At 42.6% G+C, this 96830-nt stretch carries 124 protein-coding genes and 1 pseudogene; 77 read left to right on the forward strand and 48 right to left on the reverse strand.

Annotated elements, in window-relative coordinates; translation table 11 throughout:
* Positions 1 to 40 precede the first annotated feature (40 nt).
* The 10 genes from EP181_RS11245 to EP181_RS11290 all read left to right on the forward strand — a co-directional run bounded on the left by EP181_RS11245 (position 41) and on the right by EP181_RS11290 (position 7147).
* Positions 41 to 1267: a replication initiation protein gene (locus EP181_RS11245; protein ID WP_127471921.1), complete on the forward strand. Its 1227-nt coding sequence runs from the start codon at positions 41 to 43 to the stop codon at positions 1265 to 1267.
* Positions 1268 to 1368: 101 nt separating this feature from the next.
* Entirely contained in the window at positions 1369 to 1905 is a 537-nt protein-coding gene (locus EP181_RS11250) for a hypothetical protein (RefSeq protein WP_127471922.1), read from the forward strand.
* A gap of 34 nt (positions 1906 to 1939) precedes the next feature.
* Positions 1940 to 2893, forward strand: a complete 954-nt coding sequence (locus EP181_RS11255; RefSeq protein WP_127471923.1) for a hypothetical protein — start codon at positions 1940 to 1942, stop codon at positions 2891 to 2893.
* 180 nt (positions 2894 to 3073) lie between these two features.
* Positions 3074 to 3334, forward strand: coding sequence for a DUF4160 domain-containing protein (locus tag EP181_RS11260; RefSeq protein WP_127471924.1), 261 nt, complete (start codon positions 3074 to 3076; stop codon positions 3332 to 3334).
* Positions 3335 to 3337: 3 nt separating this feature from the next.
* Positions 3338 to 3592, forward strand: coding sequence for a DUF2442 domain-containing protein (locus EP181_RS11265; protein ID WP_127471925.1), 255 nt, complete (start codon positions 3338 to 3340; stop codon positions 3590 to 3592).
* A gap of 168 nt (positions 3593 to 3760) precedes the next feature.
* Complete coding sequence (locus tag EP181_RS11270; RefSeq protein ID WP_127471926.1) at positions 3761 to 4771, forward strand: RecT family recombinase; 1011 nt, start codon at positions 3761 to 3763, stop codon at positions 4769 to 4771.
* 13 nt (positions 4772 to 4784) lie between these two features.
* Entirely contained in the window at positions 4785 to 5918 is a 1134-nt protein-coding gene (locus EP181_RS11275; protein ID WP_127471927.1) for a YqaJ viral recombinase family protein, read from the forward strand.
* A gap of 28 nt (positions 5919 to 5946) precedes the next feature.
* Complete coding sequence (locus EP181_RS11280) at positions 5947 to 6402, forward strand: hypothetical protein (protein WP_127471928.1); 456 nt, start codon at positions 5947 to 5949, stop codon at positions 6400 to 6402.
* A 127-nt stretch (positions 6403 to 6529) separates the two neighbouring features.
* A complete protein-coding gene (locus EP181_RS11285; RefSeq protein ID WP_127471929.1) occupies positions 6530 to 6805 on the forward strand; it encodes a hypothetical protein in 276 nt (91 codons plus the stop codon).
* Between the two features lie 75 nt (positions 6806 to 6880).
* Positions 6881 to 7147, forward strand: a complete 267-nt coding sequence (locus EP181_RS11290; RefSeq protein WP_127471930.1) for a hypothetical protein — start codon at positions 6881 to 6883, stop codon at positions 7145 to 7147.
* A gap of 191 nt (positions 7148 to 7338) precedes the next feature.
* Here EP181_RS11290 and EP181_RS11295 read toward each other — a convergent pair whose 3' ends face one another.
* From EP181_RS11295 to EP181_RS11340, 11 genes and pseudogenes are all read right to left on the reverse strand, one after another.
* Positions 7339 to 7947, reverse strand: coding sequence for a hypothetical protein (locus EP181_RS11295; protein ID WP_127471931.1), 609 nt, complete (start codon positions 7945 to 7947; stop codon positions 7339 to 7341).
* A 16-nt stretch (positions 7948 to 7963) separates the two neighbouring features.
* The gene (locus EP181_RS11300; protein WP_127471932.1) at positions 7964 to 9649 is read right to left on the reverse strand and encodes a methyl-accepting chemotaxis protein; all 1686 of its coding nucleotides are present in this window, start codon (positions 9647 to 9649) and stop codon (positions 7964 to 7966) included.
* 279 nt (positions 9650 to 9928) lie between these two features.
* Positions 9929 to 10366 carry a hypothetical protein gene (locus EP181_RS11305; protein ID WP_127471933.1) on the reverse strand — a complete coding sequence of 146 codons (438 nt, stop codon included), beginning with the start codon at positions 10364 to 10366 and terminating at the stop codon, positions 9929 to 9931.
* Between the two features lie 56 nt (positions 10367 to 10422).
* Positions 10423 to 10836, reverse strand: coding sequence for a PAS domain S-box protein (locus EP181_RS11310; RefSeq protein WP_127471934.1), 414 nt, complete (start codon positions 10834 to 10836; stop codon positions 10423 to 10425).
* 85 nt (positions 10837 to 10921) lie between these two features.
* A complete protein-coding gene (locus EP181_RS11315) occupies positions 10922 to 11407 on the reverse strand; it encodes a lytic transglycosylase domain-containing protein (protein WP_127471935.1) in 486 nt (161 codons plus the stop codon).
* Positions 11408 to 11502: 95 nt separating this feature from the next.
* On the reverse strand, positions 11503 to 13647 hold the full coding sequence (gene traN, locus EP181_RS11320; protein WP_172959771.1) for a conjugal transfer protein TraN: 2145 nt from the start codon (positions 13645 to 13647) through the stop codon (positions 11503 to 11505).
* Between the two features lie 1272 nt (positions 13648 to 14919).
* Entirely contained in the window at positions 14920 to 16020 is a 1101-nt protein-coding gene (locus EP181_RS11325; protein ID WP_127471937.1) for an HNH endonuclease family protein, read from the reverse strand.
* A gap of 9 nt (positions 16021 to 16029) precedes the next feature.
* A pseudogene (locus EP181_RS11330) lies at positions 16030 to 16965 on the reverse strand (adenine-specific methyltransferase EcoRI family protein); the annotation flags it as partial.
* A gap of 87 nt (positions 16966 to 17052) precedes the next feature.
* Complete coding sequence (locus EP181_RS11335; RefSeq protein ID WP_127471938.1) at positions 17053 to 17703, reverse strand: nuclease-related domain-containing protein; 651 nt, start codon at positions 17701 to 17703, stop codon at positions 17053 to 17055.
* Between the two features lie 40 nt (positions 17704 to 17743).
* Positions 17744 to 17914 carry a hypothetical protein gene (locus EP181_RS11925; RefSeq protein WP_172959772.1) on the reverse strand — a complete coding sequence of 57 codons (171 nt, stop codon included), beginning with the start codon at positions 17912 to 17914 and terminating at the stop codon, positions 17744 to 17746.
* Entirely contained in the window at positions 17907 to 19499 is a 1593-nt protein-coding gene (locus EP181_RS11340; protein ID WP_172959773.1) for a ParB/RepB/Spo0J family partition protein, read from the reverse strand. Before EP181_RS11340 ends, EP181_RS11925 begins: the two co-directional genes overlap by 8 nt.
* Positions 19500 to 19681: 182 nt before the next feature.
* On the opposite strand from EP181_RS11340, the gene EP181_RS11345 reads away from it, so the two are divergent.
* Entirely contained in the window at positions 19682 to 19921 is a 240-nt protein-coding gene (locus EP181_RS11345) for a hypothetical protein (protein WP_127471940.1), read from the forward strand.
* Here the strand turns inward: EP181_RS11345 and EP181_RS11350 are convergent.
* From EP181_RS11350 to EP181_RS11400, 11 genes are all read right to left on the reverse strand, one after another.
* The gene (locus EP181_RS11350) at positions 19902 to 20420 is read right to left on the reverse strand and encodes a hypothetical protein (protein ID WP_127471941.1); all 519 of its coding nucleotides are present in this window, start codon (positions 20418 to 20420) and stop codon (positions 19902 to 19904) included. The two genes, EP181_RS11345 and EP181_RS11350, sit on opposite strands and share 20 nt — an antisense overlap.
* Positions 20421 to 20569: 149 nt before the next feature.
* A complete protein-coding gene (locus EP181_RS11355; protein ID WP_127471942.1) occupies positions 20570 to 21787 on the reverse strand; it encodes a type II secretion system F family protein in 1218 nt (405 codons plus the stop codon).
* Between the two features lie 129 nt (positions 21788 to 21916).
* On the reverse strand, positions 21917 to 23902 hold the full coding sequence (locus tag EP181_RS11360; RefSeq protein ID WP_232023596.1) for a BspA family leucine-rich repeat surface protein: 1986 nt from the start codon (positions 23900 to 23902) through the stop codon (positions 21917 to 21919).
* Positions 23903 to 23984: 82 nt separating this feature from the next.
* The gene (locus EP181_RS11365; protein WP_127471943.1) at positions 23985 to 25451 is read right to left on the reverse strand and encodes a BspA family leucine-rich repeat surface protein; all 1467 of its coding nucleotides are present in this window, start codon (positions 25449 to 25451) and stop codon (positions 23985 to 23987) included.
* Between the two features lie 20 nt (positions 25452 to 25471).
* Positions 25472 to 27079 (reverse strand): hypothetical protein, encoded by a 1608-nt coding sequence (locus EP181_RS11370; RefSeq protein WP_127471944.1) that lies wholly within the window; start codon positions 27077 to 27079, stop codon positions 25472 to 25474.
* On the reverse strand, positions 27080 to 28294 hold the full coding sequence (locus EP181_RS11375) for a hypothetical protein (protein ID WP_127471945.1): 1215 nt from the start codon (positions 28292 to 28294) through the stop codon (positions 27080 to 27082). It lies immediately after the preceding gene.
* On the reverse strand, positions 28287 to 29726 hold the full coding sequence (locus EP181_RS11380) for a GspE/PulE family protein (RefSeq protein ID WP_127471946.1): 1440 nt from the start codon (positions 29724 to 29726) through the stop codon (positions 28287 to 28289). Before EP181_RS11380 ends, EP181_RS11375 begins: the two co-directional genes overlap by 8 nt.
* 1 nt (position 29727) lies before the next feature.
* Positions 29728 to 30168, reverse strand: coding sequence for a hypothetical protein (locus tag EP181_RS11385; RefSeq protein WP_127471947.1), 441 nt, complete (start codon positions 30166 to 30168; stop codon positions 29728 to 29730).
* Between the two features lie 72 nt (positions 30169 to 30240).
* Positions 30241 to 30984, reverse strand: a complete 744-nt coding sequence (locus EP181_RS11390; RefSeq protein WP_127471948.1) for a hypothetical protein — start codon at positions 30982 to 30984, stop codon at positions 30241 to 30243.
* Between the two features lie 29 nt (positions 30985 to 31013).
* Entirely contained in the window at positions 31014 to 31688 is a 675-nt protein-coding gene (locus tag EP181_RS11395; protein WP_127471949.1) for a hypothetical protein, read from the reverse strand.
* A gap of 30 nt (positions 31689 to 31718) precedes the next feature.
* Positions 31719 to 32468, reverse strand: coding sequence for a hypothetical protein (locus EP181_RS11400; RefSeq protein WP_127471950.1), 750 nt, complete (start codon positions 32466 to 32468; stop codon positions 31719 to 31721).
* Between the two features lie 690 nt (positions 32469 to 33158).
* Here EP181_RS11400 and EP181_RS11405 point away from each other — a divergent pair.
* The 26 genes from EP181_RS11405 to EP181_RS11495 all read left to right on the forward strand — a co-directional run bounded on the left by EP181_RS11405 (position 33159) and on the right by EP181_RS11495 (position 47352).
* Complete coding sequence (locus EP181_RS11405; RefSeq protein WP_127471951.1) at positions 33159 to 33539, forward strand: single-stranded DNA-binding protein; 381 nt, start codon at positions 33159 to 33161, stop codon at positions 33537 to 33539.
* A gap of 143 nt (positions 33540 to 33682) precedes the next feature.
* The gene (locus EP181_RS11930; protein ID WP_172959774.1) at positions 33683 to 33835 is read left to right on the forward strand and encodes a hypothetical protein; all 153 of its coding nucleotides are present in this window, start codon (positions 33683 to 33685) and stop codon (positions 33833 to 33835) included.
* Positions 33835 to 34911, forward strand: a complete 1077-nt coding sequence (locus EP181_RS11410; protein ID WP_127471952.1) for a DUF7146 domain-containing protein — start codon at positions 33835 to 33837, stop codon at positions 34909 to 34911. Before EP181_RS11930 ends, EP181_RS11410 begins: the two co-directional genes overlap by 1 nt.
* 292 nt (positions 34912 to 35203) lie before the next feature.
* On the forward strand, positions 35204 to 35770 hold the full coding sequence (locus EP181_RS11415; protein WP_127471953.1) for a 3'-5' exonuclease: 567 nt from the start codon (positions 35204 to 35206) through the stop codon (positions 35768 to 35770).
* Between the two features lie 145 nt (positions 35771 to 35915).
* Complete coding sequence (locus tag EP181_RS11420; RefSeq protein ID WP_172959775.1) at positions 35916 to 36869, forward strand: AAA family ATPase; 954 nt, start codon at positions 35916 to 35918, stop codon at positions 36867 to 36869.
* Positions 36870 to 36981: 112 nt separating this feature from the next.
* On the forward strand, positions 36982 to 38085 hold the full coding sequence (locus tag EP181_RS11425) for a DUF3150 domain-containing protein (RefSeq protein WP_172959776.1): 1104 nt from the start codon (positions 36982 to 36984) through the stop codon (positions 38083 to 38085).
* Positions 38086 to 38094: 9 nt separating this feature from the next.
* Positions 38095 to 38415 carry a hypothetical protein gene (locus EP181_RS11430; protein ID WP_127471956.1) on the forward strand — a complete coding sequence of 107 codons (321 nt, stop codon included), beginning with the start codon at positions 38095 to 38097 and terminating at the stop codon, positions 38413 to 38415.
* Between the two features lie 80 nt (positions 38416 to 38495).
* A complete protein-coding gene (locus EP181_RS11435; protein ID WP_127471957.1) occupies positions 38496 to 38825 on the forward strand; it encodes a hypothetical protein in 330 nt (109 codons plus the stop codon).
* 3 nt (positions 38826 to 38828) lie between these two features.
* Positions 38829 to 38972, forward strand: coding sequence for a hypothetical protein (locus EP181_RS11935; RefSeq protein ID WP_172959777.1), 144 nt, complete (start codon positions 38829 to 38831; stop codon positions 38970 to 38972).
* 106 nt (positions 38973 to 39078) lie between these two features.
* A complete protein-coding gene (locus EP181_RS11440; RefSeq protein ID WP_172959778.1) occupies positions 39079 to 40818 on the forward strand; it encodes a protein kinase family protein in 1740 nt (579 codons plus the stop codon).
* An 8-nt stretch (positions 40819 to 40826) separates the two neighbouring features.
* Positions 40827 to 41159 (forward strand): hypothetical protein, encoded by a 333-nt coding sequence (locus EP181_RS11445; protein WP_127471959.1) that lies wholly within the window; start codon positions 40827 to 40829, stop codon positions 41157 to 41159.
* A gap of 83 nt (positions 41160 to 41242) precedes the next feature.
* Positions 41243 to 41668, forward strand: a complete 426-nt coding sequence (locus tag EP181_RS11450; RefSeq protein ID WP_127471960.1) for a transglutaminase-like cysteine peptidase — start codon at positions 41243 to 41245, stop codon at positions 41666 to 41668.
* 54 nt (positions 41669 to 41722) lie between these two features.
* Positions 41723 to 42088 carry a hypothetical protein gene (locus EP181_RS11455; protein WP_127471961.1) on the forward strand — a complete coding sequence of 122 codons (366 nt, stop codon included), beginning with the start codon at positions 41723 to 41725 and terminating at the stop codon, positions 42086 to 42088.
* 12 nt (positions 42089 to 42100) lie between these two features.
* Positions 42101 to 42541 (forward strand): hypothetical protein, encoded by a 441-nt coding sequence (locus EP181_RS11460; protein WP_127471962.1) that lies wholly within the window; start codon positions 42101 to 42103, stop codon positions 42539 to 42541.
* Between the two features lie 9 nt (positions 42542 to 42550).
* Positions 42551 to 42844 carry a hypothetical protein gene (locus EP181_RS11465; RefSeq protein ID WP_127471963.1) on the forward strand — a complete coding sequence of 98 codons (294 nt, stop codon included), beginning with the start codon at positions 42551 to 42553 and terminating at the stop codon, positions 42842 to 42844.
* Between the two features lie 88 nt (positions 42845 to 42932).
* The gene (locus tag EP181_RS11940; RefSeq protein WP_172959779.1) at positions 42933 to 43106 is read left to right on the forward strand and encodes a hypothetical protein; all 174 of its coding nucleotides are present in this window, start codon (positions 42933 to 42935) and stop codon (positions 43104 to 43106) included.
* An 18-nt stretch (positions 43107 to 43124) separates the two neighbouring features.
* On the forward strand, positions 43125 to 43262 hold the full coding sequence (locus EP181_RS11945; RefSeq protein WP_172959780.1) for a hypothetical protein: 138 nt from the start codon (positions 43125 to 43127) through the stop codon (positions 43260 to 43262).
* Between the two features lie 87 nt (positions 43263 to 43349).
* Positions 43350 to 43550, forward strand: coding sequence for a hypothetical protein (locus EP181_RS11470; RefSeq protein ID WP_127471964.1), 201 nt, complete (start codon positions 43350 to 43352; stop codon positions 43548 to 43550).
* Positions 43551 to 43686: 136 nt separating this feature from the next.
* Positions 43687 to 43980, forward strand: a complete 294-nt coding sequence (locus EP181_RS11475; protein ID WP_127471965.1) for a hypothetical protein — start codon at positions 43687 to 43689, stop codon at positions 43978 to 43980.
* 13 nt (positions 43981 to 43993) lie between these two features.
* Positions 43994 to 44134: a hypothetical protein gene (locus EP181_RS11950; RefSeq protein ID WP_172959781.1), complete on the forward strand. Its 141-nt coding sequence runs from the start codon at positions 43994 to 43996 to the stop codon at positions 44132 to 44134.
* A 229-nt stretch (positions 44135 to 44363) separates the two neighbouring features.
* Positions 44364 to 44504, forward strand: coding sequence for a hypothetical protein (locus EP181_RS11955; RefSeq protein WP_172959782.1), 141 nt, complete (start codon positions 44364 to 44366; stop codon positions 44502 to 44504).
* Between the two features lie 730 nt (positions 44505 to 45234).
* The gene (locus tag EP181_RS11480; RefSeq protein WP_127471966.1) at positions 45235 to 45423 is read left to right on the forward strand and encodes a hypothetical protein; all 189 of its coding nucleotides are present in this window, start codon (positions 45235 to 45237) and stop codon (positions 45421 to 45423) included.
* Positions 45424 to 45534: 111 nt separating this feature from the next.
* On the forward strand, positions 45535 to 46266 hold the full coding sequence (locus EP181_RS11485) for a hypothetical protein (RefSeq protein ID WP_127471967.1): 732 nt from the start codon (positions 45535 to 45537) through the stop codon (positions 46264 to 46266).
* A gap of 24 nt (positions 46267 to 46290) precedes the next feature.
* Positions 46291 to 46539 (forward strand): hypothetical protein, encoded by a 249-nt coding sequence (locus EP181_RS11490; protein WP_127471968.1) that lies wholly within the window; start codon positions 46291 to 46293, stop codon positions 46537 to 46539.
* Positions 46536 to 46706, forward strand: coding sequence for a hypothetical protein (locus EP181_RS11960; protein WP_172959783.1), 171 nt, complete (start codon positions 46536 to 46538; stop codon positions 46704 to 46706). Before EP181_RS11490 ends, EP181_RS11960 begins: the two co-directional genes overlap by 4 nt.
* A 112-nt stretch (positions 46707 to 46818) precedes the next feature.
* Positions 46819 to 47352, forward strand: coding sequence for a hypothetical protein (locus EP181_RS11495; RefSeq protein WP_127471969.1), 534 nt, complete (start codon positions 46819 to 46821; stop codon positions 47350 to 47352).
* Here the strand turns inward: EP181_RS11495 and EP181_RS11500 are convergent.
* Entirely contained in the window at positions 47349 to 48353 is a 1005-nt protein-coding gene (locus tag EP181_RS11500) for a tyrosine-type recombinase/integrase (RefSeq protein ID WP_127471970.1), read from the reverse strand. The genes EP181_RS11495 and EP181_RS11500 overlap by 4 nt on opposite strands.
* Entirely contained in the window at positions 48350 to 48862 is a 513-nt protein-coding gene (locus tag EP181_RS11505) for a hypothetical protein (RefSeq protein ID WP_127471971.1), read from the reverse strand. Before EP181_RS11505 ends, EP181_RS11500 begins: the two co-directional genes overlap by 4 nt.
* A 410-nt stretch (positions 48863 to 49272) precedes the next feature.
* Here EP181_RS11505 and EP181_RS11510 point away from each other — a divergent pair, with 410 nt between their 5' ends.
* The 3 genes from EP181_RS11510 to EP181_RS11520 all read left to right on the forward strand — a co-directional run bounded on the left by EP181_RS11510 (position 49273) and on the right by EP181_RS11520 (position 51337).
* A complete protein-coding gene (locus EP181_RS11510; RefSeq protein WP_127471972.1) occupies positions 49273 to 50238 on the forward strand; it encodes a hypothetical protein in 966 nt (321 codons plus the stop codon).
* Between the two features lie 125 nt (positions 50239 to 50363).
* Positions 50364 to 50909 (forward strand): hypothetical protein, encoded by a 546-nt coding sequence (locus EP181_RS11515; RefSeq protein WP_127471973.1) that lies wholly within the window; start codon positions 50364 to 50366, stop codon positions 50907 to 50909.
* Positions 50910 to 50914: 5 nt separating this feature from the next.
* On the forward strand, positions 50915 to 51337 hold the full coding sequence (locus EP181_RS11520; protein WP_127471974.1) for a hypothetical protein: 423 nt from the start codon (positions 50915 to 50917) through the stop codon (positions 51335 to 51337).
* A gap of 64 nt (positions 51338 to 51401) precedes the next feature.
* Here the strand turns inward: EP181_RS11520 and EP181_RS11525 are convergent, their stop codons facing one another.
* The 16 genes from EP181_RS11525 to EP181_RS11600 form a co-directional block, all read right to left on the reverse strand.
* Positions 51402 to 54803 (reverse strand): conjugal transfer protein TraG N-terminal domain-containing protein, encoded by a 3402-nt coding sequence (locus tag EP181_RS11525; protein WP_127471975.1) that lies wholly within the window; start codon positions 54801 to 54803, stop codon positions 51402 to 51404.
* A gap of 9 nt (positions 54804 to 54812) precedes the next feature.
* On the reverse strand, positions 54813 to 56255 hold the full coding sequence (locus tag EP181_RS11530) for a conjugal transfer protein TraH (RefSeq protein ID WP_127471976.1): 1443 nt from the start codon (positions 56253 to 56255) through the stop codon (positions 54813 to 54815).
* Positions 56255 to 57076, reverse strand: a complete 822-nt coding sequence (locus EP181_RS11535) for a conjugal transfer protein TraF (protein WP_127471977.1) — start codon at positions 57074 to 57076, stop codon at positions 56255 to 56257. The genes EP181_RS11530 and EP181_RS11535 overlap by 1 nt, the downstream gene beginning before the upstream one ends.
* Before the next feature lie 29 nt (positions 57077 to 57105).
* Complete coding sequence (locus tag EP181_RS11540; RefSeq protein ID WP_127471978.1) at positions 57106 to 57471, reverse strand: hypothetical protein; 366 nt, start codon at positions 57469 to 57471, stop codon at positions 57106 to 57108.
* Positions 57472 to 57476: 5 nt separating this feature from the next.
* Positions 57477 to 58640 (reverse strand): TraG/VirB4 family ATPase, encoded by a 1164-nt coding sequence (locus EP181_RS12565; protein WP_232023598.1) that lies wholly within the window; start codon positions 58638 to 58640, stop codon positions 57477 to 57479.
* Positions 58553 to 60115 carry a TraC family protein gene (locus tag EP181_RS11550; protein WP_127471980.1) on the reverse strand — a complete coding sequence of 521 codons (1563 nt, stop codon included), beginning with the start codon at positions 60113 to 60115 and terminating at the stop codon, positions 58553 to 58555. Before EP181_RS11550 ends, EP181_RS12565 begins: the two co-directional genes overlap by 88 nt.
* A gap of 17 nt (positions 60116 to 60132) precedes the next feature.
* Positions 60133 to 60600 carry a TraV family lipoprotein gene (locus EP181_RS11555; protein ID WP_127471981.1) on the reverse strand — a complete coding sequence of 156 codons (468 nt, stop codon included), beginning with the start codon at positions 60598 to 60600 and terminating at the stop codon, positions 60133 to 60135.
* Positions 60601 to 60610: 10 nt separating this feature from the next.
* Positions 60611 to 61321: a DsbC family protein gene (locus tag EP181_RS11560; protein ID WP_127471982.1), complete on the reverse strand. Its 711-nt coding sequence runs from the start codon at positions 61319 to 61321 to the stop codon at positions 60611 to 60613.
* 15 nt (positions 61322 to 61336) lie between these two features.
* The gene (locus EP181_RS11565) at positions 61337 to 62875 is read right to left on the reverse strand and encodes a TraB/TrbI/VirB10 family type IV secretion system protein (RefSeq protein ID WP_127471983.1); all 1539 of its coding nucleotides are present in this window, start codon (positions 62873 to 62875) and stop codon (positions 61337 to 61339) included.
* Between the two features lie 4 nt (positions 62876 to 62879).
* On the reverse strand, positions 62880 to 63632 hold the full coding sequence (locus EP181_RS11570; RefSeq protein WP_127471984.1) for a TraK domain-containing protein: 753 nt from the start codon (positions 63630 to 63632) through the stop codon (positions 62880 to 62882).
* Positions 63629 to 64228 (reverse strand): TraE/TraK family type IV conjugative transfer system protein, encoded by a 600-nt coding sequence (locus EP181_RS11575; protein ID WP_127471985.1) that lies wholly within the window; start codon positions 64226 to 64228, stop codon positions 63629 to 63631. Before EP181_RS11575 ends, EP181_RS11570 begins: the two co-directional genes overlap by 4 nt.
* Before the next feature lie 4 nt (positions 64229 to 64232).
* Complete coding sequence (gene traL / locus EP181_RS11580; RefSeq protein ID WP_172959784.1) at positions 64233 to 64520, reverse strand: type IV conjugative transfer system protein TraL; 288 nt, start codon at positions 64518 to 64520, stop codon at positions 64233 to 64235.
* Between the two features lie 12 nt (positions 64521 to 64532).
* Positions 64533 to 64823, reverse strand: coding sequence for a TraA family conjugative transfer protein (gene traA, locus EP181_RS11585; protein WP_127471987.1), 291 nt, complete (start codon positions 64821 to 64823; stop codon positions 64533 to 64535).
* On the reverse strand, positions 64813 to 65031 hold the full coding sequence (locus EP181_RS11590; RefSeq protein ID WP_127471988.1) for a hypothetical protein: 219 nt from the start codon (positions 65029 to 65031) through the stop codon (positions 64813 to 64815). The genes traA and EP181_RS11590 overlap by 11 nt, the downstream gene beginning before the upstream one ends.
* A gap of 155 nt (positions 65032 to 65186) precedes the next feature.
* Complete coding sequence (locus tag EP181_RS11595) at positions 65187 to 65696, reverse strand: FlhC family transcriptional regulator (RefSeq protein ID WP_172959785.1); 510 nt, start codon at positions 65694 to 65696, stop codon at positions 65187 to 65189.
* A gap of 11 nt (positions 65697 to 65707) precedes the next feature.
* Positions 65708 to 66004 (reverse strand): hypothetical protein, encoded by a 297-nt coding sequence (locus EP181_RS11600; protein WP_127471990.1) that lies wholly within the window; start codon positions 66002 to 66004, stop codon positions 65708 to 65710.
* Positions 66005 to 66083: 79 nt separating this feature from the next.
* Between EP181_RS11600 and mobH the strand changes: the two genes are divergently transcribed.
* The 9 genes from mobH to EP181_RS11645 all read left to right on the forward strand — a co-directional run bounded on the left by mobH (position 66084) and on the right by EP181_RS11645 (position 75133).
* Positions 66084 to 68645, forward strand: a complete 2562-nt coding sequence (gene mobH, locus EP181_RS11605; protein ID WP_127471991.1) for a MobH family relaxase — start codon at positions 66084 to 66086, stop codon at positions 68643 to 68645.
* A 7-nt stretch (positions 68646 to 68652) separates the two neighbouring features.
* Entirely contained in the window at positions 68653 to 69753 is a 1101-nt protein-coding gene (locus EP181_RS11610) for a helicase HerA domain-containing protein (RefSeq protein ID WP_127471992.1), read from the forward strand.
* 68 nt (positions 69754 to 69821) lie between these two features.
* Positions 69822 to 70523 (forward strand): TraM recognition domain-containing protein, encoded by a 702-nt coding sequence (locus tag EP181_RS11615; RefSeq protein ID WP_127471993.1) that lies wholly within the window; start codon positions 69822 to 69824, stop codon positions 70521 to 70523.
* 490 nt (positions 70524 to 71013) lie between these two features.
* Positions 71014 to 71250 carry a hypothetical protein gene (locus EP181_RS11620; protein ID WP_420824421.1) on the forward strand — a complete coding sequence of 79 codons (237 nt, stop codon included), beginning with the start codon at positions 71014 to 71016 and terminating at the stop codon, positions 71248 to 71250.
* Between the two features lie 55 nt (positions 71251 to 71305).
* Positions 71306 to 71932 carry a DUF4400 domain-containing protein gene (locus EP181_RS11625; RefSeq protein WP_127471994.1) on the forward strand — a complete coding sequence of 209 codons (627 nt, stop codon included), beginning with the start codon at positions 71306 to 71308 and terminating at the stop codon, positions 71930 to 71932.
* Between the two features lie 14 nt (positions 71933 to 71946).
* Positions 71947 to 72579: an OmpA family protein gene (locus tag EP181_RS11630; protein ID WP_127471995.1), complete on the forward strand. Its 633-nt coding sequence runs from the start codon at positions 71947 to 71949 to the stop codon at positions 72577 to 72579.
* A gap of 13 nt (positions 72580 to 72592) precedes the next feature.
* Positions 72593 to 73717 carry a GGDEF domain-containing protein gene (locus EP181_RS11635; RefSeq protein WP_127471996.1) on the forward strand — a complete coding sequence of 375 codons (1125 nt, stop codon included), beginning with the start codon at positions 72593 to 72595 and terminating at the stop codon, positions 73715 to 73717.
* Positions 73714 to 74385 (forward strand): EAL domain-containing protein, encoded by a 672-nt coding sequence (locus EP181_RS11640; protein ID WP_172959786.1) that lies wholly within the window; start codon positions 73714 to 73716, stop codon positions 74383 to 74385. The genes EP181_RS11635 and EP181_RS11640 overlap by 4 nt, the downstream gene beginning before the upstream one ends.
* A 100-nt stretch (positions 74386 to 74485) precedes the next feature.
* Positions 74486 to 75133: a hypothetical protein gene (locus tag EP181_RS11645; RefSeq protein ID WP_127471998.1), complete on the forward strand. Its 648-nt coding sequence runs from the start codon at positions 74486 to 74488 to the stop codon at positions 75131 to 75133.
* Between the two features lie 90 nt (positions 75134 to 75223).
* On the opposite strand, the gene trbC is transcribed toward EP181_RS11645, so the two are convergent.
* From trbC to lepB, 6 genes are all read right to left on the reverse strand, one after another.
* Complete coding sequence (gene trbC, locus EP181_RS11650) at positions 75224 to 75817, reverse strand: type-F conjugative transfer system pilin assembly protein TrbC (protein ID WP_127471999.1); 594 nt, start codon at positions 75815 to 75817, stop codon at positions 75224 to 75226.
* Positions 75814 to 75945 (reverse strand): hypothetical protein, encoded by a 132-nt coding sequence (locus EP181_RS12765; protein ID WP_269471173.1) that lies wholly within the window; start codon positions 75943 to 75945, stop codon positions 75814 to 75816. Before EP181_RS12765 ends, trbC begins: the two co-directional genes overlap by 4 nt.
* Before the next feature lie 9 nt (positions 75946 to 75954).
* Complete coding sequence (locus EP181_RS11655) at positions 75955 to 76995, reverse strand: TraU family protein (RefSeq protein WP_127472000.1); 1041 nt, start codon at positions 76993 to 76995, stop codon at positions 75955 to 75957.
* Positions 76992 to 77165, reverse strand: a complete 174-nt coding sequence (locus EP181_RS11965; RefSeq protein WP_172959788.1) for a hypothetical protein — start codon at positions 77163 to 77165, stop codon at positions 76992 to 76994. Before EP181_RS11965 ends, EP181_RS11655 begins: the two co-directional genes overlap by 4 nt.
* Positions 77166 to 77179: 14 nt before the next feature.
* Complete coding sequence (locus EP181_RS11660; protein ID WP_127472001.1) at positions 77180 to 77575, reverse strand: hypothetical protein; 396 nt, start codon at positions 77573 to 77575, stop codon at positions 77180 to 77182.
* 67 nt (positions 77576 to 77642) lie between these two features.
* Positions 77643 to 78134: a signal peptidase I gene (gene lepB, locus EP181_RS11665; protein WP_127472002.1), complete on the reverse strand. Its 492-nt coding sequence runs from the start codon at positions 78132 to 78134 to the stop codon at positions 77643 to 77645.
* Between the two features lie 578 nt (positions 78135 to 78712).
* On the opposite strand from lepB, the gene mobI reads away from it, so the two are divergent.
* From mobI to EP181_RS11690, 5 genes are read left to right on the forward strand one after another with little or no spacing between them, the layout of a single operon-like run.
* Positions 78713 to 79258: a conjugative transfer protein MobI(A/C) gene (gene mobI / locus EP181_RS11670; protein WP_127472003.1), complete on the forward strand. Its 546-nt coding sequence runs from the start codon at positions 78713 to 78715 to the stop codon at positions 79256 to 79258.
* Entirely contained in the window at positions 79248 to 79559 is a 312-nt protein-coding gene (locus EP181_RS11675; protein WP_127472004.1) for a hypothetical protein, read from the forward strand. The genes mobI and EP181_RS11675 overlap by 11 nt, the downstream gene beginning before the upstream one ends.
* Complete coding sequence (locus tag EP181_RS11680; RefSeq protein ID WP_127472005.1) at positions 79525 to 80331, forward strand: hypothetical protein; 807 nt, start codon at positions 79525 to 79527, stop codon at positions 80329 to 80331. The genes EP181_RS11675 and EP181_RS11680 overlap by 35 nt, the downstream gene beginning before the upstream one ends.
* A gap of 9 nt (positions 80332 to 80340) precedes the next feature.
* Positions 80341 to 80577 carry a hypothetical protein gene (locus EP181_RS11685; protein WP_127472006.1) on the forward strand — a complete coding sequence of 79 codons (237 nt, stop codon included), beginning with the start codon at positions 80341 to 80343 and terminating at the stop codon, positions 80575 to 80577.
* A gap of 1 nt (position 80578) precedes the next feature.
* Positions 80579 to 80926 carry a hypothetical protein gene (locus tag EP181_RS11690; RefSeq protein WP_127472007.1) on the forward strand — a complete coding sequence of 116 codons (348 nt, stop codon included), beginning with the start codon at positions 80579 to 80581 and terminating at the stop codon, positions 80924 to 80926.
* A gap of 59 nt (positions 80927 to 80985) precedes the next feature.
* On the opposite strand, the gene EP181_RS12940 is transcribed toward EP181_RS11690, so the two are convergent.
* Positions 80986 to 81318, reverse strand: a complete 333-nt coding sequence (locus tag EP181_RS12940) for a 3'-5' exonuclease (RefSeq protein WP_476718461.1) — start codon at positions 81316 to 81318, stop codon at positions 80986 to 80988.
* Positions 81319 to 81350: 32 nt separating this feature from the next.
* Positions 81351 to 82844: a UvrD-helicase domain-containing protein gene (locus EP181_RS11700; RefSeq protein ID WP_127472009.1), complete on the reverse strand. Its 1494-nt coding sequence runs from the start codon at positions 82842 to 82844 to the stop codon at positions 81351 to 81353.
* Positions 82845 to 82998: 154 nt separating this feature from the next.
* Here EP181_RS11700 and EP181_RS11705 point away from each other — a divergent pair, with 154 nt between their 5' ends.
* From EP181_RS11705 to EP181_RS11820, 23 genes are all read left to right on the forward strand, one after another.
* Entirely contained in the window at positions 82999 to 83553 is a 555-nt protein-coding gene (locus EP181_RS11705) for a hypothetical protein (protein ID WP_127472010.1), read from the forward strand.
* Between the two features lie 75 nt (positions 83554 to 83628).
* Positions 83629 to 84114 carry an RDD family protein gene (locus EP181_RS11710; RefSeq protein WP_127472011.1) on the forward strand — a complete coding sequence of 162 codons (486 nt, stop codon included), beginning with the start codon at positions 83629 to 83631 and terminating at the stop codon, positions 84112 to 84114.
* On the forward strand, positions 84107 to 84559 hold the full coding sequence (locus EP181_RS11715; RefSeq protein WP_127472012.1) for a hypothetical protein: 453 nt from the start codon (positions 84107 to 84109) through the stop codon (positions 84557 to 84559). Before EP181_RS11710 ends, EP181_RS11715 begins: the two co-directional genes overlap by 8 nt.
* Before the next feature lie 33 nt (positions 84560 to 84592).
* Entirely contained in the window at positions 84593 to 84832 is a 240-nt protein-coding gene (locus EP181_RS11720) for a hypothetical protein (RefSeq protein WP_127472013.1), read from the forward strand.
* Positions 84833 to 84857: 25 nt separating this feature from the next.
* Positions 84858 to 85520 (forward strand): DNA/RNA non-specific endonuclease, encoded by a 663-nt coding sequence (locus EP181_RS11725; RefSeq protein ID WP_127472014.1) that lies wholly within the window; start codon positions 84858 to 84860, stop codon positions 85518 to 85520.
* Between the two features lie 119 nt (positions 85521 to 85639).
* Positions 85640 to 86446, forward strand: a complete 807-nt coding sequence (locus EP181_RS11730) for an HDOD domain-containing protein (protein ID WP_172959789.1) — start codon at positions 85640 to 85642, stop codon at positions 86444 to 86446.
* 115 nt (positions 86447 to 86561) lie between these two features.
* A complete protein-coding gene (locus EP181_RS11735) occupies positions 86562 to 86927 on the forward strand; it encodes a hypothetical protein (RefSeq protein WP_127472016.1) in 366 nt (121 codons plus the stop codon).
* Positions 86928 to 86942: 15 nt separating this feature from the next.
* The gene (locus tag EP181_RS11740; RefSeq protein WP_127472017.1) at positions 86943 to 87194 is read left to right on the forward strand and encodes a hypothetical protein; all 252 of its coding nucleotides are present in this window, start codon (positions 86943 to 86945) and stop codon (positions 87192 to 87194) included.
* 9 nt (positions 87195 to 87203) lie between these two features.
* Positions 87204 to 87614 carry a hypothetical protein gene (locus tag EP181_RS11745; RefSeq protein WP_127472018.1) on the forward strand — a complete coding sequence of 137 codons (411 nt, stop codon included), beginning with the start codon at positions 87204 to 87206 and terminating at the stop codon, positions 87612 to 87614.
* Positions 87615 to 88028 carry a hypothetical protein gene (locus tag EP181_RS11750; RefSeq protein ID WP_127472019.1) on the forward strand — a complete coding sequence of 138 codons (414 nt, stop codon included), beginning with the start codon at positions 87615 to 87617 and terminating at the stop codon, positions 88026 to 88028.
* Between the two features lie 105 nt (positions 88029 to 88133).
* On the forward strand, positions 88134 to 88388 hold the full coding sequence (locus EP181_RS11755) for a DUF1737 domain-containing protein (protein ID WP_127472020.1): 255 nt from the start codon (positions 88134 to 88136) through the stop codon (positions 88386 to 88388).
* Positions 88389 to 88448: 60 nt separating this feature from the next.
* Positions 88449 to 88697: a hypothetical protein gene (locus tag EP181_RS11760; RefSeq protein WP_127472021.1), complete on the forward strand. Its 249-nt coding sequence runs from the start codon at positions 88449 to 88451 to the stop codon at positions 88695 to 88697.
* Positions 88698 to 88756: 59 nt separating this feature from the next.
* Positions 88757 to 90079, forward strand: coding sequence for a hypothetical protein (locus EP181_RS11765; protein ID WP_127472022.1), 1323 nt, complete (start codon positions 88757 to 88759; stop codon positions 90077 to 90079).
* A 352-nt stretch (positions 90080 to 90431) separates the two neighbouring features.
* Positions 90432 to 90806, forward strand: coding sequence for a hypothetical protein (locus EP181_RS11770; protein WP_127472023.1), 375 nt, complete (start codon positions 90432 to 90434; stop codon positions 90804 to 90806).
* A gap of 42 nt (positions 90807 to 90848) precedes the next feature.
* Positions 90849 to 91217, forward strand: coding sequence for a hypothetical protein (locus EP181_RS11775; RefSeq protein ID WP_127472024.1), 369 nt, complete (start codon positions 90849 to 90851; stop codon positions 91215 to 91217).
* Entirely contained in the window at positions 91217 to 91642 is a 426-nt protein-coding gene (locus EP181_RS11780) for a hypothetical protein (RefSeq protein WP_127472025.1), read from the forward strand. Before EP181_RS11775 ends, EP181_RS11780 begins: the two co-directional genes overlap by 1 nt.
* Before the next feature lie 221 nt (positions 91643 to 91863).
* Complete coding sequence (locus EP181_RS11785; protein WP_420824421.1) at positions 91864 to 92100, forward strand: hypothetical protein; 237 nt, start codon at positions 91864 to 91866, stop codon at positions 92098 to 92100.
* A 76-nt stretch (positions 92101 to 92176) separates the two neighbouring features.
* Positions 92177 to 92374: a hypothetical protein gene (locus EP181_RS11790; protein WP_127472026.1), complete on the forward strand. Its 198-nt coding sequence runs from the start codon at positions 92177 to 92179 to the stop codon at positions 92372 to 92374.
* A 218-nt stretch (positions 92375 to 92592) separates the two neighbouring features.
* Positions 92593 to 92868 carry a hypothetical protein gene (locus EP181_RS11795; protein WP_127472027.1) on the forward strand — a complete coding sequence of 92 codons (276 nt, stop codon included), beginning with the start codon at positions 92593 to 92595 and terminating at the stop codon, positions 92866 to 92868.
* A gap of 344 nt (positions 92869 to 93212) precedes the next feature.
* A complete protein-coding gene (locus EP181_RS11805) occupies positions 93213 to 93491 on the forward strand; it encodes a hypothetical protein (RefSeq protein WP_127472028.1) in 279 nt (92 codons plus the stop codon).
* A gap of 6 nt (positions 93492 to 93497) precedes the next feature.
* Complete coding sequence (locus tag EP181_RS11810; protein ID WP_127472029.1) at positions 93498 to 93731, forward strand: hypothetical protein; 234 nt, start codon at positions 93498 to 93500, stop codon at positions 93729 to 93731.
* 2 nt (positions 93732 to 93733) lie between these two features.
* Positions 93734 to 95683 carry a DEAD/DEAH box helicase gene (locus EP181_RS11815; protein ID WP_127472030.1) on the forward strand — a complete coding sequence of 650 codons (1950 nt, stop codon included), beginning with the start codon at positions 93734 to 93736 and terminating at the stop codon, positions 95681 to 95683.
* 53 nt (positions 95684 to 95736) lie between these two features.
* Complete coding sequence (locus EP181_RS11820) at positions 95737 to 96054, forward strand: hypothetical protein (protein ID WP_127472031.1); 318 nt, start codon at positions 95737 to 95739, stop codon at positions 96052 to 96054.
* Positions 96055 to 96830 lie beyond the last annotated feature (776 nt).

Genomic DNA, 96830 nt, shown 5'->3' on the forward strand with positions numbered 1-96830 from the left:
GTTTGGTATATTCATTTCTCTAAAAAAAGTTGAGCCTTAAATGTCTAAAATACAAATTCAACCGGGGCAACCACAAGATTATGGTCGTTCGGTTAAATCCCATAAGTTGGCCAAAGCTTACTACACTCTCAATAAGAGTGAGAAACGAGTAATGGAGGCGGCTATCTCTTTGCTAGTAAGTGGGAATCGTAAGGTTGTCATCACAGCAGACTATTATTCTACCGTTTATGGTGTAGACGCAAGTTACTCTTATAAGACCTTGCAAGCCGCCGGCAGTGGGCTTGTTCGTAAAATCTTAAGGATTAAAAATGACGACGAATCCATTAAAGAAGTAACCTTGTTATCTTCTCAAGAGTATTTCAAAAAAAATGGGGCTTTGGTTCTGGAGTTTAACGAATCAATACTTCCTCTTCTTCAATCTTTAAAAGAAGATGACAGAACCTTCTTACACCTCAAAGAAACTGCGAATTTTACGAGCATTTACACGTTGCGCTTGTATGATGTTGCAAAAAGCTGGTGTGACCAATGTGTGAAAACATTTCCTGTTGAGATTGATGAAGTGAAAGCTCAGTTGTCTATCCCTCAGAGCTACAATTACGCGCAAGTTAAAAGCGTAATTTACGCAGGAATGCAACAAATAAACGCATTTACGTCCGTATTTTTGTCCTTTGAGGAAGAGAAAAGAGCCGGTGGAAAAAGAGTTACACACTTGTTGTTTACGGTTGAAAAAAGAAAGTCAAAAGTTGAACTGGGTGACATTATAGAAGGCGAAATCGTTGAAGCCGTTGAGAAGAAGCCTAGAGCGACCGTTCAGAAAAAACCAATTGAGCCACAAGATTTAAAGAACGGGTATCTCTCTAAAGGCTTTACCGATGAAATGTTCGATAATTTAGTCTCCCACAGGTTGTCACTTAAGCACCAGGATTCTCAGCAATCTATTAATTCGGTTATTAAAGAGTTAATAAAGGCATCTGGTCTTACAAGCTTGCCGATAAAGGATGTGCTGCACAAATACTACGCCTCTGGGTGGAAGCGATTTGAAGCAGAGTGGTTTATGTCAAAAAATCCCGCAAGCAATCAGTCGTCAATAGATTTCTCAAAAACCTCAGACCCGGTTGTTTCGTCGCCGGCTCCAAGGCCTCCTGAAAAACCGTCATTACCCAAAAAAGCAGAACCGCCGCCGCCGCCAAATCAAGAAGACGAATACCCTTTGCCAGAAGGCATTCGTTCCCCAAAAGATTTACTAAAAACATTTAACAGGATGTGATTATGGATTTTAAAATGCTTTTTCTTGTTGTGAAATTGACTTATAATTAAATATGGATAATAATGACTTAATACGGTCAAGAAATTCTTAACGGGAGCGACGTGAATCAGTTAGAAGCGTTTTTATTGGCTGCCGTGGTGCTCGCGTTTTTTGGCGCATTCTTGATGAGAAAAATTAAGAACCCATATCTGTACGCGGTAGTCGCGTTGCCAGGGGTGATTCTCCACGAAGCAGCTCACCTGGTTATGGCTTATGTCACTTTTGCCAACCCGGTAAGAGTAAGTTTAATTCCCAGTAAGAATTCAGACGGTAGTTGGACGCTCGGTTCGGTAACGTGCGCCAACATCCGTTGGTACAACGCATTCCCGGTGGCGGTGGCACCTTTGATACTGTTCATGTCACCGTATTTAAGTTTTCATTTACTAATGGATTCTGAATTGGATTACCTTCATGTAGGCGCCGTTTTGATTTTAAACATGATAATCACCCATGCAGCCTTCCCGTCTGGCCAGGATTACAAGATAGCCAGCAGTAAGCTTCTAGGCTCTTTCATTTGGCTAGTGAGCTTGGCCTATATTGGTCTGTCCACTTACCAGATAGAGGGATTATCGCTCGCACTGCCTGGATTAACGGATTGAGCCGGTCGTAATTAGTATTAATAAGAGAGGCTTCATGCACGCAGAAAAAACAATTAATTACATTTTAAGTGAAGGCACCGCAGTTTATGAATGTGGCCTGTCCAGTTATAGCCGGGTTCAATTGGGTAGATTGCTTGGCTTGTCTCAACCAAAGCAGTTTGATAGATTGCTTGTCCAGTTCAAGCTAGGTTGTTGGATGCTGGGCTTGTTAAATGAAAAGGCGTTGGAGAGTCATAGCAAGTTTATCAACCAACACGTTCTTGTTGAGAGTAAAGAAGAGGGTGGGCAGTTACGAACTCAACCGTTGTTTGATGTCCATGCGATTATTAAAAAACTGGAACCTCGTCTCAAAATCGTATCACCGGAGTTTTTCATTCAGCTTTTGAATGAAGCCTCTCTTGATAGGATGGAAAACATGCTAAAAAACGAAGCCACTTTGTTTCCCAGCGAATTAGCTAACCTCAATTTGATGACGTTGATACCCCTTGAGAGTTTTCGCTCCTTTGAAGCTGCGGTGGCTGAAATGCTGCAAACCATTGAACGGTTTCGATTTGAGTACAATGTCCTGATTAAGAGTTTATCAAGTTTGTTTGTGGATGATGACCATACTGAGAAGTCCTTATTTTGGCTAAAGTTCTTTGACCACGACTCGCGTTCAAGAGCGCCTACCTTAAGCGAACTCATTATGGTCTATGAGCGAGTAAAAGTTCTCAACGAGATGTCGTCGGACGCCATTAGAGAATTGCTTAAAAGCAAGCGCCCAGAGATGCAAAGAGTACGCGTATTTGAAGTTGGCAAAATAAAACGATTAATGGACAAAGAAGGTATTAATTTAGTGGACGTGCATCACCGACTAGGAATGCATTGTGATATTGCACAGCTTTACCGGGTTTATCAGAAGTGGGTTAAAGAGGGTGTGTATGTAGAATACTGGAAGCGACGTAATCCCGCCTTACCAGGCCTGGTTAGTTCTCTCGCTGAGAGTTAATGTTTCGTCGTATAGACTTCTCAAAAAAGGGAAAAATTAATAACCATCTTTCGTTATGTGAACTACTCCCCCCAAGTTAGCAAGCTAACGCCTGGACACTATCCATCTCCACCCAAATTAAAAATTCTGAGTGGAGAAAAATATGTAGCTGTATTTGTTTAAATTAAAAAAGGTTTCAAAATGCCAACAATCAGTTCGTTCTACGGTATCATTATTCAAATGTTTTATGGTGACCACGCCCCACCACACATTCATGTTAAATACAGCGGGAATAATGCGGTGGTTGATTTTCAAAAAATGGAAATAATTAAAGGTTTTTTGCCGCGTCGAGCTGCAAACTTGGTATTAGACTGGGTAGAGTTGCATCAACCTGAACTAATGGAGGATTGGGAGCTTTGCTCGAACCACCAAGAGCCAAACCCAATTGCACCCTTGGAGTAAGCTATGGAATGGGACGTAACAGAAGTTAGTGTAAAGGCAGACAATACCCTTTTTGTTTGCTTTAAGGATGGCGTTCAAGGAACTGTCGAATTTACCAACTCTTTTTTTTATGGTGTTTTTGAACGACTAAGAGACCCCCAAGAGTTCCGTCAAGTAAGCGTTGTTGAAGGTGTTGTTACATGGCCAGGTGAATTGGATTTGGCTCCTGATGCGATGCACGAAGAGATTAAAAAAAATGGCAATTGGGTGTTAAATTAGCAGCAAAGTCACCGCCAAAACTCTCATCAAGAATAAAAATCCATTGACCTAATCCTAAAATTAGAAATGGATTTTTTTTGGTTTTTATATTGACTTAAATATGAAAATGAATAATAATAAACTCAGTCAAAAGGGGAACAGTTCCTCTCTCAAATACTGGAGAAAATCATGTCAAATCAAGTCACCGTTATCAACCAAGTTTTAAGTAACTCAAAGCAAGACTTAGTTAATCTGTTGCCGGCTCATATTAAAGTAGAAAACTTCATGCAGATTTGCCAAACAGCGGCAATGGTCAATCCAGACTTGCAAACATGTACAGCCAGCTCATTAGCCCAGGCATTCATTCAGTGCGCCAAAGACGGCCTAGTTCCAGACGGCAAAGAAGCGGCCATCGTCATCTACAACAAAAAACAAGGTTCAAATTGGGTGGCTAATGCCCAGTACCAACCGATGATTGACGGCATTTTAAAACGCTTGAGACAGTCGGGTGAAGTGCCTTACATTTCTGCAAAAGTCGTCTACACCGAAGACCAATTTGATACTGGGATGGACATTAATGGCGAGTATTTGTCTTTCAAGCCTAATTACAATTCAAAAAACCGGACAAACAACGACATCAAATTAGTGTTCGCTATGGCCAAGCTAAAAAATGGCGAAGCCATTATTGAAGTGATGACGCTCGAAGACGTACAGCGGATTATGATGCTGTCCAAATCAGCTATTGATACCAAGACAGGCAAGTTGAACGAGTGGTCGGTGTGGGGTAAGTTCTTTGACCGTATGGCCTTAAAAACCGTTCTTCACCGTTTGGCCAAAAGATTGCCAAACTCCTCAGAAGTGATGGAAATGCTAGAGCGCGAAATCCAAGTTCGTGAAATTAAAAACGGACGTTTTGAGGAAATCACCCCAGTACAGACCGCACCTTCAGTTTCAGTTGAGAAAATTGAAGAGTTGAAAAAAATGGTGGCATCGAGCCGAAGCAACGAAGCCCAAATGTTCGCATTCATCTCCTCCGTTTCTCAGCGTACTGTGAATTCCTACCAAGATTTAGACGCTGTGCAATACGAAAATTTGGTCTCTATGATTGAGAAAAAAATCCAAAAAAACGTCCAGCAGCAACGCGAAGCTGATATGCAAGGCAACGTTTTGAACGGTGAATTTGTTCAAGCCACCGCTTGATAGGGGATTTGTGATGCAAACTGAATTTGTTACTGAATTTGTAAACCTGGTTCAAGGGTCTCTTGAATGGCTAGAGTTCCGCAAGAACCATTACCCTGCGTCTGAAGCGCCTTCAATGATGGGTGAAAGCAAGTTCGAGCCGCTCAAGCCCGAAGACCTTGCTTTAATCCGACTAGGATTGAAAGCGGTGGTCGTCAGCGATTATCAGCAAACTATTTTCGACAATGGCCATGAGACCGAAGAGTGCGCTCGCCCGCTGGTCGCGATGCTTATTAACGAACCGCTGGCCAATACGACGTGTCGAATGAACGTGCCGTCTTTGTCCATGATGCTGTCTGCCAGTCTTGATGGGATTACGTTTGATGGCGACACTTTGTTTGAACACAAACAATGGAACGAGTCATTGGCAGAAGATGTTCGCAACAAGAGTTTAACGCCTGCGTATACCTGGCAGCTTGAGCAGCAATTGTTGGTTTCTGGCGCTAAAAAAGTCATTTTCGTTACTTCAGATGCCTTCAAGCTACCGGCGGAAGACCTTGAACAGTTTCGAGATTCACTGGTTACGTTCAGCGAAGAGCAAATCGACGAAGCCGGCGTAAGATTCCATTACGCGGCCAACCACTTTGAATACATGGAATACACGCCTCAACCGGGTAAAGCGCAAGAGCTAATTAAAGGCTGGGAAAACTTTGAACAGACCGTTGCGGAAGTTTTGGTCGATAACGACGTTTGGGCAAGCCTGGCGGACGAATATCTTGCCGCGAAAAAAGAGCTTGATGTATTGATGGCTCAAAAAGACGCGATTGAAAGTCGCATGGAGCCGTTCAAAAAAGCGTTGATTAACAGCGCCAAGAGCGCCGGCTCTATCAAAATGATTGGCAGTGGGGTAGAGGTTTCAAGAATGACCCGTAAAGGTGGCTTGGATGAAAAAAGCTTGCTCCAGTTCATGTCCGCCGAAGAGTTGGATTCGTGCCGTAAAGCCGAATCTTCTTCTTGGCAAGTAAAAGCCGCCAAAAACAAACCCACGCCTGAGCAAATTAAAAACGCAAAAGCGATACAAGCCAAGCACGGCAACAAACAAAGCAATCAAGTCCCAGCGGTCATGCCTAATAGAAATGTCATGGAAGCCGGCTTGTTCAACTTCTAATTGAATTATGGGCATCCCACTGTCGCAAGTGAAACAAATTCTCGGCGAGAGAGCGTTTGAGCAGATTAAAAGACGCTTAAAGCCAGCGCCAACAAAAACAAAGTCGGCAGGCGCTTCTCCTAACAAGAGAAAAGCAATTAATCCAGCAGAAGAGGCGCTTTTTGTACTATTAAATGACGTGTTTGAGCCAGAACATCCAGTTCAGCGTGAAGTATGCTTGTGCCTGGATATTGGTCGCAAATGGCGCTCTGATTTTGTCATAGAGAGTTTAAAGGTGACTTTTGAAATGGATGGTTGGGAGTCACATGGAAAATATCTGGAATCGTTTAAAAACGAGCGAGAAAAGAGTTTTGAGGTGTTTATGCACGGTTATAGCACGATTCGCATCTACGCATCTGAAGTGCTTACCAGGCCTGGTATTGTTAAAGACAAATTAATTAGGGCAAAAGCCTTGTTGCAAGAAAAAAAAGGGGGGGTTAGGTGAATATTGAACGAAAGATAATTCTTGCTGAGATTGTGTTAGTTTCAGGGTTTTTAACGGTAATGATTGGCCTACTTGTATTTTTCTCGCAAGGAGAAATAACCCAAATATTCCACGGTGGAAATTAATTGTGGCAGGAGTCGTCACCAAAGAGCTTCAGCTAATACGGCAGGCGCTATCAAAAACAACCAAAGAAGAACGGCTCGCTATTCTTGGTGAGAATGAGGCTTTAAAAGCTAGATTTGCGTCCATCTGGGGAAGCGGCGCTGTTTGTGCAAGGTGTCAATTTTTTCAAGCCTTGGGTGGGTTTGGCTCGGGGTTAAATGGTGCTTGCTCAAAAGTGGCAAAAGCCGACTACACCAGGCCTGAAGAGTCGTGCGGGCAGTTTGAGAAGAAAACACTTTAATTGCTCATGGGCACTCGCAATTACGCTAATGGGCGTGTACAGAATAATTTTTGACACTTAGATAGGATTACTAAAGTGGTAGCGCCATACAAAAATATTTATTTCAGAAAGCGCGGTACAGGGTTCATCATCTTTAAGACCTTTGACAAAAATGGTAAAGAATTATGGTACGAGACATCCACTCTTGACAAGAAATTGAGAAGACTCGGTAAAGATACCGCAACGGGCGCGTTAAAAAGATGGTGGTACAGTTACGAGGGATTAGAAGAGCTTGACCGTAAGTCCGTAGACTTAGATTTCAAAGCTGGCTTTTTGAATCACATCATCAAAAAGCAAAGTTAAAAAGCCCCCTTAACCGGTTAAAATTAAGGAGGCTTGGCTACCTGTTCGGTAGTGAACAACTAACACATATAATTTACTAAGCTGCTTGTTCAGCAGTTGTTTAATAATAAAGGTTCCTCACTAAATGTCAAACAAGAATGGCTATGCTGGAAATAAAAATGCAAGAAAAGAGAAAACCAATAGCGAATCCATCAGTTTTCGCATGACGAAAGAAGAGAAATCTTCATGGGAAGAAGCAGCACTTCCGGGCAAGTTATCCGACTGGATAAGAAACACGTTAAATGCTGCGGCAAGAGATAACAGCCAGAAATAAGACTTTCCTGGCTGTGTTTTAAGTGCGGTCTAAAAAAGAGCCGGCGGGTTTTAGGGTTAAATTCTTTAACAATCGTTAAATTTTTCATTGCATTTGAAGCCCAAGATGATGGAACGAAAATAGATTCGTTTATCTCTTTAATTTGCTCGGGATTATTACAAACAATATCTATCCTTAGCCTATAGTCTTTTTCGCCCATTGTATGTCCTCTATGAGCGATTTCCAGTACAACCTCAGCTTGCACCAACGATTGGTGAATTTCTTCCCTCGTTTCTTCATTAATAAACGTGTAATTTCCAAATTTAGATAAAAGAAAAAATGAGCGTGGCTTAAATTTAAACTGATTTAGTTGAGGGCTGGCAATAAAATCAGGTAAATATCGGTTAATGCCTTTTTCTAGTGTATCCAAGGTTCTAAAGTTAATTGGAGAATTGAAAACCTTGAACCGGTCTTCGTAATGGTCGTACACACTTAACACTCTTAGCATGATTAGTACCTTTTTGCTAAATTTTAAAACGATTAATTGTTTGAATGAGAGATTCCGCATCACCCGTTACCGTTTCAACGGTGGCATAGGTCTCTTCCGCCAAAGCCGCATTCTGCTGCGTAACAGAATCAATACTGGCAATGGCATGATTGACTTCATTTATCCCAATAAATTGCTCGTTAGATGAAACCTCTAAGCTGGCGGCCACACCTTTCATTCGGTTAGTCTGTGTTGTGATTTCTTTAACCAACTCACTGACCTCGTTTACCTTGCTCGCACCCGAATCAACCGATTTAGAGGTCTCACCAATCAGCTTATTTATCTCTTTTGCCGCGTCCGCCGATTTCCCAGCAAGATTACGAACCTCGCCCGCAACCACCGCAAACCCACGACCGTGTTCACCGGCACGCGCCGCTTCAACCGCCGCATTTAACGCCAGCAAATTGGTTTGGAACGCGATTGAGTCAATTAGTGATGTGATGCTTTGTATGCGGTCACTGGCCTCCTTAATAGAGTGCATAGAGTCTTGCGTTTCGGACATTACGCTGTTCATGTTCGTTAAGATAAGAGTTTGTCCGTTCGCAATTTGAGTCGCTTCTTTTGTAAGCTCAAGATTGTTTTTTACCTGAGCTGAAGTTTGCTCCATTGCGGCGGATGTTTCTTCCAATGAAGCCGCTTGTTCTTGCGTTCTCTCGTTGAGACTTTCAGTGCCAGTGGCTACCGATTGCATGGAACCCTGGATGCTATAAGCCGCTTTTTGGATGCCGTAAACCATTTCCCTTAAGTCGCGAACAGCGGTGTTAATCGCCTGTTTAGCGTCGTCGATTTTGTACTCGTAACTGCCCGTGATTTCGGTTGTAAAGTCGCCTTGTGCTAGGCGTTGTGACGCATTTACCACGTCATCAAAGCCACGCTCAAGGTTGACCAATGAGCCGTTGATTATTTCAGACAGCTTTTTGATGTCGCCTTTCGTTGTTGATTTAATTCTCAGTGAGAAGTCACCTTTAGACACTTGCAACATAACGTCGTCAATCTCTTTGAAAACGTTGGACAGGTCGTGCATCGTGTTTTTAGCGGATTCAACAATGTCAAAGTATTGCCCGTCTAAGTCGTTAGAATGTGAGTTGCCAAATTGCCCATTGCGTAAATCAGTTAGCACTTCGTTAATGCGTTTAAAGGTATTTTGCAGACCGTCTACGGTGCTGTTAAGTTGGTTTTGAATGACTTTAAAATCGGCTTTGTATTCTTGGTCTAGTCGAGTGGTTAACTCGCCTTTTAAAATATTGCTAAGCGACAAAGACACGTCATTAAACGCTTGTTGAAACTTGCTTACCTGGTCGTTATAGGCAAGCGCAAGCGCAGCCATTTCATTGTTGCCTACGCTTTCAACGCGAGCAAATAAATCGCTAGAATCTACCGCCGCTTGAATCTGTTTTTCCATGCGAGCAATAGGGCGAATCAATAGAAGCCAGGTTAAGAACAGTAACGACAACGACGTAATCAATGTTGATGTAATAACGCTGTAAAAGGTGTTTTTCACCACCGCTAAATTACCATCCAAATACGTTTGATAAGTCGATGCATCAATGCTGGTTAAGGAGTAGCCAATAATCTCACCCTTAATGTCCTTTATTTCGGAAGTGGTGTGAATATAATCGCCTTGATGAATGGTTTTTGCCTCGGTAACGGCGGAAATGTCCACGTCAGCTAGGATTTTTAAGTGATTTTCCGTTATTTTGCAGTGTCTTGCCTCGTCACTTGAGCAAATTCGGAACTTGCCATCTTTACCGATGGGTTGATTGTCTTTGTTCGCGTCAAGAACCGCAGAGGGTGCTTTTGAATATACTCATCTTTAATCGCAATTAAGAAATGATGACCGCTCTTAGCTTCAAGCTCTTTTTGACCGATTGAAAACGTTGTGTCATCTCGCCAATACCGATAACGTCACCATTATCTAAAATAGGCACGAGGGACTTAATGCTTAATCCGTTTTCATCAAAAACAAAATACGAGTTTTTAGTTTTGTTTTTAAGCATATCTTTGATGTAGCCGCGACCAGACGGCGCAATTGTTTGCTCGCTGTTTTTGACCCATGAGCGGTAAATAGAGTTCCCCTTGCGGTCGTACATTTGCAGGACAATGTTTTTAAATCACTGCTTTCTTTGTAGTGCGCTGGCACATGACCTAGCTCCTCAATCAATGCAGAGGTATCTAATTCTTTGATGGCATTCTTTAACTCAGTGGATTTCGTGATGCCTACTAAGTTGGTCTCACCAATCACTTCTTTTTGAGAAATAATTCCGTCAATTTCAACGCTTACCGCATTTGAATAAGTGGTCAAAGACGCATTTTTAACGAACTGTATTTGATTTTGCTCATACAAATAAGCGCCGGCGACAATTACCCCTGTGGTAAACATGGCCACGCCTATCATCATGGGAAGGCTTTTTAGCTTAAACACGTTGCCGAAGGTTCTCATGTAAAGCTTGTTTTAATTACGCCGTTATTAATAACGGAATGACCCTTGGCCAAAGAATCCATTCTGGCTTTAATTTGTGAAATCTCGATAGGAGAAAGCGCACGCTTGATAGCGGTATAGCCTTTGTAAATCGACTGCCCTAAAGGGATGAGTGTCATGGCAAGGTAAATCTCCTGGCCACTGGCAGTCTTTTCAATCGTAAACCCGGTGTAAGGGTGGTTTGAGCTGATAATGCGGACAATATCTTCTTGGATTGCGGGGGGAAAACTTGCAGAGCGAAACTCGGCAATTTTATGACCGACCATGTCAGATTCTTTTTGATAACCAAGAATGGTTAGATAATCCTGGTTTACCGATAGGATTTCGCCGTGTTCGTCTATTTTTGCTGTTGGTCTTAAGTTGTTGCTCATTTTTCTGCCTAGTTATCTGTCGCTACTCTCGTTGAGATTGAATGGCGCGGGGTTGTGGGTGTTATTCTTATTGAGATTTTTTTCGTTAATTAAATCGAGCTAGGTATCCGTTTTTGTAGCCTCTTGTTGGGCTTCCTGTGTTGTAAGCGGATAGGGCGTCGGCCACATTTCCGTATCGACGATAATTGTCACTAAAAATCATGGCACCCATTTTTAAGTTAGTGCATGGGTCAAGAGCGTCCTCCTCGGTAAAGCCTCTTTTCCAAAACAGCTTGCCTGGCTTAAAGTGTTGAGTATCAATTTGCGCCAGGCCTATGCCGAAGCTCAAGCCCTTTTCAAGCAAGCTTCTAATGGTGTACCTAGCTTCATTAACGGTTTGAGGATAATGGCTCTTGTAGCCTGCCTCATTAACGCCTAGCGCATACAGTTTTCCACTGGATTCCACTTTGACAATGCTCTTCATTACTGTCCAGTAAGCGGGGGGTAGGCATTGCTCAACTAAGAGTTCTGCGTTTTTTGCGTGACTGTTAAATGAGGTCAGTACCAGTAATGTAAATAAGATTCTTTTCATTATTAAATCCAAAAAATTGTTCAAGATAAGAATACAAACTTTAGAAATAAAAAAAGGCGGCAAAAGCCACCTTTTTTGTCGCGTAAGCGTGTTTTTTAGTTATGAACCTTGCTTTTTCCGTCTTTTCCTAGGTCGATAGGCTGTACACCGTTGGGTGATGAGGTGTTAATCGTGTCAATAACTTTGTCGTTTAAGCGTTTCAAATCGTCCGCCGTGGGCAAGTTTTGCTGGGCTTTATTAAGCATGTCTGAGATAAATTCAGATAGGTCGATTTTTCCCCAGTCCAATTTCTGAAGTTGGTCAATTGTGAAGCCATTACAGTCTTTCATTGTCAGACCAAGTTGCTTGCGACCTTGCTCGTTGATGATGCGTGCAAGTTTAGAGTTAAAGCAGCATTTGCCGGTTCTGTATTTCACACACGTACAGCCGAACAGTCCGCAATCCTTTTTCTCGCACCATGAGCCGTGGGAGTAACATAATTTACCTTTGGTCAGTGTTGCGGTCTTGTAGTCGTCCTCATCACACGCTAAGGCGGCTTGATACATTTGATAAAGCTGCATGGCCGCGAAAATGTAGAATCCAACCGGGCTGAACTGCAACTGGAATCCACCGCCTAAAGACATAGACGAAGAACCTGTCCATCCACCGGTTGTTAAGACTTGGCCGGCTGCCTCTGCCCCACCAACGTATGAAATACCAATCCCCGCGTAACTAACGCCGAACTGCGCCTGGTCAAAGCCGGCCACTTGGTCAGCAAGCATATCGCTTTGAGACGCTGCGCTAGAGGCCATGCCTGCCATGCCCATTAGTTTTGTAGAAACCGATTGGAACATGCTGTTATTCATCATAAAGTCGTAAACGTAAGAGGTGCCTGAGTCAATGGAATAGTCAATTAAGCCCATACCGGCTTGCATACCAATGGACATTTTTGCTTCCGCCAAAACGTCACGGTTATTTTGTGGGTCAGGAGCGGAGATGTTACAGCACGACTTACTTCCGAAGCTTACGCCGCCAAAAGCGGCTTCGCGTCTATCGCATCGGTGGAATTCGCCGCCGAAAATCTTGATGTCATTGGGGTCAAAGTAGTTACCGCCTTGTCGAGAGGCTTCCATAGCAACCGCCATTTTTGCAAAGTCATCTGTACACGTATCTGACGCGGTTGTAATGGCGCGGGCACAATCAAAATGCTTTGAAATCACGATAGGCGTACTGCCATCAATCGAAAACTGCTCATTCTCAGTGTTGGTGAGCGTACACTCTTTATCCGCATCCAAAGAGGCACACAGGTTCATGGTGTCACCTAGGCATGAGAAGTTGGCCACGGTTGGCCAATACGACTTGCCTTCTTCGTCTGTTTTAGGTCTAACGACCGCCATTTTGCACTTAGCGTCCTTTGACCATGTGCAGGTAGACGTGTTGACGTTGGCACCGGTAATGACGCGCTCACCGTTCTCATCTGGAGCACTGTACGTGTACGTTACCGGACAACTTTGAATATCCTCACGCGTTATGTTTTGACAGGTTTCATCGTAATGCTGAACCGGACTCACGCCGGGGATGATTGGGCATTTTTGTTCTTGCTCAAAACAGTTGCCGTCCATGCACATAGGCTTGTAACTGCAATTTTCAGAGATAACGGTTTCCCCCGGCACTGGGCACACCATTGTCCGTTCCGTCGCCAAACATTGATTGTAAGTGGGGCTGTTGGGTATTTCGTCTTTGTAAACGCACACAGAGCTTTTTTCGGTGCAGTCGTTGGGCATTGCGGCGCACTCTGTGAGTTCTTGTGTGATACACAAAAACCCTTCTGTTTGAGACGCGGCAATGTAGCCCAGGTTCACACACTTTGGATTGGTTGCATACTGCATACGGCTAAGGTCTTCGCACAAAGAGCCGTTCATGGCCATTCCAGCGGGGCAAGAATAGTTTTCGGATTCACACGTCATCGTTCCGCCGGATTGCGTGCCGCTAACCAATTCTTCACTGGATTTTATTTCTTGACCGGCGGAGTACACCGCGCCGCCCATACAACCTGGCTGCGCCTCTTGGTAGGATTGGGTGGCTGGGTAGTTCATTGAGCATGATGTTTGGTCACTTGACATTGAGTAGCCGGACTGACAGCTTGCGGGAATTGATGCGCCCAAGTTTGGGACGTCAATAAGCGCCACCTGTGTATAGTAACCTCCTTCTTGCCGTCCGGTAGTTGTGTAGTTTTTGTAATAAATCGTTCCATTTAGCACGTAAAAATATCCATACCAGGTCTTGTATGAGCCTGTGCCACCTCGGTCTGGTGGAGTGCCTGGCAATGAGGGGTGGTCATTAATTGCGTTAATAGATGTAGAAATGCTATCATAATATAACCCCCAACTATTCCGTGAAACGGCATGCCCAGTGAGAACTCTGAATAGGGTAGAGTTGCTTTGAGGGTTGATGGTTATGCTTTTATTAAATACTGAACCACTGGAGTACGGTTGGTTCAATGTTATCAACACTCTTCCATCAGGCTGGCACTCTGCTCTAATGTAACGACTGAGATTTCGGCAATTACCTGAATAAGAGCCATTGACGTAATCACAGGTTTGCGGGGTTACAACTTGAACTGGAGGCTCACAAACCCCGGGTACTGATGGAGTGATGCTTGTAGTCTTCGTACAAGTCGTTCCATTTAAAGTTCCCCCTTGAGGACAAGAGTAAACCTCTTTTAAGCACTTAGATTTATCCGCCGAAAGGGTGTAAGCCGGGTCTATGCAAACAGGGCTGGTGTAAGAGTTTGTCGTGGCCACGGGTAGCTTAGAAAAGTAAGTGGTTTGCTTTAACGTCGCATCAAGACAGGTATCTTCTTTTGTGCTATCAGGAAGGGTGGTCTCCGTTTCAATACATACCGTACTGCCCCCTTCCGTAGGAAGGTTGTTCATCCCTAAAACATCTTCAGGATTTCTGCCGTTCGCGGTTGAGCGCATACCTTCTGCAATTGACCGATAATTTTGTTGGTTAGCTTGCCCATAACGCTCTGTAACAAACGAGCGTGCAGCACATGACTTATCGCCAACGGCGCATGTTTGACTTTGAACCGTGGCACCCGAATTGATTAACTTTGTCACGCTGGAGGGGTCATCACGCCCTTTACCTGGGTAATTGTCGTTTAAAGGTGATTGCCCGGATACGCCAAAAGTAGGGAGAGAGCTAGTTGCCGACCCGTCTTTAATGGCGTTAATAGAGTTGGACTTGTTCGCTTGACCCATAGCCTTGCCTTGTTCAAAAGCATTGGCCATGGCAGGATTGTTGAGCGTGGTATTGACAAGAAAAAAAACAAGAATAGCGTGAGCGGTAATTTTGCGCCAAGCGGAGGTTTGATTGTCCATTTTTTAAAGCCTACTATTACGGGATGATAGTGCGTATGCTAGGCTTTAAATCGAACTGTTTTTTGCTGGTTTAGTGTTAAAAAATGTGTTGTTAGCTAAAATGTTTGAAAATTTTTGGTAGGAGTTGAATTTTCATGGAAGGAAGAATCTTCATTTATTAGATTTAGTTCTGTTTGCAAACTTTTCAATCATTTGACAGTTTTCGGCATTAGTTTTTCCACCTTGTGACCACGGTATGATATGGTCAGCCTCCATGTCTGCGATAGGGTAGTGCTCTCCTGTAATAGGGCATATTCCGACTTGACGTTCATAGGCTTCGCGGCGCATTTTTTCATCAAAAGCTCTAACGTTTAAGTGTTTTTCATCACCGCTTAAAATGTATTCGTAAACACCCCTTTTGTTTGTAACATCTTCATCCTGCATTAGAGTTTTTATTTTGCTTTCTATTTGAACCGGGTCTAATTTTGTTGCGCTGTGAAGGTTAAAAAAAACACCCCACGGCAATCCTTTCATTTCCTTTCTGTAATTGGTAAAGATTGCTTTAACCCAGCCAATCACTCGTTCATAATACATCCATAAAGCAACCGCAGAATTTTCATGCTGATGCTCGGACATGTATTTTTCTATATTAGGTTTATGGTTATGAATTTCATGGCTGTGCCAGAATATAGCTGTTTCAAGATACTCTTGCCTGATTGCATGGCCTTTTAAATAATCCTTCCCAATTGCATGTGCGGCACCTCCTTGACGGCTAAAATATTTTTTGGCGTCAACTAACCATGCGCCTGTGTATATGGCGTTTCTTAGTTCTTGGTCGAGTAGCTTTTCACCGGCAATGTTAATTGTTTTAAACCATTCAAGTTTTTCACTCTCGCTACCACTACACACATAAACCATAAGCTCATAATCTAAGAATTTATTCTTTTCATCCTCATGTAGATTATAAAATGAACGATAGTTAATGGAAAAGTTGCCAACAGCAAATTCGCATATTGATATTGTTCTTTGTTGACCATCAAGAACTTCAAATGTTTCATCTGAGTTTTTAGCCCAATAAATAGTATTAAGAGGATAACCTTTCATTACTGTTTCTATTACAGCATCCCTTTGTGCGTCTTTATAAACAAATTCGCGCTGGTAGGCGGGTCGAACATTAAGATTGCCATCCAGTGCGTATACGCCGTTATCAGGGTGGCTATAATATCTTTGTACCAAATTTTCTATTTTGATTTTTTTTAGCTCAATGTTCATATTATGTTTTCATCCATTTATTTTTTTAATCAATATTCTGACATAAGTTGCTTTGCCATTTATTGTCCCATCTTTGTCTTTTATTAAGCCATGTGACTTAAAAGGTATTTTTTCTGTATTTCTGAAGTCATTAGAGCTTAGTATCTCAAACTGTTCAGGATTAAATTTATCAAGAAAAGTAATTGGTACACCTATTGCGCCATCATAATCAACAGGAATTTCTTTAACCATACTCACGTTAATGGCATTGTAATTATCATAGGCTGGGTATTTACTTGGGTCATCATGGTACTTGCAGAACAGCGTAATATCTTCATGCCTCTCAGGGTAGTCCATGTTTGTAAACCAACGAACGCCTTTAACGCGAATGTATTTATTCCCTTCATCATCCACACGATAGCCAGCAGCCTTTAATGGGTAATCATCAGGTACTCGGAATTCACGGTCTCCACTACGAATGCTTTGACCAATCCAGAGTTTTTTATCCTTGATTAACGGAAATATCTCTTTAGTGGTTACGGCATTAATAGAACCAATAACTAAAAATTTTTTATCCATTTCAATAAGGCGTGCGATAAACTCACGGAACAGAGAGAATGGAGGGTTGGTTACGCAAATATCAGATTCTTGGAGTATCTCCAAAGATTCTGGTGAGCGAAAATCGCCATTTTGTTCAAGGTCGGTTCTACGGAACTCTTTAACACCCTTACTATTAATAAATAATTCTTGCTTATAAGTTGGCCTTGAATCGTGATAATGCGTTGATATTAACTTTTTCAGTTCCAAGTGGTCGAAGTTCATTTCAAAATAACGCCAAAAATTACTCTCATTTGGGTCGTCGCAATTGCAAAAAACAGTTTTACCTTTGAAGTGTGGTTTATAGTTCTTTAATTCCTTTTCAATATCGGTAAGCTGGGTGTAAAACTCATCCTTCTTAGCTGATTTTGCCGCGTTTAGGCCGTTGTTCGTTGTATTTTTTTCATTTAGTTACCACCTTTTATTATTATGCTGGAATTTATCCAGGCACTAAAACTAATCCGCATGATGCAGTTTAAATTCAGCCATATTGTCTTTCGTGGTTGTGTAATGAATGTGAAGTAATTTGGCAATTCTCAAAACTTCCTGATGCGTTAGTTTATCGGGCATTGTAAGGATATGTGCAGCCAACTCTTTTGCCGACAAAAACAACCCGTCCACTTTGTCGCCACCCCAGTGACCTTGTTCCCACCCATACTCATTAGCGTCCACTAACACGACGTAGTTGTTAATCCAGGCCTTAAAACAGGCTTCTTTAAAGAGATTGTTAATGGCACTCACATGAAACGCATTTTGCCTAAACGGATTGGTGAAGCCTCGGTCATACAGCCCGTCTTTTTTAAACGAGCTGGCTTGAGCTGAGTTCCATTTTTTAGAGTCTTTTTCGCCGTAAACTTTGCCAGAGATGGATTTGGTTTCAATGGCAAAAACACCTCTTTTGGACACATAGAGATGGTCAATCTCGGTAAAAGGCTGTCTTCGGTCTTGCACTGGAGTAGGAATTAAAATACCGTCAAACAAAAACGAATCTCCTTGAGAGTAGGGCGTATAACGAACAGCACCCAGCTCACGGTTAAGCGTATTGTTTACATGGTATTCAGCAGCCAGTCCTCTAATGCTGGTAACTTCTTTAAATTGACTGTCCATACAAGCCTCCTATCGAGAATTATTGTTTAAACTTTTGTGTTCAGGCATTGGTTACGCTGTTCTTATTTTCTCTTACCCAATTTTCAATAGCCTTTTCAGAGGCTTGCTGCATAGAGATGTTCTTGGCCACGCATACCATCTTAAATTCCGAATGAAGTTCTTTAGGAATTAATGGCAAGCGTTGCATTTCATTGGATTTTTGTTCAGTCATGTTGTTTCTCCAGTAGTTCTGCAATCGCCGTGGCGATAACCTTTGCCGCTTCAGCAGAGGGTGCTTCAAATTTCATACTAATGTTTTTGCCTTTGTAATCTAAAGAACCACGTAATTTGCCGTTGGTGTCGGTAAACTGTAACTTCGGTAACGGTTTCTTTTTAGGGGACGCCTTTTTGTTCAGCAACCCATCACAAAGCCTTTCAATGTCCTGTTTGTTTAAGTCGTTGGCCACTATTTTTACAACCAAAGAAGAAAATGCTTCCGATTCCCCGGCTATCTCATAGGCTCGACTGATTGCGTAACCTGCGTGAATCCCAATAGGAGTTTCCTTTTCGGATAAGTCTTCAAGAAAGGGCATCGGTATGGAACCAATTTTTAAAATCTTGCTGACCTCGCCTTGGGAGCGTTTCACAATCTCACTGAGTTCCTGGAGGCTCATGTGGTTTTTTTCTAAAAACGTGCGCCAGACCACCGCAGAGTCCAATAATGTTTGGCTTTTACGTTCTTCGTTTGCGGCGTAACTGAAGCGGTACATGTCCAAGTCACTTAAATTCTCGCTAAGAACTTCACAGCGAAGGGTTGGCCATTGAAGCTCCGTCGCCGCTTTAAAGCGAAAGTGTCCATCAATGATTTTGTACCGTTCGCCATTTTTGATAACGATAATCGGTGTAATCTGCCCTTCACTGGTGAGTGATAAAGCACGTCGTTCAACGTGTTTTTTGGGATAAAAAGCACGGGCATTGAAGTTATTTGCCTCTAGTTGAGTGAGCGGAATATCCAGAATAGTATTTCTGGCCAACTCAGCAACGTCTTTTTGTGTTTCCGTTTCCGCACCGTTAATGAAGCGTTCTGAAGCAATCGCTTTTTCGGACTCAGTAAGCGCGGGCTTATCCTGCTTTTCTGTCCTCTTAAACGGGGTTAAGCTCACTTTGCCTTTAGACATCTGAAAAAGCTCCTCTGCCATTGCGTTGATTTCTTGCTTTGCTTTGTTAGCGGAGGAGTCCATTTCGATAACCCCAAGGCCTGCTGCTGCCGCGTAAACATAAGAGGTTCTTGAATGTATGACCGTTTCCAGTAAATCAAACTCAGCAATCTCAGCAAGAATTTCTTTAGCTTCTGAAATAAGGGTTACGCCAGGATGGGTTGAACCAAAGGTAATAATGGTTTTGGCCACCAGCTTCTCGTTGTACATTTTAGCGTCTTCAACCAGCTCTATTACCTTGTCTAAGGTGTTAATGTCGTAAGGAGAGGGGCGAACAGGGGTAATCAAAATATCAGCCACGAGCAAAGCACTACGAAACTCTTTGGAATCTTGGCCGCCCGTGTCCACCAACACCACTCCATAGCGGCTTTCAAGGTCTTTAAGGGTCTTGTTGAGGTTGCCAGACTTCTCTACGCAATGAACGCTTTTGCATGTCCCTGACTCGTCACGTTTAGCAGACCATTGAAGGGCTGTTCCTTGCGTTGCGTTTCCATCGACCAGCAGCACGTCTACGTCTTTATTTACAAACCATGCAGCCAGATTGGTGCAGATTGTACTCTTGCCAGTACCGCCCTTGATGCCGCCAATTAAAATCACCATGATAAATACCATCTCCTTTTAGGTTAAATGTATAATAACACAAAAATACAAAAGTACAAAAGAAGTTTGTAAAAAATCAGGATAAAAAATAATAATGAAAAAACTTATTTCTTGGTTTTAATTTCTTAAAATGAAGTGGTTATTTTGTGTGTTCCAGCACCCAGCTTTTAGAGGAGGAGGGTTTGAAGAATCAAGAATTTTTAGAGGGTGTTGTGGCTTTAGAGCAGCTTGTAAAAGATTTAGCTTATAAGCATAAGGTGCCAGAAGAGCTTGTTTTAAGTGTGTTGATGAATAAGATTACAGGGGATTCGGCGGGGTTAAAAGAGTGTATAAAGAAAGGGCAAGCTTCAGTTCGTTCTGGGAGAGCGCCTTCTTGGATTAAGCTTGCAGTTGGTGTGTTGGCTAGAAATAATTTGCAGTAAGTGATGTATCAGAATCAGCGTTTTTTAGATTTAGTTGCCTGAATCCTGGTATACCAGGGAACTTGCACCCAAAAAATATTTCATGGGAATTTATTATTGAATTAGACAGTGCCATACAGCCGGCAAAAATTTTACATTCTTCTCGTTTTTCTTCCGAAACCGTGAGGGCTATGTGCCATAATCCGTAAATGACTTTTAAGTCTTCGGAAAATAATTCGCTAAAGTTAAGGTCGATATTTTTGAGTTCGTCTGGCGACTCTGCTTTATCGCGCTTCTCATCCCAATCCTTTATCACCATTTCACTAATTCTTGGCCAAAACCACCATGCATTGCTTCGAGACGTCGCAAAGTTTCGGACGTTCGCAGGCGACAAGCTAATGCTGTAACCAAACTCAGCCATTTTATCGTCAAGAACCTTTCCCAACCCTTTCCATGTCAGATTATGTGCGTCACGAATGTATTGAACGGTAGGGTGAATGGTATCTTTTTGTGTAAACATGGATTATCCATTTTTAATAACTATTTATTTAGGATAATTGTAACACTAAGCAATATATAGGGGAAAAAGAAATCCTGAAATTCGCCCAATTAGGCTAATTAGCCTAATTCGTTATTATGTCTTATGTCCGTGGGGCTTTTTTCCCTTCATCAAAACCTGTTCATCATCAACGTCACCTGGTCAATCGCGGGGGCAACCGAGATAAGCAGTACGGGTATTGATAGCACGGAGAGCAGTATCATGTTAATCATCTCAGACGCGCCTTTGAGTATCTCCATGTTGTACAAGCTTTTCTTCTCGAACTCTTTTGATAGGTCAGAAACAATGGAGGCGGCCTCCTTTCTGTCCATCATCTCGCCCCTTTTCAGAGTGATGACAAGCAGTTGATTCATCTCGACCCTGGCCAGCGCATCCGACACTAAGTAACCCTCTTTTTTAACCATGAGATACACTTCTTTTAGCTTCTTCTTGAAAAAAGGTGAGGATACTTGTTCTTTAATGATTTCCATGACGGTGGATTGTTTATTACCTGAGCCCATTGCCAGCACTAAAATACTTGAAATTTTTGCATATTCTGCATTTCGATAAAACACTCCAAAAACAGGGGTTGATAACGACACTAAATCGAAAAAAACGTCTATCGGTTCGGATATTGACCTAAGTAATTTTCGGATAAAGAAAAACCCAAACAGAAAAACGAAAAACCCGATAATGCTTTGAATGCCATAGTCGGCAATCCAGAACGCGGCGGTTGAAAAAGGCGGAATCTCACTTGGGTCAGACACCAGGGCATCAATGATTTTTCTTTGCATGGGCGCTAAGAAAATAATGGTCGCAATGGTTGCAATTATCATAAAAACACCGGACACGGCAGGGGCTATGTAAATCGTATTAAACCCTTTGCGAATCTTGAGTTGTAACTCGATTTGCTCTATCTCAATAGTGAACGCGGTCATAATATTACCGGTCAGTTCCCCGACTGAAATAACGTCGAAATACTTCTTTGGCAAGCCCGCTTCTTTTAAGGCAAGCGCCATAGTCGAGCCGTTTTTCATTGCGGTGTAAGCGTCATACCCAATCTTGCGGATTTTCTTGCTGTCCATCGAGTAGGAAGATATGTACTCCATCGCTTCAAGCGGCTTTAGACCGGATTTTAATAAAGACAGTATTTCTTTAAACAGGTCAATCGTCTCATTAGGAGACAGTCTTGTTTTTAATCCGGCACTGGAAAAGTAAATCTTTTTCGCCTCAACAAGCGAGATGCCAATCTTCTTTAAAGAGGCAGATAAATCTTCCTCGCTTGAACTCTCCATCCTCCCCTCAATGTAGCGGTTAGATGCGTCAAATCCTTCGTATTTATAAATCATAATGTCTCGTTAATAATGTGCGCTGTGTTAAAAATAGCGTCAACGCTGGGGTTTAACAATAGAATTTTGGTTTTTATACTGGAAAAGCCCCAGTTAAGGGGCTTGTTAAAGACTTATATCAGTCGATTATTAAGGGCAGGTGTTTGCCCAAACTCCTCCTTTCGGATGTTTTTCTGTCGTAAAGCCAATGTTAGCCCATGCTGCGAAACTAGTGGGAGCAACTGTTATAGCTGGACACAAGGTGGAGATGTTTTGGTTGAACGCTGTTGTGCCGCTGAACATGAAATTCATTGTTGTCACCAAGCTCGTATTCCATGAGCCGATAGGCTGGTTGAAGGCTATTGCGTTAATGAACATCGAATTCATTGAAGTCACCAAGCTCGTATTCCATGAGCCGATAGGCTGGTTGAAGGCTTTTGCGCCGCTGAACATCGAACTCATTGAAGTCACCAAGCTCGTATTCCATGAGTCGATAGGCTGGTTGAAGGCTATTGCGCCGCTGAACATGCCACTCATTGAAGTCACCTTGCTCGTATTCCATGAGCCGATAGGCTGGTTGAAGGCTGTTGCGTTAAAGAACATGAAGTGCATTGAAGTCACCAAGCTCGTATTCCATGAGCTGATAGGCTGGTTGAAGGCTTTTGCGTTGCTGAACATCGAACTCATTAAAGTCACCAAGCTCGTATTCCATGAGCCGATAGGCTGGTTGAAGGCTTTTGCGCCGCTGAACATCGAACTCATTGAAGTCACCAAGCTCGTATTCCATGAGTCGATAGGCTGGTTGAAGGCTATTGCGCCGCTGAACATGCCACTCATTGAAGTCACCTTGCTCGTATTCCATGAGCCGATAGGCTGGTTGAAGGCTGTTGCGTTAAAGAACATGAAGTGCATTGAAGTCACCAAGCTCGTATTCCATGAGCCGATAGGCTGGTTGAACGCTGTTGTGCCGCTGAACATCGAACTCATTGAAGTCACCAAGCTCGTATTCCATGAGTCGATAGGCTGGTTGAAGGCTATTGCGCCGCTGAACATGCCACTCATTGAAGTCACCTTGCTCGTATTCCATGAGCCGATAGGCTGGTTGAAGGCTGTTGCGTTAAAGAACATGAAGTGCATTGAAGTCACCAAGCTCGTATTCCATGAGCCGATAGGCTGGTTGAACGCTGTTGTGCCGCTGAACATCGAACTCATTGTAGTCACCGCGCTCGTGTCCCATAAGCCGATAGGCTGGTTGAAGGCTGTTGCACTCAAGAACATGTAGTACATTGAAGTCACCAAGCTCGTATTCCATGAGCCGATAGGCTGGTTGAACGCTGTTGCGCCGCTGAACATCGAATTCATTGAAGTCACCAAGCTCGTGTCCCAGTGTGAAATATCCGAATTAAACGTAGATTTTCCATTAAACCAAAAGGCCATGCTCGTTACACCCGATGTACACGCCAGCGCAGGGTCAACTGTGCCGCCGTGACTGGTTAATACGCTTGTACCCGAAATCTTGGTGTATGTCTTTCCATCAACTACACCCGTTTCACCCACTGCGGCGGTCTCGCACTTAATCGTGACTCCGTTCGTAGCTAAATAAAACTTAGACACAGTCACTTGAAAAGTCTTAACGGTTGAAGCCGTTTCTTTTTTGCCGTCGCTGGCAATGAGTTTTACCGTGTAATCAACGTCTTTAGTTAAACCGTCTAAATCCGCAGACGTGATAACACCCGTTGTGCCAGGAATGGTCTTAACCACCGTACCTGCGTTATTTAACACCTCGTAGCGATACGAAATGCCGTCACCGTCTGCATCGGTTGAGACCATGGTCATAGAGAGCGTTATATTCGCGCTTATGTCAACAGTCCCTATATCGACTGGGTCGGTTGAAAACACTGGCGCAGTGGGTGGGTTATTCAATACATCCGCCGCCTTATCTTGTACCCATGTTGAGTCCGCGTAATCACCGTCACCATTAGGGTCAAGCATTGAGCGATTTTCATCGGCTAATGCTTTCCAACCCCCTTCTGTAATAGAATGGTGCTTATAAAGCAAAATGCTTGTTGAAGCCATGACCGCTGTAACAGGGGTTATGGCCAGTAAGATGATTAATAACGCGTTCTTTAGTTTCATGGATACGTCCTTATTGATGATGATTTTTATACTGGAAAAGCCCCAGTTAAGGGGCTTGTTAGAGGGCTATATCAGTTGGTTGTTAAGGTGCTGGGCACGTTCCCCAAACAGGCGTGTTAGGCACGGTTAATTGAGAGCCCGTTTTAAAGTACGAGGGCAGTGATGTAATATTCGTTACGCACCAGCCGGATAAATTTTGGTTGAAATTAGTCGCGTTGTTGAACATATTATTCATGCTTACCCCAGTAAAGAAACCTAGATTATTCTGGACATTAACTGTATTCCATCCGCCAATATCCTGATTGAATGCGGTTGCGCCTGAAAACATTGAACCCATCGTTTTAACACTGCTCGTATTCCATCCGCCAATATCCTTGTTGAATACAGGGCTAAATTCAAACATATAGCTCATATTTTCAACTTTAGACGTATTCCATCCGCCAATATCCTGATTAAAGGTAGAAATATTGCCAACTGTGCTGGAGAACATCCTAGACATTTCAATAACATTGCCGGTACTCCAATTGCCGATAGGTTGGTTAAAAGATGGCGCTGAAGCGAACATCTGAGCCATTGAAGTCACCTTGCTCGTATTCCATGAACCGATAGGCTTGTTGAAAGCGCTGGCGACATTGAATGTCCCACTCATATTCGTAACCGCCCCGGTATTCCACCAGCCAATATCCTGATTGAAGGCTTTTGCAGCCCTGAAAGTTTGTTGCAGAGTTTGTACTTTGGATGTGTCCCATCTTGAAATATCTGCGTTAAAAATGCTCGCCACTCTGAATGTTCCCTGAAGTGACGTCACGCTACTGGTATCCCAGCTTGAAATATCCGAATTAAACGTAGATTTTCCATCAAACCAAAAGGCCATGCTCGTTACACCCGATGTACACGCCAGCGCAGGGTCAACTGTGCCGCCGTGACTGCTCAATACGCTTGTGCCTGAAATCTTGGTGTATGTCTTTCCATCAACTACACCCGTTTCACCCACGTCTGCGTTTGTGCATTTAACAGTGATACCGTTTGTGGCCAAGTAGAAAGCGTTATCGTCATAAGTAACGGTTGCAGTAGAGGTAGCTGTTTTATTGCCACTGTCTGTAGCCGTCAAATTGATACTGTCTAAAACAGTATTTGCATTAACGGCATCAAAACCTGATTGCGTTAAAATGACATTATTCCCGTTGATGGTGTATTGTCCGTTTGAATTCGTTCCTGCGGTAAAGCCAAAAGTGGGCGTTCCATCTTCTGCATCACTTGCAGTAATTCCGGCAACAACAAAACCAACTGCGGCATCTGCCTTGTTAAAGGTCGAAATCGCTGTAACAGTAACCGTTGGAGCGGTATTAGCTTCGTCTTTAGCCGCGCTCGTTGGGTCAACGTATGAACCCGTCTCAATCAAATTTTGATTTGTATCGGACAAGCTTTTCCACTGCGCTTCGCTAATGGAGTGATGTTTATTAAGTAAGACGCTTTGAGATGCCATGACCGCTGTAACAGGGGCTAAGGTCAAAAGAATGGCTAACTTAAATCTTTTGGATAATCGCATTTCTATTCCTTTTTAGTGAGTTAAAACATGAACTTTTTATTGATTTTTTTATGTACAGCTTTTTCCGGGAAACTTGCTTTCATAATGAAAATTGTGTCCGATTTATAGGCTGAGACTGAGTTAGCGCCTATGTCATTCAAAACCGGAATCTCACCAAGACCAGGTATGAACTGGCGTTCAATAGAGCCGTCTTTTGACTTAAACCCCGCAAAAATAGAATAATTTTCTTTATTAAGCGTAATGGTCGAACTCAATTTGTTTTCAGACTTAAGCGGCTTTTTAATCTCAATAACGTCGCCAAGACTTAAGTTGCGCTTCCAAGTAAAAACTTCTGTGGCGTAAATCTTTGAATCCGTATAGTCAATGGACATATTGATGGTCTGCTCGTCCAAGCTGATTCTAGGAGTAAAAATGAGAGTTTTACCGACATCCTCTTCAACAAATTCAGGCTTGTCTTCTGTGTATGTGACGACCGACACGCCATTCAAGGTCGTGTTATTCTCACTAAGATTTCCTGGTATCCAGTACCCAGTCGTTTGTATATCGGACATAAGGGTAGGGACGTCGTTATAAATGTTTAGAAGCGTCGTTGACTCTGAGCTAATCAGCCCATTTTTCTCATACATTTGAAGGCCTGATTTCAACACATCCCCATTATTTTCGGTCACGCTGCGTTCAAAGCTCACTGTGTTATTGACTATGCCAGTGGCTTGAGTTCCTGATGAGAGTGAGTAAAGGTTGTCAATTACCTTCGAGACAGAGATACCCATCTCCCTAGCTTTTTCATTGCTTATTCTGTAAATGCCCAGTTCAACTGTTGCATAGCCAACACTGGAATTTAAGTAACTCTCAATCAGCTTACGGCTTTGGCGCAGGGAGTTTGGAGACGCTTTAATGTGCATTGTGCCGGTTGACTCGTCCACAATAATGGTTGGCTTTTTAGGGGTGTAAGTTTGGTCAACTTTAGTGATGGTTTTATTGTCCATACCTAAGCCCATGCCTAAGTCCGTGGCAGAAGAAGGGGCGGGCGGAAGCGTGTTAGCTTGAATACTGTTCTTAACGAGTATGCTTTCTAGGTATTCTTTTATTTTTTTGTAATGACCTTTTTCCCCACTTTCTAATTTAGAGATGACGCTTTCAAGAATGACAAAATCACTCACATAAAGAACATTGTCTTTAAAGTAAAAATCCAGGTCAGCTACCTTTTCAAGCAGTTCTAAAAACTTCTTTAAAGGTAGGTTGTTCGCGCTGAGAGAAAAGGTTTTTTCCAGTGCGTTGGGGTTTTCAAGATTGTAAACAATGCTGATTTCAGGGGATTTCTTTGTGATAAACGACAGGTAATCTTTTGCGCTAGTCTCTGCATTCGCATCAATGGTTAAGTTTTCAGTGCTGGGGAACCCGGAAAGGTCGTCCCCGTCAATATTGATTTCATATACCTCATATTGCTCATTCTTGGTTTTATCAAATTTATTATAGGCATCGCCAATCTCATTAATCATGGCAACGGGTTGAACCACATCTTGACTTACTTTCTCGTGCTCGGCCAAATGCGAGCAACCTTGTGTGGATGCGATAAAAATAGGTAAGCAGGCCAAGTAACCCAATCTTTTGAAATTTAAGTTCAACATTTATTCAAATCCTCTCTCGGCAATACTAAGCGGTGTTTTTTTACTTTGGCCATTTAAAACGGTTAAAAAAGCTTTTTCTTTTGGTAAGTAGCTTGCGTAAAAACCAGTTATTTTCTGTGGCTTTTTAGTGATATTCATCTTGGTGTTTCGGTACAGGCACAGAACCTCTTCATCTGAAACCATTAGGGGTTTACACATGAAGTAACCAAGTTCTTGCATCAAGTTTTGATTCAAAAACGCATCAACATCATCGGCTTTAATCATGTCATTCAGAGAAGGTAAATTTAGCTCTTTGCTTTTCGCTCCTGAGTCCAGTCCACCTTCATGCCTGACTACCGACAATTCCATTTTTGCTTGTATTGCTTGCGTATTTGTTTTGATTTGATTTAGCTCACTCTCTAAGCTCGCTATTAAAGAATTCAGTTTTTTGATGCTTTCTTCAGCCGTGGTTTTTGATTCGCTAAAAATCTTGTTATTGCCTTCAAATTCAGTTTTTAAAACATTTAGCTGTTCGGAAATCGCTAATTCAGATTTTTTAATAGACGCTTCCATTGTTTGATTAATTGTTACCGTCGCAATACAAATGGCCGAAACCATAATCAGGGGGGTTGCGATAGATTTAAACGAAAGGTTGTGTGATAAACTGGATAAAAACGCTTCTTTATTCATTTCCATGAAGTTTGTTTTTCTCAACACTTGTTCAGGTTTAACTGCATTAAAAACGCTTTTGTCGTCTAAAAAGAACCGCTTCCCCTCGAAAATTTCAATGTACTTATCAAATAAAAAGGTTGCCTTTAAACCTTCTGAAAAAGCGGCTTTTTCTATGTTTTTAGCAAAGTCAGAAACTTCGTTTTCACTTCCACATTTTGCATAGGACTTAATTAATCCATCGCTGATTGCAACCAAGGCAGAATGTTCAAAATTAATATAAATTTTATAATCCGAAAAAGCGTTAAATGCATAATGAGTTCTGCAATATTCGTGAAATGGGAGCTCATTGGTTATGGCCACGTATCCTTCATCAAAAACGATTAAGTCAAGTCCATCTTTAGATTCTGAATAGGTGTAAAAGCCCACCCCAATTCGAGATTGCACAAATTTCTCGCGTTTCTTTCCCTTAAGGCTGCTCGGAACTGATATAAGACCCCTCAAGCCAATATTTTCAGGATAAGTTATGACGTAGTTATTCTTGTTTTTTGAGGCTTTTTTAGTCATTTGTTTCAATTTCCGTTAATCCATTAAACCCAATTTCATACCTTAGCTTCAGACCTTCTCTGTCATCACTGGGCACAAGTTCTTGATGCACCATCACCCCAGTGGCTTTAATAAACGCCTCAATGTTGCCCACCTTTAAATCCTCTAATCTATCTCTTACAGCACCAATTCCATTGGCGTGAATAGTGGTTAATACCAGGTGCCCAGTTAAAGCCATTTCTACCGCTCTTGATGCCGTCTCTGCATCTCGTATTTCACCCAGCAATATTGCATCGGGTGCCTGTCTTAAAATGGAACGAATCGTTTGAGAGAAGCTTTGACCAGCATCTTCGTTTATCTGTACCTGGTTAATGTTTTTGATACGTATCTCAACGGGGTCTTCCATCGTGATGATGTTGTACGCGTCTGCGTCAAGTTCTGAAAGCATTGAATAGAGCGTGGTGGTCTTACCGGAGCCGGTCACGCCAGAAAGAACAATAATGCCTTTAAGCCCTTTGATGATTTTCTTCACTCTGTCTGCGTGATGTTTTTCAAACCCAAGCGTCTCTAAATCAAAACGGTCTTCCATCTGGATTCTCAACGTGATTTGCTCGCCAGAAACGGTTGTAATCGAACTAACGCGGATACTTAAAATATACTTGTCTTGCAGTATTTTGACTTCCAATGAGCCGTCTTGATGCCCACGTATCTTTCCAGCTTCCATTCCGGCTCTTTGCTTAATCGCTTGTACAAGACGCTTGGCGTTATCCTTTGGCAGTGCAAATTGGAATTTCTTTTTCCGGTCTATCCTGAAAAAAACATAGGAGAGAGATTCATCCGTTGTTGAATAGTTAATAAAAATATCCGAAGACCTTTCCAGTGCAGCGTATTCAAACATGAGGCTAATAAAGTCGTTAATACCTTCGCCTTTATCATGGTCTCCCTTTAGCATTTCATAAATTTTTTCACGATAATTTTCGTTATCGACGTACATTTTTCTTTGCAAAAGAGACAGAGAAAGCTTCGTTACTACGAAATACTCAACCTCAAAACCATGTTTTTTATAAAAGCCTTTTGTTTTAAGGTGAGCAACTGGGTCGGACGGGTCGGTAATGGCGATAAGCACTTTGTTTTTAGTTTCATCTAAATCGAATAAGCATTGCCCACGGGACTTAGAAACCGATTCCGCCAAGTTGTAATTAAACGTGATTGCTTTATCGTTAATGAGCGGGATTTTTGAAATAACGTTTTCACTGGGAATGCCCATCTCAGCGGAAACGGCTCTTAATATTTTTATTTCACTCGCAAAGCCAAGTATGGCTATGGCATCCGGCACGCTTAATCCGGCTCTTAAGAGCGATTCATGCTTCGCCATTTCAAGCTGGTTTTCAGTGATAATCTCTTTTTCAATCAGGATTTTTTCGATAAATAATGAATGCTTATCATTGAACATGTTATTCAGTCCTTACGCGTGCGTTGTTCATATTCAGTCTTTCAATAGACACATCAATAAGGGCTTGGTCGTCAGGGTTTGTACTAGAAATAAAAGCGTAAAATATGTTTTTGTATCCGTCTACAGTCACTTTATGAATCTCCCATGTAAGCGCATCCATATCGTTAAAAACGTCTGGAATCATGGTGAGAATTCCGGCGTCAACAAGTTCCGGCAAAAAATCATGGTCGCCATTCGCATTGAGAGCATCGTAGTCATAATTAGGTTGGCTCTCAAAAACAGTGACCTGTTCTTTAATGATGGACATAATCGACGTTACTTTTGAATTATCCACGGAACCCCACATGCTGCTAATGGCGTATCCAGATAGCACAGCCGCAATTATCGACCCGATAATGACCGATGGAAGGCTGAATCCTTTTTGCTTATCTATGTTTTTCACGTTTATCCTTTATTTAAAAGCAAATCCAAAAACCCCTTCTTTAAAAAAGGGGTTTAAAGTTAGCTCTATTAATTAGTTAAGTGGAGACACTGAATCACCGCCTGCGGATAAATCAATCGCAAACGTACCCACACCTAGCGTTGTAGGTGCTGTGTAATGAAGGTCGCCGGCCATGTCTGCTGGCAAGATAGACTTCGCCATAACAGGCGTAATGTAGAAACAGTCCGTTTCAGCGGTCGCTCTGGTTGCTGGTGCACTACAAGTGTTAGAGTAGATGAACTTACCTGCTGCGGTCGCGGCAGTCGTGTCATAGCGTAAATCCAACTCGGTTGCAATCGCGTTCAAGCGGTCACGACCTTGAGCGCCGTTTGCCGTCGCCTTAAGAGCGATGTACTGGTCGCTTCCACCCGCTGTGCCGTCAGCATCCATTAAAACTAATTGGTATTTAAATTCCTTTGGCATTTGACCGACACGAGAGAGTACAGATGTGTCTGAAGCGGTATCAAGAATTGATGGGAATCCGGTTAAGTCTTCTCTTAATCCAGCTACCGCATTTTTAACTTCTGCAATGGACGCAACTTCTGCCGCGACCGCCGCTTTATCCACGGAACCCCACATGGATGTAAGGGCGACTCCTCCAAGTACAGCCGCAATTATCGACCCGATAATTACTGAGGGAAGGCTGAAACCTCCTTGCTTTAGTCGTAATTTTGCTAATCTTTCATTTTTTAAATTAATGTTTTCACTCACGTTTACATTTCCTTTGTTGTTCAACATGTCTAATACCGCTTTTTCGTTTAAAGTGTTTTTTTGCATTGCTATATCCTTTTAAGAACGTTTAAAAATTAAAATATATCATCCGATGATTTGTTGTTATCTATGCCATTCAAACCTTTTGAATAGCACTCCCCAGTACCGCCAATCACAAAGTTATTCCCAAATCCGTCTAATATCTCACTCCCTTCAAGATAATTTCCTGCCACTAATTGAATTGAATTGACTGCGTAAGCGCCCTCAATTGATTGATAATTTTGAGACGCTGTGCTGCAAGCCGTTATTTTTGATAAAGTCTTGCCCCTTGGTGTGGCCGCTAACTCAATTGTTGTAATAAGCAAGTAGTTCTCACTTCCTCTCGACAAGAATTCGTTTGAAGAGATTTCACTGTTAAGCCCGTCTTTAAACTGTGCAACCACGACCGCTGAATAAATGCTGCCAGAGCCTTCAAAACTAAAAGCAGAACCGCCGTTATTAAGCACCGCGAATGGGACACCTGTTAAATCAACCAACTTTCCAACGTCCATTTCGGAGTAGATACTCAAGCCGCTTAAATCCCCAGAAGAATTTCCGAACACAGCACCAGTCTGAGTGTAGGATGACAATATGGCTTTCTTAACGTACTGCATCGTGGCCGTTTGCTCGTTTTTCTCTTTTAAATCCAGAATAAAACCGGCTTGTGTAAATGCCGCCATAGACATAATGGAAAAGATAATGGCTGCAATTACGATAGAAGGTAAGGACACGTTTTGTACTCAAGTTAAGATTGTTAAAAGTTAAGCCACTTCTCGCTGAGAGCGCATTTTGCGTCTAATACCGATAATCGAACGGCCAATGAACACCATTAGTCCTCGACTGATTTGTATGTTTTTACGATAAAGTTCTGAAGTAAGGTTTGCCTCTTGACGAATATCAAACTGCCCGGTCATTTCCAGGTATCCGGCCATATAGCAGGCTTCATCAATCTTAATAATCGTCGAGAGCAATCTGTTGCCATATCCCGTTGAGAATCCAGCGTCCACTTCAAGCGTGCTCGCACTGTCTGAAGCAAATGCCTCAATCGCGGTAGCCGCGTCGTACAGGCCTTTAACCTTAGCGTGGCGCTTATTCACATAGGTTTCGAGTTCAATCAATCGGTTGTTGATGATTTTCTGCATCTCTTCGTTGGTGTCACGAGCAATCGTGAGAGTCGCAATTTCTTTCGTGCGGTGCAGGTAGGTATCCAGGCGGTCATAAATAAGCGTGTAAAGAGCTTTAGCCGTTCGACTGCGTAATTTGATAGGGCGGATTAATCTATCTCGTTGAGAGGCACCCAGTATGTCTCGACTAAAGAACTCACTGTTTGAAAGCCTGGCTCTGGAGTCATCGGCTTGTTCGGTTTCATTGGTTTTAGCCGCATCACTCTTGGTGGGAGTTTTCTCAACGTCTGTTTTTACGGCAGCAGGTTCTTTGGCAACTTTCTCTGTGGCCGGTGCCTTTACAACCGGTTTTGCGGCTGTTGTGGTTTTTTTGTCTTCATCACTCACGAATTTCTCCTTGGGAGGTTGATTGGTTCAGAAGACATTATGAATAATAGAAAATTTTAAAAAATGCGGCTTTGCTATGTTTTTCGTACACTTATCCTGATTTTGTTGTTTTTTTTAAAAAATATTGACATGACGGTGCCGTTCATTAGAATTAACAGCAACTCCAATCCATGAGTGACGTTAAAAAGATTTGTTGTTGCGCGAATCTTGACGTGATAGATGGACTAGATAAAGAGGGCAACGCTTTGTCGAAAATTTCAAAACATCTATTAATGCCAGTTAATAGGCTCATTCTCATGTGCCTAGCTTCACACTATTTCCCGCTCTATCTTTCCTCTGTCTATGCACAAAGCATAGAACCATAACTGCTACCTAAATTTCAGCGAAAACCTTGTGCGTATTTCATTAAGTACGCAGCGGCTTTTTACTGTCCTTTGACAGCAAAAGTCCTAGCAATTGCGTTAGGGTTTCAAGCTTGTTATTGCAACAAGCTTTTCTTTTCTCTTTTTGAGAATCTATTTTTAGACGAATAAATGACGATTTATTTGAACTATTTTTTTGGGATTTTGACGAATTTCTCATTATTTTTTTAAAAAGGATACACATTATGTTTATTTTAAATGTTGCTGGAGCTTTAGGTAAAGACGCTACGTTAAGAGCTGTTAATGGTTCAAGCGGAGCAACTTCTGTTTGCTCTTTCTCTATTGCTGCAAAGTCAAAAAGAAAGGAGCTGACGGTAAGCCTATTACTGTCTGGATTGAATGTTCTCTTTGGGGGAAACGTGCTGATGCGTTAGCACAATACCTAACAAAAGGAACCATAGTTGTAGTTACTGGTGAGCCTGGTGTTGATTCTTATCAAAATCAGTCTGGTCAATTGCAACTAAAACAAGTTTTGACGGTTGAAGACATCACTCTTTTGGGCGGTGGCACTAAACCTGTTCAACCGATGCAAGCGCCTCAATATCAACAACCGATGCAACAAGCTCCTATGGGTAATCCTGGGACGCAGTTCAGTTACGACACTGACGATGTTCCATTTGGAAATTTTGAATTACGTACACTAGCGTAATTTTTTACCTAACCCCAGGGGTGTAAATCACCCTTTGGGGTGAACACCCCTTTTTTTACTCTTCTTCGGAACTTCTCTAAGTTCCCGAATATTGTCGGAATCTTAGAGAAGTTCCGATTAAGAGTATTTAAAGGAGTAAAACCATGTTTAATTTAACAGTTCCAAAAATCGCCCTTTTAAGCGCCGTTTTGTTAATCGCTCTCATTGAGAGTGGAATTGCTGGCGACGCATTTAAAAATTATGGCGATAACTCTCGCTTATCGCATGTTCTTGAATCGAATAAAGGAGGTCTATAATGGCCTTTTTTGATTCAGCAAGTGTCAAGACTGCCGCAGCCAATCATGGCTGGCTAGGCATTTTAAGCTCTATATGCCCAACCCTAGAAGAAGCGACGCAGAAAGTCGGACATCATGTTCCTTGCCCCGTAAATGGAGGCAAGGACGGGTTCCGTCTTTTTAAAGACGCGCCTGTTTCGGGAGCTGGATATTCAAACAAGGAAGGTGCGCTTGGGGATGGCTTCGCTGTTCTTAAATTCGCAACCGGCCTGCCTTTTAAAGATGTTTTAACGTTGGTCGCCAATCATCTTGGTATGACGGACGAAAAACCGCTTTACGTCCAACCCAAACCGGTTATGCAAACCAGCTCGTTTGAAATTCCTCTTGGGGAGATTCAGATAAGAAGAGGTAAGCTTAACCAGTTCTGGGGACAGTCAAGCACTGTCCAGAAAGATGACCGCGTGGTGCAGTATTTGCGTCACCGTGGTATTCAAGGAGATTGGATGCTAGGTTTAAACAATGTTAGGTTTCATCCTAATGCGTGGTACAGAACTCCTAACGGGAACCAGGATGCCGCTCCAGCTATGATACTGAAGTTTCAGTGTCCTGACGGTTCTGCGTGCAATATCCATAAAACTTTTTTATCCAGCAAAACCGCTGGCAAAAAAGAAATGGAAGATGCAAAACTTATGATGAAACCCACTTCTAAGATGAGAGGCGGGGCGGTAAGAATAGGTGGTGTATCGGCTATCGTCTCGCACGATGGTATGTTGCATGTAAGTGAGGGGTTTGAGAATGCCGCAACCATAGCGGACATTTTCAACCAGCCAAGTTGGGCGACGTTGAATTGGGCTTTATTGCAAGGGTTTGAACCTCCTAGAGAGGTAAGAACACTTGTAATCTGGTGCGATAACGACCCTCTTGATGAGAGAGGCCATAATCCAGGTTTAGACGCAGCGGTTCGCTTGCAGAAGAGACTGGAGTTAATGCGCCCAGACATTAAAATCATTCTAAAAACACCTCCTAACAAGAAGGAAGATTGGAATGACTTATACCAGGCAGGGAGAATAGATTTATTCTCGCTTGAAGGTATTTAATGTCACCCGTACTCCACTCGAAAGAGTGGAGCACACCCAACCATTACCAGGCTTAAAGGCTATTTGCTCTTCTCTCTGAGAGTTAATAATTTTTATGCCTCTCTCCAGCATTGACGGAGAACTTACCTCGATATTGTTTCGAGTCTTGATTTTTCAAGATGCTAAAAAGACGTTTTTAGCAGTTAAATTTTATGAGTTTATGACGATAGACTTACTCTAGTTTTTTAATCAACCCATTGGGTGCATGACACCCTTTAGGGTTTTCGTGTGCCCGCCAAATAAAGGTAATGCCATGAATAACTTAATGATTGATATTGAAACCCTGGGCACTAAGCCTGGGTCTGTAATCGCTTCGATTGGAGCTGTGTTTTTTAACCCAGCAACCGGCGAAACGGGAGCTGAGTTTGAAGTTTTGATTTCGGTCGAAGCTTCAAAGAAGCTCGGATTAACTACCGACGCGGCAACCGTCGCTTGGTGGGACAAGCAATCTAAGAACGCCCAACAGCAGCTTCAAGGCTCTTTGAGTCCAGAACTGGCAATGGATGACTTCCTTCAGTTTGTAATCTCTCATTGCGAGAGGGACAAGGTGAAGGCTTGGGGTAACGGGGCATCTTTTGACCCGGTGCTCATCGAGGCTGCATTTGATAAATGCAACCAACGTTATGAAGTGAGCGTCGAAGCTCCTTTCAAATACTGGAACATTCGTGACGTAAGAACGCTTGTGGATTTAGGTCGAGAAATCGGTTTTGACCCCAAGCGTGATATGCCGTTTGATGGTGTGCCTCACAGCGCACTGGCCGATGCAAAGCATCAGGCAAAATATGTAAGTGCGATTTGGCAAGCTTTGCTAGGTCGCTAATAAATCAACTGATTTGACGAAATCAGCCGCTATTCAAAACTTCACTTAATGACGATTGAGTATTATTTTTTAAACCCTTTGAGGGCATGACTAAAAGCCCTCATGGGGATAGTCGTGTCCTTGCTAACGTATGGAGAATACGATTATGAAAACTCTAACCAATGTATCAAATGAAAAAACATCTTTCGGCGAAGCCTTCGGCTTATCCGGGATTGACGTCCCTCTTTCTGGTCTTATCGCTTTTGGGAATGGTACAAACGTTGTGCCCAATCAAAATTTTATATTTGATAAAGACTTGCTAAAGCAAGTTATTTTCAGCTTAAAGGAAACCCAAAACCTCCTCCTTTGGGGGGATGCGGGTGCAGGTAAGACGGATTTGATTGAGCAGGTTGCTGCTCGCTTAAACCGTCAGGCCTTCATCATTTCCTTTGGTGAAGAAACCAGCGTGCGTCAGCTCGTTGGAAGTTTCACCTTGAGCCAGGGCGAAACGCCTTGGCGTGATGGCGCTCTATTGAGCGCAATTCGCGTTGAGAATGCCATTATTGGTCTAGATGAAATAAATATGGCACACCCAGGTGTGGTCGCTATGCTTAACCACCTTCTTCAAAAAAAGGAGCTTGTTCTCCCTGAAACGGGAGAGGTTGTTAAATGCGCTAATGGAGTGGCTTTTATAGCTACATCCAATACCAACATGGGTGTTGATGAGAGTGGCCTTTTCGAGGGTTCACAATCGCAAAATGCTGCAACGCGTTCGCGCTTTGCGGGTGCTCATGTTAAGTATTTAAAAGAAGCCGATGAGATTCGTCTTATAGATATGGCTTACCCAAGTCTTGATGAGGCGATACCACCTCTAAGCGGCAAACGTTTTTCGGAGCTAACGGTACAGTTAGCAAACGCTCTACGTTCCGCTATGAGAGAAGGAGGTTTGTCTTTGCCGTTCTCGGTAAGACAGATTCACTGCTTTGTGAAGTCAAGTTTAGCGTTCAAGGATGCATCTCTTGCGTTCAAGTATTCCTACTGGAATTTACTTGATAGCGTTGAACGCCAAACGGCTTCAGACCTGTTTAAAACCGTTTTTAACTTAGAGATTTCAGAATAATCTGAGTCTCGTTAAGAACACAAAAATTATAACTCTGCGGGTACACTTAAACGCTACCCGTATGGGTGGTTGTGTGCTTGCTCCAAAGCCAATACTGGCAAGGAAAACTACCATGACCACAAATAACAGTAATAACAGTAATAAATTCTTTGAAGTAAGACTGGCAATATACGCCGGCTCGAACGAGCGCAAAGCATTCGATACGGATGCAATGCGTTCGTTGGGCTTCACTGGGGTTGATTTTGATTCGGTGAAAGCAATGCTGCAAACAGCAGTCTTGCCAAAAGAAGCTTTCTACCCATTTTTGGCCGTTCGTAAGAGCGTCCAAGAATTCTTGGCTCAAAAGGGAATGAACCACGACCTACTCGGTCGTTTGTTCAACCCTCAAGAGCGCGAAGAAATCATTCTTTTTCTCAACGAGAAGAAGAGCGAATATGAAGAAGCTAAAAAAGTGTTTTTGGCCGACTATGCTCGCGCCAAAAGCGAACAGCTAGAGAAGGTGCGTAACAGCGCCGCTCTAAAAGGTTTAGAGCCTGAGCCGCTTGTAAGAGCGGTGGCTGAAAACCAGCCTTCGGTTGAGTATTACGCCCGCAAGTTTGAGTTTAGATTTATCGACTCGTCGATAGAGCTAGACGCTGAAGAGTGGCGTTACGAGCTTAAAAAAATCAATGAAGACCTCGTTGAAAGAACATGTTACGAGTTAAGTCGTGATGCGGAGAAAATTCGCAACGACCTAACCTCAACAACAACAAGGGTTTCAAAGATTTTAGAGCAAGTCGCAAGACTTCGTTCTTTGTCTTTTTACATCCCAGCACTGTCAAGCCTAGCTTCTGATATTGAAGAGTTGGTTAATAACCATTGCGGCGGTGTTAAACGCCCCAAAGAGTATTCTCAAGCGGAAACGCTTCTAGCGTCATCACTTGTCAAAGTGGTGTGGGAGAATGCAAGAAATCTTGTTAAGAGCAAAGCAACCCTAAAGCCTATCTTCTTAGAAGAAGCTGAAAGAGTGGCCATGCTGCTACAAGAGGATGAAGACCAATTAAACATTGGTTTTTCTGAATCTCAACAAGATTTAGAGGTTAAGCCTGAGCCTGAACCTGAACTTATTGAAGAAATTGAAGCGCCCTCTGTAATTGAAGAGATTGTGGATGTTATTCCTGAGTTCAAAAAGCCACCTGCACCTGCCGTTTCTTCGGTCGGCGCGTTTGCTTTTTAGGAGGTTTGTATGAGTTACGTTAAATGTGACGTATACAAGGCACCTTCTAACTCTGGCGGTAAAATCTGGGCACTCCCCTGTGCTTCAGCAGTTGATTGCACTTTCAGCGGTGCAATTGACCGCTGGGAGAATAAAAAGCTTACCGTAAACAGTCTTAAAGCAACGAGAGAACGCTTTGAGTTGGTTAAGGAAAAGCGAGCAAAAGGCTACTTTTTTATTCAAACCGCGTTTATTAACTTATACAACGGATTGGTATTAGAAGACCTTGACAGTATTCCAATCTCTGAACAAGAGGTGGAAAAAAAGAAAGTCAACAAACGCCTCTGTTAATAGAAGGTGGTGGATTGTTTTCGTTCTAAGCCTTGCGGCATGACACCGCAAGGTGCGTGCCTTTATCTATGGTATACGACATGCAAAATATTATATTGACTTGGGTTTTGTGGATTGTTATTCACCCAATCCTTGTTTTACTTTGGCCTTTTATTTTTAGCATTCTGAAATTTATGTTTCTGGATGTTGGTAAGAAGGGCTTTACAACTTTAATGCTTAATCTTTCATCTACTATGATTTGGCTTGGTGTTGCGATTATTTCACTTAATATTGCAAAATCAAATCCTGGTTTAGCCGCCTCTTGGGGTGTAAAACTGGATGATGTTATAATTCAGTGGAAATGGGCAGTGCCATTGTTAATATTTGGCATTTTTCTTAACGCCATTGCTAACAAGTGGTTAAAGGAGTAAAGCATGAGCTTTGAAAATCAAGTTCTTTTATTTATTACCCTGATATGCCTTGCTATTGTAGGTTCGTTCCTGCTACTCGGATTTGTGATTGATAAGTACGAAGAACATAAAAAACAGGAAGAGAACAAGCCAAAAATATTAGGCTAGTATCTATTCTTTTAAAACCCAATAGGGAGCCATTATCCCTATTGGGATGGTGACTCCTTTTTTAGGAGAAAACCATGAAAATTTAAAACAATCATTACCGGCTACTATGGCTGGTATCGCATCAAGAGCTGGCTTAAAGCTGGCTTTTGGCCAACCCCGCACCGATGGGCGCACAGTTTGGGTCTCGGATATACCGCTTAACCCAAGCGTGGAAGACTACAACTCAGTAGTTTCCGACCTCATTCACGAGGTCGGGCACATCAAGTTCACGGATTTTTCTTGCGACCGAACCGGTCATCCGCTCATGCCCGCTCTAACGAACGTCTTTGAAGACGTGCGTATCGAGCACGAGTTGGAACGAGAGTTCTTAGGGGCGCAGACCTTCCTAAACGAAGGTTACAAAGCCTCTATGAACGCTGGCACCCAGCGCAAGCCTGACACGGCGGCAAATGCTTTAACCATGTGGCTGATACTTGACCACATGATAAAAGTGAACCACCGCAGTTTTTTCGCGCAATCGCGTGACGAAGCGTACCAGGCTTGCTTGGATTTTGGCGTGTCGCAAGATTTGATGAAAGATATTGAGACCTTGTGCGACGCACGGGTTTCAAAGCTTTCATCAACGGCTGACGTCGTTAGTCTTTCAAAAGAGGTGGTTGCTTTATTGCAATCTCAGCAAGAGGAAGATAACGAACCAGAAGATAATGAACCGGGTAATGCGCCAGGTGATTCGGATTCTCAACAAGATTCACAGGACGATAGTTCTGATGGTCAAGGCGACGATTCCAATTCTCAACAAGATTCAAATGCATCTGATTCATCCGATGCAAAAGGGTCTGACTCGCAATCCGGTTCACAAGGCGCTGCATCCTCATCTAACGATGGAGATGCCAGTAACAGCTCAGGCTCAAGCTCGGATTCTTCTACCTCCTCTGGAGCGGATGAACTTCTTAATTCCGATGTTCGTGAGCAGTCGCCAATCTCGTTAAGAGAAGCGGCTCAAGCCATTACGGATAATGCTAACGCTAAGTCATCTTCGTTAAAGGAATTACTTGGACATTCTGATGATGTAGCCAATGAGCTGCGTCAAATGAATGGTGAAGGCAGTTCTCACAACTACCGTTCGGTAACTTTTGACGACATTGCTAATTACAACGTTTTAAAAAATTCGGTGTCGAAAGACATTCAAATTTTAAAAAACCGGCTAATCAAGCGTTGGCAAAATACAACCAAAACTCGTTCCATTGTGAATGAGAATGACGGGAGATTTTCGGTAAGTGACGCGATACGGTGCTCTTTCTCTGGTGAGGATAATTACCTTGTCAAAAAGGGCAAAGCAACGAATCACAAACCGGCTGTCTGCATCCTTGCTGACTTATCCGGGTCGATGTCAAATGTTTCGCAGGGGATAACTCTGCTAAATTATCAAACAACTGCGTTAATCGCGCTCACTGAAGCGTGTAATGCCATTGGCATTGCGATAAACATTCTAGGGTTTGATGACTGTGTTGTGTCATTAAAAAAGTGGAATGAACCGATGAGCAAATCTCGTGCAGTTTTAGGCGGGTTAAATACGCTTAATTCTACGCGGCTTGAACGTGGCGTTTTTGAGGGTGTTAGAGCTTTAAAATCTCGTAAAGAGAGTAAAAAAATTCTAATCACCTTAACGGACGGTGACGTAGGCGTTCACCAGAAGCGTAAAGTAAGAAGCATCATGGACTACGCGCCCGATGTTGAATACTACGGGTTGGGTATTGGCGTCAATATTGACTCAATATTTGAAAATGGCGGCAAAGTTTCGCCTGAAAATATTGCGGAATCGCTTCTTGCGATTCTTAGCAAGTAGGAGGGGTTATGAGTTTATTAAGACTTCCAAACCGCAATAAGATTCCAGCAGATATGCTGGAAGAAAACGGCCTTTACCCTGATTTTAACTCGGGCGACGGCGAATTCCAGGTAACTTATAAACGGGCTAACTGGATAACAACGGCGCTTGACTCCAGTGGTTACACTGTTTCAAGAGCAGTTGTTAAAGGGTGTTCAGACAGTCACTTCGGTGACAAATGGCATCTATTAAGACTATTAAACGAAGGCCATCTATCGTGTGAAGAATTCACTCCCAATGGGATTGGCTTCATGCGCGGGCTGTGCTCTCACATCAAAGGATACGGTTACAGGATTTACTAATAACCGTTTCACCAACTACACCACTAGGGGTATTGAATACCCCTAGTGGGGGTCAATACCTCTTTTTTTAGAGGAATTAACCCATGTTAAAGCTAATTTTAGCAGTTCTTATAGCCACCGCTTCTCAAGGCGCTTTTGCATCTTACGAGGCGTTAAAAAATATTCACGCCTCCGTGAATACGGGCTTTATTTATGCCACCGACCAAGCTCTTTACGGAAAATCAGACCATTGGGCAACTCCTGCGGAGTTCTTAGCCAATGGCGCTGGTGATTGTGAAGACTTCGCTATCTACAAATCGCACCTTCTAAAGGAGCGTGGAATAGAGCACGCCCTTGTGTATTTTAAAAAGGGTGGAGTGGCACATATCGCGGTAATCGCGCAGATAGATGGCCAAATGTATCTTTCAGACATAAACGCACCTTTGGTGCCTATAAGTTTGGGAAATATTAAAGCCAAAAAAATGATAGTCGCTCAGACCGAAAGGTTTGTAGAGCGGTTTAGTTCTTAATCAACCAGGGGTGCATTCACCTCTGGGTGAGCGGCACTCCTCAAGGAGTAAAGCATGAGCAATCAGTGGATTTTCGATTTCGCAATCCGTTTAAATGAGAACGAAAGCACGTCAGCCTCTTTTGTTGGCGTTTGCAACAACGGTCGCCACATTATGTTCTCACCAAGAGACGGGCTAAAGGCGTATCTTTATGACGCGCCTGAAGGCGTGCCTTATACGAGGGCAGAGGTGCTCAAAGAGTTGGGCATAAGTGCTGGACGCTACTGGCTTGAAGTCAAAAAAAACCGAAACCTTATTTTTAAGAAAGAGGATTTCAACACAAGCCTATTGTCTTCGGATGATTGGATTGGTGCCTCCGCCCCTCGCGTATCTAAACAAGAGGCTTGGGCAATTGGCGGTTTTGGCCAATTTGCGTTCTAGGGAGGTTGAACCATGAGAGTTATTGAGATGACACATGGAGCAAGAATTCCAGATAGCGGATTGAATTTCATAGGCCTGGCCTATGACCCTAATTGGATGCCAGCGTTTTTGGTGTTCGAGCCAAACAGAGACGTCTTCAAGACGGATGAAGTCGGCGTCGGCTTTCTTCTGGATGTGCGAGGAATTATCAGCAATACGTGGTTTGCAGACCTTTTGGCCTGCGACACTAAAGAAGTGGTGGGAAAAGTGTTAAAGGTTTGTTCTGCTTGTTTTGAGGACAATCCAGAACGCTTAGAAAGGCTTGATGATTTACAGCATTGGAGCATTGCTTTTAATGTTGAGTTTTTAAGAACTCATATCAGTGAGCCTGTTACGTCGCAATACACGATGTACTTTCCACGTTACAAACCAACTGGCAAAGTCTTTGATTTAGCCGGTCAATTTTCATTTTAGGAGGGTTGTATGGCTCTATCGTATGAACAGCGCGTTGCAAAGATGAAAACGGTCACTGATATTGGAGACCAGCTTCGGAAGGCGATAAACGCCGCCAAAGAAAGAAAAAGAGCAATGGCTCTCTGTGGAAATTTCTCCCAAAAGATAGAAATTAATAGGGAGTTTAAGGACGCTGAATCTGTTGTTAGAAAGATTCGGAGTAACTTGTTCGACTTAGAAAATTCGTTCGCGGTAATAGAGCAAACGAAAACAAATTCTCACTATGAGATAAAAATTCAATCCGAAGGATTGTTTGCATTTTAATAAATTTTAAACCCAATCGGGGCGTATCACTACCCCGCTGGGGATGGGTGCGCCTCACTAATAGCCGCAATCGGCAAGAGAGTTCATCATGTTAAAATTTAATGTAAAAGTAACGTTTTTTGTTAATGGTGTTATGCAAGAGAAAAAACGTGAGGTTATTACAACCAGCGTTTCACTAGCATGGCGTTCAGGCCTAGGAATGGTTCCGATTGATGTATTGAAGTCGAACCAGGTTCAAATCAAAGTAGACCCTGTTCGCTAACCAACACTGGAGATAAAAATGGATACATTGATAGCGGTAATACTTTCAAGCGCGTTAGCGTTTGGAATGAGCGTTGCTCAACCGGAAGACGAAAAAACAGCCATTGAAGAGCAATTGAAAAGCGAAGAAGTTCGTTTTTTGAGTGACGAAGAATAAGCTGTTAAAACATTTAAAAACCGTGGGAATAGCAAATCATCCCACGGGAAGATTGCTTTCTCGAAAATAATTATTGGAGAAAACAACATGAAAATTCAACAAACGCAAGCCATCACCATGAACAATGGTGGAAAGTTCAACATTCCCGCTGAAACCATTTCAGACAAAGCCCCGAACTGGTTTCGGGATGGCGTTAAGGAAAGAGTCTTAATGGGTGTATCCATTCAGGATGCGCTCAAGGCGATGCAAGCGTCACCATTCTTTGATAAGGATTGGGTTTGTGAGTAGAAAAAGAGGAAGTATTAACGCTTAACCTGTAAGGAAAGGCGTTAAGCTCCCTAAATAACCCAATGGAGGTATGACACCTCCATTGGAGGCATACCTCCGAAGTTTGGCAAAACAAATACAAAGGAGGTATTTGCCTGTGTTTACAGTAATTTTAGTCTGGGTCGCGTTGGTTGTATTATGGCCATTAATATTGAGTTTTATTTTGGTAGCGCAAAGGGTTTTCCTGGTTGCAGTTGCTCTACCCTATGCGACAACAAGAAAACTAGCTTACGATTTAGGATTAGTGTCCATTTCGGCTGGCGGCTTCTCTGTCTTAGCTGGGATAACGCAACAATCGTCCCAAGATGAAATAGTTTTTAGGGTATTGGTTTCTTTGATATTTATTTTCTTAGGTGCTATTATCGTTTACAGAAATATAGAAAAGAATTAAAGGTAAATTTATCATGTTATATGCCACAACAGCGGTAGCTTTAGTTTTTGCGTTTAGTCTTTTTGGCGTAGCGATGTTTCTCACTGAAGCGTCTAAAAAGAAAAAAGCAGAAGAAGAAAAATCTAAAGACCTGGATAAGGTTTTTAGAAGCTAGTAACGTTTCCCCATGATGCGGAAAGCCTTAATAAGGTTGTATAAAAAATGAACACTATAATCATGCTATTAGTAGCTCTTGCGTTTGGAAGCGGTCTGTATTGGCTAGGAATGCAAATTCAAAAAGAGATAGATAGTAGAAAGCGTCATTAATCCTGAAACACGGCTTCTTTAACGAAAGTTATTGTGGTGGTAATATTGGGGTTAGAGAAAAATAAGGGGAATTTTTGATGACTTCTTTAATAATTGGTTCGTTGGTCGTTTTATTGGTCGGTGGATTCCTTACTGGGTTCGCTTTATGGCTTTTAAAAATAGCTAATGAAAAAGAAAAAGAAGAAAAGCAATTAGAAGCGTTTAAAAACGCTTCTTAATTAATCCTGAAACACGGCTCCTTTAACGACGGTTATAGGGGCATCGCCAATCCGTCTTAGATGGAATAACTTAACAATTTTCCTAAGATGAAATAGTTTTTAAAATAACCCAATGGAGGTATGACACCTCCATTGGAGGCATACCTCCGAAGTTTGGCAAAACAAATTTAAAGGAGGTATTTGCCTATGATGACATTTATATTGATTTACATAGCCATAATCCCAATATGGCCGCTATGCTTATTTTTCTGTGAACGATTTATCGTTTTTTGGAGAAGGAAAAGTCTTCAAACAAGGAGGAAGCTACTGTATGACGTTGGTTTAATCTTTGTTGGTTCCGGTGGTATTGGAGCCATGCTTGGGATAACCATCCAAACTGAGAATCCTGAACTAATGATACGTTTTATCATAGCTGTTACAGTGATTATCATTGGTGTTATACTTATCCTATTGAACATGGAAGAATAACTAGATATTGGAGATATATCATGTCTATTCAAGTTGGTGCGTTTCTTTGCGCTGTTTTAGCTATCGGTGGCCTATTGATTTGGGCTTCAATCAAAACAACGAAGAAATAAGACAACAGAAAGCTAAAGAGAAGGATTTGGAAAAATCCCTTTCCTAATTTTTAATCATTCGCTCCTTTAACGACAGTTATTGGGGCTTCTCCGAATGTACTTGCGAGTGCATTCGGTCAAGTCCCTATATGTCCGTTTAAAGGAGAAGAAAAGTGAAATTTTTAAACACTCAAATAATCAGCTTGGAACCAAAAGTAAGCAGCTCCGCAAGTATTAAACCTAACGCTCCCAAATGGGTGCGCGATGGTTTTGAGGAGATGAAGAAATTTGGTATGAGCACACAGGAAGCAATCACAAGATTGCGGCAATCACCATTTTTCTGTGATGAGTGGGTAGCTTAAGACTAAGCCCTTCGGGGCTTTTTTTACACAAATTAATTGACTTATTTATAAAAACAAATAAAATAACGCTTAACTATTCAAGGGCAATTGCTCACCAACCAGGAGAAAATCATGTTAAGAACTTATTCAAAGAAATTAGATTTAAGGACTTCCCAAGTTCTTTGGACTTACGGCCAAAATAGAGCGGGGGTTATTGAAGTCGAAATGCCTTACGATTCAGAGGATTCGGACATTATTGCTGAACTGGTTGCTATTCAACACGTTATTTTTGCTAAAGCTGTTTTGGGTTTTAAGCCTCTGCACGGAGCCGGTATTGAGATTGAAGTGTCCAAGGGCGCAATTAAGAAAATCCTCAATAATGCGACGACTAAAAAAGAATTAATTAAGTACGCTTCGTTTATTCCTTTTTTATTACAGGGTGTTTCTATCAAAACGCATAGAAAACATAGCAAAGACGTTGTTTTCGAGGGGTTGGAATTTGAGAAAATAGTCGTTGATGTAGAGAAGTACACAAATACAAGGTTGCTTATAGAGTCCCCGGCGATTGGTTTTATTGAGATTACGCATCACGCTTTACAAAGATTTACTGAAAAAAGCGAAGTCGAATCTGGGTTTGTCAAACAACCTTTAAAAGCATTAGTTGCTCGCATTTCTCACCCAGATATTGTTCGAGTTAAGCTCCCAACAGGAGTCATTGAACATAAGCAGCGTAAGTATGGCCAAGACGATAACTACAGCGTTTGGAAGCATCCAACGTCAACGATTAATTTTGGCCTAGTCAATAACGCAGGCGTGTACTCCTTAGTAACCGTTTTCATTAACAAACAACAACAGAGTTTTTAAAATGCCCAGCGAAAAATTAAAAAATTGGAAGAACAGGAAAGAAAGGCTCAGGAAATCATCAAGAAGGTGCGTATTGAGTTGAAAAAAGCAAAAGAGCAGGAAGCCGCCAGGATAGAAGAAGAGCACAATGGTTTTCTAATCGAACTTGCTATTGCGGTTCTTAAGGAGATGAAAACAAATCCAGCATTAGAAGACATGATTATTAGCCAGGTCAAAATTAAGCAAGAAGCCTTGCTGGGTCTCGGCGTACAAAAAGAGGAGTTGCCATTTTGAGTTACAGTTACGTGAGTATTTCGTTCCGTTCGCTTCCAAGAATAATTCGTGAAGCCATTCAGCAGCGTGTAGACGAGTCTGTTTTTATGGAAATTTTGAACAAACCCAAATACGGGCTTGGCGTTCGTAAAGCGGCCATCCATCATTATCAAAAAAAGAACGCATGACCAGGCCTGGTATTAAATTTGGGTGGAAAAGGATAGCGCCCAAGCGGTAGATTGCTAACTTAAGGGGAGTAGTTCGCTATTGATTATAAGAAGTTAAACCAAGGAAATATTAATGGTCAAAATAATTTTTGTTATATCCATCGTGGGGACTCTCGCAGGCTGTGTAGGTGAGGATGGCCGTGGCACGGAAGCTGACGCAGCAATGACACCAAAAGAGCAAGTTGTGGTTTTGGAGGAATCAAATGCAATACCAATGCTTGAGCGCAGCAATACTCTTGTTGGCATAGATACCAATGCAAATGGTGTTCGTGATGACGTTGAATCAATACTTTCTATCAACTACACGTTAAGCATTCAACTTGCCGCAGCAATGCAAGCTGCCAAAGCAATGCAAACTGCTTTGGTAGTAGATGTAGCAGATATACCAGCAGTAAAAGTGGTTGATAGAGAAATTTCTCGCGGAATTAATTGCATATATTCAAAGTTTGACGGTGCAAATAATTCAAAACAGCCCGCCCAAGTCGCACAGGAGATAGAAGCAATAACAGCCAACACAAAGCAAAGATTATTGGCGTATCTTCAATTCAATAAGGCGCTGGATGGCACATCTTCTGCACTGCCGGAAGGAGATACTTGTGGTGATTAAAACCCGCTTCTATTCACCGCTGTTTTAACTCTATCACGGCCTCTCATATCGTACCGTTGCGTTGTGTTGATACTGGAGTGACCCAGAACATCACGAACGGTGATTAAGTCCTCTCCTAAGCTTAAAAGCGTCGTTGCAAGGGTTCTTCTCAAGTCGTGAGGCGAAAACTTCTCCATGCCAAGTTCAAGCTGCTTCTTTTTCAAAATGTAATAAATCGCCTGGCTGGTCAAAAGATTGGGAGCCGGTGTTGTGCCATTGTTGAAGGTAAGGCTGTTTAATACATCGCCCTTTTTGATTCTCACAAACAGAGCGCCTTCTTCATGGCCACGTACCTTCAGCCAAGCCTCAAGGTTTTGAGTTGCGCTCTCAGTGAGAAAAGCCTCACGCTCTTTATTGCCTTTACCCGTAATGGTAATTGACCCATTACTTGCACTGTAATGACGATATTCTATCTTGGCCAACTCGCTCCGTCGTAACCCACATGCAAACAAAAGTGACAAAATTGCTTTGTCGCGGATGCCGATTGCATTCTCGTTACAAGAATCAAGAAGTTCATACGCTTCGGGTTTTGTTAAGCTCCGTCCCCTTGAAATACGAGACCCTTTAGGACGCTTAACGCGGCGAATCCGCTCTAAATGAGCCGCATCAATCAATTTAAGCTCAAACGCCTCAGCCAAAACCCCGCGTACCGCTGCCATATAGGTTTTAATCGTTTCAGGAGCCATGCCATTGCCTCGTAGCTTCGCAATAATGGTTTGCAGCTCCATGCGGTCAATCTTCTCCCAAGGGAACGAAAATACATCTACCGGCTCACCAGGCTTCAGGTCATTTATCATACGAACGATTTGTTTAAAGTAACTGAGCATCGTTGCACGACTGAGCGCCGACTCCAGAGAGAAAAGATAAATCGCAACAGGATTTCGCTTTGCTTGATACAACTCAATATCGTGTGAAGAAACCTCAACTAATTCGGCTTCGGTGACGTGTATGACTTGGTTCACAATGTTTGCCTCGGTCTGCCCACTTGGACACGTTCTAAAGATTGAACAACCCCAATCATCTCTTCATTGGAAAGTGCATTAAGAGAGTAAAGGGCGGCGCGAATAACCTCGGACTTATTTGCCCGCACGCCATTCAGTAACAGCTTGTCGCACAACGCATGAATTAAGTCATGGTCTTTTTGAGGAAAGGAAAACGTGTCCTTGACTGTCTTTTGTGGAACAGAAGGCGCTGTCTCCAACACTTTAGGCGGAATGGCCACTGAAGCCGTTACAGCCTGAGTCTCTTCGACCGGATGAATCAAGGCCTGGTCATGCGTGTCCATCCAACCTTTTTCAAGACCCAATGCCTGCTCAATTTTCTCTGCGGCTCGACTACCAACGTAACCCACTAAACGCATTTTTTTAATATGAGCATCCGTAACACCGCACACCTTCGCCAAAGCAGTGGTGCTGTCAAATCGCTTTAAAATCTCGTTGAGATTATGGAGTCTTAACGCTTGAGGAGTCATGGGAAACCTTTTGAAAAATAATTATTAATACTATATTAACTAAACCAACAATACAAACTATAAATGCAGTACAAATAGTATTAACAATTAATTTTGAGAAATGCTAAAAAATGACCTCCATAAATAGGCCATTAAAGCATTATCGAACACCGACCAATGCACTTGCTTAGATAATGCATGAAGCGCGCTCAAAACGCTTTAAATTAAGGATTTCTTAAATCAGAGCTATTCCTCTCAAAATAACCGGTTTAAATGCCATGCCCTATTCTAAACCCATTATTACTTTTTAAAAGGTACATTTTAATAAGTAATCCTAAACGAACACTGTTCTTATGCTCGAACAGTGTTCGGCTTTGTTTTCGCCTTCTTAGGTGTTAAAATTCAGCAAACGTAAACTGGAGTAAAAACTAATGCAACCCATGCCAGAAAAAAGCCCAGAGGCCATTCAAAGAATTGTCGATGAAACACTGGATGAAATGTACGCCAGAAAAGAAAAGCTTTCGATACGCTCTTTAATTGACAGAGTGGGAACGGACGTCATCAGTAGTACAAGCACGGCAAGTAAATACAAGCGAAGCTGGGACGATAGAAGACTGGCCAGGGAAAATGAGCTGTTTGACAGATTGGGGTTTAGCTCTGAGTTTACCCAGGCGTTCATGCAGGAAATCTCACGTTTTTCAGCGGACATTGAATCTCGTACTCGAAAATCTTCAGAGGATTTGCGAACCGACAATTCGGAGCTGGAGAGAGAGCTTGAACGAGTTGAACGTCTTGCTAAGGATTTTGAAATCCTAGCAACACAAAAAGAAAAGGAAATTGGCACTTTAAACCAACGAATCGAGTCCGAAAAGCAGTCGCAAAAACACGCTTTAGAGAGCCAGGGCAAAGACCATAAGCATGAGCTGGAAACACTGCAAACCAAGTACCAGACACAAATTTCTGAAACTGAAAAGCAATACCGACAATTAACCGAAAAGGTATTGGAACTTCAAACCATTATCGAGGAGTTGCGTCGTAATCTGGCGCAGGCGGACTTAAGACTTGAGAGCCTAAAAAGCCTTGAGGATACAAATTCAAAATTATTAAACCAGGTAAGTGAACTCAACACGCAATTATCGGACAACAAGGCCAATGCGGTTGGCTTATCTAGGGACGTTGACTCCAAGCAGAACCAAATAGCTACGCTGGAAAAAACCGCAGAACGTGAGCTTTTGTCAAAAGACAAAGAAATTGAGGCATTGAAGACCGCGTTGGCCAAGCAAGAGGAACTGACAATTAATTTGCGTGAAGAAGTTGCCAGTAGAAAAGGCGAAAACGATTCTCTTAACAGTCAAATCAGTAGGCTGAACTCTTATTTGACTAAAAAAGAGGTTTAAGCAACACCTGAATTAACTCTCGTTGAGAATTCAAAACGCAACGAGTTATCTTTGTGAGAGCGTATTGACTTAAATGATAAAATGAGTATAATTAGAGGTAAGGGTTATTCTTGAGGAGAATTTAAGTGAACAGCCAATCCAAAATCATTAATTCCGACTGGGAAGACGGGGAGGAGTTTTTGAGTAAAAAGCTAAATGAAGAAACCACTATTGAGCAAAATTACTACAAGGGTCGCGAACACTTGTTTACTAAAAAACACTTATCAGCAAAGGAACAAGAGGTTTTTATTAACCGTACACATTATTCAGAAGAGCCGCTTGATAAAGAATACTACAAAGGCCGTGAACACTTAATAATCAAAGAGCATGGACAATCCTATGCTGGAGGTGATGGCTTTTTTTCACGCAATAAAAAAGTTTTAGCAATCTCTGGAGTGGCGTCAGTCATTTTTGCTGCTATCTTAGGTGAAATGGGAGTTTCAATTCTTTTAATGTTCGTTATTTCTATCATTTTAATGGTTAATGATTGGCGTTACTTTCCCAAAGGAGGCGCAAGTGGAGGCACTTCAAGCAGTAGCAGAAAAAAAGTTTTTTTCGGTGATGATATTTACGACCCAACCGTTAATTCAAGCCTCTCTACGAAAGTTTTTAATGACGACATGTTTAAATGACCGTCATGAACAGCCAATCCAAAATCATTAATTCCGACTGGGAAGATGGGGCAGAATTCCTTAGTAAAAAGGATAATGAAGAAGTTTACGTTGAGCCTATTACTGCATCTGGTCAACAAGTTAAGTCTACCCCTCACAACGAGATTCTTTTTGCTTTTCTTGCGGTATCAGTGTCAATAATTATCGCTTTAATTAGTGAAGATGTAATTGACCCCATTTTGGGTTTTATAGTGATTCTTGTCGATATTGCGATTGTAACCTGGATTGCTTTTAGCAATAAAAATATAACAAACAACCAAGGCTCTTCTCAAAAAAATAACAGTCAAAAAAGAAGACCAGGGATTTATAGCGACGAAAATCTTATGTTAGGCGAACGCGACATTGACAGTATTGAAGGAATGTTTAACCGAAGTATGCGGGGTGACTAACTGTGAACAGCCAATCCAAGATTAGTAAAGATTCTAAAGGCCGCGTTAGCGGCCTTTTACTTATTTAAGTTTTTGTGCTTTTGTTTTCGGTTCGGACTGGGATTTTTGGTATCTCTACCGATGCACTACTTTTGTTGGTTGTGCTTAACGGGTTAGTGAAGTTAAAGTCGCCTTGTGGCGCATTGTTTGCCGGAGTTTGCACGGCCTGAGGCTGGCTCGCAGGTGCGGCTGTATCAGTCGTTGCATTATTTACCGGCGCATTATTTACCGGCGCATTGTTTACCGGAGTTTGCACGGCCTGAGGCTGGCTCGCAGGTGCGGCTCGTAGAACTGGTACATCACCGCTCGTATCAACGCGACTAATTTCAGGTGGGTTATCCTTGAAAGGTGCGGCTGCTCTTTGGCTTTCGACAGAAAAAGGCGTACCAGCTATTCCAGCTCCAGGTGAGGTGTGGTTAGGGTTTGCACTGTCCCGTTGGTCGCTAAATTCATTAAACTTTTTAACAGCCCCGTGTGGGTCATTGACAACTTGCATTACTCCCTTGCCTGCCTCAGTAAAAGTCTGGGCTAAAGAATTAATGCCTAAAAATTCAGCGGCACGACTAGCCCCAGGAACGTTTTTAAAAGTATCTACAATGCTTGCGCCACCATTAACAGCCACTCGACCGTTTTGGCTATAATCAACACGGAGACTTCCATATTCATCAATCCTAGTTTTATCTAGGTCTTTTACATTTTTGTCATCTTTAATTTCCTGGCGCGTACCCTCTAATTTGCGAGTAGTTATATTAGATTCAGCATTTGTGGCGTTTTCATGGAGTTGCTTTTGGCCTGCAACCCATTGCTCATTTGCCTTTAATTCCCCAGCCGTAGCTGCTTGTTTACCACCTACCGTGTCAATAAACCCACCCGCGTTTACAAGTCCTTGATATTCACCTCTCGCAGTTAATACCTTTTCTTGATTCTCATTGTGTGCCGCGACTACATTTCCTTGAGATGGAACATCTCCAATATTTTTACCAGTTGGGTTGACTGAGTATTGTGACATGTAGTTCTCGTGAGCTGTATTAAACCTAGCCATATGATTGGCTTCAGCGTTTGCATCACCTCTGTTTCTTGCTTCCATTGCCTGAGCAAGGTAAGCCGAACCCTCTGCTCCTAAAGCAAACCTTTTACCCGCTTCGTTCATTGAGCTAAAGGGTATTGCAGCACCCATATCATACATAGCCTGAACCACTTTTTCTTCTGCTTTCGTCATTTTCTCTTTGTGTGACTCTGCTTTCTCAAGTTCGGCTTGTTCAGCTTGTTTATAGCCTTCTGAACGTTCTCTGCCCGCCTTTAACTCCGTTCTTGCTTCGTTGCTTACGCCTAATTTTTGCTGAACGTTATCACTTTCAGATGTTTGTTGCATAATGGTTGCGACGTTGTTTAGGCTGCTTTTATCAATGCTTTTTAGTCCCTCTGTAGCTTCTGCAATGGCTTGCGAGCTGTATTTTTTTCCAAGATTAGCTTGTGCTTGCGCTAAGAAACCAGCCTCCGTAGATAGACCAATCCCACCTTTAGCCCCAAGAGCTGCCACCAGTTCCGCACCCTCTCCTTGACCGACCTTCCCGCTTCTTTCCAATCCCTTTGCAATCTCATCCATTTTGCTGAAAGCTTGCTGCGTTCCTTTATCGTATTTGTTTCCAAAGGCTTCATTCCACTCTTTACCACCACCGGCGGCTTTAGAAATTAGACCCGCATCCCCGAAAGACGACCCGACCTCAAAATTAGCTTGAGTCGAAGATTTCTGCGCGGCTTTTATGGATTTATCATATTCTGCTGAATAGCCATTTCTTTCAGATACAGCGGAAGTAAGGTTAAACGGAGCACCACTGTTTTGTGCTCTCGTTGTATCAAGGAACTGCCCTCCTTTTTCCGTGGTGGTAATTTGATTGCCCATTCCATCCATTCTTACATTCGGGCCATTATTAACGCTTGGTTGCATGTCGTGTTTAAACGCGCTCATGCTGTCAATAGATTTGTTATCCATAGACATATTACCCAATGAAAGATTTCCATTGGCCACTTCTCTAGCAGAAGCGCCTGCATTGCTTTCTAACGGCTTGGTCGCTCCACCTACAAAAGATGTCATCGCCATTTCACCGCCTTTAACAATTGCATAAGCAATCATAGGGATAGATACCGCAAGCATTCCTGCAATATCAGCACTGCCTAAAATGCTTTGCTGTAACCCGGCAGAATCCCAGGCATTAAGCTCTTTCCCAGCAACCGCCCTGGCGACAAGTTCTTTCGCGTTGTACGAACTAACCATGAAATTCATTACCGCGTAAAGCGGTGCCCAAAGCTGAATCCAAAGTAGACTAATAAAATAAGACTTAACAACCACCAGGCCTTTTGTACCGCCAACAATAATCATCAAAAGGATGATTGGGAAAACGGCGTACAACACAACCTCAATAACATTGCGTAATTTTGGAATGGCACTTTGTGCCACGTTATACAGCACGCCGTAATTCATTTTTGCCCCGGCTTCTGTCATTGCCGACGCTAGGACAACACCTGAATTGGCGTTTGTGTCAAAAAATGTGTTCGATAAAACTTTCTGTTTAATGATGTCCGTCGCACTGGCGGACACATTAAGGTAATAACCGTAAGAGCCGGTCATTGCCGATTGCAAGCTTGCATTAGCCAAGGCAGTGGCTTTATCTGGATAGAGTTTACTGCCTAGTCGGGAAACCACTTCATTACTGGCGTTGTTTAACATTGCCGGTAGTCTGGATGTGTACGCCTCCACACAGTTCACGGGAGCGCCATCTGGAGCACCGCTTGCATTATAAAGCTGGACGTACAGTGAGGGGTTTACGTTGCTTAATTGTGCCCACATATCAGGCTCTTTTAGCACATCGTTTATAAGTATTTGGCCAGTGTCAAACTCTGGAAAAACGCATTTATCAAAAAATCCACTCATGTTCATTCTGAAAGAGATGTTTTCGCTTCGGGCGTTTTCCGCCTCCATTAAAACCTTCTCGCCAAACAGCAATCCGTTATTTTGGAACGCGACGCCTTCCAGTGCATAGGCCGGAACAATGACTTGCATCGTCGTTTCATACGAAGTCGTCAACCAATCTCCTATTTTACTTGTAACGTGGCCAAAGACCGCAATGGAAAGCGGAACATTGGTCACAATGGATGCGCCGGTTGTACCCGTCCTGTCAATAAGAGCAACGTCGGCTTTGGGAACAAAAAATACAAAGTACAGGAACAAGGATACGATAAACCATCTAAAGCCGGCCACCAGGTCTTGAACCCCGGTAAGCACAGCCACCGCAGCGCCCGCTAAACCAAAAAGCAATGCGGCACCAAGCAACGTCGAAAAGTTATCGGTGTTGGTTATCATGGCAATCGCTTCAAAAACGCCTCGGAGTTCTTGAATGTTCCAGTACGAGTATATTTCCCAAATCATCTTTTTTTCCTATCGAGTTCTATTGATGGCGAATAATTGTTGAGCGGTACGCTCTTTCACGCTTTTAACTTCAAATTCGAGAGATTGCTTGGCGGTCGTATAGGTACTGAACCTAACCATTGCTTCTTGCATACCCCTGTCAACTTCTGAATTTACCCGGTAAATCTCTGCTTCAAGCTGTTTAACCGCTAACTGAATACCTTCGTTTTTGGCTTTACCTGTGGCTTGCAGAGCAACATGGACGCTTTTTAGGGTTCTTTTTAGTAATCCCGCTGTGTATGCAAGAGCAATAACTTCTTCTGCCGCATTTAAAGTACCTAGCACTCCACCTGTACGGTATTCCGACTCCATCATTGTCCATACGGGTAGAAAACTCATGTTGACCACCTCATAGTCGTCTAACGTTACGCCGCCAGAACGATTCATAATTTTTTCTTGAGTCTTCTGCATTTTCTCGTGAATAATGTTTCGCAACGATTTGATTCTGACTGTTTGACCAGTGTTGCTCACCGTTTTACAAGTCTGTACATCACTGCATGTGTAAATTGGCAGCACTACTTGACTGCTGGGGTCTGTCCCCATAAACGCTTCTAGCGGGCTAAGAAACATGGGGAGTTCATGCGCCGCTTCTGGCATGGGCGTGTCCCCGCTGCCGTCTTTGATGATGACCGTACCAACAAGAGCCTGGATGATATGCTTCTCATCATTTGACAAGCCACCACCGTTTGTTGTGACTTTATCCATTGCTCGCCATAAAAGGTTGCCAGGACTTACCCAAAACTTCTCATCCTCGGACAAGGGTGATGAACTCCCAATGAGAGAATCCTTTGTTTTCGTCACTTCTTTCGGGTCTTTATCAAAAGACTCTTTTATCCCTGACCAATCTTGCGCTACCCCTAGAACATTCGACCCCATTTCTTTCATGTCGTTAAAAAAACCGTTTTGAAGTGAGCCATTTTGACCCGCTAAAACAATCCCTTTTGCAGCCTCACAGGAGTTCACGTTCAGCGCATTGATTTTATTAGCCATGTCCTGAAAATACTTTAGAACCGCGCCCAACTGGGGCGCAACGCTGTCCATTGCAAGCTGGAAAACGGCTCCCGCCGCGTTGTTACCAATGTTTTGAAGCATCTGTACTAATTGTTCGGAGTTGATAAAGCTGAAGCTACCCGCAAAAGCATCAATCCCGCCGCAACTCGCAGACAATCTCGGTGGGTCAAACGTGGCCAACTGGTAATTTTTTTGAGGAATTCGCACGGTCAAACTGCCGCCCGTTATGTAGTTACGCGTCTGTCCCTGAAAGGTGTTTGCACCGCTTGCATTACCGTACACGCCCACTTCATTAAAGAAAGACTGCATATCTGATAAGCTTGCATGAGCGGACGTGCTAACCGTCATAGCCAGAGCCATCCCAACGAGAAGTTTGTTAAGTTTTACAATAGGGGTTTTCATCAAAAATTGTCTCCAGGCTTGGTGGCGGTTAGAACGTAAATACGCTTTTCGAGTTCTTGAACAGAGACCCAGCCGGTAGCAATAGGCTGAATATCTTTGGTTTTTGTATTGATTAACATAATAGTGGGGGTTTGAGTCACGCCAAGATTTGCGGCTTGCCCTGTATCGACTTGACTGTTAGGGAATTTATCCACTAAAACGCCGTCTACTGAAATCGACATAACATCCATCTTGCTTCTCTCAGCGAGAAGTTTGACTGGGAACTCCATCTGGTGACAGTAATCACAATCGCTACGATAAAAAAAGAAGAGGCCGTATCCCTGCTCTTTTAAGCTTTCAAGGTTAGAATCTTGTTTTTGAATGTTTGTTCGGTTATTAACCGCTTTGGCCATTTGTGCCGTCGGGAATTTTTGCGAGTAATCAAGCTCTGGATTTACCCATTGAACACGCTTCCAGTTATCAGCAAACACCGCCGCTTTAGTGGTGACATCGTTTTGAAACTGTATGTAGTTGTAGATATTCTCTTCGCTTGGATTAACGTAAGCGATTTGAAGTAACTCTTGAAGCCTGGCTTGAATGCGTGCGAACTCAGAGATTTCAGGCGCTTTAACCTCTGCTGGCGGAGCTTCTTTTGGCGGAGCGGGTTCGGGTTTTTTCTCAATGATAGGAGGCAGTGCAACCTCTTCCTCGCAGTACCAGTTAAACTTTTCTTTGCCTTCGCACTGGAACGCCGATTTATAATCTACCCGCGAATCCGTGCTGGCTTGAGCGCCCGCTCCCACTAAGAATAAAGTTGTAAAAACAAAGAGCGGTTTTAGCATTGTTATATCCAGATAAGTTTTTGCGTTTCTTATTTAAGACCCGCTTCAATTTCGTACTGCTTGTTTAGGTCAACCGCATCACCGAACACAATGTCAGCTCGGTTAAACACCACACAAGGCGCAGCACAATGTGCTTCCAATCTTGTTGCGAGCCAGTCTTCAATGTTCATTCGACCTTTGGCCACGATTTGCTTCACTTCATCTTGGTCAGTGACGACTTCAAGCTGTTTTAGTGTGGTGAAGCTAATCGCCTTTTCAATATCAAGAACAGCGTAGTTGTGTCGTGGCGCATCTTCTTTGGTAAGTGCGTTGTAGGCAAACCCGCCCGCTATTCCAAACCCTAATGCTAAGGCAATTGTAAGTATCGTATTTGTCGGATTAATAGTATTTTTCATCGCGTTCACTCATATTTAATTGGTTTAATGACTGGGAAATTAAAATCGACCATTGTTCGGTCAATCGACTCAACGATGGTATAACCCTGTTCTTTATAGCCTTGAACACGCTTAAAATGCTCCTGTTTAGACGAAAAGAGTACCTGTTTAAAGGGGTCTGCAATAAAACGCACCAGGCCTGAGCCGTCTGGGTAGTTGATAAACACTTCCGAAAACATTCCTGAGACCGTTTTCAGGTCTTTAATGGTGCGTTTTTTAAACGGGTCACTTGCAATGTTAAGCGTGTTGTTTTTCTCCATTGCAACAATAGACTCTTCTTTTTGTCGAAGCGTTAGTGTCCAGTCCGCGTTTTTTAGAGCCGCTTCTGCGCCGCCTTTGTAATCCTCATAAGACTGAGTAGCTGTTCCAAACGCACCACCGTATTTACGTGCTCGACGATAACCAGTTTCAATAAACTCATCGGTTGAACCACCGCCCATAAGTGACCAGGCCTCGTCTATTAACACCACTTTTTTACGGTCTCTAGTGAGGTACATTTCTTGAGAAATTCGATACATCATAATCATCAAGATAACGCTTTGAAGATGCTTTTTACTTTTGAGTTCTTCTAGTTCCAGCACCGTGAAATCGTTCTTGAATGTGATATTAGCGTCACCGTCGAAATACTTGCCGTAAGCACCTTCTCTTGTCCAAGGGAACAGCATTACCCCCAAATCCGTTTTACGTTTATCGTTTTCAACACCGTCAATATTGGTTAAAAAGTAGCTGGCCAGGTCAGTAAGCGTCATCTTGTTACCAAGCGTCTTGTAAACGCAGGTAATCCCTTGCTCAAGCGTTGATTTCTCCCATGAAGAGAGTTCAATATCAGGTGACATCATTTGGCCAATTAACGGCTTAAGCATGTCCATTTCATCGTCAATATCTTGTATGTGGGTGAATGGGTTGACAATGATATTGGCGCTCTCGGTAAATTCGATAAATTCACCATCAATGAGGCGGCAGATATTCTCGTACCCGCGTCCTACGTCGATTACCCATACCTTTGCGCCAGTGGCTCTGTAAGAGAGTAAAACCTCCTGTGTTACGAATGTTTTACCCGAACCAGACGCGCCAACAATCGCAAAGTTAAAGTTCCCCGCTTCGTTGTCAAAAAATCTAACGTGGTCAATTGCCCGCGTCTCCCGACAAACGACATAACCGGTGTTTTCGTACCTTTCCACTCTGCAAGGCAAGGAGATAAAGACACGGCGTTCTGGCTAAACTTAGTTGAGAAGCGGTGCATTTTATTCAGGTCTTCAATCATTGAGCTGGTAAGCGCCATTGGCATTGACGATAAAAACGAAACAAGCTGTTGATAGCGGTCGTCCGCTAATCTAAAACCTTTAGAACGCCAAATAGCCATTACATCGGACTTGGCTTTTGCCGCGTCTTTCTTTTTCGTGATAAGCGTAATGTTTGTTGCCATCTTGATGAGGGTTCCACCGTCTTCAATCGAAGATAGGGCGTGCTTCCACTCCATCGCCTCTTCTCCTAGTTGAGGGTCAAGCTTGGCCATGTAGCCTTCTGTTTTACGAACAGAGGTCGCAGTCTTCAGTGTTGCTCTTGTCCGCATCGAGTCATAGTCTTGCACCACGGCGGACGTTGTAATCATAAAAGGGCACGGGTAAGCGAGTGAGCTTTGGAAAAAATCCCCAACCAAAGAAGACGTCTCGGCCAAGTGGAAGTGGCGCGGGTACTGAGCTACAGATAGCTGAATAATGGCCGTTTCTTCTTTTGACATGGAGTTTTGCAACAAAATATTGTTTTTAGTAACGGTGTACTCTTGCTCTCTTGAGACCATTTGTTTACGAATTTTTTCTTGCGGTTCATAGTTTTTAAACAGCTTGCTGGCTGGGTGAAACACTCTTGAGTGGTCAAGAAAGTCCGATACAAAATTGATTAAATCATTAGGCTTCCACGCAAAAGTGCCAAACCCAGCAGAGTTTAAAGTGGATTTGATTTGGTCGCGTAAAAGCAAGGCTTCTGTCACGTCGGCCTCATTCTTGTAATTGAACGGCGTTGCAACCGATACAATCAGCCTAAAATCTCTTATCAAGAGATTGTTGCCGTCAGGAAATAGAGACTTACCAATCCCATGAAGATAATAGTCAATCGTTCTGCGCGACATTGTTTGATAAATGTTTGTATTGCGCTTTTCGTGAGACTCTTTTTTAATGCCTAGCGTGCTATCGCTATAACGCTTTCTTGATAGTTCTTTTAAGGGCGGCATAATGTCAGAGGAGGCGTACAAGTGGATGCTAATCGAACTCCCTGTAGGCGCTTGCAGGTACAAAGACTGCAAAATGCTTTCCATTGAGTCGTTAGCACCGGTCTGAGGGTTGGCCTCCAGCGTAAAACCAAGAAAACCTTTTTTAGTGGTGGATTTTGATTCTTTGCTTAAGCTGTCACCGCCGTCTAAAATGAATAGGTCAGCCGAATCATGCCATCCCAAGTAAGGCAGTAGTGAGCTAAAGCTGTCTGTGTGAAATGAGTTTTTATACTCTTCGCGAGCTTTTAAATCCTCGTCCACTCCTAGTAAGATTTTAAAGCTTTGTAAAATCTCCCCGCCTTGTTGCTTGGCCATTTCTACGACTTTTTCTATCATTTTTTTTACGCCTTAAATTACTGATTAATGGAAAGACCTGTGCGGTACTTAGCTTCTTTGAAATGCTCGACTTCCCATTGCGCTTTTTGAATCAAAAGATACGAGAATGACTGGTCGTGCAGCACTTGGTTTTTATCTTCCCACGGCGCAAGCCACACTCTCAACGTGACCGGCTTTTGGTATAAAGGAGTGCCGCTCTTGATAGCTTGTCCGGTTATGCGTGGAACTAATTTAACCGCTTCGGTCTTGCTGGCTTTAGTGTCCACGTCCCCTGACTCATCACCAGGCAACGCTGAATTCTCTTGCTGAGAGGGCAGGTTGTTTTCGAGCGAGTTCTGGTGAATACCCGTAACCGATTTACAAGAAACACCCGGCTGTGCCTTACAAGCAAAATCACTTGATGCGTCATAGCCACTGAGAGATGCACAACCAGAAAGTAGGGTTAATGCCGATGCCGCAAACGCAGCTTTTAATAAATGATTCATGCTCACTCCTTTACTTTGAATTTGCGTTCAACCACGCGTCGATTTTGTCTGCCGGCGCGTAACCAGGCTGCATTTTTCCACTTTTGGCAAGTAGAGAAGGTGTCCCGCTTACCCCAATGTTGGCTGCGAGCGCCAGGGTGCGAGTAATGCTTTCTTTACCGCACATTTTCCCGCTCTGTGGTTCAACGCCATTTAGCATGTAATTTGTCCAAGCATTTGCTGGGTTTGATTCACACATCATTCTGGTCATAATGGCCTGCCCTTCGGGTTTAAAAGGAGTTGGGAATACATACATTGTGTAGTTGTCTAATTTATTAATCTCTTGTTCAAGCTTTTTGCAAAATGGGCACGCGGGGTCGGTAAACACCGCAAACTCACGCTTACCGTTGCCTTTCACGACTTTGATAGCGTCGTTAAAGGGTAATTCCGCAAAGTTGTACGAAGTGAATGAATCAATACGTGCTTGCGTTACATCCGTGTTATTGCTTGAGTCAAAAACATGGCCAATTACAAAGTGAGACCCCTCTTTGTTTGTATAAATGATTTTGTTTCGGTCTACCACAAGCTCCACCAGGCCTGGTATCTCTTTTACGAATTCCGCACTGGTAATTTTCGTGTTGGGAAACTTTTGCTGTAATGAGTTTTTCAGCTCAATGTTTTGTGAAAAAGCTGAGGTGGTGGCGATTGATAAAGCCAGTGCAATAAGTGTTTTTTTCATCATGTTTAAATTCCCTAATTACCAGTTTTGATTGTTTGTTTGCATATTGCCCGGCTGTATAATGCCTTGCACTTGTTGGAGCGTTTGGCTTGTGCCTGTTACTAAGTCGCCAATGGTCATGTCACCCATTCCACCAGAGTTACCTTGTTGATTTGTTGCAGAGGGTTGAGCAAGGTTTTGCATTTGCGCCTGGCCTTGACCATTTCCTTGTGCCGTTGCAACTTCACCAGGCTTTAAGTGAAATCCGCTTGTGAAAACAATGTCTATCATTCGACCGGCATCCACTTCTATGACTGGGAAAATCTTTTCAGCCAGGTCAATGAAGTAACGAGACAATCTATCTAAAGTTGTACCGACCCCTTGCCCTAGTCCAGCAACCGCCGCATCTTCTGCTGAGATAAAGCTTTCTGTTTGAGTTCCTAGTGCAGACGTTGTGTAATTTGTTGTCGATTGTTTAAAGGCATTACCAATCCCAGCCCCGATACCAATCATTAACCCGTTCGCAATTAACTGACCTTGTTTTGATACAAGACGGCCTTTCGCACCCACCTTACCGGTCTCATCGTAAACAAAGCCTTTAACAGCCGACTCGAATACGCGCTCATCGGTTGTAACGCATGACATTTTTTCCAAGCGAATAATGGCTCTTTCGCTCGAAATGTCACCATAACCAGACCCTATCACTCGGCACTGCTTAAAGTCGTATTCGTAGCTGTTTGGGAGCTTTGCAATGTCGGCCACTTCCAGCAAAGCTGGGTAAGGATTTTCTTGCGCTTGCCCACCTGTTGGGGCGTCTAAGCCACCCAATAGTAATGCTCTAACGAATGTTCCTGCTGGGATATAGTTTTTAACCGTTAGCCCTTGCACGGCTTCGACTTCGGGAATCACCTGCCCTGCTTGTCTGATTTTTTCAAACTCTTGCGATTCGTTTTTTTGCTCAACGTTAAAACTCAAAGAGTGCAGTTTTGGTACTTCAATGGCTGGCGCATAGGAGCCGTCTTTAAATAAGTCGTTTCCCTCATACTCTCCTAACCCTGGGTTCTCCATTGCTGGATTATTTCGTTCAAATACTCTGCGCGTTACTTGTATGCCGTCTGCTGAAGGTGTTGCTTGACTTACCGGCGGTGCAAAGCTTGGAGCCACGGTCGGCTGAGCTTTGGATGCTTCAGATTCCTTCTTGATTCGCTCGATTTCCTTTCGCTGTGCATCGTCAAGATTTTCCTGAATTTTGGCCGTCTTTTCAGCAACCACTTTGTTAATCTCGGTTGCAATCTCGGTGCGAATTCCCTTCAATTCTTTTTCAAGAGTGGTGTTCTGTTTTTTTAGTTCGTCAATTTGGTTGGAAGATGTAGCACGCCAAATCTCATCCTCGTCCACGTTTGAGCCAATGCCCGAATACCGCTCGATTACAACGTCTTCTCTCGTCGCTGGCGCTTCTTTGGGTTCGGTATTGTTTTTCGTATACACGACCAACATTGACCCGCCTACGATTGCCGAAAGCAAGCCGCCAATTAGGATGTACTGTTTTTTCTTGATTGCGTTATTTAAGTTGGCCATGTGATTAATCCTGATTTGATTTAATGACGTAAACTTGCGTCATTTCGCCAGGGTTTAAAGTGTGGTTCTCAATGGCAACGGACAGCGTTTTCTCATTAAGGGTGTAGAATTCAGCTTCCGCTAAAATCATCGGTTTTGAACTAACGTTGATTAACTCGTATTTAATCCCAGTGAGATTTCCTACTTTGTAATTGTTCTTTTCAATAACTTCTGTTTCCAGCCATACCGGTACAGTGACGTTGCGAACAACAATGTCCACATTCTTTGGCGTATCGTTCAGAGCCATTGCACGAGTTAAATCGTGAATTGCCTTATCTCGACTGCTCGTAAGCTCAATTGCTTTAATTGAACTCTCTTTGAATCGTTGCTCTGAAGAGCGAACCTCTTCTAACTTGCGTTCAGCTTCAATGTTTTTGATGGTGTACAGGTCAGGTTTTTTCTTTTTATCAACCTTGACGTTCACTGTGTAGGTTTCGTTAAAATTATCAGTAATAAACATGGTAAAAGGCTTGTCACCAGCGGGCTTAAAGATTATTTTCCCCACTTTCTGAGAACGTTCTGAGGCTAGGTCACACTTGCTGTAATCCACGTCTACGTGCAAAACGCTTCTATTCATAACATCGAGCATTGAGTAGTCATCTGTCCCAACACTAATATCAATTTTTTGACCAGCAACAATGTCTAATCCCTGCGCGAGTACGCTTGACGTGGCCGCCAAACTCAAAAGCAATATTGGTAACAATCTCTTTTTCATCATTTACTATCCTTAGCCTGTGCCGAAAACGGTGTTTTTAAATGCGTAACGTCCGTGTAAGCCACTAGACGAATGTTCTGGTCTGAAACCCTGTATTCAAATAGAATTGTTTTTGCTTCATTGCTAACCAGTTTTTCACCTGAGTAAGTTTTTAAAACCCCTTTAGCGGCTACTTTTTGTTGCTTTAATTCGTAATTAAATTCACTGGGAAAAAAAACAGAGCTAACATTGTTCTTTTTGATTTCTTCCAGCTTTTTTACGGTAATTTTGTTTAATGTCCCGTAATGGCTTGGGTCAACCAACTTTAGTAAGTTGTCAAAATTTTCTTGCGCTGTAACGGGGCTGTATGTAAAACCAAGTGACAGTATCTTTTCAGTCGTTAATTTCAGGTATTCTTGCGACGCTTCATTGTTGCTAATGAACACGCTTTGATTTTCTGTTCCTATCGGGATTAAAATTGTTTTTGTATCGTTTGTTTTGGATATAAAAGCGAATGTCATTAATGCGAGACTGCCCAATAAAACGTAACGAATGCTCTTTTCCCTGGAAAGTGTTCTCTCCAGTTGGTAAGTGTTTTTTTCTAAATTATCCGGGGTCATTTTGTCATCCAATAAAATGTCTCTTGTCGCTTGGTGGTATTGACTTGTATCCACTGCCTAACGGCGTGTACCAGTAGAGTAAATGCACCAGGAATCCTCGTTGCTGTCCTGATGACACTCTGCCGTAAGTCCAGGCCAATAACGCGCCTAAAATCAGCCCCGGAAGAAGTAAATGCATTACCACTCCGAAGCCAAATACCACTAAGAACAACATGGACTGATACAAATCCCAAAAACCAAAGCGTGCCAAATTGTCCAAGGTTTTCGGGATGTAGCCTTGATGCTCGTTCACGGCCAACTCCCTTTAAATGGTTGCAGTCATAATGCTGCTTACAATATCGGGTGAGTATTGCAAAAGAATCGCAGAACCGATTCCCGTCAAGATGGGGAACGGGGTTTGTTTTGCCAAACTTGCTAAACCGCCTAGACCGATTGCGCCAATGGCAATCGCCATACCGCCGTAACCCTGAACCCAGCCTTCGAACTTATCGTATACGGTCTGAAATTCAGACCCTGTCGTACTGGCCAACACTGCGCCCGATGCGATTAACAATCCTGCGCCGAAAACGGTTTTTAAAATCATCTTATGCTTCATTTTTACTTCCTTCTGTTTGAGTTTTTTTGTTTAGTTTTGCCCAGTCAATCATTAGCTTTAGCAGCCATGCAAAACCAAAACCAAGAGCAATGCCTGTTACGTGTTCTGAAATCGTTTCAGGCGTGACAGCGTGTGGTAGAGAAAACGCTAAAATAAACGCCAAAATAATCACTGGCATATCCTTAGCAAATAGTTGTTTTATCGTCATTTGGCCTCGTAAATAATCATTAAATAAACATTTATAGGTATCCTAAAAAAGGACTTTTTTAAATTATCCCCATAAAAAGACAATCTACGGATAAATATACGCAACTCAAAAAAAAAGATTTTGCCACTTTGCTATAAAAAACGTCGCGTTAGCGATTAACAGTAAGGACAACTCTCTTTGGGAGAGATTTTAAATTTAGGGTAATGGGCACCACAGTTTTTGCATTTATCAAACTCAAGCAGTTCTGGCCTGTCTATGCTGTTAGTCACATATCTAAAAACTGCGAAAGCTTGTTGAAAACTTAGTGACGCGGAGGGTTTATTGGATTCAAAATTATCCAGCCACGCTTCATAACATGATGTAAACACTTCAATAAGATTTGCATCTTTTTTCGCGGCTTTTATAGCTGGGAAAACAAGTTTTGTGAAATCAGAGGCGAGAATAAGCTTAGATTTAACTTTGATGAGCTTACCGATTTGAGTAATTCTTTTTACCGTAATCCTGTCATCTAAAGGCCTGAAGCTCTTGTAAATACGCTGGGCTTTAGCCCTTGCATTACACGCCTCGTAACCAAAATACTCTGGAAACATAAACTGTAAGTCCGTAGGGCTGCCGCCCAATTCAATAATCTTTCTCATCAAGAGCGCAAGCTCAAGCTCATCCACCGACCGAACATTCATCTTGCTTCAACTCCAGCTCTTGACGCTTTGAAGAAGCTGTCTAAAGCCAGAGAACGCGACTCAATACGCTCACCAAAAGAAAGGTTGTTGCACGTTATGATGTGACCCTTGACCGCATACGCTTTAGCTGCATCTTTTACTTGAAAAGAATCAAGCTCGCATACTTTCTCAACAAGATGGACTGAAAGCCCAAGCTTTACTGCCGCAGAAAATCGACTCGTTTTATTACTAATATGCTTAATATGATTCAGTATTTCAACATTAAGGTTTGTTAAACCATTTTCCATTTCCATGATAAAAAATTCCCTTTTAACTACTTTATAAGGATAATACTGTGGCAATTATCTACAAAAAATAACGGAAAACAAGCTAATGTTTAAAAAAATAATAAAAACTATCAATAATGCCTACTCCTCAACTAAGAATTATCTAAGTAATGGGGCTAATCAAAATGCTTTAAAAAATGGAGCCAGTATTAATGATGTGTTTATAGACATACCAAGATACCCACCCTTTGCGAAAGGATTACCGCTGGCTCCAACTGCCCTGTTGCTAAAATCACAAGACAAAATGCTTTACAAAATCAAGCTTGAGGTCGGTGAAGATAAATATGAAAAAATCTATCTGCCCTGCATTAAATCGTATTGTGATTTTGTTCACTTATTGCCTGCGAGCGAACGCGACCATCATAGAGGTGCCGGAGGGCTGTTTAGGCATGGATTGGAGGTTGCATTTAATGCTTTGATATATGGGAAGGCTCAACTGTTTGACACAAACTTACCTCCTAGCGAGAAGGTAGCCAATGAACCAAAGTGGCATTTAGCCTGCTTCCTTTCTGGGCTGGTGCATGACATTGGGAAGCCGTTATCGGACTACCAGGTAATATCAGAAGACGGGCATCACATTTGGAATCCGTTCACGGGCAATATTATTCATTGGGGTGAAGAGAATGGCCTAGAAAAATATTACCTGCACTGGCAAAAAGACAGATATAGAAAGCACGAATCTCTTTCCAGCGTCGTATCGAAAAGGATTGTTTCGGACGAATCTTTGTTCTTCCTATCAACGACCGGTAACTTTATCATCCGCAACATGTTCGAGTGCATTGCTAATCAGCCATCCACAGACAATAAAATTTATGCAATCGTAAAAAAGGCCGACCACAAAAGCACTGAAAAAGATAAAAAAAGCGCCATTCTCAGAGGTGACGACATCAACTTGTCCCTTCCTCTGGATAAGTACATTCTTGACGCTATAAAGTTATTAAACATTAATAATGATTGGGGGAATGAATTCATTAAATCTGCGCCGCTGGTATTCGTCGGGGATAGCTTATTTTTAACCGCAAAAGCGATAAAAAGATTAACTGAAAAGTTAGCCGACTCAAAGGTTCCAGGTGTGCCCTGGGAACAGAAAGCTTTAACTGAAAGCTTGATAAGTACAGGCTTTGCAAAATCAAGATTGATGAACGATGGCTCGCAAAGTAACGTGTGGCCACTGCTAGAAAAAGAGTCTCAGAAGATTATTTGGGCAGCGCATTTAACTGAATGGTCTTTTGTTTTCCCCGACCGTCCAATTGAGGATGAAGGCTATACACTACTGGATGAAACCGCTCTAAGCCTGTTTAATAGTAATCAACCAAAAACGCCAAAAAAACCTACCAATTCCCAGCCTTTGATTAGCGTAGGAACACCCGTAATTCAACCACAACCTGCTCCACTTTCCCACGGGAAAGTCGGTACTGAAACCCCCGTTATTCAGCCTGAAATTCAGCCACAATCCGCTCCACTTTCCCACGGGAAAGTCGGTACTGAAACCCCCGTTATTCAGCCTGAAATTCAGCCACAACCTGCTCCACTTTCCCACGGGAAAGTCGGTACTGAAACACCTGTTATTCAGCCTGAAATTCAGCCACAATCCGCTCCACTTTCCCACGGGAAAGTCGGTACTGAAACCCCCGTTATTCAGCCTGAAATTCAGCCACAACCTGCTCCACTTTCCCACGGGAAAGTCGGTACTGAAACACCTGTTATTCAGCCTGAAATTCAGCCACAACCTGCTCCACTTTCCCACGGGAAAGTCGGTACTGAAACACCTGTTATTCAGCCTGAAATTCAGCCACAATCCGCTCCACTTTCCCACGGGAAAGTCGGTACTGAAACACCTGTTATTCAGCCTGAAATAAAGATTGATAGACACCTATTAAAACTAACAACGATTCTGAATAGTCAAAAAAGCCAAGTATACGAATTCAATAGCAAAGGAGAGCTTGTCATATTTTGGCCAACCGTTGAACTGGCTGATGCAGACAAGGCAAGTCTTCTTGTTGAAATTAAAGATTACTTGCAACTTAATCAATCAAGCGGGCTTACGCACGTTATTAATAGTAAAGCCGCCATAATTATACAATCGAAGTTTTCAGGTACTTTAAAGGTAGACCTTGATTACAAAGGAGTCGTAAAAAAACCTGTCATTGAAAAGCCGCCTGTCAAAAAAACTAAAAAACCAAGTGCGCCAAAACCAACTGCCGAAAAGAAAACTGGCTCAACCTCAACTCGCAACAAGACACCAAAATCACAGCTTGTTGCTCACACTGAAGTTCCAACCGACTTTTACCCAGAAGAAATGCTTAAGGAACTTGGTTATGAAGATGGTGTGGGCGGCCATGAAAATATCAAATCTGATGCCAATGCGATACTTTTTGACAATAAACAGGAAGAATTAAACTCTTTTAATTTAGATAATGAGGTTGAATTTAAAAAATATCAAAGGTTAGTGTTTTTAGGAGGCTCAGATGATTCTGCACGCGCATTAATAAATAGGTACTCAGAAGGCTATTGTTCATTTATAGAGCTTGTTGAAGACCTTAGAAAATATTTTGAAAATGATAGCTTTGCTTTAAACACAATTAACACCGCTTTAAAACAGGATTAAATAATGTATGGACAGGTTTGAATACATAATCTCAAAAAGGCCGAATTATGAAAAATATTCAGCCGCCGTTTGGTTTGGTGGTGCTGCGAGTACATTTGCTGTGAGTAACGCGCTGACTGATAACTTATCTACTGCGCTTGTCGTTGCTCCAGCCATGGTTGGGCTTGGAGCGTACAGAGGGTATCAAGCATATAAGCAACATATAAGGAACCGTGATTTTACGCCAGAGCAAAATATTGAATTTATATCTTACGACGAAGTAAAAAATAAAAAATTTCGTTCGGACGCTATTTGGCTTGGTAAAGGCTTTGCATGGACACCCGATGTTGCACAACGCTTGTATGACGAATTTATGAGAAATCCAGAGTCTATGCAGTCTAAGGATGTTTCAGACAGTAACGCACCCTCTGGCGCTTTTTGGCTGCATAGCTTAGGCGAAGGCGAGATGGATATTTATCGAAATATTCGAGATTTTGAAGGGCACACGTTAATAACCGGTGTAACAGGGGCGGGTAAAACAAGAACCGTTGATACCATCATTGCTCAACTCTTATTGAGAAAAGACGAACCAATGATAATGATTGACCCGAAAAACGATAATGAGGCACGCGAAAACATTCGCAAAATCTGTGAAAAAGAAGGTCGGCCTTTTTATTTTTTCCACCCCTCGTTCCCCGAAAAGAGCTGTCGTATTGATGCATTGCACTCATGGTCAAGGGTTACTCAAATTGCCGACCGCATTAAATCAATCTTACCGGGAGCAAGCGCAGGTGACTCAGACCCCTTTTCCAACATTATTTGGAACGTCGTTAATGCGATAGCCAACTGCATGGTAATAGTAGGGGAGAGGCCTAGCATTGTGGCCTTTAGACGATATATGACGCAAGAGAGTATGGATGACCTTATCGCTCGTTCAATTGCTGCTTACGCGGAAGAGGTCGATAAAAACTGGCACATGTACTATGCGCCGTACATTGATAGGCAGTATGAGGTAGGTGGTCGAAACAAGGGGACTGTCAGCGCAAAATTACAAAAAACGCTTTCTCTAATGTATTTTTTAATGAAGTCGTTTCTATTAAAAAGCCAAACTCTGAAATACAAGAGCTAATTAATATCCGTCTGCATGACAGGGAACATTTACAGAAGCTTATCGCTTCACTGTTCCCGGTGTTAAGTATGCTCTCATCAGGAGGTTTATCCGAACTGCTAAGTCCGATACCCGACCCAGACGATGATAGGCCGATTATTAACACAAAGCAGATTATTGATAACAGAGCTGTTTTATGGATGGGTCTTGGAAACCTCTCAGACCAAACTGTTGGGAGCATGATTGGTTCAATCATACTCTCCGACTTAACAGCCGTATCTGGTAGTCGTTACGATTTCGGAACAAATGGTGCGCCACTCAAAGTGAATTTGATTGTCGATGAGGTGGCCGAAGTAATGAACACCCCTTTAATATCCATGCTAAACAAATCTCGTGGCGCTGGATTTAGAGTAATTTTACTTACTCAAACGCTCGCAGACATCACAACAAGATTAGGGAGTGCTGAAAAAGCGCGAATGGCGATAGGAAACATTAACAACAATATTATTCTGCGCTTAAAAGATGGAGAGACCGCTGAATACTTTGCGGAATCCTTACCAGAAGTTCTTATTAGGCAAATGGGCACCCAGTACCAAACCTCTATCGGTCACAATCCGCTCTCTGAGTATGGGGGACGCTATGGTGAGACCATGCAAGAAGAGTACAAGCCTATTATTCCGGCCTGGGTGTTTGGCGTATTACCCAATTTACACTATTTAGCAAATTTTACCGGTGGTTCATTAATTAAAGGACGCTTACCAATTATTAAGGTTGATGACCAATTACTATGAAAAAAACTATTACTAAAAAAACAAATGTTTTACAAATTTACCGACACTTTTACCTATCTCTAATTCCTATCGAGATGAGCCAAGATGAAGAAATTAAGGTTTCTCAAAAATGCTTACTTATTGAAGAGGATAGGGTGCAAAAGAACGTCTCTATTTTTCTTTGTTTATACAAGAGAAACTAATTAACTGCCTAAAACCGTTTGAGGCGGCGCGTCAACAACCCCACCCTAAAGGGTGAGGCTTGCGGTGAAAGCCAAAAGCCTAGTTGACCAGAGGGCTTAATCTTGATTAAGCAGCAGATAGTAATGGGTCGTTAAGACTTACCAGTGGATGCTTCCTTAGTTCGCTGCTCTAAAAGGTTTTAAGAACGAAAGCATAGGGTATGTGCCGAATCTTTTAATCGCTGTAGTAATACAGGAGCCGGTTACATTCAATCTCGAAGGGAGATGGTTCGTAAGAACCACGTTACTAGCCCCGTAAGGGTATTAATTTGGAGTTATTTCGTTGGCCGTATTCGTACTGGACAGTCATCAAAGGCAAAAAACAAGGCACGTACACTGGGCGCGTTGCTGTTAGAGCCAGTGGCAGTTTTAACATCCAAACCCCAGACGGTTTGGTGCAAGGGATTAGTCATAAGCACTGCACGCTGATACATCGTGGCAGTGGCTATGGGCTTTATTTAACAACGATAGCATTAACCAATGGAGATGCGAGAAAGGTTGCCTAGCGGCAAACGCTATCCCTCCCCGCCGTGAACGACGGGGTCTCTCGCGCAAAGCAAGATGAATGATTCATCCAAATTCTCTGGCTGGGTATGGCTGATAACATTCATATTCGTTTATTTCATTGGTGTCGGCATCTGGGTGGGAATGGTGCTAAAAGCAAGCAGTGTTGAGACTACTTTAATAAGCGAAAGAGAGTCGAACGCGTTTGTTATGTCTGGCTTAGATTCCCACGCTTGGGCATTTGGCCGGGAGCATGATTTTTTTAGCGCAGTGGCGGATAGGTTTAATAAAAGAATACAGAACTCAAAATCTATTGTAGATGGCAAGACTGGGATTCTTGAAGATGTCTGGGACGAAACTCCCGTAAAGATTAGTTTGTACGGTTCTTTGCTCGACTACAGAGCTGGCTTGTTAGTGCTTTTATTGCCGTCGGTTCTTATTGTCTACCTTGCCATTATGATTGACGGGGCGCTGCTAAGGAAAGTACAAAATTACAGAAATAGCTTCTCAAGCCCATTAAGGCACACAATCGGTGGCCGTGTACTTGGCTTAAACCTTGGGGTTCTCATTGTGATTTTATTTTTTGCGCCTTTTGCCATACCTTTCTGGGTGTTTACTTTAATCATTGTTATTAAAGCGTTCGGCTGGTGGCTGTGGGTTGTTAATTTACCAAAACGTATATAGGAGTTATAACGAGCATGGAAATTATGTTTTTAGTTTTATTGTTAATTGGCGGTGTCATGGTGAATGATGCTCAAGTTGAAGAGCCGGCAACTGGTGTTTTTGAAGTCATCCAGCCAGGGCAAAAGACCCCTGTAGATGGGCGCTTAGAAAGTGATTTGGGAAATAATCATATAACCTATACAAAGGATGGCTTCATTATTAACAAGGATGATTTAGTCCCAACGACAAAGACTAAATTTAATAACAGTGAGGTTCAAAATGAAGACGGTGTAGTGGTTAGTTCTGCTTTGGTTAAGCCAAATCTACAACAGTCAATAATTGAGAGCGAGTGTTCTTTAGAAAGCGACTACAAAGTTTTCTTTGAAAATAACCAGTCCAATCTTAATGACGACTCCTTAGAAACGATTTCAACAGCCATTCAAGCCGCTCTTAAGTGTAATGTAGAAGGTGTAGTGGTAAAGGGTTACGCAACCAAAGTTGGCTCAATAGAGCACAATATTGAGTTAGCAACCAATCGCGCTAATTCAGTGAAGCAGTACATTACACAATCTTCTGCTTTAAATGTTCGCGTGGTTAATCCGTTGACGGCAACTGAAACAATTAAACCCAGTCGTTACGCGACCATTACGCTTGTAAAAGCTGAGTAGCAGGCCTCTCCCAATGCTAAAAATTAAAACGGCGAAAACCGGTATCTTTATTCTTCTTGGGGTTGTTTTTTTAGCCTTCATTTATGTGCAGGCGAATCACAGCCAGGTAAGTGAGACTCTCTTGATAGGAGCCTCTTTGCTCGCGTATACATTGCTAATTAGGCACATGCTTAATCTAATCAACCCAGATAAAGAATCAATAGAAAGCGGTTCTTTAGCATTAACAACCCATGAGTCTAATGAAAATAAGTTTTTACTATTCGCAAATGACAAGGGAACGATAACCCGCATAACGCCATCTTACGGCGTGATTGCAGGTTACAAATCCACAGATGTCATCGGGATGCCGATAAGCCTATTCACTGTTTCCGCTCAAAGAAAAGGATTTGTAAGGGCTTTGGAGATGAAGTCTTTATCAAAAAGAAGCTTTTTTAGCCACGAGCCTCATACCGTTTATGCGTTCTTTAATAGTGCGAAATGTCACCTCAACAAACATTGCGATAAGACGGGGATTTACGATTCTTTGACGTCATTACCAAGTCGAGGGTTTTTAAAAGAAAAACTTGAAGCTTCTATTGAAAAGACGCTCTTTGATGAGTCTTTCTTGTTCGTCTGTTTAATAGATTTGGACGGTTTTAAAACAATTAATGACGTGCTGGGAAGAGGAGTTGGTGATGGTGTATTGCTTGCTCTGGCAAGAAAACTTAAATTAGCTTTAGGCGAGAATGACGTGATTGCTCGTGTTGGCGGTGATGAGTTCGCTGTGCTTATGATTGGCAATCAAAGCAAAGAGGCTGTTTATAAAGAGCTTGACCGATTAATGCGCGTTGTAAAAAGCTCTTTATTGGTTGGTGATAATTTAGTAAAGCCAAGTGCAAGCATAGGGGTTTCTATCTATCCCGGAGACAGTGCTGATGCTGAGACATTGGTTAGGCACGCCAGTTCAGCAATGCTTGATGCTAAATTAAAAGGGGGGAATCAATACAAGCTTTTTAACGCAAATGAAGCGAATCTTCTTACTAGGAAAAGCAGCTCTATTGATAAAGTCCTAAAAGGCATTAACAGTGGCCAAATGGTTTTGTTCTATCAACCAAAAATGGATGTAAAAACCAAAAAATTCTTGGTTTTGAAGCGTTGATACGCTGGGAACACCCCGTAAAAGGTCTTCTAAGCCCTGACACATTTCTTGATGACATTACCGGCAGCGAGTTTATCGTACAGCTAGATGCATGGGTTGTTAATCAAGCTTTTATCCAAGTGAGCGAATGGAACGACTTAGGTTTTTATACTGTGATAAGCGTCAACGTATCAAGCGAGTCTATTTTGGGTGTTGGCTTTATTGAAAAGGTCTTAAAAATACGTAAAGAGTATAGTGACGTGAATATTAATCAAATAGAGTTTGAAATATTAGAGACCTCATTGTTGCAAGACGTACACCTAGCAAAGTCAATCCTTTCAAAATTACGAAAAATTGGGTTCAAGATTGCTCTTGATGATTTCGGCACGGGGTACTCGTCACTAAGCTATTTAAGGTCGCTACCAACCGACTACATAAAAATTGACCAGGGGTTTATCAGGGGGATTTTGTCAAACTCGGGCGATTTAGCAATTGTTGATGGCATTATTCAGATTGCAAAAGCGTTCAATATTAAGGTTGTAGCGGAAGGCGTGGAAGACAGCGATATTTTTGACCAACTTAATTCACTTGGTTGTGACATAGCACAAGGCTATTTTTTATCTAAACCTATGCAGGCTGAACGGGTTCCTGAGTGGTCATCAAGTAAATCCATGAACACGCTAAGATAATTAAGCTGAATTTAAAAAGGTTAAATCTATTGACTTAAATATAAAAATGCATATAATTAACACGTAAACAAACAAAACCCATTCAAAAGGAATTCTTATCGTGAAAAAAATCATTGCTTCTCTAACCCTTGCTGCTGTTTTTACCCTAACAGGTTGTTCCATTTCGCCTATGATTCAAGAAGACTCAAAAGAATGGTATCCAAATGGATACTCCGTAAAGGTCAGCAATTTCGATAGAATTCCTGATAAGAAAATAAACTTACAATTTAAGGTGGCGGAAGGTGCCAATATTGAAAACTTTGAATGGACTGAAACCCAAGCAGAGGTAAAAACACGCCTTAAAGAAAACGGTGTTGAACTTACAGAAACGGGTCGTCCTGTAACAGTAATCATTAATGACTTTACCGCGTTTGGGAGTAATCATGCCGTTGTACGTGACCCAAAAACTATCATTCCAGGTGGTGCAGTTTTAATGGCGGGTGGTAGCGTTGCTCAAGACCTTGTTGCAAGAGCCATTGACCGTAAGGTTGCACAAGACGAAGCCAATAAAGTTCAGCCAACCAACGATATTAAAAGCGGTGATGGTAAACATTTTTCACCCGAAGTGACGTTCTCAATTGAAAGCCCACAAGACGAATATAAAACCTCTGTAACCATGCGCTCTGCACGAGCGATATACAGCTACCTAGCTTCTTCAAAACAAGTGACCGTGCAAGCCATTTCTGAGTTTTTCACCGCGACAAAGTAATCCAATTTCAAAGTTTTGACACACAAAAAAGCCCTATTGATTTAGGGCTTTCTTTTGCGCGATACAGCGTCAATTCAGACGCGTTCTCTGCTAAAGGTCGGCATTGTTAAGTTTGCCCGCTAAACCCTCCAGATAAGCCTTAAATTTGCTTTCGTTGCTATCCAGTAGCTTGTCTATCGAATAGGCTATGGAAACATCGCCCAACGTACCTTCCCACTCTTCCAGTACAGTTAATTCTTCCGTTTGACCACTAATGGCGCACTTAGCTTCGTACATTGGGTCGTCATGGTACACCACAAGAGCGGGCACGCTTTTAATCCTGAACCGCTCAAAAGAGGGTGGGTCGATTTCAACTGAGACGTTTTGCCCTTTGGTAAGGGTACTAATGTAGGACGACGTTTCTTTCATAGACGTGCCTTTTTTCAGACCATTCACTACAAGCGATACGTTGTCTCTCCCAAGGCGATTTGCCTCCTTAATGTAGCTGGCAATGGACGCATCCGACATGCTGAAGCTTATGAATAATTTAAGTTTAGCGCGGGGTGCTTGTGATACATCAACGCTGTTTAATTTCTGGCTAAACCTGTGTGCGCTCTCAACAAGATTGCCCTCCATTTTTGCTTGAGGTGTTGGAATATTCCCCAGGTTAATGAGAGAGCCTGAACTCTGTTTGTAAACGTTCATGGCTTTTTCGATTTGTTCCGCGTTCGTTTTTTAACTTCGTCCAACTCTTGTTGAGAGACCAAGTTAGCCAAGACCGAACCTGAAAAAAGTGCGGCAATCATGCTGGCTACGATTATTTTCTTTTGCATGTCGAACTCCTATTGAACCATGTTGGTGACGTTGCGACCAACACAACAATCGCGCTTTCTGAAAACTTGATACACCATGTCTTCGCCGTAAAAAGGAAACGACTTACCCGAACCCCATAAGGCGGTAGTGCGTCCATAAGACTGTGAGCATAGGCCGTTAATTTTGGGTTGTGGCACTGGGAACAACATTGAATATTTGTAGTCCGTTCTGTCCATTAAATATTTCGGGTACTTGTAACACATACCGTCTTTGCCACTGGCTCCCCAAATCATTAACTCTCTGTGAGCCTTGTGAGTGAATCGTTGCAACAACAACGCGCTTGTGTCCACGGCACCCGTATGATGATTAACATTGCCCAGCATTGGGAAGATGGCTCCTTGACAACCGGCACACCAATACGTTGCTGGATTTGGAAATCCTGCCGTTGCTGTAACGCAGTCACCGGCACACGCCAGTTGCGCTAATGGGTTCGCATACAGAAACGAGTCGGGCGCTAAAAGCGTCGTCAATTCTTCGTCGTTCCACAAAGGGTCAAGCTCGGTTAAATACGCCAACTCAAACGGTAAGTTGTCTAAACATGAATTGTCCACGACAATTTCCAACCAAAAGAGGACGGGGTTTTGATACCAATGTAATTGATAAAATGCTTCACGCGTGACGGCAGCACTATCGACCCCAGAGAAACCAGCCGCCGGTGCGTCAATCACATTGCCTAAATCAATCCCGCCTAATCCAGCAAGGCAAAATGGTTTGCGAACCACGTCCACCATGACAGTGGGCTCCCAAAAACTTGTGGACACACCCAGTATTAAACCAGCACCGTCGCCACACGTACAAAGCGCGTCAGTGTTTGAGTTTTTGTCTTCTTGCCCGCCAATCAAATCAATGCTTACGCCCGCAATCTTGATGGGAAAAACACTTGACCAGCAATAGTCTGTAATCGGGTTAGGAAATTTTCCATTGCACGTTTTTGAATCGGCCAACGCTTGAAGTGATAAGGCGGTTAAGAAAACAGCGCCAACCATTTTTAAAAAAATATGCGCTCTCATAATTTAATTTCCTCTATGGTTAAGAGATATTCAGTTTTGGATTTTTGGTAAACCAATGTCGGTACATTCTTAATACCGAACTCTTCAGCCAGCGTCACGCGACCACGTTCGCCAGAGGTCATTTGTTGGTCAAAGTAAAAACGCACTTTGTATTTTTTAGTCAAATCCATGAACGCTCCTTTGGTCAGTACCACCTTGTCACGATGGCCTGATTTTTTAATTCGTTCACCGCGTATTCAACTTGTTGCTCGTCCGTACCGTCGATAAAAATAAATCGTTTTGAGAGTGGGCGAATCGCCAGCGGATTAATGACCGTGCCTACTGGATGAATAACCGTTCCATCTTCTAGCTTCACCGCTTCTTTAAGTGTGATGCTTGGGTCAAATTTTCGGATGCTGTTTTCAAGCGCACTTGGAAAATCTGCGCCCTTGGGGTTTTCAATGTTTGCAATGGAGCGGCGTTTAAATTCTTCGTTATGCTTTGCAAGTTCGCCATTGGCTTCCTTCTCTTTTAGCTTGTTCATAATTTCGTCCAACAAAGAAACTTCTTCAATTGGGTAAATATTTCCAAGCGTTTTCAATTCTGAAAATGCGTGAGAGGAAAAAACCGTTAAGGTAAATCCCAACGCGAATACTAAATTTTTTTCATCACCAGCCTCCTACGGCTTTACCAAAAACTTGAGACTTTGAAATGTAACCCATGTGAATGTAGCGACTGTCAAAGCTGTCAACGTGCGGCGTAAAAACAAAATACTCGTCACTCGAAAGTGTCTTGGACACATTTTGCTTTAATGGTTTTCCTGTCAAAGCAAGTTCCTTAACCAAGCCAAACTCAACGTCATTTATAAAAAACTTTCCCGCTTCAAAACGAACAGTGTCACCCGGAACACCAACCACTTTTTTCACCAATCTTGCACCCTCGGGCAAAAGATTTTCTGCGTCGGCTTTGTAAGAAAACTGAACGAAATCGCCCTTAGAAAACTCATTCGTTTTGTGAATTAAAAAAACTGTTTGGGGAAGGGAATCGGTCACATTGAAACCAATGGTTTGATTGGTTAGCTTGAGATAACCAAAGACACTGCCAAAAATAATGAAGATGGTCAGCAAGCTGTATTGAATTGCATTTATGAAATTGCCCATAAAAATTAATAACTCCTAGTTGATTTAACAAGGAATCATAGAATTTTTTACCACCCTCAATAGGCTGGATAGACGCTAAAAAGTGTCGCGTTAAAGGTTATTTGATGAAATTACTGGCTGGTTGGATGGTTTTTAGGTGGTTGGTTGGTTTTTAAAAAAGCAGGGGTTATGTGCTAACAGCAAAGCACTGGGTCAAGTTCCATTATAAAAAACAGGGGGTCAAGTCCTAAGAGGAAAAGAGGGGGTTAAGTCATCATTGGTAGAGGAGGGGTTAAGTCCTAATAGGGTGGTTGGCGTGAGGGTCTGATTCAGGGCTTTGCCAAACTCCTAAAAAGCAGGGGTTATGTGCTAACAGCAAAGCACTGGGTCAAGTTCCATTATAAAAAAACAGGGGGTCAAGTCCTAAGAGGAAAAGAGGGGGTTAAGTCCTAACAGGAAAAGAGGGGGTTAAGTCCTAATAGGATGTTTAATGGTTTTTTACTTTTTTTAGCTTACGCAACGAAAAATAACACTATTGCGCCATAACACATCTTGCGCTGCAAATTATTATATGGCAGAAACAACTAAAAGGAAAAATCATGGAACAGAACAAAACAGTCATTCAGTTAGAACAAACTATCGAACAAGCTTCATTGGATTTGTTAGCGAGAGCAAAAATTATCTCAGATGCCTTCTGGCAAAACAGGGAAGAGATGCTGGAGGTTAGGGCGGGAGGTGCTAAACCAATACTCGGATGTCGGGTGAGTAGTGCAGATGACTCTTTAAGAATTGTGTGGTTCTATTACAGCTTCTACAAGCGCAATGGAGTGGTCAAAAGAACCAATGTCCATATTACAAAATCAAAAAAGAATAACCAATATTCTTTGACAAAGCTTTATGCAAGAGCGTTGCCTAGTGAGATGGATGCTGTGAAGCATTGTGAAACCGCCTTTGGTAAATTAAGAGGAGAAGCCGAAGCGTTGCGAAAAATAAAACAAAATCTGTACTACTACAAAAAGGCGTGCGGGTTGATTGACGCTAAGGATGATGAGAGGGCAATTACTCAAGCGGAAGTTGATGACGAACCGGCTTCAAATTTTGGCAAGGCCATCGAAGAACTGGAAGGGAAGTCAGATGAAAGCTAGTGCAAAAATTTCAAGCGCACTGTGCTTGGTTTGCATTTCATTTTCGGCGAACAGTTCTCCGGTGCCCAACCAAGAACTTTTGGCGAAATACAAGTATCAGCAAGCCAAGTGCAACAACATTCAGTCTCAAGAAATTCGAGATGAGTGTCTTGGAAAATTGTCCGTCGCGTTAAGAAAAGAAATGGTGACACGGCAAAAAGAAGTTTTGAATTCGATGGGAAAAACCCTTGAAATGAAAGACGCTTTAAAAAATCGGGATAAGGTTAATGAAGACTCAAAAGATAAAGACCCAAGGTGGTGAAGTTTTCTCCTATGAAGATGTTAAGGAGCCGACTGTTCAGAAAATTCTAAAGTCGGCCTACGTTAAAAAACAATTCAGAATGTATTGCGGTTGCCAAAATTCAAACGACCTTGAACTGGTGATTGCATATCGAAGGAAGACTGAATTGTTTGAGTTACGAAAACTGCCGGGGCAAAGTCCAAAGAGTCATGCTGAGTCCTGTCCGTTTTCAATGGAGGTAAATAAAATTGGTCACGCTCTAAAAAAAAACAGTGGCCACGATTTCTATGTCACCTTACCAGAAAAAGAGAATGGTTGGTTTTCAGACCATGTAGCGTTGAAGAAACTTCACAACACCCTTCTTAAAAAAATTCACGAAGGAGGAGTGGTGTCGAGTTGGTTTGATGTCAAAGGAAAGTTATTGGACGCGTCAAAAGTTTTGCATGTCAACGCTGAATCTCTCGCCAAGATTTTTAACGTTGTCATTCCAGCGCCCAAGGAAAAATTAAAACCTATTTGGTTCCAGTTGAATGAGTCACGCCTCCTTCTTGGTGAGTTGCTCTCAGCGCAAAAAATTCCAAACAAGAATTCAATTGTCGTTCACTTGAAAGGCACAGGGGATTCCATTTGGTTTAACCGCTCAGAGTTTTTAGAGGGTGACGAAAAGACATTGCTCTCACCGCCTGCTGAAAAGCGAGTGTTTGTTTTTTGCAGTGTTAAAAAATCAACCACGGGCGAATCCATTCAAGGGTATGGACTCTCGACCAGAGTATTAAACAAAGATTTTAGTTAAAGGATTTATATGGGGTTTTTTAAAAGCATAATCAAAATGGTGATTGTAGGTTTGATTTTTCTAACCATACGTTCGCCATTAGCCATGCTCCTGATAGGATTAACAGGGGGAATGTTTTTCTACCACTTGTACCCAAACAAGGCGCAAGAATATATTGGAATGGTCAGCGGCGGGTATGATAGCTTTGTTGAGCAATTCACAGCCACGCCGGTTGTTAATTTTTTACCGGAGAACAGGGGAAGTTGATATGGAGACCAGTACGGTGTTGAGTCAGGTTAAGCAAGATGCGCTAACGGATTTGCTCTTGAGCGGATTCAAACAACCAGGCCTGGTCAAAATATTGGAATGGAAAAACAATCACACGCAGAGATACTATTTTGTTTTTGCGGGCACAGACTTGCTGGGAGACAGAATTCTTGAAAGACGATGGGGCAGTCTCTCAACGAGAAGGGCAGGGCAGTTAATCACGATTCATCAAGAAAATGAGATGGCTGGAATTGTTTCAACGCTGCGTGCCCTGTTAAAGACACGCGCTCGAAATGGGTATAAGCTTATAACTGATTTAGGTCTGGGTCTTGACGAGATTAACGCTTAATCGAACCAAGACGACGACCCTTCTTTTTCCTGGTTGTAAATTCACCAGGCTCTCAAAATTCAACCAGACCCGAAAACATCCTCTTGGTATTCTAAGATGCCCGCCTCTTGTAAGAAAATCGCATCAGGCTTATCACCCTCGCTCATGAATGAAGAATGCAAATGGAACTTGGCTCTCGTCATCCCGACGTAAAACAATCGTCGCTCCTCTTGCAGATTGCACATGGTGCCATCCTTGCTCGGCTCTGTGAAATTTTGAGACTCGCAACCGGCCATCCAAACTCTGTCAAACTCCAACCCCTTGCTTGAGTGCATCGTTAAAAGGCTCACGAACAACTTACCCTCTTTACGAGCCGCGTCCCTTTTCTCGTCAGCACTCTTGCCCTTGTTCATAATGGGACTGGTGCGATTAAAGATTCTCGCCTTCAGATTTTTAGCGTTTGTATTGGTAAGAATTCGATTTGCGTCACGAATCCGCGCAATGTTCTTTTCAAGCGTCTTTGCGTTGCCTCTTGGAATATTGTGTTCAACAAAGTTGGCCACATCATCCAGCAAAGCATTCTCGCTCTCCACATCACCCTTTTTAGCAGCTCACGCCAAGTGTGCTCGTAATAGAGCAGCGTTCTCACCTTAGCCTTAATATCGGGGCAGTCCACGATTTTGTACAGTGACGCTAGGTTTTTAACGCGCTTATCGAAAACCATATCGGTTGCCAAAAAGTTATTGATGAATATCGCAAAGCCAAACCACTTATTCTCGGTAAGATAATTCAACACCGCAAGGTAACTGCGAATAACCGGTATATCCCAAAAAGAGCCGGACTTACGAGAGTAGGCGATATTGTTGTCCAGTAGGATTCTCTCCAGCTCACTAAGAGCCATATTTCCTCTGGCCAGTATTGCCCAATCTGTGTAGTGCTCACTGGATTTGCTGGTCTTGAACGTTTGAAGAATAATCTCATTAACCACGCCTTCAAACTCGTTGAGACTTTTGTGCGCCCCTTTCTCCTTGCAAGGCTGAAAGGCAATGGGAGCGTGGATAAGTCCATCGAAGCTCACACCGGCCTGTATCGGCTTCTCAATCCTATTGGGATTATTCTGCTCAATCAACCGTATTGCAGCGGCCAGAATGATTTTCCCGCAGCGGTAATTCACCGGCAGGACGTTACTGCTCGCATCAAGAGCCAATTGAAAGCCCTTCATGCCCTCATAACCCTGTGCCCCACGCCATGAGTACACCGACTGGTCATCGTCGCCCACAAGAGTTATTTCAGAGCCATTCGTAGCGTGAGCCATAATCCAAGCGTATTGCACCTCATCCATGTCCTGCGACTCATCCCCAAGCACCCATCGAGCATTAAAAGGTTTAACCGAACCGTCTCTCATGCCTTTAATGGCCAGCAAGATAAGGTCAGAAAAATCCATCTTACCGGTACTGTCCTTCACCTTTTGATACTCCGACCAAACGTAACGAATAACAGGGTCGCTAACAGCGTAAGGGTGGTCTAATGGATTTAACGAAGACTGAAGGGCATTGAACATATTCTCAACGACCTCAAACTCTGGAGGGTCACTTAGTCCATCCAAGGCGTTACTAATGATTGCCTTGCTCTCGTAAGGAGCCAACAAATCAATCTTCATGCCTGAGCGAGAAATCTGCTCCATAGCCAATCCATGAAACGTTCCTGTCCCAATGCGATTTGTCGCAAACGGCACCTTCGTCAATATTCGAGACTTAAGCTCCTCTGCGGCATCCTTAGTGAATGTCACCGCAAGTAAATTCCCAGTGGGATATTTAGCCAACAAGTGTTCCGCTCTGAACGAAAGAACCGTTGTTTTCCCAGAGCCGGGACAAGCCGTAATCAACAAATGCCCCTCTGTTTCCACTGAGTGTTTTTGAAATGAATTTAACGCAGCCAAGCCATTCTCCTTCTGGTTAGTAAAGCCTCACTATCATAGGGAACTTGAAAACCTTAAAAATCGCCTTTTGTTACGTTTTTTAACGCGAAGTGGGGGTTTAGGGCAAGCAAATAACAATTAAAATCTTGTTATCCCAATAAAAGGACGAAAAAAGATGACCGTAATTACATTAGTGACCGACCCTCTTCTTAGCAGAGCAAAAGACGCAGTGCCTAAAATTCTTGATGCGATAGGAATAAATAGAATCAACAACTTCACAAAAGAGATGGGCATAACAGGGGCGCTGCACTCGGAGTGGCTTAAAGCGTTTGTAGGAAATAGTTTGTACGTCGTAAAGATGAACAACTTTGGTGAGCTAGAAGGGTTTATTACAGCAAGGGATACACAGGAGGCCTGCTTGGACAAATGCGTGAATAAAGAACCTCTAATCGTTACCCAGTTTTGCCTGCACCCTAGGGATGAGTTTGACGAAATCAGTATGATGGAAATGCTGATTGAAGCAGCGGTACTCCTGGGCTATAAGCAGTTAAAAACTCCCAACGAGACTGAGTTAATGCGCGACTTCACCGACAGGGTAATGATGCACGAATCCTTTCGAGGGATTAAAGTTCTAAAAAGCGAAGACGAGGGTTACGACCTATTTGACTTGAGCGAGTTTAAAACCATCGCCATGCTAGAAGCTGAACAAAAGATTTCCCAGTCTGCTTAATGCCATCCGCTCTCAACGAGAGGATTTAAGCAACCAGAATCGCCTCGAAACAACTTAACCAATGGTCACGGGATAATGCCAAACAACAAACCACCCGGGTTTTTAATCCGGTTCACTGCTCAGGCAATCGACAGCTTATTCTCAACAGGATTGACGCTGTTACTCCTGCTTCCACCCATACTGTTTTTCGACGTCACGCTAAAGCAAATCGCGGTAAGCCTAGTGGGGCTGCGAGACCACGACTTGTACGACGTAAGGATAACTTACGCAAGCATCTTTTACCTTCTGGTTGTGGCGGTGGCCTGGATGAAGTTTCAGACCACACCCGGCAAAGGATTGATGGGACTAAAGATAGTTGACTTCAAGACAGGTGGATTCCCAAGAAGAGGCCAGTTCGCACTTAGAAGCCTTGGATACCTGTTATCAGCCATACCGTTGTTTTTAGGGTATGTCTGGATAATTTTTGACAAAAACAAAAGAGGGCTGCACGACTACATAAGTGGAACGCAAGTCGTGTTTAAAGAAAAGAATTTAACAAAGGACGCAAAGAAAGATGATTGAAATAACCCTAGAGCAAGCACAAGAGATGATTGGGAACGATGTGCCCTTGGAGGCAAAGCATTATTCAGGCGGCGCAAAATCAGCCTACCGGTATCAAACGACAACCGGGTGCATATTCAAATTCTTATCAGGAGAAGATGCCATCTGCTTTTACATTGAAAATGAAGATGTTGCGGGCGGCTCACTAACGGACTTGATTTCCACCTTTATTCTCAACTTGCCCTATGAAGAAAGGGAGCTTGAATCTTATCGCTGGGGTTTGGAGACACCGTGCGAAGCGACCAGTAACAGCTTTGGAGAATACCGCGTACTGATTACAGACGCAGCCGGGGGTCTTGACTGGCTCAAGAAAGACGGGCAAGTAATGATGTTTAAAAACCTGGGAAGCGCAAGAGAGGCCTGTGCGCTCAAAGACATTATTCAGTACAATCCTATCGTGATTTAACCAGGCCTTGAATCAATAAGGAGGCGCTCGGACATGTCGATTAAAATCATTACAGACACTAGGCCTGGTGAGTTAGAAATCCTAACGAGAGTCAACATATACCAGCCTCTCACGCTGGTCAGCGGCGAAGGGGTGAGGCTGTTAAACGCCCAATCTCCTCAAGAGGGCTGGACGCATCAAGCCATTCTTGACCGATGCGCCGGCATCAAAACCGGTGGGCAGGTGGTAGACGCGTTTCTCGGTAAGACTTGGGTAGGCTCAACAGAAGTTTAACCAAACAAAAAGGAAGCATAACAACATGCTGCGTAAACTCTTATTCGCCAGCGGGCTATTAATCGCGTCATTTGCCGCACAAGCGCAATACGCTTGCGACCAGACGATAGAAAAACAAGGATACTCCGCCTGTTACAATTACGACCTAAAGGCCACGCTGTACACCGTTCACACGATGCGTGCAGAGGATTTAAAAAAAGATGGCCTGAGTCGAGACGGATTAAAGTTTTACGAAGAGTCCAGCATCCCAGCGAGATACAGAGCCAAGCTGTCCGACTACCGCTCCAGCGGGTTTGACCGTTCCCACTTAGTGAGCAACGACGACCAAAACCATTCCGCAAAGCTGCAAAAAGAAACCTTCTCACTGGTTTGTCAAAGCCCGCACTGGCCGAACGTCAATCGCGTATCGCTATTAGCCGTTGAGAAACTGATTAGACGACTCACAATCTCCAACAAAGAAAGCATTGTGTATTCTGGCAATATTTACGACAGGGTATCACCCAAGCGCATTGGAGCAGGCCGAATCGCCGTTCCCACTGAGACCTACAAAGTGGTGCATTTTCCCACTGAGAATAAAACCTTAGCCTTTTTGATACCGAACGTACCTGAGCTTCAGAGCAGCAAAGCCTCCTCATTCCGGGTAGACGTTTCTCTTATCGAGAAGAAAACAGGGTTCGTCTTTAAATAATTGACATAACCATTCATTCACAAAGCGTAAATTTTCACTTAAAGGCGTACATGGACACATTAATGAAAACCCGATACGTTCGGACTAAACAGTATTTAAAGAACATGGTAATACCTACCATGCCAGAGTCGTTAATTCGTCTAAAGAAGTTGACGGCCAAAAAGATGATTCACTCATTTGAGGTGATTGAAATTCTTGAGTCTAACAGTCTGATTGCTGGCGAATTTTTGCACGCGGTAAACTCAGGTTCGTTTTACGACAAGCCCAAAGAAGAATTATCGTCTATTAAGGCTTCCGTTGATTTTTTGGGAACGAATAACAAAGTTATTATCTCGATTGTGACGGCTATCGAGTTCAAGAACTCCATTAGCTTTGAGAAAGAGTCGCAAGCGGATGCCAACGAGATAATTGATAACTGCAAAGACATCGCCTACCTGTGCGCGGAATTAAGCGAACAGGTTTATGGCATTGATAAAGATGAGGCGTACTTATTTGGCTTGTTTGCAGATTCAGGCTACCTTCTACTTCTTTCTAAGAATCCATTTTATTCAAAAATTTACAGACAGAGTCTAACAGACCCTGTTAAAACATTGCACGCTGAAATTAGATACGGCGCAGACCATGCTTGCACAAGCTACATTATGGCAAGGGCATGGGATTTACCAATGTGGCTTAAAGCGGGCTTGCTTTACCATGAAAACGGGAAAGGTGAGGTTACAATAAATCTCTCAAGAAGAGTTGAGGACTTAGTATCGCTCTACAAAGTCGCAAACTTCATGGTAAGCGAAATATCTTACGGCAGTTACATCACAGAAAGATTTAAGTCTATTTATAAAGCAGGGATTGAAGAGTTAGGACTGGACAATGATTCCCTCTCTATGGCTAGGAATGCATTTATTGTAGACAGCATAAGCAAGCAATGCTGAGAGTAAAGAATCCCAACAAATAATCTTATCAATGTTGGGATTTTTTTCATTTCTTTATTGACTTAAATCGTAAAATGGATAATAATAACCCCAACAGAAAAAGAGATTAAAAATCATGTCTAACGTAAACATCGCAAACACAACATCTCGTATTGAATTCTTTGAAGGAGATTTTTCAGAATACTGCTCTTTTAACACAGACGACCATATAGGCACGATTAAGTTCAGCTACAACACTGAACAAATGGCGAACTTAGCGTCTATGCTCTCTGATTGGAAAGCGCAGTTTCGGCGGAGTTTTGCGGTTAATGTCGCCGACCTGCTTCAAATTGGTTTTTTAAATGAAGACAGTCAAGATGTGCAGCCAATGTACATGCGCCTATCATCAGCCAGATTGCACTCTGAGGGCTATATCGAAGTTAGTTTTGAAAGCAAGCACACTAGCGAAGATTTCTGGCGAACTGATTTTGCAGTCGTTTGATAGGAAGGTATTGAAATGGCAACAGTAACAGTAGGGGTAAGATTAGGCTATATGAACGTGGAAATAGACCTAGACCACATTGAAACGGACGACCTTGTAAGAGAGCTGAAGAGTCGTCGAAAAACGGATTACAGTGATGTCGCGGATGAAATGTTTGCCAATCTTTTCTATAAAAACATTCCGCTTAAAGAAGTTTTGCACGACCTGTTAAAGGATTGCGAAAGCTATAACCCGGCGCTCGTTGAACGCCTTTTCAACTCCCAGTAAGAGGTCAACATGGGTATTAATATCAATTTTAAATCAGTCGAATTTTCCAAAAGTTTTCCAGCATTAACCCGTGTTGAGTTCAACGAACTCATTGAATCTAAAATCGGCTTTAATGTCGGGTCGGTTGACGGCATAGGGAAAGTTGAAGAGTTTCACAGTTGGCGCAAGCTGTACGACTTGATTAACTGGATGTTCCGTCATCTCGATTTAGAAACGTTTCCTAGTGTAGCGCGATTTCAAGTGACGTTAAACGATGTGGACGCTCTATCAGAAGCGATTGAAGAAGACACCTTCTTCACTGGCCAGAACAACGCCCATGAGGACGACATAGGATTTTGGAAAAGTGACGTGCGTCGTGCAATAGAAAAAGCTCGTTTTCGGTTGAAAAAGGGTGCGGTTGTTTATCTTGAGGTGGCGTAAATGAACCAAAGAAAATCAAATGGGCTGCGCCAAAAGAAACAGCCCACCGCCAAAGAATTGATGGCCGCCAATCAAAAATTAATGCTCGAGAACGACCGGTTAAAGATTGAGTCGGCCATGTTGAAACTTGACATACGAAACCGTTCAGCCAACTTTCTAACCCAGTCTCAAGTTTTTGAGGGCATCTTGCGCGAAGCCATTTACTCCGCCTCGACCATTGGAGAAGCACGGCGTTGGTATTCGCAATGGGTTAAAGACATTTCAGCCGTAGACGTATCTGACCCCAATTGTGAGGCTCTGATTAAAGAAGTCATTGACCGACACGGCTTTGAAATCAAAATTGACGACCATTACGCAGAAGTCGATGCCGCCTGGGAGTCTCAACGCGAGGAAAGACTTTCAAGCAAGACCTAAAATTTATCGTAAAACGACAAAAAACATAACAAAGCCAGCGATTGACGACTGCAATTTAACAGTATATTCCAAGTATTAAACCTGTCGATACTAGGAGTTTTAGACATGACGGAAAAAGTGGAGTTCACCCTTCTTGAGAAAATCTCGTCAAGAGGCCTCGCTGAAGAAGTTAATCAATACTTAAAAAAGGGATGGCGCTTGCACGGGGGGATTAATGTTGCCACCTCCCACAAGCAAACGGCTCAAGCTGGCGGAACAGAGAAGTACGTTAGCTTGTATTCGCAAGCGATGGTCAAGGATGTTGAAACAGTCAAAGAAGTATTGGAATTGTATCCTCGAAAAACACACCAGCAATCTTAGCAAGATTAAATTAACACAACCCACTAAATCAAATTACCACCATTCATAAGGAGAATTAAATTGAAAAAAACAATGATTGCATTATTCGTACTGGCAACCGCCGCAACTACTGCTCAAGCCGCAACTACTTCTGAGAAGGCCGTTAAATATGTACAAGAGATGAACGCTTGTACTCACCTTAGCGAAGTGATTGGCGAATTGCCTAGCGCGGCTGCAATGAAAGCCGACGGATGCCTTTCAAAGCTCGAAAAAGAGAAGGGTGAAACCAAAGAAAAAGTCAGTTATTCCTGGGCGTTTGACGCTCAATAATCCAAATCAGTTCACGACGATTGCATTAATAAATTAATCTTATCTCAACAGGAATTAGCATGAAAAAATCCATTTTAACCACGGCCATTCTAGGACTAACGCTTACCGGGTGCGGCGGCGGCGGGGATTCGGCTGCCGGCGGTGAACAGGATGTTCCAACCATCTCAGGCGTGGTCGCCGATGGATACTTATCCGGAGCAACCGCCTGCTTAGACTTAAACAACAACTCTGTGTGTGACCCAGAAGAGCCACAAGATATAACGGATTCCTTTGGGCAGTACAGCTTTAATTCGGACAGTACCCAGGGCACAATTTTGATTGAGGTTCATCCTGCTGCGATTGACAGCGATACTGGGATGCCTGTAGGTGGCAACGGTTACGTTCTTAAAGCGCCTATTGTGAACCAAAAATTCATCACTCCAATTACCACGATGATACAAGCCAATATGGACAGTGGGATGACTTACACGGAAGCCTTAGCGCAAGTATCCGCTGATTTGGGTGTCCCGGTAATCGACAAAGACAAAATGCTTGAAGATTACGTTGCACGACAAGCTCAAGACCCTGATTTTGCGTTTAAAGAGTCGATGCATAAAAAGGCTGTTTTAGCGGCAACGGTGGCACGCGAATTAACGAACGAGTATTACGAAGGGTTGAACTCCGACTTCACGCCTGAAGGAAAGTTAGCGGCTCTTAACGCGATTGCCGCACAACTTGCACAATCAGCCCCCGCTATTGCAACAATGGCCGATGCAACCAGTGACTTCTCAAGACTGCGATTGACTCAAGCGTTGCAAGATTTACGAGTAGAGAATCCCACGCTGTTTGAAGGCAGTATCTCGTCAGGTAAAAGCATAAGCTCCTATTACTCTGGCTGCTTTGAAGAACCTACTCTTCCTGGGGAGCCTGCAAAGTTCGCCTATTACAAGTACACCTTTATGGACGATGGTTTTTTGAAAGCCGATTACAACTACTACTTTGACGAAGGAGATTGGAACGGGGCTTACACAAAGTGCGCCAATAAAGAAAGAGGTGGGTACACGACAACCAAAATACTTTTTGAATACACAATGGACAAGCCATTAAGTACCGAATACGACAGTTTGATTGCCCTTACTTACCAAAAAGAAAATGATACTGAGCTGGAGCAAGACATTACGACCTATTCAAAGGCGCGGATGGACGGTACAGGGTATTTATGTTTTGGGGCAAATGAAGGCCGTTACTCCCCTGATGAGTTTAACAATGTAGATGTCACTATCGACTCAAGCCAATACTCTGCTCTGCGAAATATTGGCATTGGAGCTAAAACAGACGTGGGTGATGCGTTAAGTTCTTCTGTGGATATTTACACCATTCACCGCTGTATCAACGTCAACTAAAAAACATTAAAGCCGGCGAAAGCCGGTTTTTTTGCTTTAGATGGAAATTTTTTAATTAAATTAATTGGTATTTCATGGGTATCAAAACTAAAAACAATCTTAATGAGAACAGCGAAAATCTTAAAAAATATGAAGACGATTTTTTACCTACAATTTTAAAAACGAATTCTGGAAATATTCTATTTGTGGTGTCCGTACTGATAATGGTCGCGGCGCTTATTTACCTTATAACGTGAAAAATTAAAATTCATAACTAAAAAACACGCTTACGCGACAAAAAAGGTGGCTTTTGCCGCCTTTTTTTATTTCTAAAGTTTGTATTCTTATCTTGAACAATTTTTTGGATTTAATAATGAAAACAAAGATTCTTACCGCGATTTTAACTCTTGGCGTAAGCACTGGTTTTACTACAGCCAATGCCGATTTTATTTATGAAGTGAAGTACACAACCGTAGGTTGCCCAGACAGCATGAAAGCCATGTTGTTTGCCAAGACAGGAAAAATTCGGAGTGAGGCCGGATGCAAATCAATCCTAGCAGGAGAAAGGTTGATTCACAAAGGAAGTACGCAACCCAAGCTCACAAATGAAAACTTAATCAAACTGAATAATAACGCGGAAGGGATTGATGCGTTTGAAGGGTACTTCACGGGTCGAGACATTTTCTTCGTAGAAGCGATAGGAACTCAAACGACACCGCAGCCATCGAATACTAAAAACTCTCAGTGAGAGCAAACTACTAAATTAAATTAATCAACAAGGAGGTTGGCTGTGACGGTCAACGTAACTGAAAATTGCTTCAAAATTGAAGCTCTTTTCACCCAAGAACAGATGGCTAAGATGGCATTAGAAATTTTAGACAGGGTAGATGGCGCGGTCGTGCTTACCTTTCGAGAAGGAGACACTTACTCTGAAGCAAAGGTGATGCCTTCAATGCAGGACGCAATGCACTGTGTAATGACTACGCTGGTTGAACTCTCAAGAAAGGACATGGATTTAGAAGGTTTTCTATTTGCCCATGACAATATCCCTCAGATGAAAGAGCCGGCAGAATTTAATCATTCGAGTGCTTGTGAAATCTTGATGAGACATGGCTATGGTTTTAGTGTGACTCCTATTGCGAAAGGGGGATTTGTTTAATGGCACGGCGTTATCATCGACAAAGAAACCGAAATTCTACCGGGGCGACTATCAAGGCTGTTGTTGAAGCTTGCAATCACTCCCGTTGGCTAGTGGCTGCGACAGCAGGGCTTTTCCTATTTGTGCTTTTCTATGTGTTTTTGCCATTTCTAATGGGCAATTATTTTGAAAACAACCTGACGCAAACCCCCTTGCGCGGAATGTTGAGACAGCTTTTTGAATACCGCCTTCACTGGCTTGAGTACATGGGCATTGTATTTGGTTTGATAGGAGTGTTTTTTGCTGTGAAGAACTTCTTTTTCTCTCAGCGCCTTTCTGCCAATGGTGAAGCTGGCGTTGGATTTCTCTCACGGGTATTCGGGCGTTTAGTCAACAACCCCACCCTAAAGGGTGAGGCTTGCGGTGAAAGCCAAAAGCCTAGTTGACCAGAGGGCTTAATCTTGATTAAGCAGCAGATAGTAATGGGTCGTTAAGACTTACCAGTGGATGCTTCCTTAGTTCGCTGCTCTAAAAGGTTTTAAGAACGAAAGCATAGGGTATGTGCCGAATCTTTTAATCGCTGTAGTAATACAGGAGCCGGTTACATTCAATCTCGAAGGGAGATGGTTCGTAAGAACCACGTTACTAGCCCCGTAAGGGTATTAATTTGGAGTTATTTCGTTGGCCGTATTCGTACTGGACAGTCATCAAAGGCAAAAAACAAGGCACGTACACTGGGCGCGTTGCTGTTAGAGCCAGTGGCAGTTTTAACATCCAAACCCCAGACGGTTTGGTGCAAGGGATTAGTCATAAGCACTGCACGCTGATACATCGTGGCAGTGGCTATGGGCTTTATTTAACAACGATAGCATTAACCAATGGAGATGCGAGAAAGGTTGCCTAGCGGCAAACGCTATCCCTCCCCGCCGTGAACGACGGGGTCTCTCGCGTATTATGATGAATTAGCAATAGGATTGAATATGGAAACAAGTTGGAACAGTTTTGACCCGGAAGACAAAGCAACATGGCCTCCACCTGGCATTATCGAAACAAACCTTGGGGAATTTATTTTTTTCCCTTTAAAAATTGACGAAAACACGGAATCTTTTTCTTTACAAATCATTTTGACCAAGACGATTACAAGCTTGGTAAGGCTGGTTTGTATTTTGAAAACATAACAAAATGGCGGTTAAAAAAATAGAAGGCAGTCGCACTCTGTGTGAGTGCGTGGATTGAAACAAACAAGCGTGTGAAAATTAGAAAAACCTAACCGCTGAAAAGCGGTTTTTTAAACCCTTTTTATTGACTTAATTGTAAAAATAAATACAATTAAATAAATCTAAAAATTTGGGCTTAACAACGGACTAATCTGTTAATAATTAAAGGTGATTAAAAAATGAACTGGGCTTTACGGGGCGAAACGCCAGAGCAAGTGATAAATCGAATTAGCGGACTTATTGATAGTCGCAGACCGACTGGAAAGATGCCCCCTGAGCTTATCCCTTATGATTTAGACTTGTTAAGCAGTAATGAGCGCAGTGAGTTCCACGCCGCTAAAATGGCAATCCAAGAGTTTAATAAAGGTAATAAAGCAGAGGAAGCTAAAGCCAGAATTAAAGCCAGGATTACGAAGCGCAACGAGAATAAAATTGCGTTCCATGTGTGTGCGTAGATTGAAAGAAATAAACAGGTGTTGGAACCAGGGAAAGCTAACTGCTAGAAAGTGGTTTTTCTAACGCTTTTTATTGACTTAATTATAAAAATAGATATAATAAATAAACCTAAAAGGAGTTAAAAACAATGTGCAAATCCATGACAAAATAAGCAAAATCGAGATACTTGAATCGTTAAGTTCGGAAGAACTTCAAGCGCAAGTTAATCAAAGACTTGATGAAGGATTCCAACTGCACGGGGGTTTAAGTGTTGTTCAAGTTCGTTCAAATACTGTTAGCCCAAGCACTGTCATGCATAGGATTAAATACATTCAAGCAGTCATTGCTTGATTAAGGAGTTTATGTGGGAAACGGACAAGAAAGAAAACTAATACAACAAATTAATTTTTTTAAAACTCAACCGGTCGAGTGGCGATTTATTGTTGATTCTCCACCAAAGATTTCTCTCAACGAGAACGGTGAAGGCGTTGGTGTGTCCGACCTTTTGATGCTTAAAGTAGGCAGTAAAGTGTTTAACGGATTTTACTTTTCCAACGGAGAGATGGGCTGGATAACAGACCAGAACAGAAACGTGGCTTTTTACGAACTTAGCTCGGTTGAATACCAGCCAATAAGAAGGTAGTTTTTCATGTCTTATACCGTATTCACTTTAATCAATCACGCGGCTTTAGCGAGCGAAGACACAGCCCTTGTTCCGCAGCACATTACACTGGAAATTCCTGACAAGATTTATCAAATGCGCGAGTCCCTGAAGGGTCTTTCGTGCATGGAAGGGGATGTATTCTCTCAAGAAGAAGTTGAGCGGTTCAGTGTCATTATCGACTGCTTAACCATTGCTTTAAGCGTCTACCCAAGGGCATAGCCATGTCTCACGATTTTAAGCCAGGAAGATTAAAGGCACTGGGCATTGAAAATGAAGCGCATGTGGCGCTTTATTTACCAGTCCGCTACATAGACCTTGGTAATGTAGTTAGAGCTTCACAGCAGGCTTTAAATGCCGCGCAAACGGGCGAAATGATAACGGTCGTTGGGTTATTAAATCGTGAACCCCAAATTACCTACAAACCAGGCCAGCAACCCAGAGCCACGTTTACCCTGTCGATGCAGGATGGTGGCCTGGTTGATTTTAGCTTGTTCAACACGGCTGAAAGCTTAAATGCAACCATAGCATCAATGCAGAGCTCTCAACATGAATTTATTGTTGTTTCGGGAGTCCCAATGGTCATGGGGCGCAAGCTTAAACTCAATGCAGCGGAATTACAGCCTAAAGAATTTCTGGGTCGAGTCATGCCGGTTTACAAAGGTAAAGCACGAGTCATCAAGCCTGAAACCGTGCGTGAGCAAATCCTATCGAGATTGAATCAGTCACTCCCGTTGGCCACTGAGCACTTGATGGAAAAATTACACCGTGCAGATGTGTCCGCCATTACCGACATTTCAAAGCTCCCAATCATACTGAGAGAAGCGCACTTGCCGTCCAGTTTACGTCATGCACACAGAGCCAATGAAGTTCTCGATAAGATTGCGGCGGTCATTTGCAAGCAAAAAGTAGTCGGCCATTTCAAACCGAAAAGTGACTGGGTAGTGTCCGCTCGCATTGATATTTCAAGATGGCACGCGGTGGCCAGTCAAATCAAGTTTGAGCTTACCTCGGAGCAGGTCGGTATCATTAACGACATTGCAACCAGTTTAAGCAACGCTGTGGCTATGAAAGGTCTTTTGCAAGGTGATGTGGGCAGCGGAAAAACCGCCGTGTACGGTGTTGTGGCCATTGCAGCCGCGCTTGAAAAAAGAAACGTGGCCATTCTGTTGCCAAACGTTACTTTGGCTATGCAGGTCTTTGCAGAAATCAAAAGCTGGATACCGCCGCAATCAGGCCTAGTGGCTCGATTGATAACAGGCGATACGAAGGTCGAAGCTGAGAGGGACGCTTCTCCTGGTCAGTTGATTATTGGCACATCTGCTATCTTGTTCAGAGAAATCGGAAAGATGGATTTGGTCATTACCGACGAACAGCAAAGGTTTAGCCGTGGCCAGCGGGAGCAATTGTTGACGTACAGCCAAACGCACTTGCTGGAAGTGTCTGCCACGCCTATACCCCGTTCTGTCGCCTTAGCCGCTCTCGGTGCGATGCAAGTTTGGCGATTGACAAAGAATCACACTAAAAAAGACATTGTAACCAAGCTGTTCACCAGCCGTGCGGAAGGGAAGCAAATCATTGCAAGTGTTGAGCACACTCTCAACAAGAGAAACCAAGCTATTGTCGTTTATGCGCTAAAAGAAGAGTCGGAAAGCGACTCGATGGAAAACATCATGTCAGCGACCGAAGCGTTTGAGAAGTGGGATAAGCGGTTCCCAGGAAGGGTTCGTCTAATGCATTCAAACATGAAAGAGGAAGAAAAAAACGCGGCGTTAAACGACATGAAAAACGAAGTGGCCAGCTTGTTAATCTCAACGACCGTTATCGAAGTCGGGGTAACAATACCGGGTGTGATGATGCTCGCTGTGATTAACGCAGAACGCTTTGGTCTTGTAAGTCTTCATCAGTTGCGTGGTCGTATCGGAAGAAATGGCAATCGTAACGAGCAAATAGGGGAGTTCCTGATGCTTTCTAAGGACAACCCTAGTCCAAGTACCATTGAGCGTTTAAACGTCATGGTGAGGACTATGGACGGTTTTGAGATTGCTGAATTAGATGCCAAAAATCGTGGCTTCGGAAATTTGGATATTGCATCGGATACTCAATCGGGTTCCGACGATTCCATTTTCATAGGCCGAAAAATAGACTTTGCGCTTTTAGAAAGCGTCGCTTGAATTAACTTTGGAGTAACGAATTTGAACAACGATTATAAAATTGCTTTGCACGAGTGGATGTTAGACTTAGAGTTCCAGGCTCGTCGAAAAAAATAACCAGTGAAGGTTGGAATTGGCTTGATGCGCTTAAAGAAGCAGACGAACACGGATTTGATTCTCTCAGTGAGAAAAAGCTATTGATAATTCTCTCAATGTCCTCTTTGTTGATTCCTGAGTTAGAACAAAAAGATGAGGACATGGTGTCCAGATTAATTCAAGATGGAACGTCAGTCGAAGAGGCTGTGAAAGTTGTTTTCCAAAAACAGCAAGTCATTCACGAATCAAAATTAATCAGTGAGGCGGTTCGGAAAGTTTTGAGTTCGCGTGCTTGATTCTTCTTTATATATTATCTTTTTTAAATACATATATAAGGGGAAGTTTTTTTAAGTGCCCATCTTGGATGGTTATTTAAACTAAACCATTTAAAAGCAATAAGTTAAGAAGATATTCCTAGAATTAGTGTAACGGTAAAAGTTTCATCATTACCGCGATTTGTTGGTGGTTTTGCTTAAAACTACTTATCGTTTTTACGGTAAAAGTTTCATCATTACCGCGATTTGAAGTCGAATAATGAAGCTATTACCGTAAATTGAGCTCGAATAATGAAGCTTTTACCGTTGGTAGCTTACGGTAATAATGAAGCTATTACCGTAAATTGAGCTCGAATAATGAAGCTTTTACCGCGATTTTTACGGTAATAATGAAACTATTACCGTTATTCTTGCGGTAAAAATGAAACTATTACCGTCTTTTTTGCGGTAATAATGAAACTTTTACCGTTCATTTATTGCTTTTTTGTCCATTATTGTTCATGCGGCGTAATAAATACCTACCATAAAGATAAAAACAAGATTTATCTGTTTCGCTTTATTAAATGTTACTTTAGCTGATTTCAAGATTTTATTAAAGAAAGGTTTTTTTACCTAAATTTTGATAAAAATCCCGGTTTTTTAAAAAGTTAATCCGGCAAATAATGAAACTTTTACCGTGAGTCCAATTAACAATAATGAAGTTTTTACCGTTGAAAATTTAACGGTAAATTTTTAATTATTGGTCAGTGATTGGTGAATAATGAAGCTTAATAATAAGGCTTCATTATTTGAGGTTT

It is taken from the genome of Thiomicrorhabdus aquaedulcis (assembly GCF_004001325.1).
Classification (GTDB): Bacteria; Pseudomonadota; Gammaproteobacteria; order Thiomicrospirales; family Thiomicrospiraceae; genus Thiomicrorhabdus; species Thiomicrorhabdus aquaedulcis.

Coding starts and splice junctions, on each gene's coding strand:
- EP181_RS11245 (WP_127471921.1), top strand. CDS start 41: ATGTCTAAAATACAAATTCAACCGGGGCAACCACAAGATTATGGTCGT.
- EP181_RS11255 (WP_127471923.1), top strand. CDS start 1,940: ATGCACGCAGAAAAAACAATTAATTACATTTTAAGTGAAGGCACCGCA.
- EP181_RS11260 (WP_127471924.1), top strand. CDS start 3,074: ATGCCAACAATCAGTTCGTTCTACGGTATCATTATTCAAATGTTTTAT.
- EP181_RS11265 (WP_127471925.1), top strand. CDS start 3,338: ATGGAATGGGACGTAACAGAAGTTAGTGTAAAGGCAGACAATACCCTT.
- EP181_RS11270 (WP_127471926.1), top strand. CDS start 3,761: ATGTCAAATCAAGTCACCGTTATCAACCAAGTTTTAAGTAACTCAAAG.
- EP181_RS11275 (WP_127471927.1), top strand. CDS start 4,785: ATGCAAACTGAATTTGTTACTGAATTTGTAAACCTGGTTCAAGGGTCT.
- EP181_RS11295 (WP_127471931.1), bottom strand. CDS start 7,947: ATGCTAAGAGTGTTAAGTGTGTACGACCATTACGAAGACCGGTTCAAG.
- EP181_RS11305 (WP_127471933.1), bottom strand. CDS start 10,366: ATGTTTACCACAGGGGTAATTGTCGCCGGCGCTTATTTGTATGAGCAA.
- EP181_RS11310 (WP_127471934.1), bottom strand. CDS start 10,836: ATGAGCAACAACTTAAGACCAACAGCAAAAATAGACGAACACGGCGAA.
- EP181_RS11315 (WP_127471935.1), bottom strand. CDS start 11,407: ATGAAAAGAATCTTATTTACATTACTGGTACTGACCTCATTTAACAGT.
- EP181_RS11325 (WP_127471937.1), bottom strand. CDS start 16,020: ATGAACATTGAGCTAAAAAAAATCAAAATAGAAAATTTGGTACAAAGA.
- EP181_RS11335 (WP_127471938.1), bottom strand. CDS start 17,703: ATGGACAGTCAATTTAAAGAAGTTACCAGCATTAGAGGACTGGCTGCT.
- EP181_RS11925 (WP_172959772.1), bottom strand. CDS start 17,914: ATGACTGAACAAAAATCCAATGAAATGCAACGCTTGCCATTAATTCCT.
- EP181_RS11340 (WP_172959773.1), bottom strand. CDS start 19,499: ATGGTGATTTTAATTGGCGGCATCAAGGGCGGTACTGGCAAGAGTACA.
- EP181_RS11350 (WP_127471941.1), bottom strand. CDS start 20,420: ATGTTTACACAAAAAGATACCATTCACCCTACCGTTCAATACATTCGT.
- EP181_RS11355 (WP_127471942.1), bottom strand. CDS start 21,787: ATGATTTATAAATACGAAGGATTTGACGCATCTAACCGCTACATTGAG.
- EP181_RS11360 (WP_232023596.1), bottom strand. CDS start 23,902: ATGAAACTAAAGAACGCGTTATTAATCATCTTACTGGCCATAACCCCT.
- EP181_RS11365 (WP_127471943.1), bottom strand. CDS start 25,451: ATGCGATTATCCAAAAGATTTAAGTTAGCCATTCTTTTGACCTTAGCC.
- EP181_RS11370 (WP_127471944.1), bottom strand. CDS start 27,079: ATGTTGAACTTAAATTTCAAAAGATTGGGTTACTTGGCCTGCTTACCT.
- EP181_RS11375 (WP_127471945.1), bottom strand. CDS start 28,294: ATGACTAAAAAAGCCTCAAAAAACAAGAATAACTACGTCATAACTTAT.
- EP181_RS11380 (WP_127471946.1), bottom strand. CDS start 29,726: ATGTTCAATGATAAGCATTCATTATTTATCGAAAAAATCCTGATTGAA.
- EP181_RS11390 (WP_127471948.1), bottom strand. CDS start 30,984: ATGCAAAAAAACACTTTAAACGAAAAAGCGGTATTAGACATGTTGAAC.
- EP181_RS11930 (WP_172959774.1), top strand. CDS start 33,683: ATGTTTAATTTAACAGTTCCAAAAATCGCCCTTTTAAGCGCCGTTTTG.
- EP181_RS11410 (WP_127471952.1), top strand. CDS start 33,835: ATGGCCTTTTTTGATTCAGCAAGTGTCAAGACTGCCGCAGCCAATCAT.
- EP181_RS11415 (WP_127471953.1), top strand. CDS start 35,204: ATGAATAACTTAATGATTGATATTGAAACCCTGGGCACTAAGCCTGGG.
- EP181_RS11420 (WP_172959775.1), top strand. CDS start 35,916: ATGAAAACTCTAACCAATGTATCAAATGAAAAAACATCTTTCGGCGAA.
- EP181_RS11425 (WP_172959776.1), top strand. CDS start 36,982: ATGACCACAAATAACAGTAATAACAGTAATAAATTCTTTGAAGTAAGA.
- EP181_RS11430 (WP_127471956.1), top strand. CDS start 38,095: ATGAGTTACGTTAAATGTGACGTATACAAGGCACCTTCTAACTCTGGC.
- EP181_RS11435 (WP_127471957.1), top strand. CDS start 38,496: ATGCAAAATATTATATTGACTTGGGTTTTGTGGATTGTTATTCACCCA.
- EP181_RS11935 (WP_172959777.1), top strand. CDS start 38,829: ATGAGCTTTGAAAATCAAGTTCTTTTATTTATTACCCTGATATGCCTT.
- EP181_RS11440 (WP_172959778.1), top strand. CDS start 39,079: ATGGCTGGTATCGCATCAAGAGCTGGCTTAAAGCTGGCTTTTGGCCAA.
- EP181_RS11445 (WP_127471959.1), top strand. CDS start 40,827: ATGAGTTTATTAAGACTTCCAAACCGCAATAAGATTCCAGCAGATATG.
- EP181_RS11450 (WP_127471960.1), top strand. CDS start 41,243: ATGTTAAAGCTAATTTTAGCAGTTCTTATAGCCACCGCTTCTCAAGGC.
- EP181_RS11455 (WP_127471961.1), top strand. CDS start 41,723: ATGAGCAATCAGTGGATTTTCGATTTCGCAATCCGTTTAAATGAGAAC.
- EP181_RS11460 (WP_127471962.1), top strand. CDS start 42,101: ATGAGAGTTATTGAGATGACACATGGAGCAAGAATTCCAGATAGCGGA.
- EP181_RS11465 (WP_127471963.1), top strand. CDS start 42,551: ATGGCTCTATCGTATGAACAGCGCGTTGCAAAGATGAAAACGGTCACT.
- EP181_RS11940 (WP_172959779.1), top strand. CDS start 42,933: ATGTTAAAATTTAATGTAAAAGTAACGTTTTTTGTTAATGGTGTTATG.
- EP181_RS11945 (WP_172959780.1), top strand. CDS start 43,125: ATGGATACATTGATAGCGGTAATACTTTCAAGCGCGTTAGCGTTTGGA.
- EP181_RS11470 (WP_127471964.1), top strand. CDS start 43,350: ATGAAAATTCAACAAACGCAAGCCATCACCATGAACAATGGTGGAAAG.
- EP181_RS11950 (WP_172959781.1), top strand. CDS start 43,994: ATGTTATATGCCACAACAGCGGTAGCTTTAGTTTTTGCGTTTAGTCTT.
- EP181_RS11955 (WP_172959782.1), top strand. CDS start 44,364: ATGACTTCTTTAATAATTGGTTCGTTGGTCGTTTTATTGGTCGGTGGA.
- EP181_RS11485 (WP_127471967.1), top strand. CDS start 45,535: ATGTTAAGAACTTATTCAAAGAAATTAGATTTAAGGACTTCCCAAGTT.
- EP181_RS11495 (WP_127471969.1), top strand. CDS start 46,819: ATGGTCAAAATAATTTTTGTTATATCCATCGTGGGGACTCTCGCAGGC.
- EP181_RS11505 (WP_127471971.1), bottom strand. CDS start 48,862: ATGACTCCTCAAGCGTTAAGACTCCATAATCTCAACGAGATTTTAAAG.
- EP181_RS11510 (WP_127471972.1), top strand. CDS start 49,273: ATGCAACCCATGCCAGAAAAAAGCCCAGAGGCCATTCAAAGAATTGTC.
- EP181_RS11520 (WP_127471974.1), top strand. CDS start 50,915: ATGAACAGCCAATCCAAAATCATTAATTCCGACTGGGAAGATGGGGCA.
- EP181_RS11525 (WP_127471975.1), bottom strand. CDS start 54,803: ATGATTTGGGAAATATACTCGTACTGGAACATTCAAGAACTCCGAGGC.
- EP181_RS11530 (WP_127471976.1), bottom strand. CDS start 56,255: ATGAAAACCCCTATTGTAAAACTTAACAAACTTCTCGTTGGGATGGCT.
- EP181_RS11535 (WP_127471977.1), bottom strand. CDS start 57,076: ATGCTAAAACCGCTCTTTGTTTTTACAACTTTATTCTTAGTGGGAGCG.
- EP181_RS11540 (WP_127471978.1), bottom strand. CDS start 57,471: ATGAAAAATACTATTAATCCGACAAATACGATACTTACAATTGCCTTA.
- EP181_RS11550 (WP_127471980.1), bottom strand. CDS start 60,115: ATGATAGAAAAAGTCGTAGAAATGGCCAAGCAACAAGGCGGGGAGATT.
- EP181_RS11555 (WP_127471981.1), bottom strand. CDS start 60,600: ATGAATCATTTATTAAAAGCTGCGTTTGCGGCATCGGCATTAACCCTA.
- EP181_RS11560 (WP_127471982.1), bottom strand. CDS start 61,321: ATGATGAAAAAAACACTTATTGCACTGGCTTTATCAATCGCCACCACC.
- EP181_RS11565 (WP_127471983.1), bottom strand. CDS start 62,875: ATGGCCAACTTAAATAACGCAATCAAGAAAAAACAGTACATCCTAATT.
- EP181_RS11570 (WP_127471984.1), bottom strand. CDS start 63,632: ATGATGAAAAAGAGATTGTTACCAATATTGCTTTTGAGTTTGGCGGCC.
- EP181_RS11575 (WP_127471985.1), bottom strand. CDS start 64,228: ATGACCCCGGATAATTTAGAAAAAAACACTTACCAACTGGAGAGAACA.
- traA (WP_127471987.1), bottom strand. CDS start 64,823: ATGAAGCATAAGATGATTTTAAAAACCGTTTTCGGCGCAGGATTGTTA.
- EP181_RS11590 (WP_127471988.1), bottom strand. CDS start 65,031: ATGACGATAAAACAACTATTTGCTAAGGATATGCCAGTGATTATTTTG.
- EP181_RS11600 (WP_127471990.1), bottom strand. CDS start 66,004: ATGGAAATGGAAAATGGTTTAACAAACCTTAATGTTGAAATACTGAAT.
- mobH (WP_127471991.1), top strand. CDS start 66,084: ATGTTTAAAAAAATAATAAAAACTATCAATAATGCCTACTCCTCAACT.
- EP181_RS11610 (WP_127471992.1), top strand. CDS start 68,653: ATGGACAGGTTTGAATACATAATCTCAAAAAGGCCGAATTATGAAAAA.
- EP181_RS11615 (WP_127471993.1), top strand. CDS start 69,822: ATGCTCTCATCAGGAGGTTTATCCGAACTGCTAAGTCCGATACCCGAC.
- EP181_RS11625 (WP_127471994.1), top strand. CDS start 71,306: ATGAATGATTCATCCAAATTCTCTGGCTGGGTATGGCTGATAACATTC.
- EP181_RS11630 (WP_127471995.1), top strand. CDS start 71,947: ATGGAAATTATGTTTTTAGTTTTATTGTTAATTGGCGGTGTCATGGTG.
- EP181_RS11635 (WP_127471996.1), top strand. CDS start 72,593: ATGCTAAAAATTAAAACGGCGAAAACCGGTATCTTTATTCTTCTTGGG.
- trbC (WP_127471999.1), bottom strand. CDS start 75,817: ATGAACGTTTACAAACAGAGTTCAGGCTCTCTCATTAACCTGGGGAAT.
- EP181_RS12765 (WP_269471173.1), bottom strand. CDS start 75,945: ATGCAAAAGAAAATAATCGTAGCCAGCATGATTGCCGCACTTTTTTCA.
- EP181_RS11655 (WP_127472000.1), bottom strand. CDS start 76,995: ATGAGAGCGCATATTTTTTTAAAAATGGTTGGCGCTGTTTTCTTAACC.
- EP181_RS11965 (WP_172959788.1), bottom strand. CDS start 77,165: ATGGATTTGACTAAAAAATACAAAGTGCGTTTTTACTTTGACCAACAA.
- lepB (WP_127472002.1), bottom strand. CDS start 78,134: ATGGGCAATTTCATAAATGCAATTCAATACAGCTTGCTGACCATCTTC.
- mobI (WP_127472003.1), top strand. CDS start 78,713: ATGGAACAGAACAAAACAGTCATTCAGTTAGAACAAACTATCGAACAA.
- EP181_RS11675 (WP_127472004.1), top strand. CDS start 79,248: ATGAAAGCTAGTGCAAAAATTTCAAGCGCACTGTGCTTGGTTTGCATT.
- EP181_RS11680 (WP_127472005.1), top strand. CDS start 79,525: ATGAAGACTCAAAAGATAAAGACCCAAGGTGGTGAAGTTTTCTCCTAT.
- EP181_RS11685 (WP_127472006.1), top strand. CDS start 80,341: ATGGGGTTTTTTAAAAGCATAATCAAAATGGTGATTGTAGGTTTGATT.
- EP181_RS11690 (WP_127472007.1), top strand. CDS start 80,579: ATGGAGACCAGTACGGTGTTGAGTCAGGTTAAGCAAGATGCGCTAACG.
- EP181_RS12940 (WP_476718461.1), bottom strand. CDS start 81,318: ATGAACAAGGGCAAGAGTGCTGACGAGAAAAGGGACGCGGCTCGTAAA.
- EP181_RS11705 (WP_127472010.1), top strand. CDS start 82,999: ATGACCGTAATTACATTAGTGACCGACCCTCTTCTTAGCAGAGCAAAA.
- EP181_RS11710 (WP_127472011.1), top strand. CDS start 83,629: ATGCCAAACAACAAACCACCCGGGTTTTTAATCCGGTTCACTGCTCAG.
- EP181_RS11715 (WP_127472012.1), top strand. CDS start 84,107: ATGATTGAAATAACCCTAGAGCAAGCACAAGAGATGATTGGGAACGAT.
- EP181_RS11720 (WP_127472013.1), top strand. CDS start 84,593: ATGTCGATTAAAATCATTACAGACACTAGGCCTGGTGAGTTAGAAATC.
- EP181_RS11725 (WP_127472014.1), top strand. CDS start 84,858: ATGCTGCGTAAACTCTTATTCGCCAGCGGGCTATTAATCGCGTCATTT.
- EP181_RS11730 (WP_172959789.1), top strand. CDS start 85,640: ATGCCAGAGTCGTTAATTCGTCTAAAGAAGTTGACGGCCAAAAAGATG.
- EP181_RS11735 (WP_127472016.1), top strand. CDS start 86,562: ATGTCTAACGTAAACATCGCAAACACAACATCTCGTATTGAATTCTTT.
- EP181_RS11740 (WP_127472017.1), top strand. CDS start 86,943: ATGGCAACAGTAACAGTAGGGGTAAGATTAGGCTATATGAACGTGGAA.
- EP181_RS11745 (WP_127472018.1), top strand. CDS start 87,204: ATGGGTATTAATATCAATTTTAAATCAGTCGAATTTTCCAAAAGTTTT.
- EP181_RS11750 (WP_127472019.1), top strand. CDS start 87,615: ATGAACCAAAGAAAATCAAATGGGCTGCGCCAAAAGAAACAGCCCACC.
- EP181_RS11755 (WP_127472020.1), top strand. CDS start 88,134: ATGACGGAAAAAGTGGAGTTCACCCTTCTTGAGAAAATCTCGTCAAGA.
- EP181_RS11765 (WP_127472022.1), top strand. CDS start 88,757: ATGAAAAAATCCATTTTAACCACGGCCATTCTAGGACTAACGCTTACC.
- EP181_RS11770 (WP_127472023.1), top strand. CDS start 90,432: ATGAAAACAAAGATTCTTACCGCGATTTTAACTCTTGGCGTAAGCACT.
- EP181_RS11780 (WP_127472025.1), top strand. CDS start 91,217: ATGGCACGGCGTTATCATCGACAAAGAAACCGAAATTCTACCGGGGCG.
- EP181_RS11790 (WP_127472026.1), top strand. CDS start 92,177: ATGGAAACAAGTTGGAACAGTTTTGACCCGGAAGACAAAGCAACATGG.
- EP181_RS11795 (WP_127472027.1), top strand. CDS start 92,593: ATGAACTGGGCTTTACGGGGCGAAACGCCAGAGCAAGTGATAAATCGA.
- EP181_RS11810 (WP_127472029.1), top strand. CDS start 93,498: ATGTCTTATACCGTATTCACTTTAATCAATCACGCGGCTTTAGCGAGC.
- EP181_RS11815 (WP_127472030.1), top strand. CDS start 93,734: ATGTCTCACGATTTTAAGCCAGGAAGATTAAAGGCACTGGGCATTGAA.